Raw genomic sequence first — 115,343 nt, forward strand, 5'->3', positions numbered from 1 at the left:
TTAGATGGTAAGAGTTTAGCAGAAGGGCTGTCAGCACTGACAGACGAGCTCCAAGCGAAAATTTCAGCAAATATTACGGTTAAATTGGCTGACATTGAAGCGACGAGTAATGTTGAGGACAATTTATTTCGAATGGCTCAAGAGATTTTATCGAATACTTTGCGTCATTCGCAAGCCGAGCACATTGAAGTTTCTTTAAGAGAATCACTTGGAAACATTTTCTTGAAAATTGCTGATGATGGAGTTGGTTTTGATGTTTCTACTAGTGATAAGACAGCCAGTTACGGTTTAGCCAATATCAAAGAACGTGCTTTATTAATCGGCGGAGATGCCAAAGTAATCTCGGCACCAGGTGCGGGGACAACTGTTGAAATCATTATCCCTAAAGCGAAGCCGAGCCTTTAAAAATGATGCGTATTTAGAAAGAACAAAATGGAAAAAATTAAACTTTTAATTGTTGATGACCACCAGATGGTGCGACTAGGTTTATCAAGTTTCATGAATATTCAACCCGATATCGAAGTGGTTGGTGAAGCTGCCGATGGCGAGTCAGGATTTTTAAAAACTGAAATGCTTGACCCTGATGTTATTCTCATGGATTTAGTGATGGATCGACTTGATGGAATTGGAGCAACGCAAAAGATTTTAGCCAAAAATCCAGAACGAAAAATTTTAATTCTAACCAGTTTTATTGATGACGAAAAAGTTTTTCCAGCTTTAGCTGCTGGAGCTAAAGGTTATATTCTTAAAACATCACAAGCCGCTGATATTGCATCTGCAATCAGAAAAGTTGCCAATGGAGAAGATGTCCTTTCCGATGCTGTCAAGGAAAAGATTGCTCAACAAAAACATCGAAAACATGAATTATATGATGATTTATCAAAAAGAGAATTAGAAGTATTAAAAGTACTTGCGACGGGACTTTCTAATCAAGAAATTGCTGATGAACTTTTTATCAGTTTAAAAACGGTCAAAACTCATGTTTCTAATATTTTTAATAAGCTTGAAGTGTCAGACCGAACTCAAGCAACAATTTATGCCATTCAACATCACTTAGTTTAAACCTGAGGAAAAACAAGTTAGAAATATGATATAATTAAGTTTGTACAAATAAAATTAAAGTGAAAAAAAGATGGAAAAAAAATTAGAAAAAGCCCCAAAAATAAAAATCATTTTTTTTGATATTGATGATACTTTGAGGGTCAAAGATTCAGCTTTCATGCCTGAATCAATTACTGAAGTCTTTCATAAACTTCGTGAAAAAGGGATTATGACAGGAATTGCAACGGGAAGAAATCTTTTCGGAGTTGTTCCAGAAGTTCGGGCATTAAAACCAGATTTCTATGTAGCAATCAATGGTGCCTATGTTGAAAATGCACAAACAGGAGAAGTATTATATAAAAATACTTTTTCGAAGGAATTAATTGAAGAAATTATCACTTGGCTGAAAAATGAACAAAGTGGATATTCTTTTGTAGCTGCGGATAGTTTGAAAATTTCAAAATGGGATAAAATTGCTAGTGATGCAATTGGTCCAGTTTATTCTGAATTGGAAGAAAATCCCAATTATTATAAAACAAATGAAATTTATCAAATGTTGACAATTTCTGACCATGATGACCAATTAGAATTACCAGAAACTTTATCCGATAAAATTCGTTTGGTTCGTTGGCATCCAAACAGTTCAGATATTGTTCCAATGGAAGGTTCTAAAGCAATCGGCTGTCAAAAAGTTTTACAAGAACTTGGTCTGAAAGCTGAGAACATGATGAACTTTGGTGATGGACTTAATGACCGTGAACTCTTTGATTTTGCCGGTCTGTCAGTAGCTATGAAGGTTTCACATCCTGAAATTTTAGAAAAAGCAGATTACATTACTGATTCTGTTGAAAATGATGGAATTCTAAAAGCCTTACAAGCCTTAAAAATTATTGATTAAAGCTATCAGTAAAAACTGTCAGTAAAAATTACTGACAGAAATTTATTAACTTATAAAAAGAAAGGAAGGTATTTTTAGAAATAAAAATACTAACTAAAAAATATGACTTACCCACAACTTGAACTTGAAAACTACAAAGGTACTACAGCAATTATCAATACAAATCATGGAAAAATGACTGTAAAATTATTTGATAGTCTTGCTCCAAAAACCGTAAAAAACTTTATTGAACTTAGCAAAGAGGGGTATTATGATGGAGTAATTTTCCACCGTATCATCAAAGATTTCATGGTTCAAGGAGGAGACCCAACAGGAACTGGTATGGGAGGTTCTTCAATCTACGGAGAAAAATTTGAAGATGAGTTCTCAATGGACCTCTTTAATCTTCGGGGAGCTTTGTCAATGGCCAATGCTGGACCTAATACAAACGGAAGTCAATTTTTCATTGTTCAAAATAAAAACTTGCCTTATCCTAAAGATTCACTTATCCAAGGAGGGTGGCCTGAAGAAGTAGCTGAAACATATACTGGCGGCGGAACTCCTCATCTTGATGGCCGTCACACTGTCTTTGGTCAATTGGTTGATGAAGAAAGCTATAAAGTACTCGATGAAATTGCAGCTGTTCGTGTAGGTGCGCAAGATAAACCAGTCGATGATGTCGTTATTGAATCAGTTGAGATTATCGAGCCATAATATGGAAAAGAAAAGTCCTAAAATCGGTGATATTGTTGAGGTTGAAATTATTGGAATGCAAGATTATGGTGCATTTGTAAAATTTTACCTGGATAATTCATCGAATAAAGAAAAAATTGAACAAAAAGGATTGATTCATATTTCTGAAATTCAATCTGGTTATGTCAAAAGTATTCATGATATTGCTAAAATTGGCCAAAAAGTGATGGCACAAATCATTGATATTGACGAATATAATGGCAAAATTAGCCTGTCAATTCGCAGTCTGGAAAAAAATCCGCAAGTTCACCATATTTACCGAAAAAAACATTTTACTGATTCTCGGGATAAAATTGGCTTTAAAACCCTTGCTAATTATTTGCCAGGTTGGATTGAAGAAAATGAAGCCTACCTTAAAGCCAAAAAAAATGCCCAAAGTGAGGATTTTCTTTGAATGATAACGTATTAAGATATATCAAACGAGTTTTTAATTTAATTACTATTCTAGGCTTTGTTGCGACAATTGTTGGTGGCATTTATTTATGGCGCCTTGGCGCATTTCAGAATCAAGCGGTCTTACAACAATTGATTGTGGCACATCGTTTTTTAGGACCATTAATCTTCCTTTGTATGCAAATTTTGCAAGTCATTGTTCCAATCATACCAGGTGGGATTACAATGGCAGCAGGGGTCATGATTTTTGGACCAGTTTGGGGTTTTGTTTATAATTACTTTGGAATTGTTGCGGGCTCTTTTTTACTTTTTCACTTTGGTAAAAAATATGGTTCTTCATTAGCCAAAACTTTTGTCAAAGAAAAAACATATAATAAATACATGGCTTGGTTGGATAAGGGGCAAAAACGCTTTAATATTGTTTTCGCGCTCCTCATTTTATCTCCTATTGCCCCAGATGATGCCCTTGTTTTAATAGCAAGTCAAACAAAAATGAGTTGGAAATTCTTCACTTGGAGTATCTTATTATGTAAACCATTGCCAATTCTCCTCTATTCTTATCTTTTGATTTTTGGAGGAGACCTTCTAGGGCACATTTTATAAAATGCTGAAAGTGCTTTCAGTATTTTTTTATTGGAATTTTTGAGAAAGAATGCCCAAATCATCCAAAAAAATTGTATAATAGAATGGATTTATGATTTTAAACAGAAGTCACCTCAATAATAAAATTGTTTTTGTAAATTTGAAGCAAAAGTTAGAACTAAGTGATAGCAAATTGCCCAAATGAATTGCCAAAACAAGATTAAACTGACTGGAGCTAGTTTTGAAAAACAAGAAAGCAAATAGATTTACATTTGATTCACGAATTGATTATGGGCTAATTTTACCAGCCTTTATGTTAATATTGATTGGTCTTTACGCACTTTATGTTGCAGTAAGTCATGACCACCCCACACAAGCAACAACAATGGTTGTTCAACAAGGGACATGGGTTATTGTTGGCCTCTTTGTTGCTTTAATCGTTATGCATATGGACTCAAGGTTTTTATGGAACTTAACACCGTTTTTTTATGTGCTAGGTCTTATATTAATGATTCTACCAATCTTTTTCTATGATAAAGCAACCTATGCTTCAACAGGTGCAAAAAACTGGCTTGCTTTTGGTGGACGTAATCTTTTTCAACCATCAGAGTTTATGAAACTTTCTTATATTTTATTTTCGGCAAGAATTGTAGTTACCTTCCAAAATAATTTAAAGAAAAGAGTGCTCAAAGATGATTTCCGATTAATCGGACTTTTGATACTGGAAACAATGCCAGTAGCTATAATTTCGGTATTTCAAAAAGATTTTGGTACCTTTTTAGTATTTATAGCTATTTTAGCAGGAATTATTTTAGTTTCGGGTATTTCTTGGAAAATACTTGCGCCAGCTTTTCTTTTCGTAGCAGCAGTAGCTGGAGGAATTGTTGCTCTAGTTGCTTCACCAGAAGGACAAAAATTTCTTGAAAGTACCAGTTTTGCACAGTATCAGGTCAATCGTTTTATCGCATGGTTACATCCTTTTGAATATTCTCAGACTTTCAGTCTTCAACAAGCACGCTCATTGATTTCAGTTGGTGTTGGTGGTCTTTGGGGTAAAGGAATTGGTGTAGCTAATGTCAATGTTCCCGTTCGAGAATCAGATATGATTTTCACTGTCATTGCTGAAGATTTCGGATTTGTTGGATCAGCCTTTTTGATTTTCCTTTACTTTATGCTGATTTATCGAATGATTCGAGTAACTTTCAAATCAAATAATCAGTTTTATACCTATATTTCAACGGGTATTATTATGATGATTCTCTTCCATGTCTTTGAAAATATTGGAGCAGCTATTGGTGTTGTTCCTTTAACAGGTATTCCCTTACCCTTCATTTCTCAAGGGGGATCGGCCTTAATGGCAAATATCATCGGCTTAGGGCTCGTTTTATCAATGAAATATAATCAATTACCAGAATTTGTCAAGGAACAAAGACAAATCCCAGTTAAGGGTGATAGTCGAAAAAATCGTCGAAGAAATAGACGTTAACAATTAATAAGAATACAAAAAGTAAAAGTTACTGACAGAAAATTCAGTAGCTTTTTTATTACAATAAAACATTTAAAAGTCTATATATATCAAGGAAGAAAACGCTTTAAATTTTTGTAAATTATTAGAAATAATGATAGAATAAACTCGTGAGAGAAATCTCAAATACTAAATTTAATTGATTGCCTGAAACGACAACCATCCTATATAGAGGAGGCGTTTTTATGCGCGCAGCACGTTTTTACGACCGCGGGGATATCCGCGTTGATGAAATTAATGAACCAATAGTAAAAGCTGGCCAAGTTGGCATTGATGTGGCTTGGTGTGGAATTTGTGGAACAGATCTTCATGAATTTTTAGATGGCCCAATTTTTTGTCCGTCAGCAGAACATCCTAATCCAATTACTGGAGAAGTACCACCAGTCACTCTTGGACATGAAATGTCTGGGGTTGTAAATTTTATAGGTGAAGGAGTAAGCGGACTTAAAGTAGGTGACCATGTCGTTGTCGAACCTTATATCGTTCCCGAAGGGACTGATACAAGTGAAACTGGACATTATAACCTCTCAGAAGGTTCAAACTTTATTGGTTTGGGCGGAAATGGTGGAGGTTTGGCTGAAAAAATTTCTGTTGATGAACGTTGGGTTCACAAAATTCCTGATAACTTACCATTGGATGAAGCTGCTCTAATTGAGCCACTATCAGTCGGCTATCACGCTGTTGAACGAGCAAATTTAAGTGAAAAGAGTACGGTATTAGTTGTTGGTGCTGGACCAATTGGACTTTTAACTGCTGCCGTTGCAAAAGCGCAAGGACATACTGTTATCATCAGTGAACCTAGTGGACTTCGCCGCAAAAAAGCACAAGAAGCACAAGTTGCTGATTATTTCTTCAATCCAATTGAAGATGACATTCAAGCTAAAGTTCATGAAATTAATGAAAAAGGAGTGGACGCAGCCTTTGAATGTACCTCTGTCCAACCGGGCTTTGACGCTTGTCTAGATGCGATTCGTATGGGTGGAACAGTTGTCATTGTTGCAATTTGGGGCAAGCCTGCTAGTGTTGATATGGCAAAATTAGTAATCAAAGAAGCTAACCTTTTAGGAACGATTGCTTATAATAACACTCATCCAAAAACAATTGACCTAGTATCAACAGGTAAAATAAAATTGGACCAATTCATCACAGCTAAAATCGGTTTGGATGATTTGATTGATAAAGGATTTGATACGCTGATTCATCATAATGAAACAGCTGTTAAAATTTTAGTTTCACCCACTGGTAAAGGTCTATAAAATAAATAAATAAATAAAGGAGAAATAAGATGTCTAAAATTGCAGCAGTTACTGGAGCAGGTCAAGGAATCGGTTTTGCAATCGCAAAACGTCTCTATAATGATGGTTTTAAAGTAGCTATTATTGATTACAACGAAGAAACAGCTCAAAAAGCAGCAAAAGAGCTTGGAGAAAACTCATTTGCGGTTAAAGCTGATGTTTCCGACCGTGAACAAGTTATTTCAGCTTTGAATGCTGTTGTCGACAAATTTGGTGATTTAAATGTTGTAGTTAATAATGCTGGAATTGCCCCAACAACACCAATTGAAACAATTACACCTGAACAATTTCATCAGGTCTATAATATTAATGTTGGTGGAGTTTTGTGGGGGACACAAACAGCAACAGCACTTTTTAGAAAATTAGGTCATGGAGGTAAAATTATCAACGCAACCTCACAAGCTGGAGTTGTTGGAAATCCAAATCTAATGCTCTATTCTTCTTCAAAATTTGCTGTTCGTGGGATGACTCAAATTGCTGCTCGTGATTTAGCAGAAGAAGGAATCACAGTTAATGCTTATGCACCAGGGATTGTAAAAACACCAATGATGTTTGATATTGCGCATCAAGTTGGTAAAAATGCTGGTAAAGATGATGAATGGGGAATGCAAACTTTCGCAAAAGATATTGCCATGAAACGTTTATCTGAGCCTGAAGATGTGGCAAATGTTGTTTCATTCTTAGCTGGCCCTGATTCAAACTATATTACTGGTCAAACAATTATTGTTGATGGAGGAATGCAATTCCATTAATCTAAAAATGAACTGTCAAGTTTTTATCTTGACAGTTCATTTTATTTTGTGCTATAATTGTCTTAAATAAATGAACGAGGTAAGGTCTATTGAAAATCTAAGTTTTGAACTTTAAAAATATTCGTAAAAATCGAGTGTTTTTGTTGTCTTCATAACTTAGAGAGAATAGACTTTTATTATGTTTACAGATTGGGCAATTTGTCAGAATTTGTATCTTTTAAAGCTCTTTTCACCTAAGTTGTGAAAAGAGTTTTTTAATTTAAGGAGAAAATAATGAATCAAAAACAAAAAGAAATGCAAGCTAAACTAGAACAAATTAAGAAGAATAAACCGCAATTTGCTGGGAAAAATACTAATGGGATGACAGCAGTAAAAGCAACCAAGCAAAATCAACACGGAGCAAAAATTAATGCTCCAAGAAAAGCGGGAATTTGAGATTTATGAACATTCAGAGGAACTCACTCTGAGTTTTTCTACTCAAATTAGATTTCTTAATTCTCACAAATGAGAGGAGAATTAAATGTCAAATATTGAATTTAAAGACTTAACCTTTGGCTACGGGGATAACCTGATTTTCAATCATGCCCAAATAAATATTGATGACCGTTGGAAATTAGGATTAGTAGGGCGAAATGGCCGTGGAAAATCAACTCTTTTAAACTTACTACAAGGTAAAATAACTACTGACAGCTCGATAATTACTGGCAAAAACTTTGTTTACTTCCCCCAATTACTGACAGAAGAAGATTTTAATGATAAAGATAAATCTAAAAAACAAAATACTGCTGATAAATATTCTGTAGAAAGTCTGTCAGTAAAAATTACTGACAGAAATTCACAATTAACTTATTATGTGCTAAATGAATTAGCCGAATTTGAACAATGGAAATTAGAACGTGAATTATCTTTATTGAAAGTTGATTTAGAAATTCTTTGGCGTCCTTTTGGAAGTTTATCGGGTGGGGAACAAACCAAGTGTCTCTTGGCAATTTTATTTTTAGATGAGGACAATTTTCCACTAATTGATGAACCAACAAATCATTTGGATATGGAAAGCAGAAAAATAGTTGCTGACTATCTTCAAAAGAAATCAGGATTTATCGTTGTATCACATGACCGAAATTTTCTTGACGAAGTCTGTGACCACACCTTGGCAATTGAACGTCAGCAAATAGTTCTCTATCAGGGAAATTTCTCAACTTATGAACGAGAAAAACAGTTGCGTGATGACTTTGAACTTGCTAAAGACGAAAAATTACGTAAAGATATTTCAAGGCTGAAAAAGACTTCGTTAGAAAAAAGAGATTGGTCTAATCAACGAGAAAATGTTGCCGGAGCAACCTTTGTGGATAAAAAAGTTGCCAAAAAACAGAATCAACGAGCAAAATCAATTGAAAAACGAATGGGACAGGAAGTTGAGAATAAAGAGAAATTACTCAAAAATATCGAAAAAACTGAACCTCTTATCATGAATTTTCAACCTTCACATCATAAAAGACTGATTCAGTTTGAAAATTTTTCTCTTGGATTTACCGAAAAATTACTTTTCCAGCCGATTGATTTTTCTTTGAAAGTGGGAGAGATTGCAGCAATTGTCGGACCAAATGGTCAAGGGAAATCAAGTATTATTAAATATTTATCTGGTGATTTTTCTGGTGAGCACAGTGGATTTGTTCAATTTCCTCAGGGGATAAGGCTATCATTTGTTCGTCAGATTTATGATAATCGTGGTTATCTGAAAGACTTTGCTACCGAATATCAATTAGATTATGAATTATTTTTAGCTAATCTCAGAAAACTGGGGATGGAGCGCAAGCAATTTAGCCAAAAGATAGAAACGATGAGTCAAGGACAACAAAAAAAGGTTGAATTAGCTCGTAGTTTATCGCAAGAAGCAGAGCTTTATCTCTGGGATGAGCCGCTTAATTATCTTGACGTGTTTAATCGTGAACAAATAATTCAACTTCTAGAAACTTATCATCCAACAATGCTTCTGGTCGAACATGATCAAGCTTTTGTTGAAAAAATTTCTAATCAAATTATTAACCTAAAAGATACATAAATTTAAAAAATAAAAGTAGAGTGATTTTACTCTACTTTTTTAGAATACTTTCATATAATAGAAAATATGAATAAAGCAAAGCGCACAATTTTGTTTTTATTTAAAAAAATGTATACTTTAGATACACAGCCACCATTGACAAAAAATCTTAATCTTAAATTGTTTGAAACCCTGATAAATTAGGAATAGTAATAGGAGAAGAACAGTTCATCATTTAATAGTTATAAGCTAATTATTAGTATTATTTCTTTGATTAATATCATCTATTTTTATATCAAGCTTTTTAGATAAACATTGACATTATTTATGCGTTATAAATAAAATTTATCAACACCAAGGGATTTGACTATAACGATAAAAGAAGTTTATAGTAATAAAGTAATAACATTAATTATAATTTTTATGGAGGTTGTACGATGCGTGCACATGAAATTTTAAACAATCCTTTTTTAAATAAAGGAACAGCTTTTACTATGAAAGAACGTCAAGAATTGGGGTTGATTGGTCTTCTTCCACCAACTGTTCAAACAATTGAAGAACAAGCTGAACAAACTTACGAACAATATTTGACAAAACCATCTGATTTAGAAAAACGTCATTTCTTGATGGAAATTTTTAATACAAACCGTACTTTGTTTTACTACTTATTTAACAAACATATTGTAGAATTTAATCCAGTTGTTTATGATCCAACAATTGCTGATACAATTGAAAACTACAGTCATTTGTTCGTAGATCCACAATATGCTGCTTATCTTGATATTAACCACCCTGAAAACATTACTGAAACATTAAAAAATGCTGCAGGTGACAGAGAAATTCGTCTTATTGTTGTAACTGATGCTGAAGGAATCCTTGGTATCGGAGACTGGGGAACTCAAGGTGTTGATATCTCAGTTGGTAAATTAATGATTTATACAGCCGCAGCAGGTATTGATCCAGCGTCTGTACTTCCAGTTGTTATTGATGCAGGAACAAATAGAAAAGAACTTTTAGAAGATCATTTGTATCTTGGAAACCATCAAGAACGTATTTACGGTGACCAATACTACAGTTTCGTCGATCAATTTGTAGAAACTGCAGAATCAATTTTCCCTAAATTGTACCTTCACTGGGAAGATTTCGGACGTTCAAATGCTGCAACAATTTTAAATAACTACAAAACAAAAATCCCAACATTTAATGATGACATTCAAGGAACTGGTATTGTTGTTTTAGGTGGTATTTTCGGATCACTTGACATTACAGGTGAAAAATTAACTGATCAAGTATACCTTTGCTATGGTGGTGGTTCAGCCGGTGCAGGGATTGCTGGTCGTGTTCATGCTGAAATGGTTAGTGAAGGTCTTTCTGAAGAAGAAGCTTACAAGCATTTCTTCATGATTGATCAACAAGGTTTACTTTTTGATGATATGGAAGACCTTACACCAGCTCAAAAACCATTTGCTAAAAAACGTGCTGATTATAAAGATGCTGGAGATATGACTGACCTTCTTAACATTGTTAAGACAGTAAAACCAACTATTTTAGTAGGAACTTCAACTAATCCAGGTGCTTTTACAAAAGAAGTTGTTGAAGCAATGTGTGCTAATACAGAACGCCCAGTAATCTTCCCTATCTCAAATCCAACTAAAAAAATGGAAGCTACAGCTGAACAAGTTATTGAGTGGTCTGATGGAAAAGCTTTTGTCGCTACTGGTGTTCCTTCAGGAACAATCAGCTACAAAGGTGTTGATTATCAAATTGGTCAAGCAAACAACTCACTTATCTACCCAGGTTTGGGCTTGGGAATGTTGGCATCTGAAGCAAAACTTTTGACAGATGAAATGATCGGTGCAGCTGCACATTCATTGAGCGGTTTAGTAGATCCAGGTAAACCAGGTGCTCCTGTTCTTCCTCCATTTGAATTTGTTGCTGATGTATCAATTAAAGTTGCAGAAGCAGTTGCTAAGAAAGCTCAAGAACAAGGTCTTACTGAATCTAAAGAAATTGATATGGCTAAAGCAGTTCGTGATCTTAAATGGTATCCAGAGTACTAAGGGGAATATCTTAAATGAAAAAACTTAAAGAAACGAAAATATCGGGAATTAGTCTTCCCTTATATGCCTTTTTCGTAGCTGTCATCATAGTTGTAACACTATTAGGAAAACTTCCACTTGATATGGTAGGGTTAACTCTCCTACTTGTAACATTAGGTCACCTATTATACTTCATAGGAGAAAAACTCCCTATTATGAATTCATACTTAGGTGGGGGATCTGTTTTCACTTTAATTGGTGCTACTCTATTATCTTTCTTCCACATTGTTCCTTCAAATGTTATTGGAGCAGTTTCCAATTTTATGGGAGGAAAATTTGGATTTCTTGATTTTTATATAGCTGCACTTATCTGTGGATCTATTTTAGGAATGAACAGAAATCTTTTGGTTAAAGCTTCCAAGAAATTTATTCCGATTGCTTTAATCACTATGGTTATTGGTTTCTTCTCAGTAGGTCTTGTAGGAATGCTTATTGGTAATGGATTTGCTGATTCTGTAATGTATGTTTCTATGCCAATGATGTCAGGTGGTATGGGAGCCGGAATTACTCCACTCTCTCAAATCTATGCAGCCGGATTGGCTCATGGAAACCAAGCAGCTATCTTCTCTCAACTTGCCCCAGCAGTTACTTTTGGTAATATTCTTGCGATTATTGGTGCCTTATCTATCGCTAAAGTATTCAACAAATCTAAATATAATGGACATGGGACTCTTGTTGCAGCAACTAAAGAAGAGTTGGCTAAACCTAAAATAAAATTAGATGCTCAACAAATCGGAACAGGAATGCTCTTTGCCTTTGCTCTTTTGATGGCTGGTGACATCTTGAACAAATTCTTCCCTAATATTCATCAATATGCATTTATGATTATTATTGTATTTATCTTGAAAGCAACAAATACTGTTCCTAAAGATTTAGAAGAATCTGTAGTGATGTTTAACCAAGTGATTATGACAAACCTTACTCATGCTGTTTTGGCAGGTATTGGTCTTGCTTTGATTGACTTGAATACTCTTGCTTCAGCATTTACATGGCAATTTGTTGTACTTTGCTTGACAAGTGTTGTTGTAATGGGACTTGCTAGTTGGTTCTTGGCTCGCCTCTTTGGCCTTTATCCAGTCGAAACTGCCATTGGTGCAGGGATGATCAATAATTCTATGGGTGGAACAGGTAACATTGCTGTCTTGTCTGCATCAGATAGAATGGAAATGATTGCTTTTGCACAGATGGCTAATAGACTCTGTGGTGCAATTGTCCTTATCTTCGGTGGAATTCTTATCCGATTCTTTTATTAAAATAACCAAAAAAACATTTTATATAAAATGTTTTTTTTTACAAAATTAACTGATTAAGGAAATAAAATAGTTGGGACTATACCGCCTCTCGCATGAAGTAGTTCAAGTAAATATAAAATTTTGGAGCCATATTGATAGTAAAATAATGTAAAGATTTAACAAATTTTCTGCAAATCTTTAAGATACACACTCCTTGTTTGATAAAATATTAAGCTATTCTTTTAACTCCATTATGTCTTAAACTCACTAATAATCGAGAACGTAATATATAAAAATATAATGATGATTGAACCCTAATGAACCCTCTTGATGTATGGTATAATATAAAAATGAATGTAAAAAAACAAATTTTTAAAGGCACACTTTATGCAGTAGTTGCCGGCTGTATGTGGGGAATTTCTGGCATTTTTGGTCAGCTTTTTTTCCGTGATTATCATGGTAGCCCGCTTTGGATTACATCAACACGTTTAACGATTGCTGGTATTATTTTATTGGCCATGTCTTTTTCGCGAGACCATAAGCGTTTTTTTGATGTCTGGAAATCAAAAAAGAATATGCCAACCCTCTTTTTGTATGTTTTTGGTGGGGTATTTTCTGTTCAATATTTTTATTATGTGGCCATTCAACTTTCAAATAGTGCTACAGCGACAATTTTACAATATACAGCACCCGTTTTTATTATGCTTTATTTACTCATTTTTCAACGTCAAGTCCCAAAACCCAAATCGGTCTTATTCGTCATTTTAGCAATGATAGGTGTTTTTTTGTTGATTACGGACGGAAATATCAAACATTTATCAATCAGTCCCCTAGCTCTTGTAACAGGACTTCTCGCTGGTGTAGCTGTTGTTATTTACTCAATCATTCCTCGACCACTATTGGATAAATATGGCGCACTTAATATGACAGGGTGGGGAATGATGCTTGCGGGGATTGCCTGTAATATCTTCTATCCAGTTTGGCGTATTGATTTTCGAATTGAACCCTTGTCAATTTTTTATGTTTTAACAATCTCTATTGTTGGAACAGCACTGGCTTTTTTGTTGCTTTTAAGGGCCTTTCAATTGATTTCACCGCTTGTTGTTTCTGTTGCAACAGCGACTGAACCATTGACTTCTGTTTTTTTAAGTATTCCATTATTTGGCTTGAAATTAACCCCACTCGAATTACTAGGGATTGTTATGGTCATCGTGTCTGTTATTCTTTTATCAAAATCGGAACAAGCTTAAAAGAAACCCTGAGGTTTCTTTTTTTAAAACTATTTTATTAGAAAATTCTGATATAATGTTTTTATTAGGAGAAAATTTTTATGGAAGACTATTATTTACCATTGGAAATAAGAACTGACACTTGGACATTGGGAGGGTTATGGTCACTTTGTCTATTTTTACCTTCTATTGAGTATTTTTTGGTTTGGCAATCAATAGATTTCAATGTGCACCAATTTGTTTTATTGAGTCTGGTTATTGGAATACTATTTATTTATCTTTTCTTTTTTTTATTAAATCATTCACGTCGCAAATTAGCTGTCATTGATCAAGAAGGAATTTTATTACGATTATTATTTCGTAATGTTAAGATTGAATGGAGAAATATTCGGGGAATCTATGTTCGGTCAAATACCTTGTATATTTGCGAACAAAATTCTTTTGATTCTATTCATATTGAAAAAAAAGCTTGGTACAAACGTTTAAAATTTTATCAAAATTATTTTGAACCAGGTCACAATTTAAATATTAAATTGACGATTCACGGTTCTATAATTTCAATGGATATAAATGAGCTTTCTATTATTTGTGAAGAAGTGTGGTTTAAAAAAAGTGGCTTTGAACAAGATGACCTTTTTACAGAAAACCCTTTTGAAAAAATCGATAGATCTGTTCGAGCAAAAAAAGTGAATCCATGGAAAAAAGTTGTAATTTATATTGGGATTTTTGTATTCACCTTAGGAGGGTGGATATTCAAAGATAAAATTAAAGATACTTATAGCTTAGTAGATTCTCAAGTTTACTATGTTTTAGATTCAAAAACAAATAAAGTAGAATTTGCATTTGAAACATATGGGACCAAAAATAATCAAAAAGCAATTGTTGTGACTGATAGAGTAATGCATGAATCTAGCATTTACTCTAAAGATGATTTTAAGGATATTGAGAATAGATATTATGATAATCAATTATTAGCAGGAGAAGGTTATGCAATTGTAGATGGTAAACATCCGGCATGGTGGAAACAAACCTTTGATTTCAGTAGATATGTTAAGAAAAATCAACTTCAAAAAATTACATTAACGAGTATAAAAAAACCACTTTTAAAGAATTATTTAACAGCACAGATGGAACTAACTCAGAATCAATTTAAAGGTAAAAAATTTCCAGTTAAAATTTTGAAAGCAAACTAAAAATATCCATTTCTGACAAAATGTTAGCTACTAAAGTGTGTTATAATATTAACATGGACTACGAAAATTATATCTGGGATTTAGGCGGAACTTTATTGGACAATTATGAAAGTTCTAGTCATGCATTTGCTGCAACGCTTTGGTCAATGGCAGAGCGTGTTGTTTTGCGCACTGATGTATATGATGCGCTAAAAGTTTCAACGGCTTACGCTGTTGAAAAATATGCCAGTGATTTGCCAGGCTTTTTGGAAGAATACAAAAAGCTAGAAGCAGAAGAATTAGAAAAACCAATTCTCTTTTCCGGTGCTAAAAAGGTACTGACAGACCTATCAGTAAAAGGAAATAAGAATTTTATGATTTCACATCGCAATCATCAAGTTCTGACAATTTTGTCAGCAGCTGAAATTGATTCATATTTTACAGAAGTTGTCACGTCTGATAATGGCTTCAAACGAAAACCAGCACCAGAATCAATTAACTATTTGTTAAATAAATATAAACTCAATCCAAAGAAGACAGTGATGATTGGCGATCGTCCTTTAGATATTGAAGCAGGAAATGCTGCTGGGATATCAACAATTTATTTTGATAGCTCAACAGATTCAACTCTGTCAGGACAAGCGATTAACACTGTAAGTGATGGTTCGCTTAATAGCAAGCCAACTCACATTATTCATCAGCTGACAGAGATTATTTTGTAATCTTAAAAAAATGAATTAATGATAAGCAGATTTTTAGTCAAAATTGCTTATTTTTTTTACAAGTTTGAGTGACAAAATACCATGCACTAGAGCTAAAATCGCTGATTTATGGTATAATAGTAGTAAGTTTTTCATAGAAATGAGAGTTAACTTTGAACGAAGAAAATAAAAATTTAGAAATGCTTGCAGACGAATATGACGCCAGTCAAATTCAAGTACTTGAAGGTCTTGAAGCTGTACGTATGCGTCCAGGGATGTATATTGGTTCAACCTCAAAAGAAGGTTTGCACCATTTAGTCTGGGAAATTGTTGACAATTCAATTGATGAAGCACTTGCAGGATTTGCAAGCCATATTGAGGTTTTTATTGAGCCTGATAATTCAATTACTGTTGTTGATGATGGACGCGGAATTCCGGTTGATATTCAAGAAAAAACGGGTCGTCCAGCCGTGGAAACAGTCTTCACAGTGTTGCATGCTGGAGGTAAATTTGGCGGAGGCGGCTATAAAGTTTCTGGTGGATTACACGGTGTTGGTTCATCTGTTGTTAATGCTTTATCAACAGTACTAGATGTTACTGTTCATAAAGATGGCCAAAAATATTATCAAGAATATCATCGTGGTCTCGTTGGAGATGATTTAAAAATTATTGGTGAAACTGACCGTAGAGGGACAACTGTTCACTTTGTACCAGACCCAGAAATTTTTACAGAAACTGTTGAATTTGATTTTGATAAGCTTGCAACACGTGTTCGTGAGTTAGCCTTTTTGAATCGCGGTCTTCGTATTTCCTTAACAGATAAACGTGAAGGAAATGAAAAAAATGAAGTTCATTTCCATTACGAAGGTGGAATTCAGTCTTATGTTGAATATTTAAATGAAAATAAGACAGTCATTTTTGAACCAGCAATTTTTACTGAAGGTGAAATGGATGGAATTGCTGTTGAAGTAGCAATGCAATATACTGATACTTATCATTCAGTAGTGATGTCCTTTGCTAACAACATCAACACTCACGAAGGTGGAACACATGAGCAAGGTTTTAGAACAGCCCTTACTCGTGTTATTAATAACTACGCAAAACAAAATAAAATTCTTAAAGAAAACGAAGATAATTTAACTGGGGATGATGTGCGCGAAGGATTGACAGCAGTTATTTCGGTTAAGCATCCTAATCCACAATTTGAAGGGCAAACCAAAACAAAACTTGGGAACTCAGAAGTAACAGGAATTGTTAACAAACTCTTTGCGGAAGCTTTGACAACATTTATGTTAGAAAATCCACAAGTTGCTCGTAAAATCGTTGAAAAAGGGATTTTGGCAAGTAAAGCAAGGATTGCAGCAAAACGTGCGCGTGAAGTGACACGTAAAAAATCAGGGCTTGAAATTTCCAACCTTCCTGGTAAATTAGCTGACTGTTCATCAAATAATCCAGAACAAACAGAATTATTCATCGTCGAAGGAGATTCGGCTGGAGGTTCGGCTAAATCAGGACGTAATCGTGAATTCCAAGCAATTTTACCTATTCGTGGTAAGATTTTGAATGTGGAAAAAGCAACGATGGATAAAATTTTGGCCAATGAAGAAATTCGTTCTCTATTCACTGCAATGGGAACTGGTTTTGGAGCAGATTATGATTTGTCGAAAGCACGTTATCACAAACTTGTTATCATGACCGATGCCGATGTTGACGGCGCACACATCCGTACGCTTTTATTAACACTCTTCTACCGTTATATGCGTCCAGTTGTTGAAGCAGGATATGTTTATATTGCTCAGCCACCAATTTACGGTATCAAAGTTGGTTCAGAAACAAAAGAATACATTCAACCAGGTGAAAATCAAGAAAAAGATTTACAAGAAGCTTTAGCACGTTGGGCACAAGGAAGAACAAAGCCTACTGTACAACGTTATAAAGGTTTAGGGGAAATGGATGACCATCAACTTTGGGAGACAACAATGGATCCCGAACACCGTTTAATGGCACGTGTATCAGTTGAAGACGCAGCAGAAGCTGACAAAATCTTTGATATGCTCATGGGAGACAGAGTTGAACCTCGTCGTGAATTTATCGAAAATAATGCTCAGTACTCGACAATTGATGCATAATATAGTAAAAACAACTCATTTTTGTTTGAGTTGTTTTTTATTGAACGTAATGTTAGCGCTTTATCGAAAAGTGTAATATAATGAAGTCAAGAAGGAGGTGGATTATGCCTGAAATAAACCCCAAATTAAGCAATGAGCAAATGAAGGAACTTGAAGATGAAGCACTCCGAAATGCAACAGTTGGTACGCAAACAGGAATTCAAGATACCTTTGAAAAGACCACAAGTAAAGCTGAGGAGCTGTTTAGTGAGGCTTCAAAAGCGCTCAAAGAAGTTGAAGATAAAGAAAAGTAGGTTCTCCTACTTTTTATTATTAAGATGTATTTATTTATCTACTTAATGATTTTTTAAAGTGCTTATGATAGAATATGACTATGAAATACATAAAAAATATTTAATCCAATTATGAAAGAAAATAGAAGAACAAAGGAATTATTGCTCAAAAAATTGTGGTTTCCATGTAAATATTTATGAAATGATGAACTATATTTACATGGAGAATAAAAAATGAAACAAAATAAATATGATAATGAACGTTTTTTCAAAAATTATGCATCAATGTCAAGATCCCAAAAAGGATTGAAGGCCGCTGGTGAATGGTCTGAATTAGAAAAACTACTCCCAAATTTTCAGGATAAAAAAGTTTTGGATTTAGGGTGTGGATATGGATGGCACTGTAAATATGCAGTCAATCATGGAGCTAAAGAAGTAGTAGGAATAGACCTTTCACACAAGATGCTTGAAGTTGCTCTTGATATTAATAATGATAAAAAAATTACCTATCAACAATCCGCAATAGAGGATATTAACTTTCCTGCAGATACTTTTGATGTTGTGTTTAGTTCATTAGCTTTTCACTACATTTCAAATTTTGAAGACCTGGTCTGCAAAATTTCAAAGTGTCTTAAAAAGAATGGTGAATTTATTTTCTCTGTTGAACATCCTCTCTATACCTCATCAGGGAAACAGGATTGGTGCTATGATGCAGAGGGTAAAATTCTTCATTTTCCAGTTGATAATTATTATTATGAAGGAAAGCGTGAAGTCAATTTCTTAGGTGAGCCAATTATTAAGTATCATCGGACATTAACAGGATATATAAATTCTTTGTTAAGTTCTGGTTTTGAACTTACTAATTTAATTGAACCCAAACCTCCTATAGAAATGAGAGAGCTTGAAGAAATGAAAAATGAGATGAGACGTCCAATGATGTTGCTTATTTCTGCAAGAAATAAAAAATCATAGTCATAAAGTAACTATAATAAGAGTTCCTATTCGAATAAAGTATGGGACTCTTATTTTTTATTTAGTTCTTTTAATGATATTAGTAGTTTTTTAATTACTTTTGAAGTAAAATTGTAGTTAGGAGAAGAAAAGATGAAAAAAATATATCTTGTTGCAATTTTTTTAGTAGCAACACTTGGAATGTCAGCCTGTAGTTCAAAACAAAATTCTCAAACAACAAAAGAAAGTTCTAAAAGTAGCCAAAGCTCACGAAGCTCTTCAATAACTCAGAGCACTTCGAGTACTACCCAGTCATCAAGTATTACTAAAGAGTCCTCTTCATCAATAGAAAAATCAATTTCCCCCTCAACTTCTACACAAATAAGAAAATGGAACCCAGAGAAAAATCAACGTCTTGCAGAGTTTATGTCAGCGTGGGGGATAGAAATGGGACAATCTTACAGTCAGTATGATCCTAATCACAATCTTAATTTATATGGTCTCTCTATTCCTTGGTCAGTTATAGATAATAATTCGACATGGAAAGCAGCAATAAATAATCAGCCTATTGAATTAAAATGGTCAGAAACGGGAGAAGATTCCGGAGGATATCAATTAGTTGATGTTTATTCAGATATGAATGAGAAAAACTCTGGTGTTAATCATGTTTATCTCTTTGTTATTAAATCAGGAAATCCCATGGTGCTTTATACCGCACAAAATCAAGGAAATACAAATAATTATTTATATCTAAAAGAAACAGAGAATAATGAATTAAAACATGCCTTCGCACGAATTGTTGGATAATTTTAAAAATAAAAAAGCCTATTTTGGAATAGGTCTTTTTATTTTTAAAAAAAATTAAAAACTAAAATTTTTATTCTTGACAAAAGATAGTGAACGGATTATAATAGTTAACGTCGTTAGTAAATATTACCGTTAGGGAGGAGTGAAAATGGATTACAATAAGGCAGCGGAGGTTTTCCTCACAACTGTTATCAAAAGAGGAAAAGCAGAGATGATGCACCGCTTTAATACCTACTCCCAAGGGGAGCATTTGGTATTGGGCTATCTTTATAAGGAAGCTGGTAAGCAAATTGTTCCAAGTAAGATTGCAAAATTTACGCATACAAGTACTGCAAGAATTGCGACAATCTTGAATAATCTTGAGAGTAAAAATTTAGTTACCCGTGAGATTTCAAGAACAGACCGTCGAAAAATTTTAGTAGCCATTACTGATAAAGGACGTCATGTTGCGGAAGAAATTCGAGTAGAAGCTTGCTCAAATTTAGCACGCGTTTTTGAAGAAATGGGTGAAGAACGAACAGAAAGTTTCATTGAAAATTTCAAATTATTTTTAGAAATTGGAATGAAGCTAGCTAAAGAAGACAAAGAAAAAGAGGAGGAAAAAAATGCCTGATACATACGAAAAAGATTACCATTTAGATATACATGGTAAACATTATAGCCGAATCGGAATGCTTATTTTGATTCTGGTTGGTACATTTGGAGCCATGTTGATGCAAACATCACTCGGGACAGCAATTCCAACATTGATGAATGACTTCAACATCTCCATGTCAACAGCACAACAAGCAACAACATGGTTTTTATTAGCCAATGGGATTATGGTTCCTATTTCAGCATATTTAGCAACAAAATTCCCTACACGTTGGCTTTACGTAACAGCATACGCAATTTTATTTATCGGAATGTTTGTTGCTTACTCGGCTCCAACATCAAGCTGGTGGGTTTTCCTAGCAGGTCGGATTCTGCAAGCTATTGCAGTTGGGATTACAATGCCTTTGATGCAAGTTGCCCTTGTTAATATGTTTCCAGCTAAACAAATGGGAGCAATCATGGGGGTTGCCGGAGTTGTTCTTGTCCTTGCGCCAGCCTTAGGTCCAACATTTGCAGGTTGGTTAATTACTCATAAATTTAACCTTATCTTTTGGACATTTGCAGCAAGTTGGAGAACAATTTTCCTTATTCCAATGATTGTTGTCGGAGTTGTTTTCCTTATTTCAATCTTTGCAATGCGTGATGTTATTCCGAACCGTCCAATGAAATTAGACTTCTTGTCAGTTTTACTTTCAGTTGTTGGTTTTGGTGCTTTCCTTTGGGGATTCACTAATGTTGCAACTGACGGATGGGGTAAATTCAACACCGTTATCGCCCCAATTGTTGGAGGGTTGATTATTATCTTCCTCTTTGGTTTACGTCAACTTAAAATGGACGATCCATTCCTTGATATTCGCGTCTTTAAAATTAGACAGTTTACTTTGGTAACTCTTGCACTTGCTTTAAGTACAATGGCAATGATGGGTGTTGAAATGATGCTTCCTCTTTACCTTCAAGATGTTCATGGACTTTCTGCCTTTAATTCAGGTTTGGTTCTCTTACCTGGGTCATTAATGATGGCTGTTGTTGCCCCACTTGCTGGTGGAGTTTATGACCGAATTGGTTCAAAACGTCTTGCGGTGATTGGTTTCCTCGTTTTAGCACTGGGAACTATACCATTTATGTTTTTTACAGCTACGACTCCTGACCACTTTGTTACTCTTCTTTATGGATTACGTATGGTTGGTGTTGGTATGGTAATGATGCCATTAACAACTAGTGCCATGAATGCAGTTCCAGTTAATGAAGTCGCTCAAGCAACAGCTTCAAACAATACAGCGCGTCAAGTCGCGTCATCAGTTGTTGTTGCCCTCCTTTCTTCAGTCGCTCAAAATGTAATTACTAACAATATGCCTGCTTCATCATTAAAATCAACAAATCCATTGCAATTTGCAAATAAAGCAATCGAAGCAATGTTACAAGGTTACCACGCTTCATTCGCAATTGGACTCGTCTTTGCCATTATTGGTATCGGAGTTGCTCTCTTCTTGAAGAGTGGTCGAATGATTTCTGGTGTCCCTGTTGAAGAACAAGACTTGAAAGGAGAAAATAAATAATGCTAATTATATTATTATTGGTAGTGTTTATGATTGGAACTTTCTTTGGTTTCATGTTTATAAAAAACACAATCGCTCATTGGTTAGTTGGTGGAATTTCCTTTCTCTTATTAGCTGGTTCTGTGACCATGCTAACTATGCATATCAGAGATAACTGGGGAATGAAAGAAGTAACAACTTCAACTACGCACCAAATTTATACTGCTGGAGATAAATCAGCTCCTTATGGAATGATGATTAAAGCAGAAATTGGTAAAAACACTGATAATTATGTCTTTGTTTACCGAAATAATGAAAACTCGGAAAAAGCCGACACTAATTTTAAACCTGATGAAAAACACATTTCAGAAGCTGTTAAAAAATCAGCGACTTATAAATTAGTGGATGATACTAAAGCAACAGTTACAACTAAAACGATAAGACGCGTTTGGTCATCTGACTTTTATAAATTACTATTTAGTGTAGGTGGTGAACAAAATGAATTAGTTAAACAAAATTCAGTTGTTTCAGTACCTAAAGATACATGGTTAGTTTTGACTCAAGATCAAGTTAAAAAATTGAGTCAAGAAGCTCCAGCAATGCAAAAACAAATGGAAGCTCAACTTAAAGCTGACCCACAAAAAGCGGCTCAACTTGCTGCACTTCAAAAATCAAATCCAACAGAATATGCTAAGATGCAAGTAAAACAAATTAAGCAACTTCTTGGAATTACTGAATAAATAATAAAAAGACTTCAAAATTATTTGAGGTCTTTTTATTACATTAAAGTTAAGTAAATATAAATGGCGCAAAGAAAGTTACTTTGCTTTATTTTTCTTGACAATAAATGAAACTAATAATACAATTGATAAATAAACGCAACTTAAAATTCATGTGTAGTAAAAAAACCTTAAAAAAATAACGAATAATAAAATTATCGCTTGTAAGGTAATGCGTTTTTACATAATATTTTAAGTTTTTCTACATATCCTAATTTTAGGGTGATATACTATGAAAGGCTTAGTTCAGTTTTTGGAAAAATCTTATTTTGAGCAAGAAAGAGGTAGACATGATTAAGAAAAGTGTAGCAAAGAAAATAGTGATTATGTCGTTAATCTTTATTCTACTTATAGCACTTATTGGTTTCAGAAAATATTTTTATGATAAGGCAACTGATATTTCTTTTGTTAATACGAACACAACAGGACAGCTAGTTAAAAGAACGAGTGAACCTAATGGTTATTCATCTCAGCAATCAACAACAAAAAGCTCAAAAGAAATCTCTCAAGCAGTAGCTCCAGTGGAAAATACTGGAAATGCCAGTTGGCTTCAGATAGTTTCTCAAGGAACTGGTGAAAAATTTACGAATCTTTCAAGTGGAGACTTTAAAATTTATAAAGCGCATAGTCCACAAATTTTGAAAACTGCCACTTCAGCTGACAGTCCTGTAGTGAGCATGTCAGAAGTTATCAGTAAATATCCAAATAGTCTAATTATGAATGCCTCAGGGTTTAATATGACTACTGGAAAAATTACTGGTTTTCAAATTAATAATGGAAAATTATTTAAAGATTGGAATTCAGATAAAAGGGCTACAAATGCCTTTGTTTTTAATAAAAATGGTTCGTCAGATATTTATAATTCAACCACTCCAGCAAGTGAAATTTTAAAAAAGGGTGCCGAAATGAGTTTTAGCTTTGGATCAATTTTGATAAAGGACGGAAAAAGTTTACCGAGTGACGGGACAGTTAATTGGGAAATTCATTCTTTTATTGGAAACGATAAAGATAATAATATTTATCTCATTATTTCAGATACAAGTACAGGCTATCAGTCAATCATGGAAAAATTTCAAGAACTCCATTTAGAAAATGTCCAAGTAATGGATGGAGGAGGTTCAAGTCAGATGTCATTGAATGGACAAATTATCTATCCTAGTCAGGATAGTCGTTCAGTTAACGATTATATTGTCTTGAGATAGATAAGAAGGTTAGTTAAATCAGAAACTAGATAATGTAGATGGGAAATTCAGGGGAAATGATAAATAATGATTCTAAAAAACTTAAGGTTAAAGCGACTAATTTAACTAAAAAATTTGAGATGCTTGAGACAACAAGCAATAAAATGAAAACTTTATTTGGTTTAAATCGGGATAAAGGACAAGAGTTTTGGGCCTTAAGAAATGTAAGTTTTGAAGTTCATGATGGTGAAACAATCGGAATCATTGGTCTAAATGGATCTGGGAAATCTACTATTTCAACTCTAATTAGTGGAACAATGACTCCAACAACAGGTTCATTGAGTGTTAATGGAAATGTAAGTATTATTGCTTTAGGGACAGGACTTATTCCTAACCTTACAGGGAGAGAAAATATTCATGTGGTTGGTCTCATGATGGGAATGACTAAGAAAGAGATAGCAGAGAAACTTGATGATATTATCAACTTTTCAGAACTTGGACCATTTATTGACCAACCATTAAAAACTTATTCATCAGGGATGAAGGCTAAATTGAGTTTTTCAATTGCTGCTTATCAAAATCCAGATATTCTTATTATTGATGAAGTACTTTCTGTTGGAGATGGAACCTTTGGACAAAAGTCTGCAGATAAAATGTTTGAGTTTCGTAAACAAGGTAAAACAATATTACTTATTTCACACGATATGCTAGCAATCGAAAAATGGTGTGATAAAGTATTATGGTTACATTATGGAGAAGTTAAAGGATATGGACCTACAAATGAAATATTACCTCAGTATATTAATTTTGTTCAATGGTTTATTCACCTATCAGCTGAGCAGCAAGATGAATATAAAGACAGAGTCAGAGGAGAACAATTAACTTATTCCACAGAAATTTTAAAAGAGGAACTGGCTAACGAATATAATAAGAATCCAAAGAGTTATTCACGAAGAGGTCTTGAGGAACAGTTGGACTTTGTTAGAAACAATAAATTATCAATAGCTTCGAAATTATTTCTTGTTTTACTTGCTTTTATTTGTTTTATTGGTATAGCATTTTACACAAGTAGTGCTACTAGTATTAAGGCATTAGCTGACCCACGTGGTTTTTTAACTCAGAATCTTTTTAAAACCAGTCCCTCTTTTTCAGATAAACTTAATAATGAAATAATCAGTATGAGCATAAGTGCAAAGAAAAAAGAAGAGAAGAAAGCTGCTCAAAATATTCATAAATCAACGACAACTGAATCTTCTAAATTGTCAAGTGCTGAAAGTAAAGCAAAAAAAGGTTCACTTCCTTCAAATAGCAAGCAAAGCAGTACAGAGCAAATTTCTTCAAGTTCAGAAACTCAAACTTACACCGTTCAAGCAGGAGATACTTTGGGGGAAATTGCGGAAGCACACAATACAACTGTTGCGGAAATTCAAGCAATAAATCCTGGTATAGAGCTTAGCCTAATTAGTCCAGGACAAGTCATCAACCTCCCTAAAAATAAAAGCACAGAAAGTCAATAAGAGAACAGATGAAAGATTTATACCAGTATTTAAAAGAACAGATGAGTAATATGTCGTTAATCTATAATGTATCTAGGTATCAGACAAAAAGCACTCAGTTAGGAAAGTTTTTAGGAGCAACTTGGCAATATCTTGACCCTATTGTACAATTGTGCATCTATTATTTTGTGTTTATTATCATGTTTAAGAGAAAAATCTCTGGCGGTATTCCGCCAGCCCCATGGATGTTTGTTGGTCTAGGTAATTGGTTTTTTTATAGTATTTCTATCCAATCCGGTGCTGCTTCAGTCCAATCGCAACTTTCTTTATTTACACAAGTCAAATTTCCAATCAGTGTTTTACCAACCATAGAGATGTTTAAAAGATTTAATATCCTAATTTGGATGACTTTGCTAGGAATCCTCCTTGCAATAAAGCATGGGTATTATCCAAGCTTTGAGTATCTTCAATTATTTTATTATTTTTTAGCACTTTGCTTGCTTGTCATGGCTTTATCTTTATTATTTTCCACAATTGTAGTTGTATTTAGAGATTTTTTGCATATTATCAATTATATTTTTAGATTCTTACTTTATGTTTCGGGGGCAGCTCTTGATTTAACTCTAATGGATGCACTCCCGTTGCCTCTTAGACAGGGATTACGATTAGATCCTTTTATCTATGTAATGGAAGGTTTTCGAGATGCTATTTTCCATCGTGGCTGGTTCTGGCAAAAACCAGGGTATGCTTTAGTCTTTTGGTGCTTTACCTTGGGGGTATTAATCGTTGCAGCACATTTACATATGAAACTTCGTAATCAGTTTATGGATTATGTCTGAAAGAGCAGAATAATGGATAAAAATAAATTACAAAAAGAATTTGAAACCTATAATTATTTAGACAATCAAAAGTGGAAAGAAGAAATTCCCAGTTATAAAGTTTTTAAATCTGACACTATATTTGAAGAGATTAAAGTTTCAGTTGTCATCGCGAATTATAATAATGAACCTTATTTAGAAAAGATGATGAACGCGTTAGTAAATCAGACAATTGGAATTGAGACACTTCAGATTATTTTTGTAGATGATTGTTCGACGGATAATTCTAAGGAAGTTATAGAAGGCTATTTGGCTAAGTATCCTAATATTGAATTTTACCAATTTGACAGAAACACAGGCGGAGCTCATACCCCAAGAAATTTAGGTATTTTAAAAGCGCGTGGAAAATATTTGGCTATTTTAGATGCTGATGATTGGTATGAATTGGATGCCTTAAAATCGATGTCAGATTTATTGGATGAGTCTCAAGATAAGATGGTAGTTGGTGGAATTGTTCAGGTTAATGATCATCATGTTTCGGCAAAAAGTATTGCTTATTATGCAGAAGGTAAACAAATCAATCGAAACATTCAAGATTTACCATACGAATTTTATGAATTTCTAGGACCACAAGGAATTATGGTACTTACAAGTTTAGTATTAGAAAATCGACTTCATTTCGTCAATCAGCGGGTCGCTGATGATGTCTTGTTTTTCTACCAATGTTTGAGAATATCCAATAAAATTTCACAACTTCCCCAAAAAACAACTTATCTTAATCGGATTTCTGAAAATGACAGTCTTAGTAAAACAATCAATAAAGATTTTATGATTTCATGGTTAAGAGCTTTAGCATTTGTTAATCAAAATTTTCCTAATGATATTTCAAAAGAAAGATTTTTAGCTCGTCGCTTAGATTGGCTAGTTCTTGATTTTGCATTACGAAGAAATATAGGTTATAAATTTGGAATTGAAAGGTTGAAAGATTTCAAAAATTCTTTAGATAAATATTTGGGAGACCTAACATTTAATCCTCAAAAGTATTTTAAGGAGGAAGCAAGGAAAATTGCTTGGTCTGATTTGCGACAAAGACATTTTTTACATCTTTATTTATTTGTAAATTGGCATTCACATCGCGAAAGTTTAAAAATAAAGAAAAAAATAAATAATCTTTATTATTTTGTGTTTCCTGGGAATATATTACCTAAAATACCCATCAATGTAAGAGCTTCTGCTTATAAAATGCATATTGAAAATAATTTTAGTGTTTTTGAGATAGAAGTTTTGACTAATGAAGAAATCAATAACTTTGAATTTCATGCGGTGAATGACCCATTTAAATCTATAAAAGCACAAGAAGTCATAAAAAAGGATAATAAATTCATTGTAAAATTTGCTAGAAAAGAACTAGAAAACTTATCAGAAAACTACGGATTACACGTTATTTCAAATATTTATCATGACCATATTGTTGAGATATCTAAAGTAACTAATAAAAATACTAATGTCATTTAATTACTCAGAGAGGAGAAAAAGTGGAAGAAAAATTAAGGGAAGAGTTTAAAACTTATAACTTTTATTTAAATGATCATTCATGGAAAGAAAAATTACCTAGTGTCACTGTAGAAAAATCTGAAAGAATTGGGAATCGCCCTAAAATATCAGTTATTATAGCCAACTATAATAATTCTCCTTATCTTGAAAGAATGATGAACTCATTAGTTAATCAATCTATAGGAATTGAAAATTTACAAATTCTTTTTGTAGATGATCGTTCAACAGATGATTCAGTTGATAAAGTTCAAACATTCATGAAAAAATATCCAAATATTGAGCTGTATGTTCTTGATGAAAATACGGGAGGTGCTCACGGTCCACGTAATGTTGGGCTCCTTTATGCAAAAGGTGAGTATCTGGTTATTTTAGACGCGGATGATTGGTATGCTCAAAAGGGGCTTGAAATTTTTTATCATTCTTTAGAAAAATCTGGAGATGATCTGGTATTTGGAGGAGTTGTACGTAGTAAAAACGGACAGTTAGAATTAATGACAAGGGCTTATAATGCTCAAAAAAGTGAAAATTTGCCAATTTCTGAACTGCCTTATGATTTTTATAACTGGCTTGGACCTCAAGGAAACATGATTAGACATTCTTTGATTAAAGAGCATAACTTACATTTTATTGACCAACGTGTAGCAGATGATGTAAATTTTTTCTATCAAGCTCTCCTCTTTTCCAAAAAAATATCTCAAGTTCCAGAAATTACGACATATGTTAATCGAGATGACGATAATTTGTCGCTCAGTAGGAACATTAATGAAAATTTTTTAATTTCATGGCTTCGCGCCCTATCTTATTTGATAGAAACATATAACGATGTCGAGGATATTCAACGATTTATTACGAGACGTTTAGAATGGATATTAGTTGATTTTACACTTCGTTGGGATACCAATTTTGGACTTAATGTGAATTCTATTCAAAAATTACGAAGATTGATTGAGCTTTATTTATCAGATTTAGGTTTTGATCCCAATCTGTATTTTAGTTTAGATGTTTATCGATATATTTGGGAATATTTAAAAACAAAGAATGATGAGAAACTTTTAAGATTTGTGGGTTGGCACACGCTTCCTTCAATTGATAAATCTCTTAAAAAAGTTGGTAATTTATACTATTTTATTTCTGAGGAGAAGGACTTACCCTGGATAAATCAGCCCCTTGTAAAGGGTAGAGAAATAATTACTGATGAAACAGGAATATATTTGAGATTTGATTATTATGTTCCTGAATCTATAAATTATGTTGAATTACGAAATGACGACAATCTTAATCACGTTTTCCGTAAAAAAGTGATTCATCTATCGGGTGTAACTTATGAATTGCAAATTACACCCGAAGAATTTAATGGTTTGTCAGCTGGAATACATAGACTTTACATCATACTGAAAAGTCAAATTGAACATTTGGTAGCAATTGATAAATTACAAGTTTATTGTACTGACGGGGCTTTGCTGTCAGAGAAGTTTGGCGTTGTCAATTTATACAAGCCAGTTTCTGATCATCAGTTTGTACTAGCTTTTAAAGCTCTTCCAGAAAAATATCTTGGACAGTTTATTCAAATTCAATCAGTTTTGAATAATGAAGGAAGTTATGAATATAGCTTGCCAGATGGAGAAATTATTTCGCAAGAAAATTATCAAAATTCAATAATTCCATTTCCTGAAGATTTTAAAATATCAATGAAAGAATATGCTCTCAAAGCAGGAGTTTATAAACTTAAAAAAGAAATGCTTTTTTATAGCGATAAAAATGAACGTCAGCAATTTCTTAGCAAGGGTTATCTTGTTACAGTAACTCACATTTGGTTTACTGGTGAAAAAGAGATGATATTGAACACATCTGCAGGCCAGTTGGTTTTTGATAAAGAAGCATTGATTCTTGTTAAAGAACCTGTTGAGATTATTACACTAAAAAATATTTATTCATATATAGAACCTATATTTAATAAACAAAATAAGAAAAAGCATTATCTAAAAGGGACCAGAATAGTAGTAAAATCTCTTGTTTTTAATGAGCACTTTAGAGTGAGATTATTGACCAATGATGGAACTTATATTACAGAGAAGCCAGAATTTGTGGCTTTCTCAGAGAATATCGGTGATAAGGAAATTAAAAAAATGACGATTTTACAAGCGATTCGTCAAAGAAGGGGGAAGTCATGAAAAAAATATTTGATACTTTATATGTTAAAGATGTCAAAATATCTGAATCAAAACTCCAAATTGAATTAGAAAATATTGTGAAAATAGATGACTTGTTTTGGTCAAAAAATTCACTGACCCCGTCTTTTAAGGTTGCAGAAAATAGCTTTGAAATTTCAGGGAAAGTGATCACAATTTTTGTCAAAGATAATGAAATAGAACCATTTATTCGTTATTATCTAATTGCAAAAATAGATGGGGTTGTCTGGCGTTTTTATAAAAGAAACTATGAGCAATATCCACGGGCAGTTCGTTATTATGATTTAGGTATCGGTTCGCAGGGTGATCTACATAAAGTGATCTATATTAATGATTTTGGCAATATCGGTTTTAAAATAGTTCCACAAATTATTTTGGATACTTTTGATAGAAGGCTTCCAATTAATGTTGAACTTACTGACATCAGTACTGAGTTCTCCAGTATAGATATAAAAGTGAGTCTTGAGTGGCCAAATGAGTTATGGAAGGCAGAAGGAAAAGTCGTTCCTTTTATTACTGAACTCAATTCCTCAACAGATGATAAAATCTATGCCGTTGAATCTGTTTCTAAGATTAAGGAAAAAGAAGGTAAAATTAATGCTAAGTTTAGTGGATTATCAAGCCTCAGAAAAGATAAGGATTATGCTTTTGGTATTGAGATAGAGATAAAAAATTATCGATACAGTTTATTAACAACTCGGGTAAGTAAAAAGCTCTTTTATAATTTTTACCCTTTTTTTAGAGATATTAATCTTATACCAGAAGATACTATTGAGTTTAAATTTACAAGGAATACGGCAATTACTATATGTCGAAAAATATCATTTATTGAAACGGGCATGTCACCAACTTTTGCAAATGAATTCGAGAGTGTAAAGTTTTTGAGCAGAGTTGAAAAGGAATATCTTGATGAAGCTTATAAAACGTTAGAAAATGAATGGATTAAGCAGGCGGCATATCATAACTTTTTAGGAAGAGGAAATAAATGACTGAATACTTTGAAGTGGACGCTGAAAAAGATTTGAAGTCGATGGATACTTTTTTGGAGGATTGGAAATATTATGAGTTCCTAAAAAATTTAGCTTTAAATAACAAGTCAATTGTTGGTTACCGTGATCATAAATATACGGTTCAAAAAAATACTGAAATTGATTTGGGAATGGAGAAGTACAAAAATATTCATTATAATATTGAACTTCCTATAGAAAATGAACAATATCTTTCCAACAAACTGATTGTATTTTTTATGCCTGCTGATCGAATGATTTCAACACAAGCCAAACTTCGGATGTTTGGTAATTCACCTTGGGAATCATTAGCAAGTTCTATTGCTAAAAACACTTATATTTTAAGAATTGCGGATAGCAACTTAATTTCAGGCTCTTATTACCAAAATACGATTAATTTTCTAAATTATGAAACTAGCATTCAACAACTTATTCAAAATACTGCTTATAAATATAATATTTCATCTGGAAATATAGTAATGTATGGAAATTCAAGAGGCGGGACAGGAGCTCTTTATCATGGCTTGTTAGGCAACTATAAAGTTGTTGCAATCGATCCAGTTATCGATCGTAGAGCTTGGGTTGAGGTAAAGGATGTTCAACATATGTTTGACCTTGTTGATTATAATTTTGCACCAAAAATTAATAGGCTTTTAGAGAAAACAACTTTAAGTCCCGAAAAGATAAAAATTCTCTGTTCAGATACTGCGTTTATTACTTACCCTTTTGTGAAACAATTAAATCTTTCAAAAATAAATCTCTTAAATTTGAACTTAACTATTCCTCATGTGGTAGATCCATTTACAAGTCATGCAGCACTTATTGGGAAGACTGTACCTTTTCAACTTTCTTTAATTAATCAATTTCTTTATGAGGAAGATATAAGTATTGAAAAAAGTCTTATTTTATTTAATGTTGATGATTGGGATGTTCTGTTACCTTGGACTTCGCCCTATTTTACAATGCACTTTAAAGATTACGGAATAGAAGTCATTAGAAATTCAAAGCTTCTGGGTAAGGATAATATCTGGTTGAATTTTATGATTAAGTCAAGAATGATTTTCAATAAAAAATATACTATTGAAATAATAACTGATGAATCTACCTTATCGTTAGAAAATAGCTTATTTATTCATTCAGAAAATAAATATAAAAATATTGATTTAAAAAGAACAAATGAGAATGGTGAAGTTGTATGGAAGAGCAAATTTACTGCAGACTATTCTTTTGAATTTTTAGGCTTAAACGCGGAAGCAGTTGCTAGAAATAATTCAATAATTATACGGTCAATTAAAATATTTTGTGAAGATAGATAATTTTAAAGTTATAAATGATAGAAGGAAAACAATGAATAAAAAAATAGTCAATTGCATTATTCCAGTTTACAATGTTGGACGATATTTAGTGGATGCTGTTGATAGTATTACTCACCAAACGATTGGTTTTGATAATATCAATTTAGTGATTATAAATGATGGAAGCACTGATAACTCGCAAGAAGTGATAGAGAGTTTACGTTTTTTGTATCCAAGCATTGTTGTCATTACTCAAGAAAATCAGGGAGTATCTGCTGCACGAAATGCGGGTCTAGATTTTTGTTTTGAAAATTTTTCAGCACCCTATACTTGTTTTATTGATGGGGATGATAAATATGATCCGAATCATTTGGAAACTTTGATTGATTTTTTTAAACAGTATGAAAAAAAGGATGAAGAATCCGAAATACTGGACGAACAAGTTATTCCTGATGCGGTATTTATTCCAATTCGTACATTTGAAAAACAAGAAGGACTTCATTATTCTTACAGTGCTGTGGATAGAGGGAAAAGTGGAATTCTTGATATGAGCAAGTCTTTTGCTTTCTTTTCACACGTTAATTCTGGATTATTTGTCTCTCAAGCTTTGGAAGTGGTGCGATTTAATGAGGAGATGACCATCTCTGAAGATGCTGATTTTATTTTGAAAATCATTAATAAAAAACATATTGTAGGCTGGTATAATGATAATCTTTATTACTATCTTCGTAAAAGATTAGATGAATCAAGTACCATTGATAATGCAGAGAATAATTCTGATTTTTATGATCGAATCTCTTATTATAAGCAAGAATTTGAAGAATTTGTGCAGAAATTAGGGCAAGTTCCTCGAGAAAATCAAGTTAGTCGCTTATATGATTTACACTGGTTTAAATCAAATGTGCCAAGCAATAATGAAAATAATTTTGATTTAGATGTAGCCTTAGAAAATATTAGATATATTTTGCAACAAGTCGATGATGATTTGCTTGAACAAAAATATATTCCTTATTGGTATCAAATTTATTTTAAGTCTTTAAAATATGGACGGATATATTTGAGAAATGTGGTTAATGAGATAGAACCACGTTTTCAGATTGCTGATGAAGTGATTGAAAATCTTGATGGGAATACACAAATTAATTGGATAAATCAAAGAGAAAAGCAACTACAAATTAGAGGTTTTTATGTTCGACCAATGATTAATGAAGTGAAATTAGTTGCTAAATATAGAGGAGAGTTCATTGAAGGAGTTCTCAATAAATCTAAACATGATGACTTGAAATATTATTTAGGACGAGAAATATTTCCAGCTGTTGATTTTGAATTTAATATTAATTTGGCTGGGATGCTTAATCAGGAACTTCAAAGTATTGAGTTTTATTTTAAGTATCAAGATAAGTATGCGGCTGCTCATATAGTACATGGTTGGAACTCAAGATTTTATTGGAAGAATGATTTCTTTATTGGAGAAGAAGCTATCATTAAAAAATCATGGTCCAGTCACGCGCTTGTAGTTGAAAAATTGACCAAACATAGTTTAAACACTACCGTCCTTAGTCGAAAGAAAAACTATAAAGATGATTTTTTATTTGAACGTTATGTTGACTATTTTGAAAGTTATCGAAACAAAAGAATTTGGCTTTTTATAGACCGTCCAACAACAATTGGTGATAACGCAGAGGCTTTATTTAGATATTGTGCGAATAGAGAAGACGGTATTGAAAAATTTATGATTATTCCTGATGAAACTTATTATCATAATTTTGAAGGAGTAAGTGCTAATATCATCATTTATGGTTCTTTTGAATATAAATTTTTATTGATGTTTGCTGAAAAAGTTATTTCATCAACAACTTTTTGGGAATGGGTAAATATTGACACTAATATTCCTAAATATGAATTTAAATTGATTGTTCAGGCACTTTCAAATGCTCAAGAAGTCTTCTTGCAACATGGAATCATCAGAAAGACTTCATTTTCAGATTGGTATTTAAATAGTTCGAGTAAAAACTTTGATTTTATGGTCACTTCTACAGAAAAAGAGTATGAGCTAATGCGTTCAGAAAATACTGGATTTAAAGAAAAGCAAGTTCGATTGACAGGTTTACCAAGATTTGACTTGTTAAAAAATAATTCAGAAAGTATGATAACTTTTTTACCTACTTGGCGAATTCAATATTCCAAGGATGACGGGTCTTATGACAAACATTTTAGGGAGTCTGATTTCTTTAAATCAATCAATGAATTTTTAAATGATGAAAAGTTACTTGAATTACTTAGAAAAAATAATTATCGCTTTATTTTCAAGGCCCATCCAAAGTTCTTTGTACAAATAGAGGATTTTGATATTCCAGAAGAAATAGAGATTGTAAGTACAGAGCTTTCTTATAATGAAATTTACGAAAAATCAGCAATTCTAATTACGGATTACTCCTCTGCTGTCGTGGATTTTGCCTATTTGAAAAAACCTATTATTTATTATCATTCTATAAAAGAGGAAGCTGAGGAAAACCCAGAATATTTTTCATATGAAAGCGATGGTTTTGGTGAGATTTGTCTTTCTATAGAATCGGTTATTAATAAAGTTCAAAATTATATTGATAATGATTGCTTAATGGAAGAAGAATATGTGAAAAGGGTTGATAGTTTCTTTAAATATACAGATAAAAATAATTCCGAACGAGTCTATGAGGAAATTTTGAGACTTCCCATACCGAATAAGAATAAAATTATTTAAAACTTCGAGATAAGGAGATAAGATGAGTTATGAATTAACAAGCTGTAAGGTTTTTGCTGATAATTATGAAAGTTGGGCGGGAAGAAGTACTCACGATTGGTTTATCCAAGGTGAAACTAAAGTTCAAGTTTTAGAAAATGGTGTCATTTTACCGATAAAATCAGAGGCTAATTTTTCTGCTTGGTCTGGTGGTGTCACGGATAATTTAGGAAATTTTATTGCAGATCACATCAGGACTAGAAGGGAATCTGATGAAACTGGTCAAGTGGATAAGGGGTACAATTTATCAGATAAACCAAAAATTATAGAAGAAAAAGTCGTTTACTGTGGCGTGGCTCATCCACATTTTGGACATTTTCTTACAGAGTCGCTCGGAAGGTTGTGGTGGTTTTTAGAAAATCCTGATCCAAATATCAAATATGCTTTTATCGCTCCGAATGATGAAATTAAATATCTTGATTTCTTAATGATGTTAGGTTTGAAAAAAGAACAAATCACTTTAATTAAGGAACCAACGTGTTTTAGTGAAGTTATCATTCCAGAACAGTCAACGATTGCTTATGATGGCTTCAAAGATAAAGCGATGAAAATTTATGATGCAATCCGTGATAGTGTTGAACCAAAGACGTTTGACAAGGTCTATCTGACAAGGACAGCGCTACCTAAGAATTTTTCTGATGGAATCACGGTAAATGAGGATTATTTTGAAGCCTTTTATCGTTCTCAAGGCTATGAAATCATCTCGCCAGAAAAGTACTCAATTAGAGAGCAAGTGGCAATTATGGCAGGAGCAAAAGAAGTTGCTTGTGTTTACGGTACTGCTGGGCATCTTATTTTATTTAGCCATGATCATGTGAAAATCACAGTACTGAATCGTTTTTCAGAAGGTTTTGCTATTCAATTTTGGATGAATCAGGCTAGGCGAGCAAAATCTGTTTGGGTGGATATATCTATGAATTTCCTTCCGCATACTCACTTTCTTTCTTGCTATTTGTTGCTGCCAACGGTGCAATGGGAGGAATATTTGAAAGATGATGGTATTAAACTTCCTTGGGATAGTTCACTTAATTTGAAAGAATCGGTCTTTGAATATATTGAGGAATGGACAAGGTTAGTTGCCTTATTTGCCAAAAAACATCCTAAATTTTTAGAAACAAGGTATCGTTCATTTACTTTTTCAAATTTTGTAGAGGTATTTTCTAAACTCATTAGAGAGCCGATAAATAGTGAAACTAAAAACTCATTAGAAAATATATTTAAGAAAAATAAATGAATTGAGTTGAGTTAGAAAGGGATAGAGCATGAAAAATCGAGTGGCGATTATTGGTTCAGACTTATCAAGAGAACTTTTTGATAAAAGTAAATCTAATTTTGAAGTTGTACTTTATCGAAAAAATCTTTCACTTATTTCACTTATGGCAAAAGCAGTTGATTACAATTTTAATCAAATAGATAAGGAAATAAGCTTTGAAAAAGCTGAACAAATATTGGATGAATTAGACAAAGAAACTTTAAGCAGTTTAATTGTTGCGCAGCCAGACCTATTATTATTGGATTTTTATAGTGATGTCTTTCATGGGGTGGTGGAGACACAAGACCAAAGTTTCTTGACAAGTTCCTCTGAAAATATGGCAGAAGTTTATTCTTTTTCTCATATTAAAATAAAAAGGATTTTGAATTCCAATCATTCGGTTCAAGAATTTATCAACTATTCTTCGCTTTGGTGTAAGGCTTTTAATCTTTTTATTGAATTTGTTCAAAAATATTTACCAAATACAGTTATTTTGATTAATAGCATTGAATTTTTCAAAGAGATAGGGTTTAACAGCAATATGAGTCAAGTTTGGCAGAGGTTTAATGAATATGCACACAAAAAGGGACTTCCAGTAATCCATGATTCAACAGAAATTTCTCAATATCTAAGAAAAGAGGAAACTGAAATTTCAGAAGCTTCTCTCAAGTACAATCTAATCAGAAATGCAAGTTTTAGTGAGGGGAAGAAGTATTGGCGAGATGATTCTAATGAATATTTTGTAGAAAATGGCATATTAGAAATCGAAAGAACAAGTATGGATGGATTTTCTATTTTACATAGTTCTCCTATTCAGATTTCAAATAGTGATCAAAAAGCTCAAAAATTAGAAATTTCGGTGGAGGTTTGGGTTGAAAACTTATTTAGCCTTCATTTAAATGATGCCTTTTTCTATGTTTGGACTTATGATGATAAGGTGAGTAGAGAACTTCAAGAAGTTAAGATTTATTCTTCAAAGTTAGAAAATCTTAGTTCAGGGAAGTGGAAGCATATAAAAATTGAATTATATTGTAAAGGTAGATATTTGGAATTAGGCCCACATATGGTGGGAGCGGGACATTTTCGATATCGAAATTTATCATTAACACTGAAAAAGTAAATATAAAAAAAGAGAACTTTAAATGGATAAAGAAAAAGTAATTTTAGTTGCTGGAACATTTGATATCTTGCATGAGAGTCATGTTAATATGCTAAGAAATGCTAAAAATCTTGGAAGTAAGTTAATTGTAATGCTATCAACAGATGAATTTAATGCTGCCAAAGGAAAGAAATCTTTTCAAGAATATGATACGAGAAAATATGTTTTAGAATCTATTCGTTATGTGGATTTGGTTGTACCAGAGCAGTCTTGGAATGATAAAAGTCTTTATATTGATATGTTCGATGTTGATATTTTTGCCATGGGGGATGATTGGAAAGGAAAATTTGATTTTCTTAAAGAAGAATTCCCTAATTTAAAAATTATGTATTTTCCTCGAGGAAAAGTTTCTTCTTCAAATATTAAGCAAGAGATTGGGAGACTTTATTCAAGCGATGATGTAGGCCTCTCAAAAGAAAAGGAAAGTGAACACTAGTATAAATTTAATGAATGATATAACTCTCATTTTTTCTAAGCTTGGTTTTTTATTGAGTCCACTAAACTTACTTAAAATATTCCGGCAATTTGAAAAAATAATGAAAAAACCGAAAGTTGATTATCCTAAATCAAAAAAGGGTGAAGATTTATTTTTGAAAATGGATGAAGATGTTTTTAAATTTGATAAAAATAAGTTTACTAAATTTACAGCTTTACCTAGAGAAGCAAACCTAGTCATAATTTCAACAACTGCTTATCTTAATTGTCTTAAACTTTTTGGAACTTCAATAGATACAGAAATTAACCAATTTTTAAAAATAGTCGGTAAAGAGAAAGACTTGAATAAATTATCAAGAATGATTGAAGAGATATCAGGTTCTTTCTCAACAAATCTATCGATGAAAGAATTAAGAGTAATTATTCGAAAGAAAATCATGTGAAAAGAAAGGAGAAAAAATGATTAGTTTAGTATTGAAAATCAGATTAATATTATTTAGAAAGTTCCTTTCTATTTTACTTTTTCTTTTAGCTAAAATTGTGAAAGTGGATGATAAGCTAATTATTTTTTCATCTTTTAATGGGAAAGCTTATTCGGATAATCCACGCTATCTTTTTGAATATTTGATAGAGAATGGAGCATTTGCTGATTTTCAATTTGTTTGGGCTTTTAAAAGTAAACAAAAGATTGTAGGCGCCAGAGTCGTTAAGTTTAATTCTTTGGCCTATTATTATTTGCTTTCAAAATCAAAATATTGGGTCTTTAATTCCAAAATGGCTCCTTATTATTATAAAAGGAGGAAACAAATTTATTTACAAACTTGGCATGGAACCCCACTAAAGCGTTTGGGACATGATATTTTTGACAATGGTAAGGCTTATTATCGGAGTCGTTTATCTTATCAACAAATGCTGAAAAGTTATGATGATGATGCTCGACATTGGGATTATTTAATTTCTCCAAGTGAATTTTCTAGTCAAGCATTTGCGACTGCTTTTAAGATAAAGGAAGAACAAATATTAGAAATGGGTTACCCTCGAGTTGATTATTTGGTAAATTTTAATCCTGAGGAAATTTTAAAATTGAAAAAAGCTTATGGTTTACCTTTGGATAAGAAAATTATTTTATATGCTCCTACTTGGCGAGATAATAGATTTGGAATAAGGGGTTATCAATTCGAGATGGTGGTTGATTTTCATAAATGGAAGAAAATTTTAGGTCAGAATACAATAATATTATTTAAACCTCATTACTTAATTTCAAATATTTATCAGGTTCCGAAGGATTTGACTGATTTTGTTTATTTGATGGAGGCAAATGCGGATATTAATGATGCTTATTTGATGAGTGATTCTTTAATTACGGATTATTCTTCTGTGTTTTTTGATTATGCTAATTTATATCGACCAATCTATTTTTATATGTATGATTTTGAAGAATATGAGCAAGAATTAAGAGGATTTTATTTAAATATTCCAAATGACTTACCTAATGATGTCATTACAAGGGAAGATGATTTATTAGTGAAAATTAATAATGAGGATTTTGATTATGAACGCTTGAGAAAGTTTAATCAAAAATTTAACTTATGGAATGATGGAAAAGCTTGTTCTAAAGTTGTTAAGAGGATTTTTAATGAAAACTAAATCAATTATTTTAACAATTATTCTTGGTATTTTTTATCCTTTTTCCTTGATTCCTGAGGTTAGGAGAAATCGAATTACTTTTATTTCATTAGAACATGATAATTTATCAAAGGATTTTAAGTTGATTTATGAGCGGCTATCTGAGGGAAAAAAATATGAATTAAGAACTGTTCTCTTTAAATTTGATTCTTCTTTTTGGGGAAATATAAAATATGGTTATGCTTGTATTCGTCAATTATTTTTAATTCAAAGTTCACATTTAGTGATTATTGATTACAATAATTTCGTAGTTTCCAAATTTCCGCATCGCAAGAGGGTTAAGGTTTTGCAACTTTGGCATGCAACTGGTGCTTTGAAAAAATTTGGGAATGATGTGGAGCGAGATTATAAGGTGAAAAATTATGATTATACAATAGTCAATTCAGATTTTTTAAAACCGATTTTTGCGCGTGCTTTTAATCTTTTGGAGTCACAAGTGATGGTGACTGGTATTCCTAATAATGATAAAATTTTTGATTCAATTTTTGTAGAAGAAACAAAACAAAGACTCTCAGCGAAATATCCGATTCTGAAAAATAAAAAGATTATAACTTACGCCCCAACTTTTAGAGGAAGAATTAGTACGCATTTTCGAGAAGCTATGATTGATTTGGAAAAAGTTCATCAAAAACTCGGGGAAGATTACTTAATTATTTATAAAAGTCATCCATTGATTTCAGATTCAAAATATGAAAATAATGAACGAGTTTTATTTATTCAGGATGAGTTGATTTCGTCACTCTTTTGCATTACGGATATTTTGGTGACGGATTATTCGGCGATTGCGATTGATTGGATGGTTTTTGACAAGCCAATTATTGCTTACAGTCCTGATTTGATTAATTATTCACGTAAACCTGGTTTTACTTTTGATTACCAAGCGGAGTTTCCTGGTCCTGTCAGTAAAAATGAGGAGGAGTTAGTTGAGGCAATCAAAGCTGTCAGTAAAAACGTTGCTGATAATAGTCTGAAACGAAAAAAATTTACTGACAAAATGTATAAATTTAATGACGGAAAATCAACTGAACGGGTCTTAGATTTGATTGAATCAATTATGGGCAGTTTTTAGTGATTGGAAAGGAGAAAAGGATGACAAAATCAGAAACGTCTTATGATGAACCATTTAAAAGAGGTCATAAAAAGAAAAAAAGAAAATTTTTACGAATTTTCCTCATTGTGCTTTTTGTATTGATAATACTTTTAGGGGCAGTTGGTGGTAAAGTTTATTTTGATTTGAAGTCAGCGATAAATAAAGCTTATGTTAGTCCTCCGACCGAAATGACGAGCGTTTCACTAAAAAACAAAGAAGCTTTTACGACAGCTGTCCTTGGAATAAGCGAAATTAAGGGAAAAGAAGTTTTAGTTTCGGCGGATATGGCAACAACGAATCCTCGCTTGCAACAAACAACAGTTATCAATATTTCAACAAGTGCTTTACTTCCAAATCATCAATCTTTAGGAACTCTTTATAATTCTGGAGGAGCAGCAGCGGTCATTAAAGAAATGGAAGAGCTATTGCAAGTCAAAACGAATAAGTTTGTAAAAATTGATTTTGACGAGATTGGCAAATTGGTTGAGGGAATCGGGGGACTTTCACTTCAAAATGCAAGGGCCTTTAATGCTCAAGGTTACAATTTTCCTCAAGGGACAATTAGTTTAAAAAATTCAACAGAGGTAAAGGCTTATCTTACTTTATTAAATGAGTCAGATAGTAAAAAACTCTTTGCAAGACAACAAGAACTTGTGATGGCGACAATGACGAAGCTTAAAAATCCACAGGTTATTATCGGACATTTTTCTCAAATTTTGGCTGCTTTTCCTCAAGTTTTTAGAATGAGTTTTAGTTTTGGAAATTTCAAAGCTTTGGTAGTGAATTATCATGGGGCTACAAGGATTAGTAAAATCAATATCCATAGCGATAAAGTGGAGGGACAGTCAGGAGTGGCAACAATTTCACAAGCTAATCTTGATTTGGCGAAAATACAATTTCAAGAAAGTTTAAAATAAAAGAATAAAAAATCATTAGATAAAATTTCTAATGATTTTTTTAGTACAATTATTTCTCATAAAAAGTAGATTTTAGAAAGAAAATTGTATTTTTTTAACAGCTTTGACTGCCCTTTTTGGAAGAGTTTATGTATAATAGAATTAGTTAGTTTTGCTATTGATATAGCAGCAGAAATGGAGAGATATAATGCCTAAAAAATTTGGTCGTATTCATCTTGTTGTAATGGACTCTGTCGGAATTGGTGCTGCACCAGATGCTGACAAATTCTTTAATCATGACGTTGAAACGCATGAAGCAATTAATGATGTGAACTCAGACACGATTGGTCATATTTCAGAAATTCGTGGGCTTGATGTGCCTAACCTTCAAAAATTGGGTTGGGGAAATATCCCGCGTGAAAGTCCGCTCAAAACGGTTCCAAAAGCGGATAAACCAGCAGCATATGTCACTAAACTAGAAGAAATTTCAAAAGGTAAGGATACAATGACTGGGCACTGGGAAATTATGGGCTTGAATATTCAAACGCCTTTCCCAACTTATCCAGAAGGTTATCCAGAGGATTTACTTGAAAAAATTGAAGAATTTTCTGGCCGTAAAATCATTCGTGAAGCAAATAAACCTTATTCTGGAACAGCAGTCATTGAAGATTTTGGTCCTCGTCAATTGGAAACTGGTGAGTTGATTATTTATACTTCAGCAGACCCTGTTTTGCAAATTGCGGCACATGAAGATGTCATTTCTCGTGAAGAACTTTATAAAATTTGTGAATATGTTCGTTCAATTACCCTTGAAGGGTCTGGAATCATGATTGGCCGTATCATCGCTCGTCCTTATGTTGGAGAAGCTGGAAACTTTGAACGGACTGATGGACGTCGTGACTATGCTTTGTCACCATTTGCTGAAACAGTTTTGGAAAAACTTTATAAGGCTGGAATTGATACTTATTCAGTTGGGAAAATTTCAGATATTTTCAACACAGTAGGTGTGAAATATGATATGGGGCATAATCATAACGATATGGACGGGGTTGACCGTCTGCTTAAAGCAATGACAAAAGCTGAGTTTACTGAAGGATTTTCTTTCACAAACTTAGTTGACTTCGATGCTAAATATGGACATCGTCGCGATGTTGAAGGTTACGGAAAAGCAATTGAAGACTTTGACGGTCGTTTGCCAGAAATCATTGATGCAATGAAAGAAGATGATTTGTTGATGATTACTGCTGACCACGGAAATGACCCTTCATACGTAGGAACTGACCATACTCGTGAATATATTCCACTCGTGATTTTCTCTAAATCATTGAAAGACCCTAAAGTTTTACCAGTGGGACATTTTGCTGATATTTCAGCAACTGTTGCCGAAAACTTCTCTGTTAAGAAGGCTCAAACTGGTGAATCATTCTTGGATGCTTTGGTTTAATAGGAAAAAATTTCTGTCAGTAAATTTTACTGACAGAGTTTAGAAAGAAATATTTATTAATGGCTAAGAAAGCATTTTGTCAATCTTGTGGAATGCCAATTGCTGATGATTCTTATAAGGGAACGCAAGCAAATGGAGAAGTTTCAACAGACTATTGTATCTATTGCTATATGCAAGGACGATTTGTCCAACCAGAACTTACTTTTGATGAAATGGTCGAAATTGGGCGAAAAGGTTTAGATAATAATTCAATGCCCAAAATGCAAAAATGGCTTTTCAAAAGGCTTTATCCAATGCAACTCAAAGGTTTGAAACGCTGGAAAAATTAAGTTCTTAACTTACTGATGGAAACTCTGTCAGTAAATTTGATAATTATATTAAAAGAAAAGGAAATTAAAAATGCCAACACCACATATCGAAGCTCAAAAAGGCGAAATCGCAGATAAAATTCTCTTACCAGGAGATCCACTTCGCGCAAAATTCATCGCAGAAAACTTCCTTGAAGATGCTGTGCAATTTAACCAAGTTCGCGGAATGCTTGGCTTTACTGGAACTTACAAGGGCCATCGTGTTTCTGTTATGGGAACAGGAATGGGAATTCCTTCAATCTCAATCTATGCTAATGAATTAATTACAGAATACGGTGTAAAAAGATTAATTCGTGTTGGGACTGCTGGTTCTGTAAATGAAGATGTTCATATTCGTGACCTTGTCATTGGACAAGCAGCTGCGACAACTTCAGCGATTATCCGTAATGATTTCCCTGATTTTGATTTCCCACAAATTGCTGATTTTGATTTGCTTGATAAAGCTTATCATATTGCAAAAGACCTTGGAATTACAACTCACGTTGGAAATATTCTCAGCTCTGATTTGTTCTACGGTGGACCAGATGCAGTTAAAGTTGGAAAACTTGGTGTGAAGGCTGTTGAAATGGAAGCTGCTGGCCTTTATTACCTTGGGGCAAAATATAAAGTTCAAACTTTGGGAATTATGACAATCTCTGACCATATTTTGACTGGAGAATCAACAACTTCTGAAGAGCGTCAATTGACTTTCACAGATATGATGAAAGTTGGTTTGGAAACTTTGATTTCTGAATAATTAGTTAAAGTTCTGTCTTAATGACAGGACTTTTTTATTTATGATCAATAAAAATGCATTTAATCATCTGTGCTTAAAAAATTTTGATATGATGGAATAAACTAGGAAATTAAATTTTCCTTCAAACAAAGGAGAAAAGATGACTTACGAAGATTTTATCAAAGAAGCAGGATTGGCAAGAGAAAATTTTAGGTGGGCTTGGGCGTTTTGTAATGAGGTTGATGGTCCAATAACTGAGCCAGAATTGGCTGATAAACTTTTAGATTTAGTATTAGAAGGAAAGAAAAGTGCGACGGCTAGCGCTGTAGCTGAGTATGGTGAAGATGAACCATTCCCTTCAGTTGATGGAAAATTTGATATTTTACTAGATGGAAAAGGTCAACCAAGAGCTGCTATTACAACTTCTAAAGTTTATGTGCGAAATTTTTTTGATGTCAGCGCTGAGCATGCTTTTAAAGAAGGAGAAGGGGATCAAAGTTTAGACTACTGGCGGAAAGTGCATCAAGACTTTTGGAGTGACTTAAAAGTATATAGTCCTAATATGGAAGTTCTTTGCGAAGAATTTGAAGTTCTTTACCAAAACTAAAAGTAGTAAATAAAAATTGTTGACTATTTTTTTAGTCATGCTATAATTATTTTAAAATTATGCTTTATGAAAAGAGGAATAAAATGGAAGAAATACTTATTGTGACTACAAATGAAGTGGCTGGTTATCGAATTACTGAAGTATATGGTGAAGTTTTCGGATTAACAACGCGTTCAAGAAATTTATTTTCAAGTGCCGGTCAACAGATGAAAACTGTTGTAGGTGGCGAAATAAATGGTTATACAAAACTTCAACATGAAACCCGTGAAACTTCGATTGATCGTATGAGAGAGGAAGCTAAAGCCAAAGGAGCAAATGCAATTGTTGCGATGCGTTTTGACTCATCAACTTTCCAAAATATTGATTCTGTCGCTGCTTATGGAACAGCTGTTAAAATTGAAAAAATCTAAAGGCTAGCGAAAGCTAGTTTTTTTTATTTCCGAACAATTTTTAGCTAAGCCTGCCAAAAGAAATACTATTAAGGGAAAATTCCTTCATTTTTTGTTAGAATAATATTAAAATTAGTATAATTAAACTCAAATATGAGAAGCCTTTAGAGGAGAATTATGAAAACGGATATTGAAATTGCTCAAGCTGCTGACATTCAACCTATTACCAAAATTGCTGAAAAGATTGGACTATCATTTGATGATATCGAACTTTATGGTAAATACAAAGCTAAAATTCCTTTAGAGGTTTTAGATAAATTTGACCAACAGTCTGAAGGAAAACTTGTTTTGGTGACATCAATTAATCCCACACCTGCTGGAGAAGGAAAATCGACAGTTACTGTCGGTTTGGCTGATGCATTTGCAAGACAAGGTGAAAATGTAATGGTGGCCTTGCGTGAACCTTCTTTAGGGCCTGTTATGGGAATTAAGGGTGGAGCTGCTGGTGGTGGTTTTGCACAGGTATTGCCAATGGAAGATATTAATCTTCATTTTACAGGGGATATTCATGCGATTACAACTGCCAATAATGCTATTTCGGCATTTCTTGATAATTCGCTTCATCAAGGAAATCCGTTAAATATCGACCCAAGAAGAATCATTTGGAAACGTGTTGTTGATTTGAATGACCGTGCCCTTCGTCATGTCACTGTTGGACTTGGTGGCCCTTTAAATGGTGTGCCCCGTGAAGATGGTTTTGATATTACAGTAGCCAGTGAAATTATGGCGGTTTTATGTTTGGCAACTTCAATCAGCGATTTGAAAGAACGTTTAGGAAAAATTGTTCTGGCTCAGTCTTATGACCGTAAACCCGTAACCCTTGGTGATTTAGGGGTTCAAGGGGCTATTGCGATGCTCCTGAAAGATGCACTGAAACCAAACCTTGTTCAGACAATTGAGGGAACGCCAGCTTTGATTCACGGTGGGCCTTTTGCCAATATTGCGCATGGTTGTAATTCTGTTTTGGCAACAAAAACGGCCTTAAAACTATCGGATATTGTCATTACAGAAGCTGGGTTTGGAGCTGACCTTGGTGGTGAGAAATTTTTAGATATCAAAACTCGTCAGCTCGGAAAACAACCTGATGCGGTAGTAATTGTGGCTACACTTCGTGCACTTAAAATGCATGGTGGCCTTGATAAAAAAGAATTGACTAAGGAAAACGTAGAGGCCGTTAAAAAGGGCTTTGCTAATTTAGAACGTCATATTAAAAATATGCAGAGTTACGGTTTGCCAGTAATTGTGGCAATTAATGAGTTTGCATCAGATACTAAATCTGAAATTTCAGCATTAAAAGAGCTGACAGAAGCATTGGGAGTTCCAGTTTCATTGACCCAAGTCTTTGCTAAGGGGGGGGAAGGTGGTTTAGATTTGGCCGAAAAACTGTCAGGAATGTTACAAGAAAAATCTGATTTTAGCTATCTTTATGACCTAAAAGAGCCATTAACAGCTAAAATTGACAAAATTGTGACAGAAATTTATGGCGGTTCCAAAGTCAATTATTCACCAAAGGCTAAGCGTCAGATGAGAGAAATTGAAGAAAATGGTTGGAATGATTTGCCAGTATGCATGGCTAAAACTCAATATTCATTTTCAGACCAACCAAATCTTTTAGCGGCGCCAGAAGGCTTTGAAGTTACAGTTCGTGAGCTACTTCCAAAAATTGGAGCTGGATTTATCGTTGCTCTTTTGGGGGATGTGATGACAATGCCCGGGCTTCCTAAAAATCCAGCAGCTTTAAAAATGGATGTCACTGATAATGGAAAAATCTCAGGATTATTTTAGAAATGAGTTTAAGTGGTTTTGTTACGTAAAGATTAAATGTAAATTTTTTCGGTAACAAATTTACAAAAAATTAAAAGCTTGTAAAACCGCTTGTCAGGCGGTTTTTTTGTGTTATACTTGCTAACAATGTTGAAAAAAATAATTATTTCTGCAGCACTTCTTACAAGTTTTAGTGCTGTCCTGATTGCGAATCCTGCAAAAGCAGATTCAGTATTTGATGATAATAAGGCACAAAGTTCACTGACAGATTTGTCAGCAGCAACAAATTCACTTGATGTTTTAACAAAAACAATGAATGATACTGTCAGTGCCGTTTCAAAAGTAGAAAAAACACAAAGTGCGGCTAAAGAAGTTCAGTCACGAGCTGACAAACTTGTCAGTACAGCCAAAAAATATTTAGGTGTTCCCTATGTTTGGGGTGGAACTACACCAGCTGGCTTTGACTGTTCAGGATTCACAAGTTACGTCTATAGAGAAGTTTTAGGTAAAGAAATTGGTCGTACAACTTGGGACCAAATTGCAAGCGGAAAAAAAGTCGGACTTGACCAAGCCAAAGTTGGAGATTTGATTATCTTTTATGGTGGAGACCATGTGGGAATTTATCTTGGAAATGGCCAAGTGATTCATGCACCACAACCTGGTGAGTCAGTTAAAATCAGTTCAGTTACTGATATGTCGGCTGATTTTGCATTAGAGTATTAAATATAATAGAAGGAAATAGCATTTATTGCTATTTTTTTGTTATTCTTATAGCTAAATCTGGCTATAAGTTTTTTTTATGGCAAAGGTCTTAAGTTCGTGTTAAGATAGGTCTATCAAATTTTTAAAGGGGAACTTTTATGAGAACATCACTAAAGGTCACATTTGCCGCTCTTTCACTTATCGCTGCTGGAACTTTGGTTGCATGCTCATCAGGTTCAAAAGATTCATCAGATAAAGCAACATCTGTTGTGATTGCGACAGATGGGGCAACAAAGCCATTTACTTATTCAGATAGTCAAGGAAATTTAACGGGTTACGATATTGAGGTTGCTCGTGCGGTTTTCAAGAAATTGCCACAGTATAAAGTGAAATTTCAAGTGACAGATTTTTCTGGGATTTCACCAGGGATTGATTCTGGCCGTTACCAAATGGGTGCTAATGATTTTGGTTGGGAAAAAAGTAGAGCTGAAAAATATTATTTCTCATCACCACTTTCAAAATCAAACAATGCAGTTCTTGTGAAATCTGGGACTTACAAAACTTTGGCAGATTTGGCTGGGAAATCGACAATTGGTAATCCAGCATCAAATTATACAAAGTCAATTCAAGATTGGAACAAAGCCAATCCAGATAAAGAAATCAAAATTAGTTACTCAGCAGATTCTACTTCAATTAACACAAGATTCACGCAAGTTGAATCAGGAAAAATTGATTTCATGCTTTATGATAAGATTTCTTTAGAGTCTGCAGTTAAAGAACAAGGTTTTGACAATCTAAAAATTGAAGATATCAGTATGGATACTGGTGATGCTGAACATGACGGTTATGAATATTTCCTCTTTGGCAAAGATTCGCAAGGTAAAAAACTTCAAAAAGATGTGAATGGAGTTTTGGCAAAAATGCAGGCTGATGGTAGTTTGGCGAAAATTTCCAAGAAATATCTTGGTGGGGATTTCGTGCCAAAAGCAGAAATGTTTAAGTAAATTTTACTGACAAGAAATTTAACCTAAAATCGAAGAGCTGTCAGTAAAATATTTGTCTCTTGACCAATCAAAATTTACTGACAGTTCAGTTCGTAAAAAATAGGAGAAAAAAAGACCAAAATTTTGTATAATAGTAGAAGTGATGGTCAGGTAAAAAATCGAACTTATAAGTAAATGTAAAAATATTAAATAATAAGTTCAATAAATCCGAATAAACTCTGTCACTTTTTTACTGACAGAGTTTTCCCTATTAGAAAAATAAAAAATATGAAAAAAAATAAAAAAATAATTCTTGGGATTGTCTTGCTTTTGGCTTTAATTATCTTGCCAGCTCTTCCCTTTCTCTTAATCAAAGGTCAGTATAATTTTCATGACTTTTGGACCATGTTTTTCACAAAGATTTTTAGTTGGTCAGCATTTGTAGATGCCTTTTTACCAATTATAAAAATGATTCCGTCGTCTCTTGAAATGACAATAATTGCCATGGTCTTTGGGTTACTTTTAGGACTCATTCTTGCTTTGGTTCGTATTAATAAAATTCCAATTTTGAATCAATTGCGTGCTTTGTTTGTTAGTTTCATTCGTGGAACCCCTATTTTGGTACAATTATACCTTTCATATACGGGGATTCCGTTGATTTTAAAAGCAATCAATATGAATTATGGAACGAATTTTAATGTCAATACAATTCCAGCTATGCTTTTTGTCATTGTTGCTTTCGCACTCAATGAAGGAGCTTATAACTCGGAAACAATTCGTGCTGCAATTCAATCCGTTGATAAAGGACAAATCGAAGCAGCCAAATCACTCGGAATGACAAACTTCCAAGTTTTTATGCGTGTGACTTTACCTGAAGCAGCAACCGTTGCAACGGCTCCTTTAGGAAACGCTCTGATTGGACTTTTGAAATCAACTTCACTTGCCTTCGTTGCAGGTGTGGTAGAAATGACAGCTCGTGCTCAAATTATTGGGGGCTCAACCTTCCGTTTATTTGAAACTTATTTAGCCTTAGCTTTAGTTTACTGGCCAATTTGTATTATTTTTGAACTCTTAATTCGTGGATTAGAGCGTAAATTAGACGTAAGAATGCCAAATGACAAACGTAAAAATCGTGCACAAATTTCATTGAGCAAGAACCCATTTAACCAAGCCTAAGGAGGACGATAATGATTAAAATTACAAATATAAGTAAAACATTTTCGGGTAATCAAGTTCTCAATGACATTAGCTTGGAAATTGAAGAAGGAGATGTTGTTGCCCTTATTGGCGCTTCTGGTGCTGGTAAATCAACCTTTCTCCGGGCTTTAAATGATCTTGAAAGACCAGATAGTGGTCAAATTGAAATTGATGACTTAAAGATTGATTATTCGACAATCACAAAGCAAGAAGTACTTGAACTTCGCAGAAAGACTGGAATGGTTTTTCAACAATTTAATCTTTTTGAACGTCGGACTGCCCTTGAAAATGTAATGGAAGGGTTGATTCAGGTTAAAAAATTATCTAAGGCGCAAGCAAAAGAGATTGCCGAAGCTGAATTAGATAAGGTTGGTCTAACTGACCGGAAAGATTACTATCCAAAATTTTTATCAGGTGGTCAAAAACAAAGGGTTGGAATCGCTCGTGCTTTAGCGATGCAACCAAAACTTTTACTTTTAGATGAACCGACATCTGCCCTTGACCCTGAATTAGTTGGTGAAGTTCAAGAAGTAATTTTAAATGCAGCTCAAAATAAACAAACAATGGTTCTTGTCAGTCATGAAATGGACTTTGTTTATAATGTAGCAACAAAAGTGCTTTTTCTTGAACAAGGGAAAATCATTGAAGCGGGGACTCCTCAAGAAGTTTTCTACTCACCCAAAAATCCTCGTACACGAGAGTTTTTATCACGTCATGTCAAGAATTTAGAGGTTAATAACTAAAATGATGATTTTACAGTTTTATTTAAAAGGTCTATTAATTTCAGCTATCTTTGTTTTATTGGTAGGTGGATTATATGCTTTCACTTACCTTGTGCGAAATACGAAAAAACCGTGGACTGAAAGAAGAAACCGAATTTTTGATTTAATTTTAGTTGGTATTTTAACGACGCCTATCCTGAGTTTTGCTGTTTTAGGAGTACTTGTAATACTAAGAATTCGTGGACTTTGATTTTTATTTATGCTTTAAATAAATCTAATTAATGGAAAAATATCATTTGACAATGTAAAATGGTGCTATAAGATTTTAGATATTAGAAAAAAGAGTTTTTAGAACTAATAAAAAAGGGCTCAAGTTTGCTGAAATGCTAGCTTGAGTTTATGAATTTAAGGGGAGTTCTTTAGCTCTTAGAAAAGGGATTAAAAATGACAGAAAAGAAATATGATGTTGTCATCATTGGTTCAGGCCCTGCGGGAATGACTGCAGCGATGTATACTGCACGTTCTGAAATGAAAACTTTGCTTTTAGAACGTGGTGTTCCTGGTGGTCAAATGAATAACACAGCTGAGATTGAAAATTATCCTGGCTATGAAACAATCATGGGTCCTGAACTTTCAATGAAAATGGCTGAACCATTGGAAGGTTTAGGTGTAGAAAATGCTTATGGTTTTGTGACGGCTATTGAAGACCATGGGGATTACAAAAAAATTATCACAGAAGATGATGAGTTTGTCACTAAATCAATCATTATTGCGACAGGGGCTAATCACCGTAAGCTTGAAATTCCCGGTGAGGAAGAATATGGAGCTCGCGGAGTTTCCTACTGTGCCGTTTGTGATGGTGCTTTCTTTAGAAACCAAGAAATTTTAGTTATTGGTGGTGGTGACTCTGCTGTTGAAGAAGCTCTCTACTTGACTCGTTTTGGTCAATCCGTAACAATTATGCATCGCCGTGATAAATTGCGTGCACAAGAAATTATCCAACAAAGAGCTTTCAAAGAAGAAAAAATCAACTTTATTTGGGATTCTGTTCCTATGGAAATTAAAGGGGATGACAAAAAAGTTCAATCCGTTGTTTATAAAAACGTTAAAACGGGTGAAGTAACTGAAAAAGCTTTTGGTGGAATCTTCATTTATGTGGGACTTGACCCAGTTGCTGAATTTGCTGGTAATCTTGGAATTACTGATGAAGCCGGTTGGATTATTACCGATGACCATATGAGAACAAGTCTACCTGGTATTTTTGCCGTAGGTGATGTTCGTCAAAAAGATTTCCGTCAAATCACTACAGCTATTGGTGATGGAGCGCAAGCAGCTCAAGAAGCTTATAAATTTGTAGCTGAACTTGATTAAAATAAAAAATTACTGACAAAATCGTCAGTAATTTTTTATTAAAGGATTCGGAATGACTTTTAATCGAAAATATGGTAAAATGTAAGTAACGCAATTTTGAAAAAGGAGATTAGGTTTATCGCCTAAGTAATTTATAAGACTATGGAAAAAGTAATTTATGACATTTTGCTTGTTGCAATGCTTGTAGTTTCAGCATTTATTATTGTAGCGATTTTCATGCAACCTTCAAAACAAGATGGAGCAGCAGATGCTTTTTCGGGTGGAACAGGTGAATTGTTTGAACGTCGTAAAGCGCGCGGTTTTGAGGCAGTGATGCAGCGTTTTACAGCAATCATGATTGGCTTATGGCTAGTTATTGGATTTGCTCTTGTTGTTTTATCAACACGTTAAAATTGCGGGCTGAAAACAGTCCGTATTTTATTTTCTTATAAATGTTTTTCTAATTGCGTCAAATGTTTAATTGTCCAAATTGTCAGTGGTAGAATTGATTCTATCAGTCAAAAATGTCTGATAAAATGATTAATACCACTGATAATCTCTTAAAATATTAGCTAAAAAATCAAGTTAATATTTGAAATAAAAAAAAGAAAGGGGCTTTTTGTCCAATTTTTGTGGTCAAAAAGTTCATTGAGAGAATATAATGAGTATTAGAGAAGTAATCATGGACTATCTTGAGAATAGTTCAAAAAAAGCACTGTCAGTAGAAGAATTGTCAGTTGCGTTACATATGAATAAGGCTAAAGATTACAAAGTATTTGTCAAAACTTTAGCTTCACTAGAAGCCGAGCATTTGCTTAATTTTACTGCAAAAGGTAAAGTTGAACTAGCCGAAAAAGAAGAGGCAAAAGTTGTCATCAGCGGAATTTTCCGGGCCAATGCAGCTGGCTTTGGTTTTGTCAGCATTGATGCTGAAGAACCAGACGTTTTTGTCGCAAGAGGCCAAACGGCTTTCGCCCTTGATGGTGACGAAGTTTTTATTGAAATTGATAAAAATGCCAATGCGCTCAAAGGAACTTCTGCTGAAGGGCATGTTGTCGAAATCATTCGCCATGACGTCCATCAGGTTGTTGGAACTTTTGTAGCTTTGAATGATGATGAAAAAGAGCAAACAGGACTGATTGGTTTTGTTAAATCTCGGAATAAAAAAATCCCTTATCGTGTTTATTTAGGAAATGAAGGTTTAATTCCTGAAAATAAAGCGATTGTTCGTGTTGAAATCACTCATTATCCAGATAAGGAATTTCCACAGACAATGCAAGGATTAGTCACTGAAATTATTGGTCAAGCAGATGACCAAGGAATTGACGTTTTGGAAGTTTTGGCTTCAATGGATATTGTTTCTGAATTTCCAAAAGAAGTTTTAGACCAAGCTGAAGCTGTTCCAGAAGAAGTTCCAGAAAATGAAATTGTGGGACGAGTCGATTATCGTAATGAAATCACTTTTACAATTGATGGAGCAGACGCAAAAGACCTTGATGATGCTGTGCATGCTAAACGTTTGGAAAATGGAAACTATGAATTAGGAGTACATATTGCGGACGTTTCACACTACGTCACTGAAAATTCTCCATTAGATAAAGAGGCTTACGAACGTGGAACATCTGTTTATGTGACGGATCGTGTAGTTCCAATGCTGCCCGAACGTCTCTCTAATGGAATTTGTTCATTGAATCCTCGAATCAATCGTCTAACACAGTCTTGTGTCATGGAAATTAGTCCTGAAGGTCGAGTGATCAACTATCAAATTTCTCAATCAATTATTAAAACGACAGAAAGAATGACTTATGATGCCGTTAATCAAATGATTGCAGGAGATGAGGCAGCACTTGAAAAATATGCTAAAATTGCAGATTCTGTAAAAATAATGGTTGAACTTCACCATATTTTAGAAGCCATGCGTAAAAGACGCGGGGCCATTGATTTTGATACAGTAGAAGCTAAAATCATTGTCAATGAAAAAGGATTGCCAATTGAAATTAGAAAACGAACACGTGGCATTGCTGAGCGAATGATTGAATCATTCATGCTTGAAGCGAATGAAACAGTTGCGACACATTTTGAAGCGTATGGTCTGCCTTTTATCTATCGGATTCATGAACAACCAAAAGCTGATAGATTGCAACGTTTTATTGATTTTGCGGCAACTTTTGGAATGCAGATTGAAGGAACTTCAAAAGGCATTGATCAGAAGGTTTTACAAGCTTTCATGAAGAAAATTAAAGGTCAGCCTGGCGAAATGGTCTTGTCAACTATGTTGTTACGGAGTATGCAACAAGCGCGTTATTCAGAAAACAATGAGGGTCACTTTGGTTTAGCTGCGGAAAATTATACGCACTTTACTTCACCAATTCGTCGATATCCCGATTTGTTGGTTCATCGATTGATTCGTGAAATTGGTGAGGGGAAAACACCAGCTAATATTTTACAAAAATGGGAAGATAAAATTCCTGAAATTGCAGAACATTCTAGTCATCGTGAACGCCGAGCGGTTGATGCTGAACGTGAAGTTGAAAAAATGAAAAAAGCCGAATTCATGGAAGAACATGTGGGTGAAGAGTTTGAAGGGATTATTGCTTCAGTTACTCGTTTTGGAATGTTTATTGAACTTGAAAATACGATTGAAGGTTTAGTTCATATTTCAACGCTTAAAGGTGATTATTTTAATTATCAAGAACGAATGTTGGCGCTTATTGGCGAACGAAGTGGACTTACCTTTAAAATTGGTCAGCCTATTAAAATAAAAGTTGTCAAAGCTGATAGAATGACTGGGGAGATTGATTTTGAATATCTACCTTCAGAATTAGATTTGATTGATAAAGCAGCGAAAGCGAAGAAAAAACCTGATCATAAAGGTCGCAAAAAATCAAATCAATCTCTTAAGGTTAAATCAGTAGCGCCAAAATCTACTGACAAATCTGCTAATAAATCAAAAAATGGCAGAAGAGCTGACGAGAAATCTGAATTTGATAAAAAGAAAAAGAAATCAGCCAAGAAACCATTTTACAGTAAAGCTGCTAAGGGCAAATTTACTGACAAAAAAGGTAATGGCAAAAAATTTACTGACGGAAGAAAAAAGCCACATAAAAGAGGCTAAAATTTGAGAGAAAAAAATATGACAACTTTGAATTTAGAAAAAACAGCCTTGGTTATTATTGACCTACAAAAAGGAATTGCAGGGCGTGAGGGATTTGCTCCTTATTCTGCCCAAGAGGTTTTAGCTAAAAATAAAGAACTTGTAACAAGTTTAAAAAATACAGGCGCTTTAATTGTTTTTGTTCACGTCAAAAACTACGGTGGCGAAACTTTAAAACCAAAAACTGACAATCCAGCTGTTGCACAAGGACGAATTCCGGCAGATTTTGCTGATTTTGTCATGCCTGAAGCTTATGATAAAGAATATAATAATGTCATTCATGTCGCTAAACATAACTGGGGCGCATTTTACGGCACGGATTTAGATGTCCAATTACGTCGTCGTGGAATTGATGAAATTCTCTTGACTGGAATTGCTACAACGATCGGTTGTGATACTACGGCCCGTGAAGCTTTCCAGCATGGTTATCAAGTTATTGCTATTGAAGATGCAATGACAGATTTTAATGGGCAACTCCATCAAGGAATTGTTGAGGGAATTTTCCCACGCCTTGGACGAGTTCGCTCAACACAAGAAGTTTTAAAAATGATTGAAGAAAGTAAATAAGTTTGGGATAAATATTTTACTGACAGACTGTTTAGGAGTGGCTGTCAGTAAATTTTCCTAGAATTATTTAGTGAATAATATGAAAAATCGCTTAAAGTTAATTGGAAAAATCCTTGTCAGCATTATTTTAGTATTTGCTCTGATTATTGGGTCTTATGTCATCTATGTTTATGCACAATATCATCGCCTTCCTAATGATATGAAGCAGACAATTAAAAATCCTCAAACTCAGCAAGTTGAGCTGGGGCAAACCTATAAAATGATGACTTTTAATATCGGTTATGGTTCTTACCCTCCTTCTTTCAATTTTTTCATGGATGGTGGGGATGATGTGCGAGCTTATAGTAAATCTGCTGTCAAATCTGCAATTCAAGAAGATATCAGACTTATTAATAAAGAGAAGCCAGACTTTGGAAATATTCAAGAAATTGATTGGCAAGGCGATCGCAGCCAACAAGTAAATGAACCTCAAATGGTTCGTGCTGGCCTTCCCGATTATACCAGTGTTCTGACACAGAATTACGATTCAGCCTATCTTTTTTATCCGGTGACCAAGCCAATTGGAAAAGCTAAATCTGGAATTATGACTTATTCTAAATATGAAATTGAAAGTTCAACAAGATATAAGTTGCCTATCGAAACTAATTTTAATAAATTTTTTGATTTAGACCGAGCTTTTTCTGTCAGTATTTTGCCAATTAAGAATTCAGATAAAAAATTCGTCATCTTTAATACACATCTGTCAGCATTTATCACTGACCAAAAAATTCAAAAACAACAATTATTGACTTTATTTGATGAGATGAAAAAGTATGTTTCTAAAGGAGATTATGTCATTTGTGGGGCTGATTATAACCATGCCCTAGCTGGTAAAGCTCATCCAGAATTAACATGGATGAAGGAATTTCCCACGGAAAATTTGACAAAAGGAATGCGAGTGGTCGCACCAACCAATGCCCCAACTGTTCGTTCACTTGATTATGCCTATGATAAGAAAAATCCAAAAAATACATTTGGAATTATTGACGGATTTCTTGTTTCAAATAATATAAAAGACTTAAAAATACAAACCATTGATAATCAGTTCAAATCATCGGACCACCAGCCGGTCGTCATGGATTTCTCTTTGGAAAAGTAAAAAAAGCGCTAAGCGCTTTTTTATTTTACTTAAAAATAATTCCCAGTAACAACGTAAGGGCAAGAGAAGCATTAAATAACATCAGATTGTCAATTTGAAGGTGGAAAGTCTCTGATTTACTTTGTTTGGCTCTAAACTTTTTAATATTAGGAATAACTTTCAGGGCAATGATGCTCATTAATAATGACCAAATTGGTAAAATTCCCAAAGCAACGGCAATTAAAATACAAAGTCCAGCAAATAAATATAGTCCAGTAAATACTTTTAAACTGAGTGGAATCTTTAGATAATAAGGTAAAGTATAACGCTCATTGCGAATGTCCTGTTCTAAATCGCAAATATTATCAGAAAACATAATATTAAAATTTTGAACAAAACACATTAGACCGACTAGAAGGATTGGTAAAAGAATTTTAAAGTCCCAAGTCCATGTCATGAACCAATTCCTGTCAAAATTAATGAAAAAATAGCCTTTATCATAAGAATTAATATAGACAGCAAGGAAAAAACCAAAGAACCCTTCGCAAAGACCCGCTAAAATTTCGCCCAAAGGAAAACGAGAAAAAGCAAAAGGACCATAAGTATAGAAAATAGCAATTAAGAAACAAAGTCCACCAATTGGTAAAATCGCAAGATTAGTTAAGAAAAGAACAATTAGTCCAACGACTACATCAATCGCTAAAAGTGCCAAACAAATGTTTAAAGCAAGTTTAGGATTAATCGATTTAGCAACGATAATATTCCATTTCTTATACTCAGGATCAAGTGCTTTTTGATAATCCATCAGATTATTCCAAGCCGAAACAAAAAGATTAATGCTTGCTAAACCAATAAAAAATAGAAGCGTAGGCCAAAAATGAAAACTTCCAAAGTACCAAAAGGCAAAAAGACAGCCAGCAATCGGTGATAATAATGCAGCGGGCAAGGTTTGAATACGTGTAAAATTAAAAAAAGTTTTTAAAGTCATGATAAGCTGATTATAGCAAAAACTAGCCAATAAATCATGGATGATTTTGACTGACAGAGCTGTCAGCAAAAGTTTATTTTACTGACAAGAAAATTGACTGAAAATTTAAATAAAAATGTTATAATAGGATAAAAATTTGAATGGAGAAACAAAATGCGCGCAGTTGTAACAGTAGTAGGAGCAGATAAAATTGGGATTGTTGCTGGAGTCACAGCAACATTGGCAGAACTTGAAGCAAATATCATTGAAATTTCACAAACCTTGATGAGTGGAGCTTTTACTATGATGATGGTAGTTGAAACACAAAATAGTGATTTTTCAGCCTTTCAAGCAGAACTTTCAAGAAAAGGTGAAGCCTTGGGTGTCAATATTCATGTTCAAAATGAAGCAATTTTTAACGCCATGCACAAATTATAATTTACTGACAGAAAAAAATTAGCCAATAAATGACTTTTATTTAAAAGTATTTTTACTGACAGCACGAAAAAAATTTCTGTCAGTAAAATTTTAATCAAAACTAAGGAAATTAAATAATGGATATTCAAAATATCAAAGAAACAATTGCGATGATTGAAGAACAAAATTTCGACATTCGCACAATAACAATGGGAATCAGTCTTCTTGATTGTATCGATGCTGATATTGATAAAGCAGCTGAAAAAATCTATCAAAAAATTGTCAAAAAAGCAGGAAAACTTGTTGAAGTAGGTAACGAGATTGGACATGAACTCGGTATTAAAATTGTTAATAAACGTGTTTCTGTAACACCCATTGCAATTATTGGAGCAGCAACAGCTGCTGATGATTACACACCACTTGCTCTTGCGATGGATCGTGCAGCAAAAGAGATTGGCATTGACTTTATTGGTGGCTATTCTGCTCTTGTGCAAAAAGGCTATCAAAAAGGTGATGAAATTTTGATTAAATCAATGCCTAAAGCACTAGCAGCAACTGAGCGCGTATGTGCTTCGGTAAATGTTGGTTCAACTAAAACAGGTATTAATATGACAGCAGTTCGAGATATGGGTGAAACCATCAAAATCATGTCTAAAGGTGATAAATGGCTCAATGCCAAACTTGTTGTCTTTGCTAATGCCGTTGAAGACAATCCATTTATGGCAGGAGCTTTTCATGGAGTTGGGGAAGCAGATACGATTATCAACGTCGGAGTTTCAGGACCTGGTGTAGTTAAACGTGCTCTTGAAAAAGTCCGCGGAGAATCTTTTGATATTTTAGCCGAAACCATTAAAAAGACAGCTTTTAAAATTACAAGAATTGGTCAACTTGTTGGTCAAATGGCTTCAGAAAGACTTAATGTTGAATTTGGAATAGTTGATTTATCACTTGCACCTACACCAGCAATTGGCGATTCGGTTGCACGCGTTTTGGAAGAAATGGGACTTGAAACTGTTGGGACTCATGGAACAACAGCCGCCCTAGCCATGCTTAATGACGCTGTGAAAAAAGGCGGAGTTATGGCAGCTGAACGTGTTGGTGGACTTTCAGGCGCCTTTATCCCAGTTTCAGAAGATGAAGGAATGATTGCCGCTGTCAATTCTGGGGCATTGAATATTGAAAAATTAGAAGCCATGACTTGTGTTTGTTCAGTTGGCTTGGATATGATTGCAATTCCTGAAGAAACACCGGCATCTACCATTGCAGCAATGATTGCTGACGAAGCCGCCATCGGGGTCATTAATCAAAAAACGACAGCAGTACGGATTATTCCAATGGGCAAAGAAGGCGAACAAATTGAATTTGGTGGACTTTTCGGTGTAGCACCAGTTATGAGAGTAAACAAAGCATCATCAGCAGATTTTATTGCTCGTGGCGGTCAAATTCCAGCACCAATTCATTCATTTAAAAACTAAAAATACTTTTAAAATTCAGCTCCTAAATATTTCTAAAAAATGATGAGCGCTTCCAAAAATGATATAATAGAAGAAGTGAAAAAATACGGAGGTTATTTTATGGCTTACAAAGTGAATTTTAAAGATGTAGAAACAGTTGGCTTGGAAACTTCGCCGGTAGCTGATGCTTTAGCAGGTTTACGAGCTAATGAAGCACGTTATTTTTGGAATAAGTATAAATTTGAGTATTTCACATATCCAGCTCATGAAAAAGCCGACGAAGTCGCTTTGTTTGAGAAAATTTTACTTGAAGAACGTAATTTAAAATTTTCAGCAAAAATACTCGAAGTTGCTATCTATGAAAATGATGAACTCTATTGGCCTGAATTCTATTACGAAGATGGTATGGTTTTAAATCTACTCTATGAAAAAGTTGGACAAGCGGGCAAGAAACCAAAACGGGCAGTTGGAATAAAGTTGTCAGTGGGTATGGAAATCCCCAAAGAACTTGAGGGAAAATTCAAATTTGCACGCCAACGTTCAAAACTCGCAGGTGAGATAAGAGGTTCCTACTTTACAATTAAACAGGAATGGCTGTAATTTTCTATATAGATAGAAATATCCTATCGTAATTTTTTTGTTAGAATCATTAAAAAGGGGAGTAGAAATGGTAAATATTTATTTAGTTCGACATGGAAAGACAATGTTTAATACAATTGGTAGAGCGCAAGGTTGGTCTGATACACCTTTAACTGCGGCAGGAGAACAAGGAATTATTGAACTTGGTCTAGGCTTCAAAGAAAAAGGTATTAAATTTGACCGAGCTTATTCATCTGATTCTGGACGTACAATCCAGACAATGGGTTTTATCTTGGCTAATTCTGATAATGAAGGAATTCCATACACTTATGATAAAAGAATCCGTGAGTGGTGTTTTGGTTCATTTGATGGTGGCTATGACGGAGAACTTTTTGATGGCGTTCTACCAAGAATATTTACTGAAACTGGAAATCATCATACCGACGAATTTCCTCCAGATGAAGTAATTGCTAATGCGATTTTTGAAGTTGATACGGCTGGCTGGGCTGAACCATGGGAAAAACTTTCAGGACGTATCATGGACGGTTTTACAGATATTGCCAAGGAATCTGAAGCAAAAGGGGCTAAAAATATTGTTATTGTCAGCCATGGAATGACCATTGGAACTTTTGTAAAACTCGCTCACCCAGAACTCCCTCGTCCACATGGTCTTGATAATGGTTCTGTCACTCATTTAAGTTTTGAGGATGGAAAATTTACCATTGGAAAAGTCGGAGACATGTCTTATCGAGAAATAGGGAGTGAAAAGTTAGCTAAAAAATGAAAAAAAGAATAACATTTAGTTTAACCGTGCTTGTTCTTTTGATCATTGGCGCTTTGGGATTTATTTTATTTACCAATGATAAGTCAAATTCAACAAACGAATCATCTAAAAAAACAAGTATTTCGTCTTCTAAAGAGGCGGCAAAGAAAAAAGATTTACCTGACGCTAAACAATCAGATTGGGATTTAGTATTGGTGAGTCGAAAATCACCTAAAGATGAAATGAACCCAACACTGGCAACCGTAAATGGGATTCAAGTTGATCAAAGGATAGCATCAGCGGTTCAACAATTTTTAGCAGCAGCCCAACAAATATCACCAGCTGAACATTTAATCTCAGGTTATCGGTCAGTCTCATATCAAGAAGGGCTTTATCAATCTTATGTCCAAGCAGAAATGAATGGTCAAGGAACAGTAAATTCTAGTGGAAATCCAATTTCAGAAGAAGAAGCGATAAAAAATGTACAAACTTATTCTCAGCCGCCAAGAAGTTCAGAACATCAAACAGGATTAGCGATTGATATGAGTAATATTGATAGCCTAAATGAGAGTCAATATGCAAAACAAGTTGCAGCAATTGCTCCCAAATATGGATTTGTTCTTCGTTTTCCAGAAGGGAAAAAGGCAGAGACAGGAATTGGTTATGAAGACTGGCATTTTAGATATGTTGGTTTAGAAAATGCTAAATATATGACCGAACACAATCTTACTTTAGAAGAATATCTAAAACTATTACCAGCATAAAGGAAATGAAATCATGCTAAACCGAACCAGACTTCTACTCTATGTTAATGTTGCTCTATTTATTTACAGTGTCTCGGAAATGATTAAAGTTCTCCTTGTTCATAATAATTTCTTTAGTCAATTTTTTAATAACTTATCGACAAATATAAAAACATTAACGACTAAAATTTCGTCAACAATTACGAGTTGGCAAAGTTTAATCTATTTATTGATTTTTGCTTTATTAATCTTTCTATTATTGAAATTTTGGCGTTTTACTTTTATACTTTTAGAAATTATTTCGGCACTTTTGATTATAGATTATGCCATACTTTTCATTCAACATGAAGTAAAGTATGAAAGCCTCTTTGTCATTGCTGTAATGGTAATTACAGTCATGAATATTTGGCAAACATCCAAAGATTCCAATCTTTTATAAATGAAATTAGCACTCTAATAAAAAGAGTGCTAATTTTTATGTCTTTTTGCTTGACAAGGTATAAACAAAGGGTTATAATAAATTTGTTAGCACTTAGAGATGAAGAGTGCTAAAACAGAAAAAAGCTTGTAGATACTAAACAGAAGTCAAAGGCTCAAGAAATTTTTGAGCTTGCGAAAGAAGTTTTGCCGAACTTCTTATCTGTGGAGAAAGGAGTAGTCATGATTACAGAACGTCAAAGACAAATTTTAAATTTGATTGTTTCTCTTTATGCCAAAGAGCATACGCCAATCGGTTCAAAGTCGCTCCTTGATAGTATTCAAGCTTCTAGCGCTACAATCCGAAACGACATGAAAGTTTTGGAAAAACTAGGCTTGATTCAAAAAGAACACACCTCAAGTGGACGTGTTCCAAGTGTTTCAGGTTATAAGTATTTTGTAGAAAATGTCATCCAGTTAGATGAATTTAGTCAAAATGACTTATTTAAAGTGATGAAAGCTTTTGATGGTGATTTTTATCGCCTATCTGACCTGTTTAAAACAGCAGCTAAAAGTTTATCAGGACTCACTGGTTTGACAAGCTTTGTTCTTAATGCTCCCCAACGTGACCAACAATTAGTTTCATTTGAAATGGTCATGCTGGATAGTCATTCAGTACTTTCAGTTATAACATTAGGGACTGGTGAAGTAAGAACAAATCAATTTATTCTTCCAAAATCGATGACCGAAGCTGATTTAGCAGTCTTTAGTAATCTAGTTAAAGAACGTCTGGTTGGTAAAAAAGTGATTGATATTCACTATACTTTACGAACAGAGATTCCACAGATTGTTCAGCGTTATTTCAAAGTTACGAGTGAAGTTCTCCAACTCTTTGAATCAATTTTTGATGATTTGTTCAAAGAACGGCTGACCGTCGCTGGGCGTAAAAATATCTTTGATTATGCAACTGACAATCTTGCAGAATTATATAAACTCTTTAGCGATGATGAACGGATGCTTCATGAAATTCGCGAAATCACTAATAACGATGAAATGCGTGCCGTTAAATTTGACAATGACGAAAAATACATGAAAAATTTAACGATTATTTCGCAAAAATTTGTTATCCCATATCGCGGTTTTGGTACTCTAACAGTCGTTGGACCTGTAGAAATGGATTATCAAAGGACGTTATCAGTTCTTGACTTAGTTGCTAAAGTTTTAACTATGAAGCTGAGTGACTATTATCGTTATCTTGATGGTAACCATTATGAAATTAGTAAATGATAAAAAAGTTATTTAAAAAAGGAGGGCCTATGTCCGAAGAAACTAAAGAAGAAATCAAAAATGAAAAAGTTGATGAAGAAGTGACTGAGGAGTTAACAGAGGAAGCACTTGAGGATATTGTTGAAGAAGAAATCAATGAACTTGATGAAGCACAAAAGTTAGCGACTGAGTGGGAAAATAAATTCCTTCGCGTTTCTGCAGAAATGCAAAACGTACAACGTCGTGGAAATGAAGAACGTTTGCAACTTATCAAATATCGTTCACAAGATTTAGCAAAAAAAATCTTATCTTCACTAGATAATCTTGAACGTGCACTTGCTGTTGAAGGATTAACGGATGATGTTAAAAAAGGCCTTGAAATGGTCCAAGAAAGCTTGATTTCAGCACTTAAAGAAGAAGGCGTTGAAGAAGTTTCTTATGACAGTTTCGACCATAATCTTCACATGGCTGTTCAAACTGTCCCAGCTGATGATGAACATCCAGCTGACAGCATCGTGCAAGTTTTCCAAAAAGGTTACCAACTTCACGAACGTTTACTTCGTCCAGCAATGGTTGTCGTAGCACAGTAAATTAAAAAATAAATTGACCGCAAAGTCTTTAAACTATTCATAAGTAATAAGAAATAAAGGAGATTTAATAATATGTCTAAAATTATCGGTATTGACCTTGGTACAACAAACTCAGCAGTAGCAGTTCTTGAAGGAACTGAATCAAAAATTATTCCAAATCCAGAAGGAAATCGTACAACACCTTCAGTTGTAGCTTTCAAAAATGGTGAAATCATTGTCGGTGACGCTGCAAAACGTCAAGCGGTAACTAACCCAGAAACAATTATTTCTATTAAATCAAAAATGGGAACATCTGAAAAAGTTTCTGCAAATGGTAAAGAATATACACCACAAGAAATTTCAGCAATGATTCTTCAAAACTTGAAAGCTACAGCAGAAGCTTATCTTGGAGAAAAAGTAGAAAAAGCAGTTATCACTGTACCTGCATACTTCAATGACGCTCAACGTCAAGCAACTAAAGATGCTGGTAAAATTGCTGGTCTTGAAGTAGAACGTATCGTTAACGAACCAACAGCAGCAGCTCTTGCATATGGTCTTGATAAAACAGATAAAGATGAAAAGATTCTTGTATTTGACCTTGGTGGTGGTACATTCGACGTTTCAATTCTTGAACTTGGTGATGGTGTCTTTGATGTTCTTGCAACTGCTGGTAACAACAAGCTCGGTGGTGATGATTTTGACCAAAAAATCATTGACTGGATGGTTGCCGAATTCAAGAAAGAAAACGGAATTGACCTTGCCCAAGATAAAATGGCTTTGCAACGTTTGAAAGATGCTGCTGAAAAAGCGAAAAAAGACCTTTCAGGTGTAACAACTACTCAAATCAGCTTGCCGTTCATCACAGCCGGTGCTGCTGGCCCTCTTCACTTGGAAATGGCTTTGACTCGTGCTAAATTTGATGAATTGACACATGATCTTGTTGAAGCGACACGTCAACCAGTTCGCCAAGCCCTTTCTGATGCTGGCTTGTCAACTTCTGATATTGACGAAGTTCTCTTGGTTGGTGGTTCAACTCGTATCCCTGCTGTTGTTGAACTTGTTCGTCACGAAACAAACAAAGAACCAAATAAATCAGTAAACCCTGATGAAGTTGTTGCTATGGGTGCAGCAATTCAAGGTGGTGTGATTACTGGTGACGTTAAAGATGTTGTTCTCCTTGACGTTACTCCACTTTCACTTGGTATTGAAACAATGGGTGGTGTCTTCACAAAATTGATTGACCGTAACACAACTATCCCAACTTCTAAATCACAAGTCTTCTCAACTGCTGCTGATAATCAACCCGCTGTAGATATTCATGTCCTTCAAGGTGAACGTCCAATGGCAGCTGATAACAAAACTTTGGGTCGTTTCCAATTAACAGATATCCCTGCAGCACCACGTGGTATTCCACAAATCGAAGTAACATTTGATATTGATAAAAATGGTATTGTTTCTGTTAAAGCTAAAGACCTTGGTACACAAAAAGAACAAACAATCGTTATCAAATCAAACTCAGGTCTTTCTGATGAAGAAATTGATAAAATGATGAAAGATGCTGAAGCAAATGCTGACGCTGATGCAAAACGTAAAGAAGAAGTTGATACACGTAATGAAGCTGATGCTTTAGTTTTCCAAACTGAAAAAACTTTGAAAGACCTTGAAGGAAAAGTAGAAGAAGCTGAAGTTAAAAAAGCTGAAGACGCTAAAGAAGAACTCAAAAAAGCGCTTGAAGGTGAAGATATTGATGATATCAAAGCTAAATCAGAAGCACTTTCTGAAATCGCTCAAAACCTCGCTGTAAAACTTTATGAACAAGCAAATGCAGCTCAAGGTGAAGCTGGACAAGCAACTGATGCTCAAGAAGCTCCAAAAGATGATAATACATTTGATGGTGACTTTGAAGAAAGCAAATAATAATTTATAAAAGCACTGATTCTTTTTTCAGTGCTTTTTTTTATAAAAATTGGACAAAATAGACATGTTGTCTAAAAACTATTTCAGATTCTTGCAATCATTTTCTTCTTGTACTATGATGAAATTAGTAAGAGATTGGAGGAGAATTAGAAGTAAAGAGACTAAAAAATTTAGTCAAACTGATGTTGTTTAGATTAGAGGAGGTTAATTATTATGCGTTATACAAATGGAAATTATGAAGCTTTCGTTCACCCAAGAAAACCAGAAAATGTTGATCAAAAATCAGCTTATATTATTGGGGCAGGCCTTGCAGGGCTTGCAACAGCAGTATTTTTAATTCGTGACGGTCAAATGTCAGGGGACCGTATTCATATTTTAGAAGAGTTACCATTGTCAGGAGGTTCTCTTGACGGTTCCTTTATTCCACATGATGGTTTCGTTGTTCGTGGTGGACGTGAAATGGAAAACCATTTTGAATGTCTTTGGGATTTATTCCGAACAATTCCGTCATTAGAAGTGGACAATGCATCTGTTTTAGATGAATTTTATCGAATTGACCGGGATGACCCAAATTCATCTAACTGTCGTATTATCCATAATCGTGGTGAACGGGTTGATGATGATGGAAAATTTACCCTAAGTCCAAAAGCTCAAGAAGAAATAATCAAATTATTCATGACTAAAGAAGAACTACTTGTAGGTAAAACAATAGAAGATTGCTTTACTGATGAGTTCTTCGAATCAAATTTTTGGCTTTATTGGTGTTCAATGTTTGCTTTTGAAAAATGGCATTCAGCTATTGAAATGCGTCGTTACATTATGCGTTTCATCCACCATATTGAGGGGTTACCTGATTTTTCTGCCCTAAAATTTACAAAATATAATCAATATGAATCGCTAGTAAAACCATTAATTTCATACTTAAAAGATTATGGAGTTGATTTTAAATATGGAGCACAGGTTGAAAATGTTGAAGTTGACTTTTCAAATGGCAAAAAGGTAGCAAAAGCTATTGTATTTGCTGACAAAAAAATAAAAGAACTGACAGAAAATGACTTAGTTTTTGTCACAAATGGTTCAATTACAGAAAGTTCAACTCAAGGTTCACCAACACAAGCTGCTCCGAAAACTAGTGAACTTGGTGGCTCTTGGAAACTTTGGCAAAATTTAGCTAAACAATCAGAAGAATTTGGACATCCAGATGTTTTTTGTAAGGACATTCCAAAAGAAGCTTGGGTTGTATCAGCAACTGTCACTTGGAAAAATTTAAAGATTCAACCTTATTTTGAAAAATTAACACATCGTCAATTGCGTTCAGGAAAAGTTGTCACAGGCGGAATTATTACTGTTAAAGATTCAAATTGGCTCCTTTCATTTACAACTCACCGCCAACCTCATTTTAAAGAACAAAATGACCAAGAAACAGTAACTTGGGTTTATGGTCTTCTTTCAAATACACCTGGGAACTATATCAAAAAACCAATTGAAGATTGTACAGGTGAAGAAATTACTCAAGAATTACTTTATCATTTAGGAATGCCAGAAGAAAAAATTGAAGCATTTGTTAAAGAAAATACTAATACAATTCCAGTATATATGCCTTTCATTACTTCTTATTTCATGCTTCGTGAACCAGGGGATCGCCCTCTTGTAGTACCTGAACAATCAGTAAATTTAGCGTTTTTAGGAAATTTTGCGGAAACTGAGCGTGATACAGTCTTTACAACAGAGTATTCAGTCAGAACTGCGATGGAAGCTGTTTATCAATTATTAAATGTTGATCGCGGTGTTCCGGAAGTCTATGCTTCGGCTTATGATTTGCGAACTTTAGCAAGTTCAGCCTACTATCTATCAGATAAGCAAAAATTAGAAGATTTAGAGCTCTCATTTATTAAAAAACAAGCGCTCAAAGTTGGACTTAAGAAAATCAAAGGAACATATATTGAAGAACTTCTAGAAGATGCGGGTCTGATTTAAAAATTAAATGAAGTCACAAGAAATAGCGAAGGAGCAACCTTCGCTATTTTTGATACAATTATTCTTATGATTGAAGAAAATTTATACCAAGAGCTTGTTAAAATTAGACATTATCTTCATGCCCATCCCGAAATATCAGAAAAAGAAGTTGAAACGACAAAATTTATTCGTCAAAAATTAGCAGATTGGCAAATTGAAATAATGGATAGTCAGCTTAAAACAGGACTTGTTGCAAAAATTGGCTCAGGAAAACCGATTATTGCGCTAAGAGCAGATATTGACGCCTTACCTATTCTAGAAGAAACAGGATTAGAATTTTCCTCTGTAAACAAAGGAGCAATGCATGCTTGTGGTCATGACTTACATATGACAAGTCTTTTAGGAGCTGCTAAAATTCTAAAAGAGAAGGAAAGTCAGTTTAGTGGGACAATCAAACTTATATTTCAACCTGCCGAAGAAATTGGCGAGGGAGCCAAAGAAGTTCTAAAAACAGGATTAGTTTCAGATGTTCAAGCTTTTATTGGCTACCATAATATGCCTACTTTGTCAGCTGGAGTAATTGGCTTACGTGAGGGTGGAGTAATGGCAGCCGTTGAACGTTTTGAAATTTTAATAAGAGGTCAAGGAAGTCATGCGGCATATCCGCAAGAAGGTCAAGATTTGATTTTAGCTAGTGCTGCGATTGTTCAAAATCTACAACAAATTGTTTCTAGAAATATTTCACCACTGAGAGCTGCTGTTGTATCTGTCACACACATTGAAGCCGGAAATACTTGGAATGTTTTACCAAACAATGCTCGTTTAGAAGGGACAATAAGAACTTTTGACAATGAAGTACGTTCCTTAACAAAGAGAAGATTCAGTCAAATTATCGAGGCCACTGCAAAAGCTTATGATGTTGAACTAGAGATTAAATGGTTAATGGAAGCGGACCTTACGTTCAACGATTTCGAGTTGACAGATGTTATCAGGAAAAGAACCGAGCAATGGCATGATAAGGTAGTATATCCAGAGCCATCAAGTGCGGGGGAAGACTTCGCTAATTATCAAAAGCAAGCTCCAAGTGTCTTTGCTTTTATTGGTTCAAATGAACAAGGGGCCTCTGGACTTCATTTTGCTGATATGGTCGTTCAAGATGAAACTCTAAAAGTTGCTGTTGACTACTATTTGGAAAGCGCTCATCAATTACTCGAACACTTTAAATAAAAACTATTATTAGATAGTTTTTTATTTTTGAGTTTTTTTGGAAGAAAATGATAGTTAATGATTGATTTTGAAAGGTAAAGGTGTTATAATGATTTTTGTAAACGAATTCAGGAGATGGAAATGTTAGCAAATGAAAGAAAAAGACGGATTGTTGACTATCTAAAATTAAAAAGAAGAGCAACGATTGAAGAACTTCTTACGTTAATGGATTGCTCTATATCGACGCTTAGGCGAGATTTGAATGAATTGGAAAAAGAAAAATCTTTAAGACGAGTTCATGGTGGTGCAGAACTTACACAAGACTTATCGGAAGAATTAAGTATTTCCGAAAAAACTTCCAAAAACATTCAAGAAAAAGAAGAAATCGCTCAAAAAGCATTATCGAAAATTAAAGATGGGGATATTATTTTTTTAGATGCTGGGACTACAACTGGTATCTTAGCTGAACTTATCAATCAATCTCATCTTTATTTAACGATTGTAACCAACTCTGTCAGTCATTTGGCGAAATTAACAGATGACCGATTAATCGTTTATCTGCTCGGTGGACGAGTGAAAAAGGTAACAGATGCAATAATTGGGAGTCAGGCTTTAGAACAACTTTCTGCTTATCAATTCAATAGTGCTTTTGTTGGAGCTAACGGCTTTGACAATGAACACGGAGCAATGACGCCAGACCATGAAGAAGCAGCAATAAAAGGACTAGCAGTCAAACAAAGCCAGAATGCTTTCATATTAGCCGACTCTTCTAAATTAGGACAAATGAGTTTTGTCAAATTTGCTAATTCTGAAGAAGTTGAATTAATTACCGAGAACAATTAGCGTTTGTTTTTAAATGAATCGTGTGAAAAAAATTTCACTAAAAGTTAGTATTTGCAAACCTACGTCTTACATAAAGGAGAATTATGATTTATACAGTAACACTCAACCCAGCACTTGACTACTTCATGAATTATGAAGAGTTAGCACTTGGTGAGGTGAACCGAACAGGGAAAACACAGATTTCAGCAGGTGGTAAAGGAATTATGGAAAGTCGCATGCTAAGTCTTGTAGGTGCCAAAAGCAAGGCACTAGGCTTTCTAGGTGGATTTTCTGGTCAATATATTAAAGATTTCTTAAATGAGAATCAGATTGATTCGGATTTCACAGAAATAGAAGATTTGACAAGAATTAATGTCAAGCTGAAAAGTCAGGAAAACGAAACAAGTCTTGATGCGGCTGGACCAAAACTTCAAGAAAGTGAAATTAATCATTTTCTTGAAAAATTTGATCATTTGAAAGAAGATGATATCGTTGTCTTTGCAGGTACAATCCCTAAAAGTCTTGGTGAAGATTTCTATGAGCGTTTGATTGATAAAGTCCAAAAGCAAAAAGCAACTTTTGTCATGGATGTTGATGGTCAAAAATTACTTGATTCGCTTCCTGCTCATCCCCTACTCATTAAACCAAACCGAGAAGAACTAGAAGCAATCTTTGAAACAAGCTTCAAAAATAATGAGCAAATCATTCCTTATGGTCAAAAACTTTTAGAAATGGGTGCTCAAAATGTTATCGTATCAATGGCTGGTGATGGAGCACTCCTCTTTACAAATGAGAAAGTTTATTTTGCTCAAGGGATTAAAGGAGAGTTAAAAAATTCTATTGGTGCTGGTGATTCGACCGTTGCAGGATTTTTAGCTGAATATAGCCAGTCTAAAGACCCGCTATTAGCATTTAGACAAGCAATCGCTTGTGGAACTTCAAAGGCATTCTCAGATGATATGCCAAGCCGAGCATTTTTGGAAGAAATTTATAAAAAAGTTAATATTTCAGAGGTGAAATGATGGAAATAAAAGATTTACTTAAAACAGAGGTTATGATTCTTGACCTCCAAGCAACTAGCAAAGAAGCCGTTATTGATGAAATGGTCAATAAATTAGTTTCTGAAGGTTATGTCAATGATTTCGCAACTTTTAAAGCAGGAATTATGGCCCGTGAGGCACAGACTTCAACCGGACTTGGCGACGGAATTGCAATGCCTCACAGTAAAAATACAGCGGTCAATGAGCCAGTCGTTCTCTTTGCAAAATCAAAAGTTGGTGTTGACTACGCCGCATTAGATGGACAACCTGTCAATCTTTTCTTCATGATAGCAGCACCAGACGGTGCTAATGATACTCACTTGGAAGCTTTAGCACAACTTTCAACTTATCTTCTTAAAGACGGTTTCCAAGATCGTTTGAGAAAAGTTGAGTATCCAAGAGAGGTCATTCAGCTTTTTTCTGAAAAACAAGAAGAAATTAAGACTGTTGAAAATGCTGAACATTATATTGTAGCTGTAACGGCTTGTACAACGGGTATTGCTCATACTTATATGGCTGAAGAAGCGCTTAAAAAACAAGCCTTGGAAATGGGCGTTGGAATTAAAGTTGAAACCAATGGTGCGCGTGGAATTGATAATAAATTAAGTGCAGCTGATATCCAAAAAGCAGATGCTGTTATTGTGGCTGCGGATAAGAAAGTTGAAATGAATCGTTTTGCTGGTAAAGAAATGGTTCAAGTTCCAGTTGCGCATGCCATCCGAGATACGGAAGAATTAATTAATCGTGCACTGTCAGGTAAAGCGCCAATTTATGAAGCAGACGGATCTGATGAAGTAAAAGAAGAAGCATCTGGTGGATTAGGAAAAGCATTCTATAAACACTTAATGGGTGGGGTTTCTGCAATGCTTCCATTCGTTGTTGGTGGTGGGATACTTATTGCTCTTGCTTTCTTGATTGACCAAGCAATGGGAGTTCCTCAAAGTCAATTGGCTAATCTAGGAGTTTATCATCCTTTAGCAGCTTACTTTAAAAATGTTGGTGGTGCAGCTTTTGCCTTTATGTTACCCGTTCTAGCTGGTTTCATTGCCAACTCTATTGCTGATAAACCTGGTTTAGTTGCTGGTTTTGTCGCTGGTTCTATGGCATCTTCTGGTCTTGCATTTGGTCATTTAGATCCTGCTAAAATGATTCCGTCTGGTTTCTTAGGAGCCCTAGTTGGTGGTTTCCTTGCCGGTGGTGTCATTATCCTTTTACGTAAAGCTTTTGCAAAACTTCCTCGTTCACTTGATGGAATTAAAGCTATCTTGATTTATCCATTAGTTGGAACATTTATTACAGGTTTCCTAATGCTCTTTGTCAATATCCCAATGGCAGCAATTAATACCGGTCTCTCTAACTTCTTAGCGAGTCTATCAGGAGCATCTGCCCTTGTACTTGGTTTAGTTGTTGGTGGAATGATGGCTATTGACCTTGGGGGTCCAATTAACAAAGCTGCTTATATCTTTGCAACTGGTACTTTAGCAGCAACAGTTTCAACTGGTGGTTCAGTAACAATGGCTGCCGTTATGGCTGGTGGGATGGTTCCACCACTCGCAACTACAGTCGCTGTTATCTTGTTTAAAAATAAATTTACTAAAGAAGAACGCAATGCTGGTTTGACAAATATCGTTATGGGGCTTTCATTCATCACTGAAGGGTCAATTCCGTTTGGTGCATCTGACCCCGCACGCGCAATTCCATCATTTATGATTGGAGCAGCAGTAGCCGGTGGTTTGACTGGTATGGCAAACATTAAATTGATGGCACCACATGGTGGAGTCTTCGTTCTCGCTTTGACAAACAATCCTTTACTTTATCTCTTGTTCATCTTGATTGGCGCAATTGTTTCAGGCCTATTATTTGGTGCATTGAAAAAAGCAAAATAAAAATGAATGAGAATAATAAGAGCGGTTTAATACCGCTTTTTTTGATATAATAGAGGAAGTAAACTGGGGGATTGGGAGAGATTATTTTGAGTTTTATTGCACTTTTTGAGCTGGCGCTTTTTTTCCTTAATGTTATATTATCCTTTGTCATTATTTTTAGGGAAAGAAAATCAACAGCGGCAACTTGGTCATGGCTCTTTGTAGTTAATTTACTGCCTATCATAGGCTTTATTTTATATTTACTCATTGGACGTGGCATTTCGCATTATCGTATTTTTAAAGACCGAAAAAGGTTTCAGTTGGGTTTTGAAAAACAATTAGAACATGCTGAAAAATCTTACACAGATCGATTATTTATTAAAAAAATGAGACAAAATCATGTAATTGGTCAGTTGATTCATATGCTTTATGTTGAAGAAAAATCAATTATTTCAACAAATACTGGTGTGAAAATCTTCAATGATGGACGTCAGAAATTTAATGCTCTGATTGATGATATTAATAAAGCAAAACATCACGTTCATATGGAATATTATATTTTTCGGATGGATCGAATGGGTCATGAAATCTATGATGCTTTACTTGCAGCTGCAAAACGAGGAGTCGAAGTTAAACTTTTAATTGACGCTTGGGGTTCAAATAAAACAAAAATGTCTAATTTTAAAGAACTTCAGGAGGCTGGTGGGCATGTAGCGCAATTTTTTCCATTAATTATGCCTTTAGTTAATCCACGAACAAACTATCGTTTACACCGTAAAATTGTAGTTATTGATGGAATTATTGGATACACGGGTGGATTTAATGTTGGTGATGAATATGCTTCAATTACAAAGAAATTTGGCTATTGGCGTGACAATCATTTACGTTTGACTGGTGATATTGTTTATAGTCTACAACATCGTTTTATTTTAGACTGGAATTCTCAACATCATTTTGAAGTGACCGAGGGAGAGCCTTATTTCCCAGATTCGATTGTTGAAGGTCATGTAGCGACTCAACTTGTGACTTCGGGACCAGATGAGGACAAGGAGCAAATCAAATTAACTTACATGAAGATGATTTCGGGTGCAGAGCGAGAAATTATCATTCAAACCCCTTATTATATTCCGTCTGATGCTTTACATGAATCTATAAAATTAGCATTGTTATCGGGTGTACAGGTTAAATTATTGATTCCAAATAAGCCGGACCATCCACTGGTTTATTGGGCGACTTATTTCCATGCTGCTGATTTAGTTAAATATGGCGCGAAAGTTTATACTTACGAAAATGGATTTGTTCACTCTAAAACATTAATTATTGATGGAGAGTATGCCTCAGTTGGGTCAGCTAATTTAGATTATCGAAGTTTGCAATTATGTTTTGAAGCTAATGTTGTTATCTATGATTATGACATTTCTCAAAAATTACGAAATGATTTTATGAAGGATTTGAAATTGAGCCGTCCATTAACTTTAGAGCGTTATGAAGAACGTTCTAAGTTAGTTCGTTTTAAAGAAGGTTTAGCTCGTTTAATTGCACCAATGCTTTGATACCTATTATTAAAAATTGAAGTAGTAAGATTTATTGAAGAAAAAATTTAAAAGAGTAAGATGAAAATGGAGGAGAGAAATGGAGAATAAACTCAATATTGTTATTATTACAGGGATGTCTGGGGCAGGTAAAACGGTTGCCATTCAATCCTTTGAGGACATGGGTTATTTCACGGTAGATAATATGCCACCAAATTTAATTGAAAAATTTGTGGGCCTTTTGAATACACCAGATAATAAGATTGATAAAGTTGCCTTGGTTGTCGATATGCGTTCACGCGCTTTCTTTGAAGATATTCAAAGTATTGTGACTGAATTGACTGATAACGGGTCTGTTAATTTCAAACTTTTATTTTTAGATGCAAATGATACTGAATTGGTTTCAAGATATAAGGAAACTAGAAGAAGTCATCCTCTTGCTATTGATGGTAGAACGCTTGATGGAATTACTAAAGAACGTGAAATTTTAGCTGATTTAAAAAATCTTTCAGAAGTGGTTATTGATACAAGCGAATTGACTCCAAGAAATCTCCGAGCAAGAATTTTACAAAAATTTGCTTCTAGTACGGAATCTACATTTAGAATTGAAGTTATGTCATTTGGATTTAAGTATGGCTTGCCTTTAGATGCCGATTTAGTCTTTGACGTCCGTTTCTTGCCAAATCCGCATTATATTGCTGAATTACGTGATAAAAACGGAACAGATAAAGAAGTTTATGACTATGTTATGGAACATCCACAGTCGGAAGAATTTTATGAAAATTTGATGAAAATGTTAGTTCCAATTCTTCCAGCTTATAAAAAAGAAGGTAAATCAGTTTTAACAATCGCTTTTGGTTGTACGGGTGGTCAACACCGGTCGGTTGCCTTTGCTGAAAGAGTCTCTGCGGCTTTGAAGGATAAATGGCATCTCAATGTCAGTCATAGAGATAAAGACCGTAGAAAGGAAACGGTAAATCGTTCATGAGCAATCCAAAAGTTGTAGTTATTGGTGGAGGAACTGGAATTCCAGTTGTCTTAAAAGCACTTCGTAAAGAAAAAATTGATTTAACGGCTATTGTAACTGTGGCAGACGATGGTGGGTCTTCTGGGCGAATTCGTTCAGCGGTGAATATTGCACCGCCAGGTGATTTGCGTAATGTATTGATTGCCATGTCAGATATGCCCAAGTTTTATGCTGATATTTTACAATATCGTTTTGATAAATCTGATGGTGAATTAGCTGGTCATCCTCTGGGTAATCTAATTATTGCAGCAGTTTCTGAAATGCAGGGTTCAACTTATCGTGCAATTCAAACATTAGCTCAATTTTTTCATGTGGAAGGGAAAATTTATCCTTCGTCTGATGCCGCGTTGACCTTACATGCTGTTTTTAAGGATGGTCATGAGGTCTTAGGTGAAAGTCATATTGCTAGCTATAAGGGATTGATTGACCATGTTTATTTAACTCAAACAGCTAGTGGTGATAGTCCAGTTGCGTCCAAAAATGTAGTGAAATCAATTATGGAAGCAGATACCATTGTCTTGGGACCTGGCTCACTTTTTACTTCGATTTTACCTAATATCGTTATTCCAGAAATCTGCGAGGCTCTTTGGAAAACCTCGGCTAAAATTGTCTATGTTTGTAATATCATGACTCAGCGTGGGGAAACAGAACGTTTTTCAGATGCTGACCATGTTCGAGTATTAAATGAACATATTGGGACAAAAGTGATTGATACTGTCTTGGTGAATATTCAAGAAGTTCCTGAAGAATACATGAATACGAATAAATTTGATGAATATCTGGTTCAAGTTGACCATGATTTTGAGGCATTAAAAGCAGAAGAGGTCAACGTTATCTCTAATAACTTCCTTGAACTTCGTGACGGCGGAGCCTTTCATAATGGTGAAGCTGTTGCTAAAGAAATTGTCGCAATTTCACAAAGGCAAGAGTTTAGACATTAAAAAATTTACTGACAGAGTGTTTGTCAGTAAATTTTTATAAGAAAAAAGTCTGACAGAAAGAATAGAGCAGGGAAAAAATATCCTGTCCTGTATAGAAAGAATTATGAGTTTCACAAGTGATGTAAAAAAAGAATTAACAAGTAATTTAGCAACAACTGGAGCACTTTTGGCACTTGTCAGAATGAATGGCTCTGTGGGTATTTTTAATGGATTAACTTTATCAATTACGACTGAAAATGCTGGAACTGCTAAATATATTTATCAAATGTTAAGAGAACTCTACGATGTTCATGCTGAAATTCGTGTTCATCAAAAGACTACGCTCTCTAAAAATCGGGTTTATACGGTTTTTATAACTGAGGGTGCGAGTGAATTATTAGATGAATTAAGTTTAGCAGATTCGTTGATGTTGGATAATGGTGTGCCAGAATTTGTTAAAAATGATGAATTTATCAAAAAGGACTATTTACGAGGTGCTTTTTTATCGGCAGGCTCTCTCCATAATCCTGAAAAAGGTGAGTATCAGTTATCAATTGCTAGTGTATATCAGGAACATGCGGAAGATTTACAAGAAATTTTTCGAGATTTTGGTTTAAATGCGCGCGTTATTGAAAGGAAAAATCGCTGGATACTCTATTTATCAAAAGCTGAAGAAATAATGGATTTCTTGACTTTAATTGGAGCGATGAAAGCAAGATTGAAATTTGAAGAGGCGAAGATTATGCGTGAAATGCGTGGTTTAGCTAATCGGCAGTCCAATTTTGAAAATGCTAATATTGCTAAATCAGTTATGGCGGCTCAAGAAGCAATTAATGCTATTAAATTTCTTAATGAGAGAAAAGAATTAGAACAACTTCCAGAGAATTTAAAGGAAATTGCTCGTGTACGTCTAGAAAATCCTGAAGCAACAATTAAAGAGTTGGGAGAGTTGCTTGAACCCCCTTTAGGGAAGTCTGGAGTAAATCACCGACTTAGAAAACTTGTTGAACAAGCTAATGAGTTAAGAAAAATTGAGAATTAAAAAAACTAGCTAGATATTCTTGCTAGTTTTTTTATACTTTGTCTTATTTCCACCCATTGAGGAAAAAACGAGAAACGATTTCAGCTTTTTCTATAAGTAAATTCATTGATAAACCTTTCATTCCTGAATTGAAAATACTTAAAATCAGAAGAAAATCTTCTTGGCTATAATCACTAGAAATTTTTCCTTCCGCCTGGCCTTTTTGAAAAAGAAATAGATAAATCTGCTTCTGTAAAGAAAGGGCATCATCATCTAGTAATTCAGGACTATTTGTATATTGAGTCATCATGTTTTCTGAAAAAATCGGCTGATAATGTTCAAGTTGCTGAATTTTTAATTGAAGAATTGCTTGATAAGTCTGATTAAAATCTAAATTACTTTCAATAAGAGTTTTAATTTCCATAGACAATTGATTGAGATTTTGCCTAATAACCTGGTTAATCAATTGATTTTTGCTATGAAAATATTTAAAGAGTGTCACTTTTGAAACGTCTGCTTTGTGGGCAATTTCGTCAACGGTAATTTCTCTAATTGTTTTTTGGTTTAATAAGTGAAAAGTGGTTTCTAGAATCGCTTTTTTCTTTTTTTCTGTTTGATTCATAAAAGTTCCTTTCAACTTGATTGGATTGGGTATTTACTATCAAAAATTATAGCTTTTTTCTTGAACTATTTCAAATGTAAGCGTACAATATGAACTATAAGTAATGATTCAGTACATTTTATGATAATAGAGGATAAAATTCAGGAGGAAGAAAGATGGATAAGCTAGTTGAGGTAAAAGGACTTCAAAAAAACTTTGGTCAATTTCAAGCCTTAAAAGATGTTTCTTTTGAGGTAAATGCTGGAGAAGTTCTTGGCTATATTGGCCCTAATGGTGCTGGGAAATCAACAACAATTAGAATTTTGCTTGGAATCATTCGAGCGACCCAAGGAAAAGTTCAAATTTTTGGTAAGGATGTCTGGCAAGATTCAATTGAGATTCATAAAAAAATTGCTTATGTTCCAGGGGATGTTTACCTTTGGCCAAATTTATCTGGCGGAGAAACGATTGATTTATTTTTAAAACTTCATGGAGCAATCAATCAAGAAAAACGAGACCGATTAATTAAAAAGTTTGATTTAAATCCTAAGAAAAAAGTTCGCTCTTATTCTAAAGGAAATCGACAAAAGATTGCGCTCATTGCTGCTTTAGCAACTGAGGCTGAGCTCTATATTTTTGATGAGCCAACGAGTGGTTTGGATCCACTTATGGAAGCAGTTTTTCAAGAAGAAGTAAAAGCACTAAAAGCTGCTGGCAAAGCAATTATTTTATCAAGTCATATTTTATCAGAAGTTGAAAAATTAGCTGATAGGGTAGCGGTGATCCGAAAAGGAGAGATTGTTGAAACAGGCACACTTGATGACTTGCGACATTTGACCAGATATCAGTATAAAGTTGAAACGGAACAAGAAGCTGTTGGCTTAAAAGAATTATCTTCTGTTCATGATTTACAAATTAAAGAGAATGAAGCGACATTTCAAGCCGATTCAGATGCAATAGATGAAATTTTAAAAACACTCTTACTTTATGGGGTAAAGAAGCTGGAAGCCACACCACCAACACTTGAAGATCTGTTTATGCGACATTATCAATAGGGGGATTACTATGAAACAACCACTTTATAATACAGGAGTTTTATTTAAGACTTTAATAAAAAGGGATTGGTTTAAGTTAGCTTTCTGGATTTTAGGAATGCTTGCTTTTGCTGCTTCAGGGGCAGGGAAAATGGAAGTTGCCTCGAATCCGGAGACGGCTAGTACTCTTTATACAATGTTTGTCAAAAATCCAGCAATGGTCGGATTATTTGGACCAACTCCAATAAATAATCCAACTAATTATAGTCTGGGGCCGATTTTTGGTCAAACCATGACTTTAATTACGGGGCTGACTTTCGCTATTATTTCGATTATTTATGTTGTTAATCGAAGCAGAAAAGAAGAAGATGATGGGATTACAGAACTTTTTCGGTCTTACTCTATTGGAAAATTGGCAAATACGACTGCTTTAGTCATGGAACTTTTGCTCTTACATTTAATAATGGCTATCTTATTAGCTCTTTCAATAGAGGCCCAAAACGTGGCTGGCTTGGATCATTTAGAAAGTAATTTTCTATTTGCTTTCACAACAAGTGCTCAGGGTTTCCTTTGGGGAATGTTTGCTTTACTTTTCGGTCAAATTTTCTCTGAAGCAAGTACAACTAAAGGGATGACATTCGGTTTACTGGGTTTGTTATATATTGTTCGAATGCTAACAGATGTAATAAATCTTTCCATAGGTTGGTTCAATCCTCTGTCTTGGTCTTATCTAGCTTTTCCTTATGTTAAAGGTCATGAAAATTGGTTAGCTGTCTTTTTGACTTTTCTCTTAGCTTTTCTACTTTTAGGAATATCCTATATCCTAGAGCTTAAAAGAGATGTGGGAGTGGGGTATTTTCCCGAAAGAAAGGCGCGACTTCATGGGAAAAAGGGACATTTCGGATTTCCTGGTCTCGTTTTGAATCTTGAAAAAAAGATGATTATCGGTTGGCTTTTGGCAAGTTTTGTTCTGGGCTTAGTTTATGGTTCAATGTTTGGACAAATGGACCAATTTATTTCAAGTAATAAAACCGTTAAGGAGCTTTTTGTTGGGAATGAAACGGCAGCGAGTGCGATTAGAGGAAACTTCATGGTCACTCTGTTTTCGATATTGTCAATCTTAATCGCAGCGTTTGGTGTAATTTTACTGACAAAAATGGTGAGCGAGGAAAGAAAAAATCGTCTGGAAGCTCTTTATGCTTTACCACTTTCACGACTAAAAGTGTATTCCACTTATTTACTGACAGCTATTCTGTCAGTAATTTTAGCTCAGTTTTTAGCGCTTTTTGGAATATTTATTGAACAGTTGGGTAATAAAAATGCTTTGAGCTTCTTAGAAATTATGAAATCTGGCATGATTTGGCTTGTTGCTGTCATATTTGTTTTAGCAATACTTAGTCTGTTACTTGGGCTTGTGCCTCGTTTGGCAGAATTAATTTGGGTATATCTTGCTTTCTTACTTTTTATGACTTATCTTGGAAAATTATTATCTTTGCCAAAATGGCTTGAAAATTTAAGTATTTATAACTATATTCCTAAATTGCCAGTTGAGAAAATGAATCTTTCTAACGTTTTATTCATATTGATTTTATCTGTTTTATTAATTTTACTTGGCTTTGGAGCTTATAGAAGACGCGATTTAATCACTGGGTAAAATAAATAAAAAAGCTATCATAATTGATAGTTTTTTTTATGAAAATTGATATTTTATAGATTACTTTCAAAAGTGTAAGAATAGTACTTACTAAGTATAGTAAAATAAATATATATAAATTAAGATTTAGGGGAGAATTATGAAAAAAATTATTATTTTTGCTGGTCTTGCAAGTGTATTGACATTTGGCGCTTTTAATTATCTAAAAAAACCGGGGAGTGAGCTGGGAGTCTTGGCCACTAAAGCAGTCACACCTAAAATATTGAATCCTAAAAACAATGAAGTAAATGAGAAAAGTTTAGATAATTTTGCGAAGAATACCCATATAATTATATCGTCACCTGATAAAGAGAAGGCGATTGATGAGGTGGTAGAAGAAGAGTTAAATAAGAAAGATAATAAACTGAATAAGGGTGAATTATACGCTCTATATAATAATTCAACTGAAGCATTGGAAAATACTAGCCGTTCAGTTGCAGATTTTATGAATGATATATTAGGAAGTAAATAGCGAATAGCTTGACTTTTAAATTGTAAAATGAACAACAAAATGTCGTATAAGCCTGATTTTACAGTATTTCTTAGCATTAATAAGAAATTTATGATAGAATGAATGAGTTATTTTATAAATACGCTTTCAGGAGAAAAATTATCATGATGAATCCGGCAGAAATTTTATCTGCGACCATTCACCACGGTCAGGAAAAAATTAAACGTCCATTTTTAGAAAAAGCTGTGCTTGGTTTTATTGGCGGAGCAATGATTTCCTTTGGTTATTTACTTTATATTAGAGTAGTAGCTTCCGTTGCTGAGGAATTAGGAAGTCTTGCGAGCTTAATCGGAGCAAGTGTCTTTCCAATTGGCTTAATTGTTATCTTATTGGGAGGTGGTGAGTTAATCACTTCAAATATGACAGCTGTATCAACTTCATTATTTGCTAAAAAGGTAAGTTTGAGTGATTTGCTTAAAAATTGGTTGATTATTACTTTGTTTAATGTGATTGGAGCAATTTTTGTCGCTTTCGTCTTTGGACATCTCGTAGGATTGACTGGTACAGGAGATTATAAGACGGAACTTTTGAGTTTGGCTCAAGCAAAGATTAATGCGAGTTGGTCACAAGAATTTCTATCAGGGATTGGTTGTAATTGGTTCGTTGGTTTAGCTATGTGGATGTGTTACGGAGCAAAGGATGCGGCAGGGAAAATATTGGCCGTTTGGTTTCCAGTGATGGCTTTTGTTGCGATTGGTTTTCAACATAGTATTGCAAATGCTTTTGTTATTCCTGCAGCAATTTTTGAAAATGGAGCGAGCTGGCTAGATTTTGCTCATAATTTCTTGTTTGTTTATCTTGGAAATCTCTTAGGTGGATCAATTTTTGTAGCTGGTTTTTACAGTTTAGGGTATCGTAGACAGGCTAGATAACAAGAAGAACTTAAAAATCAAGAATAAATAAAAAAAGTTACTGACAGAAAGTCAGTAACTATTTTTTTAACTGATGATAACGATTGTACCAAATCTCGACGTACTCTTTAGAAAAAGGTCCTTTTTCATTGTTAATCCAGTCAACAAGAATTTTGACATTTTCTTTTAGAATATGATCAATTTCTTTTGGATAGTGCATTTTGCGGCGGTGGCGTTCATATTCTTCAACATCGAGTAATTTTTTTTCTCCATCTTTGAAGACCTTCACGTCAAGGTCGTAATCAATATATTTCAGCGCTTCGTTATCGAGGACGAAGGGGCTCGCTAGATTGCAGTAGTAGCTAACGCCTTCCTCACGAATCATAGCAATGATGTTAAACCAAAACTTTTTGTGGAAGTAAACAATGGCAGGTTCGCGTGTCACCCAACGACGGTCGTCAGATTCTGTCACTAATGTGTGATCGTTTACTCCAATAATTGAATTTTCATTTGTTTTTAGAACCATCGTATCGCGCCAAGTGCGATGAAGATTCCCATCATGTTTATAGCTTTGAATCGTGATGAAGTCGCCTTCTTTCGGAATTTTCAAGGCTATTCTCTCTTTCTCAATTCAAAGTTCTCATCTATTAATATACCATTTTTTAAATGAAATTTACAGTAAAAATGTTTAGTTTAAGCAATAAATTACTAATAATTGTTCGGATTTTTTTATTTTTATGTAGTAGAACTGTGTTTTTATACTATCAAGAAATATTAGTCATCCAAGTCAAAAATTGTCAAGGCAGACTGAAATTCTTCCCGCAAATGGGCTTTACGAAATTTTAACCAATCGGAACTTTTGCGAATCGCATTGTATCTTTTGCGCAAATGCCAGTTTTCGGCAATTTGATACTGTGGATATTCTTCTAAAAAGTGATTAATCATCTGCCATTCATAAGGATAGCCTAGTGGATGAGCGTGATAGAGGACTTTATCAAAAGTTAATGGCAAGCGTCTTTGATGAAGATGACCAAAAATAACATCACTGATTTTGGGAAATTTCTTAAAGGTTTCATGAAAATGTTGCGAACCTAAGTAGGCATTAAATCGGGCAAATTTTTCATAACGAGTATTAATGATAAATTGCTGATGAGGAACGAAATGGGTACTGACAATAATTTTATCAATCTTAGGATTTGCTGATAGTTCTGTCAGTAACTTTTCTAATTTCTGTAATTCAAGATTTGTTATCTTGATATCATCAAATTGACGATGAATTTTTCTATCAAAATAAAATGAATTTTTAAAAGCTATGATTTTTTTTATATCAATTTTTCCAGTCATGAAAGAATAATCATACCAACCGTGGAAACTGACAAAAGCAGTAGAAGCAAAAGTTTTTACTTGAAAATTACTGACAGAAATTTCTTCTTCAGAAAGACCAACCATATCGTGATTTCCAAGATTGTAAGTGACTGACAGCTCTGTCAGTAATTCTATTTGCTTGAAAAATGGTTCGGAAATTCCGTGAAAATCATTTGAAATATCACCAGCAAAATGTAAATCTGTAATCTTTAAATCCTTTAAAAGAGACAGAAAAATATCAATTTCTTCTTGAGAAAAATGATTAGAATCCATATGAAAATCAGAAATCACAGCCAAGCGTCTTTTTTTAGTCATAATGAAATTATAGCATGTGATAGAAGTTCTATCTAATAAATAAATTTTTGATGAATCCTTATCTATTGAATAGCTTACTTTAGGCTTATAAGTGGTGAATATGGTATAATGCTACTATGGAATTATCAGAAATTAGAAATTTACTTGAAGGATATGCTGAGAAGATTAATGGCTTTCGGGAATCATTAGATCTTGAGCGTTTGGAAGAAGAAATAGCTCTTTTAGAAAACGATATGGCACAACCTGAATTTTGGAATGATCAAGCAGCGGCTCAAAAAGTGATTGATGAATCAAATGCTTTGAAAGCCAAGTATGACAATTATCAAGCGATGAATAATATGCTTGAGGAAGCGCAAACGATGCTTGAGATGCTTCAAGAAGAAGCTGACGAAGAGATGCAAGCTGAGTTAGAGGAAATGACAATTGCGCTCGGTCAAAAAATTGAATCTTATGAGCTTGAAATTATGCTCAATCAACCTTATGACCATATGAATGCTGTTCTTGAAATTCACCCAGGTTCTGGGGGAACAGAGTCGCAGGACTGGGGCTCAATGTTGATGCGGATGTACACTCGTTGGGGCGAAGCACATGGATTTAAGGTTGAAATTCTCGACTATCAAGACGGAGATGTTGCCGGATTGAAATCAGTTGCCCTTCGATTTGTTGGACGAAATGCTTATGGTTTTTTGCGAGGAGAAAAAGGAGTACATCGTTTAGTACGTATTTCACCTTTTGATTCAGCCAATCGTCGTCATACTTCATTTACCTCAGTTGATGTGATGCCTGAGTTGGACGATTCTATTGAAGTAGATGTTCGTGATGCCGATGTTAAAATGGATACTTTCCGTTCGGGTGGAGCTGGTGGACAAAATGTCAATAAAGTCTCTACTGGTGTGCGTTTGACTCACATCCCAACGGGAATTGTTGTGCAATCTACAATGGATAGAACGCAATATGGTAACCGGGATAAAGCGATGGCTATGCTGAAATCGAAACTCTATCAATTAGAAATGGATAAAAAGCAAGCTGAAGTTGATGAACTTCGTGGCGACCAATCAGAAATTTCTTGGGGAAGTCAAATTCGTTCATACGTATTCATGCCTTATCAATTAGTTAAAGATACGCGTACTGGTTATGAAACTGGACAAATTTCAAATGTGATGGACGGAGAATTGGACGGGTTTATAAATGCCTATCTCCGTTGGAACTTGTAGATTATAAATTAAAGTTTCGTATGTTTGAAATGTTTACGAAACATTAAAGTTATTAATGAAAAGGTTATAAAATAAAAGTGCCACCTAAAGCACTTTTATTTTGATATAATTATAAGAGTTCAATTGATGGATTCATTCTATGAAGCTGTCAGTAGGGCTAAAAGTTCTGTTATTTTAGAAAAAAAAGAAAAGGTACGTGTGTGCCCGTTTTCTTGTTTTTTGAGAGCAGAATTTAAAAACATCCATAGTGATTAAAAAAATGGATTTTACGGATGAGTCCTAACGTTTGTTAGGACTTGGAAGAAAAATCTAGCATAGGAAAGGTACTATGAGTATTATAAAATTAAGCAACGTTTCCAAGAAATATTCTAATGGAACAACGGCTTTGCGTAATATCTCGCTTGAAATTGAGCCGGGAGAATTTACCTATATCGTTGGTCCATCAGGAGCCGGGAAATCGACCTTTATCAAACTACTTTATCGTGAATTAAAGATTGACCGTGGTTCTGGAACAGTTGCGCAATATGATTTATCTAAATTAAAACGTCGTGATGTGCCAATGCTTCGTCGCTCTGTTGGAGTTGTTTTCCAAGACTATAAACTTTTGCCAAAGAAAACTGTTTTTGAAAATATCTCCTACGCCATGGAAGTTATTGGGAAAAGTCCTCGTGAAATTAAAAAACGAGTGAATGAAGTGCTTGACCTTGTTGGTCTGAAACACAAAATTCGTTCATTTCCAAATGAACTCTCAGGTGGGGAACAGCAGCGTGTAGCAATTGCTCGTTCAATTGCCAATGCACCAAAAGTATTGATTGCTGATGAACCTACAGGGAACTTAGACCCTGAAAACTCTTGGGAAATCATGAATCTGCTTGAAAAAATTAATCTTCAAGGGACAACCATTTTGATGGCAACCCACAATAGCCAAATCGTTAACACTTTAAAACACCGTGTTATCGCAATTGAAAACGGACGAATTGTCCGCGACCAAGAGGAAGGAGTTTACGGCTACGATGATTAGAAATTTCTTCAAACACCTTTTGGAGTCGCTCAAAAACTTAAAACGTAATGGTTGGATGACAGTTGCGGCTGTTTCATCAGTAACAATTACTTTAGTTTTAGTTGGACTTTTCCTTTCAGTTATCTTGAATACTTCAAAAATATCTAATGGGATTGAAAACAATGTTCGGATTGTTGCCTACATGAAATTAGATGTTCATGATCAAGAGACAAAAATTCAAGATCCAAAAGATAATAAAAAAACAATCAATAATCCTGACCACCTGAAGATTTACGATTCAATCAAAAAAGTTCCTAATGTAAAAACTGTTACTTTTTCAAGTAAAGAAGCTCAGTTGAAAGAACTAACAAAGGCCTTAGGAAATAACTGGAATCTCTTTAAAGGTGATGCCAATCCACTTTACGATGCTTATATTGTTGAAGCTGATAAACCAGCAAATGTAAAATCAGTCACTTCAAAAATATCAAAACTTTCAGGAATTGAAAAAGCTACTTATGGTGGTGCAAATACTGCAAAACTTTTCCAAATTGCTCAGGGAATTCGAACTTGGGGAACTGCAGCGGCTATTCTGTTAATTTTCGTTGCTGTCTTCTTGATTTCTAACACCATTCGAATTACTATTCTATCAAGACAACGTGAAATTCAAATTATGCGTCTGGTTGGGGCTAAAAATGGTTATATCCGTTGGCCTTTCTTCTTGGAAGGCGCTTGGGTTGGACTTTTAGGTTCAATTATTCCAGGACTTATTGTTGCTTGGGCTTACCGCCTTGCTTTTGTTAGCTTGACACCAAGTCTTCAATCACAAAAGCTTGAAATGTATGCGACAAATCAATTCATTCCTGCAATAGTTGGATTGATGGCCGTGATTGGTATTTTGATTGGTTCATTTGGAGCCCTCTTATCAATGCGTCGTTTCCTTAAAATTTAATAAAATTAAAAGAGAAGTTAAATCTTCTCTTTTTTTTGCTAAAAAAAGCTGTCAGTAAATAAGTTTTTACTTATTTACTGACAGACTCTTAAATTTGTTTAATTAGATATCATAATCTTCATCAGACATGGCTTCCACTTCACCAAGAAGGTATGAATTACCAACTTGTGAGAAGAAGTCGTGGTTTGATGACGAAGTTGAAATTCCATTCATAACCACTGGGTTAACGTCTGCTGCGGTATCAGGGAAAAGTGGATCTTGTCCAAGATTCATCAAAGCTTTATTGGCATTATAACGCAAGAAAGTTAAAACTTCATCAGTCCAACCAACTTTGTCATAAAGTAAATGAGAATATTTTTCTTCATTTTCATAAAGTTGATAAAGCAATTCATACATCCAATCACGGAATTCACCTTGCTCATCTTCAGATAACTCATTAAAACCAAGTTGGAATTTGTAACCAATATAAGTACCGTGAACTGACTCATCACGAATAATTAATTTAATAATTTCCGCTGAGTTAATCATTTTGTTATTTCCAAGATAGCGCAAAGGGGTATAGAAACCAGAGTAGAAGAGGCAAGTTTCAAGGAAAACAGAAGCCACTTTCTTTTGCAAAGGAGTACCAGATTCATAAATTTTATTGATGATTTCGGCTTTTGTTTGCATATAAACATTGGTATCTACCCAATTAAAAAGTTCTTCAATTTCTTTTTTTGTGTTTAGAGTTGAAAAAATTGTTGAATAAGACTTTGCATGAACAGATTCCATAAATTGGATATTGTTGAAACAGGCAATTTCTTGAGGTGTTCTTGCATCATGTTTGAGCACTTCAGCACCATCAACAGATTGCAAAGTATCAAGCAATGTCAAACCAGCAAAGGCCTTAGCAAAGGTATCACGTTCCAATTGAGGAAGTTTACGCCAATCATCTAAATCGTTAGATACAGGAACACGAGTATCTAACCAAAATTGACTTGTTAATTTTTCCCAAGTATATTTGTCAATAGAATCCTCAATAGAATTCCAATCAATGGCACTGTAATAAGTGGGTACAGTAAGATTTTCAGTTTCAGACATATTTTAAGATATGAGCCTGCTTTAAAAAGGGCAAACTCAATTCCTTTCTCTCATTTATTTACTGACAGAAAATACTGTCAGTATTTTTAGCTTAGTCATGAATTCTGTCAGTAAATTTTCACTTACCAACGAAGCTGTCAGTAAAAATAGGGACTCATTAGACCAAAAACTTTCGATAATTTATCAAAAGTTAATGTCAATAATCGTTTTAGAACATTTCGCAAATGCTTACCCCATTTTCATTCATTGATGATACTTTAATGAATGAAAACAAGTAAGAAAATAGAAAGTCCGTCTTAGCGGCTTCCGTAGAAGCAATAGATGCTTTAGCACCAATGCTTCTGTTGTATTAAATAACGCAACTTTCACATTGGTTAGCACCGACTTCTTCTTGGTCGTCAGTAAATGTACGAATGTAGTAAATTGTTTTGATTCCTTTTTTGTAAGCATAGTTACGCAAAATAGACAAGTCACGAGTTGTCATTTTATTATTTGCCACTTTCCATTCATAGAGACCTTCAGGTAAAGTTGAACGCATAAATAAAGTGAGTGACAAACCTTGGTCAACATGTTCTGTAGCAGCTGCATAAACGTCAATTACTGCACGCATATCTGTATCATAAGCTGATTTGTAATAAGGAATTGTTTCAGTGGCAAGTCCAGCAGCTGGATAATAAATTTTCCCAACTTTCTTTTCTTGACGTTCTTCGATGCGATTGACAATTGGGTGAATAGAAGAAGAACAGTCATTGATATAAGAAATAGAACCATTTGGAGCCACAGCCATACGATATGAATTATAGAGTCCAGAAGTTCTTACTGTCTCACGTAAAGCAGTCCAATCCTCAATTGTTGGAACAGCAATCCCTTTGAAAAGTTCTTGAACTTTAGGAGAAACAGCTGCAAAATAATCATGTGTTAAATATTTATCAAAATAAGAACCATCAGCATAGGCAGATTTTTCAAAATTCTTGAAGCTAGATCCTTTTTCAACAGCTAATTTATTTGAAGCCACTAAAGTATAATAGTTCAACAACATGAAATAAACACTAGTAAATTCAACGGCTTCTTTGCTGTCATAATGAATTTGATTTTGTGCTAAGAAAGAATGTAAGCCCATTGCTCCAAGCCCAATCGCATGCATTTCATCATTACCTTTACGAACAGTTGGAACAGTATCGAGGTTTGAAGTTTCGGAGATGAAAGTTAAAGCGCGAACCATTGCTTCAATAGAAGTTCCAAATTCATTGCTAGAAGTCATCATATTCAAAACATTAGTTGAACCCAAGTTACAAGCGACGTCAGTTCCAACAACCTTATAAGTTTGGTCATCGTTCAAAACAGAAGGCGTTTGGACTTGCAAAATTTCAGAACAAAGGTTAGACATTGAAATTACACCATCAACAGGGTTAGCTTGATTGACTGTGTCAACATTTACGATGTAAGGATAACCAGATTCTTGTTGAAGTTTTGAAAGTTCTTGTTCAAGTTCACGGGCATTAATCGGTGTTTTACGAATTTCTGGATTGGCTACCATTTTGTCATATTCAGCTGTGATATCCACTTCGGCAAAAGGTTTGCCATAATATTTTTCAACAAAATATGGTTCAAAGAGATACATTGTTTCTCCCTTTTTGACCAATTCATAGAATTTATCAGGAACAGTAACCCCAAGAGAGAGTGTTTTAACACGAATTTTTTCATCCGCATTTTCTTTTTTAGTGGACAAGAATTCCATAATATCTGGATGGAATAGTGATAAATAAACAACACCAGCACCTTGACGTTGCCCCAATTGATTGGCATAAGAAAAGGCGTCTTCAAAAAGTTTCATGACAGGAACGACACCAGCTGCCACTCCATCGTAACCTTTGATAGGTGCACCAGCAGCACGTAAATTAGTCAAGTTTAGACCAACACCACCACCATTTTTAGAAAGTTGCAAGGCAGAGTTAATTGTTCGTCCAATTGAATTCATATCATCAGTTAATTGTAGAAGAAAACAAGAAACAAATTCACCACGACGCTTACGTCCAGCATTTAGAAAAGTCGGAGTCGCAGGTTGATAACGACGATTAATCATTGCAAAAGCAAGATTATTAGCTAATTTTTCATCGCCGTCAGCCATGTATAAAGCATTCATTAACACACGGTCTTCAAAATCTTCAAGATAGAGAGAACCGTCATTGTTTTTCATGGCATATTGATTATAAAATTTGTAAGCAGCCATAAATGAATCAAAATGAAATTCAAATTTACTCAATTCTTTACGAAGATTGGTAATGAATTCGGGTTTATATTTTTCAAGAAACTCAGCTTCTAGATATTCTTCTTTAACGAGCCAATTGAGTTTATCGATATATGTATCGGCTTCATAACGATTAGGTTCGACATTTTCTTTAAAAAAAGCAGTAATTGCTTCTTTATCTTTAGCAAGAGGAATGCTACCATTAACGGGAATATTAATCTCGTTATTAAGCTTGAAATAAGTTACATCTTTAAGTTGTTTTAGAGACATAAGTGACCTTTCTTAAAGCGTTCAACCATAAAGAACAGAGGGATGAACTCTAATATTATAATAAGTTCAAACTAATTAATAGAAATAAAAAGTTAAAAATAAAGAGGCTTCACTCAATAGGGTGAAGCCATAAAATCACAGCGGATTTTTGAAGGTGACTTTCGCTCCTTTGTCAAGCTGTGTAGCGAGTTTTTCGACAGCAGCAACATCGGCTGGTGTACCATTAAACTCAAAATCATATAAAAGCGGAATTTGGTATTTTGCAGAAAGTTCTTTAGCAGTAAAAATATAAATACCTGCGAAATTACGATTTCCTGTACCAATAATTCCTAGACAATGTTTATAATTATCATTATAAGCCATAAAGTCAAAAACAGGGTCCATAACATCTATTGATTTAGAAACAGTTGGAGATTCTTCGGCATAACTTGGCGTTATCAAAAGAAAAGGTTCATTCATTTCTATATCATCGTCAGGACTGATTTCGACATTTGGTAAGTTTGTTTTGGAAACAAAGCGACGTGTTTGCCCAGTCACACTGAAATAAGCAAGTTTCATATTAAGCCAACTTTGCTAATTCGCTAGGACGGAAACCAGAGAAGGCAAAGTCATCTTTAGTAATGACAGGTGCAGCACGAAATCCCATTTCAATCACTTTTTCAACAAATTCAGGTTGTTCATCGATATTGATTTCATCGAAGGCAATTTCATGTTCTGAGAGCCATTTTTTGACCATTTTGCATTGCATACAATTGTTTTTAGAATAGACTGTAACCATTTTAAATCTCCTTTGAGGACAAACGTATTTTATTAGTGAGAGTAAAAAGTCTTTGACTTTTTCTCGACTTTTTATAGTCTTATTTTATCGTAAAAAAAATATCTAGTCAAATTAAAGATACTAGATATTGTGTTGAATTATGTAAAATTATAAAAATAACACAACATATTGTGCTATTTTTCTTTTTGTTTTGATAAGTTTAAACCAAATGGGACAAGGGATTCGCAATGATTTTTGATTCTTTTGAGATTTGTTCTATGTCGTAAAATAATAATAATTGCTAAAACAAAAATAATAATTGAGAATAAAAGGTCGTAGGAAGTAAGAATAAATCCGATGCTAGGGAAAATAAGAATTCCCAATAAAGCAAATACAGCACCTATCACACTAGAGAGACTAATCATGCTAAAAAGCCATAGGACAATGATAAAGACAACAAGAAGGTAAATTAAGAAGAGCGGACTAAATCCAAGAATCACACCAGCAGAAGTTGCAACAGCTTTACCACCTTTAAAGCGGTCGAATATTGAAAAAGTATGTCCAATGACAGCAAGAAGACCGAAAATTAGAGGTGAAACACCATTGATATGGAAGAAAAGGGGTAAAAGAGTAGCAAGTGTCCCCTTTAGTAAGTCAAAAGCAAAAACTGAAATTCCTGCCTTTACACCTAGAATTCTAAAAGTATTGGTTGTTCCAGTATTTCCTGAGCCATAGTCATGGAGATTTTTTTTGAAAAAAATCTTGCCAATCCATAAGCCGAATGGAATTGCCCCTAAAAGATAGCTGGCAATGAGAAGAAGAATAATAGTAAGCATAAGTTCTCCGAAGTTTATTTCGTTTAAAATCGATAATCTCTTTTAACTGTACAATTATATCATATTTTTAATAAAGATTACTGACAATATTGAAACATCTTCACTTACTTTTGGAAAAATTCTTACTATTAGATGAAAAAATTGTCAGCAGTCCTTTGACAAAGCTTTCTGAACAAGGTACAATAATCAAGATGAATATTTTTTATTAGCTCATTGTGGATAAAAAAATAATGATTTAGATAGAAGATATAGGCTTTCGATGAGAGGGAAATAAATGGTAATAGATATTAATAACTATGATGACAGTGCGATTCAGGTTCTTGAAGGATTGGATGCTGTCAGAAAACGTCCAGGAATGTATATTGGATCAACTGACGGAACTGGTTTGCACCATTTGGTTTGGGAAATTGTAGATAATGCGGTTGATGAAGCTTTATCTGGCTTTGGTAACAGAATTTCGGTGACCATTAATGCTGATGGTTCTTTATCAGTAGAAGATGAAGGACGGGGAATGCCAGTTGGGAAACACGCCATGGGTATTCCAACTGTTGAAGTAATTTTTACTATTTTGCACGCAGGTGGTAAATTTGGTCAAGGGGGTTATAAAACTTCTGGTGGACTCCATGGTGTTGGATCTTCAGTCGTAAATGCCCTCTCGACTTGGTTAGAAGTTGAAATTACTCGTGACGGGACTGTTTATCGTCAACGTTTTGAAAATGGTGGACATCCAGCGACAACTTTAGAAAAAATTGGGAAAGCACCAAAGTCTAAAACAGGAACTAAAGTTACCTTCATGCCGGATTCTAGCATTTTTTCGACAACAGAATTTAAATATAATATCATTTCAGAACGACTAAATGAGTCTGCTTTTCTTTTAAAAGAAGTGACGATTAGTCTTGAAGATAAACGAACAGATGAAAAAGAAGAATTTCATTATGAAAATGGGGTTCAAGATTTCGTTTCTTATCTTAATGAAGATAAAGACAGTTTGACTCCAGTTCTTTATTTTGAAGGAAAACAAGATGGTTTTGAAGTTGAAGTTGCCCTTCAATATAATGATGGCTATTCAGAAAACATTCTTTCATTCGTCAATAATGTCCGAACAAAAGATGGCGGAACGCACGAAGCAGGTTTGAAGACGGCAATTACGAAAGCAATGAATGAATATGCTCGTAAAGTAAATTTACTCAAAGAGAAAGATAAAAATCTCGAAGGTTCGGATTATCGTGAAGGTTTGACAGCCGTCTTGTCAGTTTTAATTCCTGAGGAACATCTCCAATTTGAAGGACAAACCAAAGATAAATTGGGTTCTCCTTTAGCTCGTCCAGTTGTTGATTCTTTGGTTTCTGAGAAACTAAGTTTCTATTTGATGGAAAATGGCGAATTAGCGCAAAATTTGATTCGTAAAGCAATCAAAGCCCGTGAAGCTCGTGAAGCGGCTCGTAAAGCGCGTGAAGATTCACGAAATGGAAAGAAATCTAAAAAAGACAAAGGACTTTTGTCTGGTAAATTAACCCCTGCTCAAACAAAAAATCCAAATAAAAATGAACTTTATTTGGTCGAAGGAGATTCTGCCGGAGGGTCCGCTAAACAAGGACGAGATCGTAAATTCCAAGCCATTTTGCCTTTGCGTGGTAAAGTCATTAACACCGAAAAAGCTAAGATGCAAGATATTCTCAAAAATGAGGAAATCAATACAATGATTTATACCATTGGTGCAGGCGTTGGGGCAGATTTTACCTTGGCCGACCGTAATTATGACAAAATCATTATTATGACCGATGCCGATACTGATGGAGCACACATTCAAACGCTCTTATTGACTTTCTTCTATCGCTATATGAAACCATTGGTTGAAGCGGGTCATGTCTATATTGCCCTTCCACCACTTTATAAAATGAGTGAAGGAAAAGGCAAAAAAGAAAAAATTGAGTATGCTTGGACAGATGGTGAGTTAGCAGAACTTCGCAAGCAATTTGGTAAAAATGCTAATTTGCAACGTTATAAAGGACTTGGAGAAATGAATGCTGATCAACTTTGGGAAACAACAATGGACCCAGAAACTCGGACATTGATACAAGTGACCATTGATGATGCAGCTCAAGCAGAGAAACGTGTTTCAGTACTGATGGGGGATAAAGTTGAACCTCGTCGTAAATGGATTGAAAATAATGTGAAATTTACAATGGAAGAAGAAACAGTATTCTAAGTTACTTTCTTTAATAATTAACCTCGATTTTTCGAGGTTTTTTACTTTAATTTATGATGTAAGTATCACTATTGCTCACTTTAGATGTAACAACAAGCCTATTCGTAAGCCAGCAAAGCTAGCAAGAGAAACTTTGTTTCATTTTGTTAGCTATGATATAATGGAAGAAATTCTAAAAGAAGATAAAAAACGAAAAGAGAAAAAATGCAAAAATCAGCTTTAATTATTATTGATTTGCAAGCATTCATTAAAAAATTAGCGAAAGATGCTGTTCCTTATGGCTGGGATAAAATTATTGAAAATAATCAAGCTTTAATTTCTGCATTTGACCAAAAAAATCAGCCAGTTTATATTGTGACTGTTGAACCAAAAATACTTTGGCAATCAGCTAAAAAAGCTTTTTCTCGGATGATTTTGCAAGATGAATTGGATAAAAATCCAAGATTACATCAATTAGTAAAATATGGGCCATCAGCATTTAAACAATCTGATTATGGCTTAGCTGACGAGTTGAAAAATAATTCTGTCAGTAAAATTTATGTTTCTGGTGTGTCTATGAGTAATGGAGTATTAAAAACAGCCAGAGATGGGGCGGATTTGGGATTTGAAGCGATGATAATTGAAGACGCCTGTGCTGACAGAAAGTTAAAAAACTTCCAGAAAACAAAAACTGACGAAATACCAAAATTTGGGAAATTAATTAAAACAAGAGAAATTATCGAGGAACTGAATAAAAATGTCTGAGAAATATGTCGTATTTGACTTTGAAACTACAGGATTTTCTGCACAAAAAAATGAAATTATTCAAATTGGAGCGGTAAAATATGATGAGAATAATCAAGAGCAAGCTAGATTTAATCAGTTAGTAAAAAATCAACGCTCTTATGTCTCAACTGAAATCACACAATTGACTGGCATAAAACCAGCTGATTTGTTAAATCAACCAACGATTGAAGAAATTTTACCTGAATTTTTAGACTTCATCAAAGGCCATTTATTAGTGGCTCATAATGCTCCTTTTGATATTTCTTTTCTTTATCAGGCCATTATTGATTGTGCCATTACTGATGTTGAGGCTTTTCGTGTCTATGATACTTTGGCAGAAAGTAAAAAGTTATTAACTATGTCTTCTTATGCTCTAGAAAATTTTAAAGACCTACTAGAAATGAATGATTTACGTTCGCATGACGCGCTCAACGACTGCTTAATCACGGCAAAACTTTATCAATATTTACAGAAAATTGAAGAAGTTGAGCTGTCAGTAGAATCAGAAGTTACTGACGAACTCGGTCAGTTAGATTTATTTGGTGACAGCTCTGATGAAATTACTGACAGCCTTCGCAGAAAGTTAAATTTACCAATCACCAAAGCTTTAGTCTATTATCAGCAAAATCTTGAGCGAAAATGGGAACGTTTTGAAGTTCTTGGAATTTCGATTGAACGAGAGTACTCCGTAGGTTCGAGTTTAAATATTCGTTTACATAATTCAGAGAAAGTGAAAATTCATTCTGATTTTCTAAAAGAAATGCAAAAAACCAATTTCGTGACGATTATGGAGGAAGAAAAATGACAGCAATTTGGAAAGAAAAAAGTTTTAATCAACTTACATTAGATGAAATGTATCAAATTTTAAGCCTGCGTACTGCTGTCTTTGTTGTGGAGCAAAACTGCCCTTATCAAGAGCTTGATGGCAAAGACCAAGTAGCCAAACACCTCTGGTTAGAAAATGAAAATGGTCAACTGATGGCCCTTTGTCGCCTACTTCCCAAAGGGATTTCATTTGCAGAGGCTTCAATTGGGCGTGTCCTTGTCAATCCTGAATTTCGTGGACAAAATTTGGGAAGAGGACTCATTGAAAAAGCCTTAGAAGTCCTTAAAGAAGATGGGGAAGAAGCAGTAACAATTGAAGCGCAATATTATTTGCGTGATTTTTATGCTTCATTTGGTTTTGTTGAAAATTCTGAACCCTTTTACGAAGATGATATTAAACATGTCAATATGATTTTGAAATTCTAAGATGAAATAATTTACTGACAGCTTTGTCAGTAATTTTTTCACTTCAAATTAAGCTGTCAGTAGATTTTAAAGAGATAAACAATCTTATCAATTTTGACCAATAAATAATTTGTAAGTTTTTTTCGTTTTGATTTTGTGGTAGAATAGAAAAAGTGATTTTATATTGTAGAATGCCAAAAGCAGAGAACTGTCAGTAAAAATCAAAGATTTATTTATAAATTAGCAAATAATTAATTAAAAAAGTAAACAAATTTTCTAAAAAGAAAGTTAAAATATGTCAAACATTCAAACCTTACCATTAGAAGATATAATGGGTGACCGATTTGGTCGATATTCAAAATATATCATTCAGGAGCGGGCCCTTCCCGATATCCGTGATGGTTTAAAACCGGTACAACGCCGTATTCTTTATTCAATGAATAAAGACGGAAACACATTTGATAAGTCTTATCGTAAATCAGCGAAATCAGTCGGAAATGTCATGGGTAATTTCCACCCACATGGAGATAGCTCAATTTATGAAGCAATGATTCGGATGAGTCAAGACTGGAAGATGGGCGAACCTTTAATCGAAATGCATGGTAATAATGGTTCAATGGATGGTGACCCACCAGCCGCTATGCGTTATACTGAAGCCCGTCTTTCAGAAATTTCAGGCTATCTTTTAGCAGATATTGAGAAAGATACAGTAAGTCAAGCTTGGAACTTTGATGATACTGAGAAAGAACCAACAGTTTTACCAGCAGCTTTCCCAAATCTTTTAGTCAATGGCTCAACCGGGATTTCAGCTGGTTATGCGACAGATATTCCACCTCACAATTTGGGGGAAGTCATTGATGCAACCATTCATATGATTGACCATCCTAAAGCTGATGTAGAAAAAATCATGGAATTCTTACCAGGACCAGATTTTCCTACTGGTGGGATTATTCAAGGAAAAGGCGAAATCAGAAAAGCTTACGAAAAAGGAAAAGGCCGCATCGTTGTTCGTTCAAAAGTCGATATTGAACCAATGAAAGGCGGTCGTGAGCAACTTATTGTTACTGAAATTCCTTTTGAGCTCAATAAAGCAAACTTAGTCAAGAAAATTGATGATGTTCGTGTCAATGCTAAAGTGCCCGGAATTGCAGAAGTCAGAGATGAGTCAGACCGTGAAGGGCTTCGGATTGCAATTGAATTAAAGAAAGAAGCTGATAGCCAGCTTGTTTTGAATTACTTGTTTAAAAATACTGATTTACAAGTGAATTATAACTTCAACATGGTTGCAATTGATAATATGACTCCTGTTCAAACCGGTGTCTTACAAATGCTCCGTTCTTATGTCAAACACCGTGAAGATGTTATCGTTAAACGTTCACAATTTGATTTAAATAAAGCAGAAAAAAGACTTCATATTGTTGAAGGTCTGATTCGCATGGTTTCTATTTTAGACGAAGTGGTCGCAACGATTCGTGCATCAGAAAATAAAGCAGATGCCAAAGAAAATATCAAAGTTTCATTTGGATTTACCGAAGAGCAAGCCGAAGCCATTGTCACTTTACAACTTTATCGTTTGACCAACACCGATATTGTCACTCTACAAAATGAACAAGCTGAATTAGAGCAAAAAATTCTCGAACTTAAAGCGATTATTAACGATGAACGTACCTTGTTTAATTTAATGAAACGCGAACTTCGTGAAGTTAAGAAAAAATTTGCCAAACCACGCCGTAGCGAATTACAAGATGAAGTTCAAACCATTGAAATTGAAGCGAGCGAATTGATTGTGGCAGAGGATACTGTAGTTTCAGTAACGCGTTCAGGTTACATCAAACGTACTTCACCACGTTCATTTGCTTCCTCAGCACTTGAAGAAATTGGTAAACGTGATGATGACGAGCTTCTTTATTATGCCAATGCTAAAACAACTCAACATCTCTTACTTTTCACAAATCTTGGCAATGTCATTTATCGCCCAATCCATGAACTTTCTGATATTCGTTGGAAAGATATTGGTGAGCATCTATCTCAAAGTCTCTCTAATTTCTCAGCTGATGAGAAAGTAATTTTTGTTCAGATTGTGGATGAATTTGCTGGTGAAAATCTAGTTGTTGTCACAAGAAATGGACAAATAAAACAAATTGAACGTGAAAGTTTCTCCCCTTGGCGGACCTATCGTTCAAAATCTACTCCATGTGCTAAACTTAAAGGAGAAGATGATGAAATTGTTCTAATCACTCCAGTTCAATTTGCAGACCTCATGCTTATTTCTGAAAATGGTTATGCCCTTCGCTTTAATCTTGATGACGTTCCGGTTTTGGGTGCTAGAGCTGCAGGAGTCAAGGCCATGAATCTTAAAAATGGCGATAAAATTAAGTCCGCCTTCTTTGTTAACTCAAATAGTTGGTACCTTTTGACTCAACGGGCATTTATCAAACGTGTTAAGACGGATGATATTCCGGCCACCTCACGTGCTAACCGTGGCCTTCAAGTACTACGAACCTTGAAGACAAATAATCATACTGTCTTTGCAGCCGGTTTAATCAATTCGACTGCTGATTTATCAGCATTGACCGAAGAATTAGATTTGTTCAGTCAAGCTAAAGCACCAGCGACAAAAGAAACTGATGAACAAGTATTAGAAGTTATCAGTGAGACTGGCAAGAAATACGATATCAATTTGTGCGATTTATCATTATCAGATCGAACAAGCAATGGACATCCAATTGCTGATGATCTTGAAAAAATTGCAAGCGTAAAAATAAAATAAAAAAAATCAGCTTTGGCTGATTTTTTTATTGTCTTCGACCAATAATATAACGAAAAAGTGCCGCATAAAGTAGCCAAAGAATAATACAAGCTCCAATAATCCAAACCCAAGCATCTTTTTGGTTAGTAAGTGGAAGTGGTACATTCATTCCAAAAAAACCGGTGATGACTGCTAATCCTGCCAAAAGTACAGAAACAATTGTCAAAGTCGTCATATTATCATTCAAATTATTATTAAGGACATTATTATAAGTCCCTGCTAATTGTTCAAGAATTTGAGCATTAAGGTGTGTCATACTGGCAAGCTGCTGTGCTTCGATAATTGCATCTTCAAGCTGCTCTTTTTCAGTTTCATTGAACTGTCTGTAAATACTTTTAGTTTTAAGTTGTTCAAGTAGTAGAGTATTTTGGTTGGCACTAGATACAATATACAGCATTCCCGTTTCAATATCAGAAAGGGCCAACAAATTTTTCTTTGTTGTTTTTTCACGCAACTTTTGATTAATTTCTTCTTTTGATTTATCAATTTGTTCTAAGTAAGGAAAGAAAGCCTCTGAAATCAAAAATAAACTGATGAAAAGAAGATGATAAACTGTTTCTGGTTCATTTTGAAAACAATATTTTTTAATTTGATTAATTAAATATTCATTTTCTGGATGATAAAGAGTAATTAATCGATTTTTTTGTGCTACAAAAGTAATGGGAACCGTCTTATAATGAACTTCTGAATTGAGTAAATCCAGACTATTGAAAATCAGTACAAAGTCTTGACTATCAGGGATGAACTCCGTGTGAGGACGTTCATTTTTATCTTCGGCATATTGAAGCGTTTCTAAGTCAATACCATAAGTAGCAAGTTCAGAAGTATTTCTAAGGTCTTCGACATTAAAAGAAAGCCAAGTGAGTTGAGGGTTTATTTTTATTTCTTGCATGATAAGATATCCTATGTTCTAATAGAGCCATTTTAGCAAAATTGTAATTTTTGAGCAAATAAATAGGCGAAAACTATTAATAACTAACTTGAGAAATTGCTATTTTAAAGAATACGTTTTTATTTCTTGACAATCTTTAAATTTAAATGCTATACTTTAGCTACAATTGAATAAATCTTCAGGGCAGGGTGTAATTCCCTACCGGCGGTATAGCCCGCGAGCTGCTTGCAGCATGATTCGGTGAAACTCCGAGGCCGACAGTATAGTCTGGATGAAAGAAGATAATAAAACCATAATACTCTAGTCAGTATTATGTCTATTTAGCCTAAAACTCTGGAGTGAATTTATATAATTCACTCCATTTTTGGTTTTTTGAGCTGCATTTTTGCTCGAAAAAAATAGAAAATTTATCAAAAGACCCTGAAATTTTATTTTAGGGTCTTATTTTTTATTAGAAAGGATGAATAGATGAAAAAAGACGAATACTACATGGATTTAGCAATTGTACTTGCAAAAAAAGGAGGTGGTAATGTCAACCCTAACCCTCAAGTAGGAGCCCTTATTGTCAAAGAAGGGAGAATTATTGGTCAAGGTTATCATGAAAAATATGGGGAAGCTCATGCGGAAATCAATGCTTTTAAGGATTGTAACGAATCTCCCGAAGGATCCACGCTTTATGTGACCTTAGAGCCTTGTGCGCATCAGGGAAAACAACCCCCTTGTTTTGAAGCGATTATAAAAAATAGAATTAAGCGTGTTGTTATCGGGCATTTAGACCCCAATCCCTTGGTTTCAGGAAAAGGAATTAAAGCAATGAAAGAAGCTGGAATTGAAGTTTCTATCAATGTCTTAGAAAAAGAATGTGAAGAATTAAATAAAATTTTCTTTTATTATGTTAGTCAAGGGCTTCCTTATGTCATGATGAAGTATGCAATGACTTTAGACGGAAAAATTGCGACATCAGCAGGTCAATCAAAATGGATTACAGGTGAAATTGCAAGACAGAAAGTACATCAAGACCGTTCACGTTTTATGGCAATTATGATTGGTGTTGAAACGCTTATTTTAGATGATCCACAACTCTCTGTCAGGTTGGAAAATGGAAAAAATCCGATAAGAATCATTTGTGATACTCATTTAAGAAGTCCTTTAGCTTCCAAGATTGTTTCCACAGCTACTGAAATTCCAACGATTATTGCTACAGCTGAGTCTGACCCCAAAAAACAAGCTTCTTTTCTTAAAGGGGGTTGTGAAATTATTTTAGTTTCTTGCCTAGAAGGAAGATTGAATTTGAAAGAATTGACCAAAAAGTTAGGAGAAAAAGGGATTGACAGTATCATCTTGGAAGGTGGAGGGACATTAAATGCTTCGGCATTAAAAGCAGGGATAGTCCAAAAAGTTCAAACTTACATTGCCCCTAAAATATTTGGTGGAAAAGAAGCACCAAGTCCAGTTGAAGGACATGGAATTGAGCACCCCAATCAAGCCTATCTCCTAGAAAGGGCTCAAATAACCTATCTAGGAGAAGATATTTTATTAGAAAGTGAGCTTCTTTAATGTTTACAGGAATAATTGAAGAAATAGGGAAAGTGAGTCGCCTGCAAAAAAGAGAAAAATCCTTCAAAATTAGTATCCGTGCTTCCTTGATTTTAGAGGATATGAAACTTGGAGATTCTATTTCAACAAATGGTTTATGCCTGACCGTTTCTGAATTTAATCAAAAAGAATTTACGGCTGATATTATGCCTGAAAGTCTAAATCGTTCAAATCTTGGGACCTTAAATGTGGGTGCCAAAGTTAACTTAGAACGAGCGATGTCATTAAATGGCCGATTTGGTGGGCATATTGTGTCAGGGCATATTGATGGAGTTGGCCAGATTTTAGAAGTAAAAAAAGAAGAAAATGCCATCTGGTTTGAAATCAAAACGAGCTTAAATTTAATGAGATATATCGTCGAAAAAGGCTCAATTACGATTGATGGGATTAGTCTTACAGTTGCTCAGGTTAAGTCGAAATCTTTTAGTGTTTCCATTATTCCACATACGCTCAAAGAGACGATAATGGCAGATAAAAAAGTGGGTGATACTGTTAATTTAGAAAATGATATTTTGGGGAAATATATAGAAAAATTATGGGGCGATAGTAGTTCTTCGATGAAAGAATCTTCAGTAACTAAAGAAAAACTATTTAACAACGGATTTTTATAGGAGATAAAATGTTCCAATATAATAAAGTAGAAGAAGCACTTGCTGCACTTAAAGCAGGGGAAATGATTATTGTTAGTGACGATGAAAATAGAGAAAATGAGGGCGACCTTATCTGTGCGGCCGAATTTATCAGCCCAGAAATAATTAATTTTATGGCAAGTGAGGCCAAAGGTTTGATCTGCGCACCACTCAGTGAAACTTATGCTAAGAATTTACAATTAGAAGCAATGGTAGATAAAAATACAGATAATCATGGAACAGCTTTTACAGTTTCGGTTGATCATATTGAAACTAGCACAGGAATTTCGGCTTTTGAACGGGCCTTAACCATAAAAAAACTTGTTGATGCCGAGAGTTTACCAAGTGATTTTCGTAGACCAGGTCATGTATTTCCACTTATTGCCAAGAAAAATGGCCTTTTAGAGCGAAATGGTCATACTGAGGCTACGGTTGACTTGTTGCGTCTGGCTGGTTTAAAAGAAGTAGGTGTCTGCGTTGAAATAATGGACGAAGATGGAACAATGATGCATAAGGTGAAACTGAAGGAAAAAGCGCAAGAGTGGGGCTTGAAATATATCACAATTAAAGCTATTCAAGAGTATCTTAAGCAAAATGAACTGCAAGTAGAACAGGTGACTAGAGCTAAACTACCGACGAAATATGGTATGTTTGATATTTTAGGATTTGTCAATAAAATAAATGGTGAGCACCATGTTGCTTTAGTTAAAGGAGATATTGGTGACGGTCAAGCTATTCTTTGCCGCGTTCACTCAGAATGCTTAACTGGTGATGCTTTTGGTTCTTTGAAATGTGACTGCGGTGGACAATTAGAAGAGGCATTAAAAAAAATAAATGATGAGGGGCGTGGCGTGCTTTTATATCTTCGACAAGAAGGACGTGGAATTGGTTTGATTAATAAACTTCGTGCCTACTCACTTCAAGATGAAGGACTTGATACGGTTGAAGCTAATTTAGCTTTGGGGTTTGAAGAAGATGAGCGAGAATATTCTAATGGAGCACAAATTTTAAAAATAATTGGGGTGAAATCATTGAAATTAATGACTAATAATCCGCAAAAGATTAATGATTTTCAAAAATATGGTCTAGTAGTTGAAGAAAGAGTAGCTCTCCAAATCAAAGATAACCCCTTTGACCGTGATTATTTAAAAGTAAAACAAAATAAAATGGGACATTTGTTTGACTAAAGTAAAATAGAAAGTAAGGATAGAAATATGACAATTATTGAAGGAAATTTAAGAACAGAGAATGCAAAATATGGGATTGTAGTTGCTCGATTTAATGAATTTATCAATGCAAAACTTTTGTCAGGAGCATTAGATGCACTCAAAAGACATGGAGTCCAGGAAGAAGAAATTGATATAGCATGGGTTCCAGGTGCATTTGAAATTCCCATTATTGCCCAAAAAATGGCGACTTCCAATAAATATGAAGCAATTATATGTTTAGGGACTGTCATCAGAGGCTCAACTTCTCATTATGATTTTGTTTGTAATGAAGTTTCTAAGGGGATTGCTCATGTTTCCTTAAACTCTAATATTCCGGTCATGTTTGGTGTACTAACAACTGAAAATATAGAACAAGCCATTGAGCGTGCGGGCACAAAAGCTGGAAATAAAGGTTTTGAAGTAGCGGTTGGAGCAATTGAAATGGTTGATTTAATGAGAAAGATTGGCTAATTTATCTATAAGTGCATTTATTTAAATGCGCTTTTTATTTTGAAATAGGATAAAAACTGTTCTAGCGAGCTATCAGATTGCGAAATATGCTATAATTAAAGCATGAAAAAACTACTGTCACTTGTTATTATCGTTGTCGGAATTGTTGCTGACCAAAATTTTAAAAATTGGATTGTTGCTAATATTCAGCTTGGAGATACAGAAAAAATTTGGCCTAACGTTCTTAGTTTAACTTATATCAAAAATGATGGAGCAGCTTGGTCTTCATTTTCAGGTCAACAATGGTTTTTCCTTATCTTAACACCGATTGTCTTAGTTGTTGCCCTTTGGTTTTTATGGAAAAAAATGGCACAAAACTGGTATTTTATTGGATTAACTTTAATTATTGCGGGTGCTTTGGGAAATTTTATTGACCGAATTCGTCAAGGATTTGTTGTTGATATGTTCCAAACTGAATTTATTAATTTTCCAATTTTTAATATTGCGGATATCTTATTATCTGTTGGTTTTGTTCTTCTTTTCATTGCAATTTTGATAGACAAAGAAACAAAATAAATTGATTAAAAAATCACTGACAGAAAGTTTTATTTAACATTTATAAAAAGGAAAACACACTTGCCTATCATAAAAATTAACGAAGAAAACAAAGGCTTACGTCTTGACAAGGCGCTTGCCAATCAAACAGAATATTCACGAAGTTTACTGACAGAACTTATCAAAAATGATAAAGTGTTTGTTAACAGTGAAGCCAAAAAAGCAAAGTATAAAGTAAAAGTAGGGGACAGGATTGAATTTGAAGTTCCGGAAGCGGAAGTTCTTGATATTGTTGCTGAAGATTTGCCACTAGAAATCATTTATGAAGATTCAGATGTTGCAGTAGTAAATAAACCTCAAGGAATGGTAGTTCATCCTGCAGCCGGTCATGCTTCAGGGACATTGGTTAATGCAATCATGTATCATATCAAAGATCTTTCAAGCATTAATGGTGTAATTCGTCCAGGAATTGTGCATCGTATTGATAAGGATACGAGTGGTCTTTTGATGATTGCCAAAAATGATAAAGCACACGAAAGTTTGGCAGCACAATTAAAAGATAAGACTAGCAAACGTCGTTATTTAGCGATTGTCCACGGTGAAATTGCTAATGATAAAGGAACCATTGAAGCGCCAATTGGTCGTAATCTTAAAGATCGCAAAAAACAAGCCGTAGTTTCTGGCGGAAAACCAGCCGTGACTCATTTTGAGGTTTTAGAACGATTTTATGGCTATACTTTGATTGCATTGCGCTTGGAAACTGGGCGTACACATCAGATTCGTGTACATATGAATTACATTGGTCATCCTGTGGCTGGTGATCCACTCTATGGGCCAAATAAAACATTGACACCTAATAAAGGGCAATTTTTGCATGCTGAAACATTAGGTTTTGACCATCCAACAACTGGTGAGTTTATGGAATTCCAAGTTGATGCTCCTGAGATATTCAATGAACAATTAGAAAAGCTTAGAGAACAAGTTTAAACTTGTTTTTTTTTGTATTTAAAAAAGAACTATATTTACTGACAGACTTTCTGTATTTGTCAGCAAATCAGACATCAATAAAAGATAGATGATGTATAATAGAGTTACTGATAGTTAGTAGGTTTTTATTAGTAAAAGGAGACTATTATGAACTTTTTTAATCAGATTTTTCATAATCAAATTTTAATGACAGCCATTGTGAGTTGGGCTCTGGCTCAGTTAATTAAAATAATTATCGAACTTATTCGGACACATCGTATTAATTGGCAATTAATTTTTGCAACAGGTGGAATGCCCAGCTCTCATAGTTCATTGGTTGTTGCTTTGGCAACGGCTACTGGATTGAGACAAGGATTTGATTCATCGCTTTTTGCTATTGCTACTGTTTTAGCCTTCGTTGTTTTATATGATGCCCAAGGTATTAGAAGACAGGCAGGAAATCAAGCCAGAATTATTAATCGAATGTTACAAAATGTCGAAAATGCCGGAATCAAAGTAGATAAAAATTTAAAAGAATTATTGGGGCATACACCAATTCAAGTGATGGGTGGAACAATTTTAGGAATAATTGTTGCTTTAGTAATGAATTAAGAAAAAATTCTGTTGCAATCAGAGTCGTAAGCGTTAACTATAGTGTAGTTTATAAATGCGAAGTAAAAAATGAGAAATTATCATCTAAAAATTAAGGTTATTGTAAGAAACAAAAGCCAAGCTATGGTAAAATGGTAATATGAATAATATAGTATTTATTAAGTATAAAAAAGGATTCTGTCTTGCCTTAATGATAGGACTCTTTCTTTTAATTAACGGGATTGCTATTTCTTTGACGCAAGTGTGGAACGCAGATCACATCATTGCGCTTTTGTTAGGAAATATTCTTTTAATAGCAGCCTATTTTTATTTTGTTGGAATTTATAAATTATCGAAAAAACTTTTTGACTTGAAGGATAAAAATAAAACTACTGACAAGTCTGTCAGTAAAATTGAGTTACTTACAGACTTGTCAGTAACAAAATATTATCGAATAAGCTTTTGGTTAGTAGCTTTGTTAACTTTTATCTTGCCGTTTCTTTTTATGATTCATGTGCCTGATAGTAAGCATGCTTGGGACTATTTCGTTATATTTAATTCTACGACAGAACTCCATGGTCAATCTTTTGGACTGTTACCTGAAACTGCTTCGCGTTTAGGATATTTTCTTCGTTATCCAAATAATCAATTTTTAGGGATTTTATTTAATCAAGTTTTCTCTCCATTTGCAGGAAGTGTTGAACTAAAAATGTGGGTTGTGACAGCAGTGTCTGCACTGTTGACAAGTCTCGGAGTTTTAGCTGGAACCTTAAGTGTTAAGGCTTTGAGCGGGAAAAGACATGCGCTCTTATACAATGTTTGTGCTCTCGGGTTCTTACCTTTTTACGTTTATGGTGCACAACTCTATAGTGATACGATTACACTTCCTTTTGTATCCTTTAGTTTGTTGTTCTTTATTTGTGCCATTAAATCACAAAAAATAACTCAACAAGTTCTATGGTATTTTTTGGCAACAGTATTGGCAGTTATAGGTTATGAATTTAAGCCAACGGTGTTAATTGTGCTTATTGCTGTTTTGATTTTCCTTGGACTTAATAAAAAGTGGAAACAACTTTTGCTTTTACTTCCAATGTTTGCTATTTTATTTGTTGGGGGACATTTCATGGTTAAAGCAACTATTGCGACCGAGCCAGCTTTTTCTCAAGAGGCTAATGAACGTCGTAATCTTCCGATGATGCACTGGATTGCTATGTCTTGGTCGCCAACTAATAAAACGGGTGGATTCAATAAGAAAGTGAGGCTCTATTCTGAATCTTTCCCAACTTATGAAGCGAAAAAAGAGGCTGATAAACAACTCTTCATAGACAATCTTAAGAAGATGGGACCTGTCGGAGTTGTGCGACAAATTGGACGTAAATTGGCCTATACTTGGTTATATGGTGATTTGAACAGTTCGTTTTATACTTATCATCATGAAAATAAATTTATTAATCGTTACTTTGATTATTTATCAGGAACCTCATTTTCTTTGGATGGCCCTGGTAATATAACAGGTTGGTTTATGCTAAAGGCTGTTCAAACCCTTTATTGGATTGGCCTAGTTGTTTTACTGTGGCGTCAAATCTGGCGAATTTTAATCAGCAAGAGAAATTGGTCAAATCCCTGGTTTATTCCAGCTTTGGCCTTTGTTGGATTGAGTTTTTTCCTTATTCTATGGGAAACAAATTCACGTTACCTTTATCAATTTGCCCCTGTTATGATTGCTTTAGCAAGTTTAGGTTTAATAGATAAGCAGTTTAAAAAGAAAAAAATTAAGGAGTGAATATGACTAAGATTCTTTATATGGTCGTGCCATGTTACAATGAAGAACTGGTACTTGATGAAACTTCCGAACGTCTCAAGGCTAAATATGAACAATTGATTTCAAATAATATTATTAGTCCAAAAAGTAGAGTTGTCTATGTTAATGATGGCTCAAAAGATAAGACTTGGGAAAAAATTCAAGAAAAACATAATGAAAATCCGATGTTTAGTGGGATTAATCTCTCGAGAAATCGAGGACATCAAAATGCTTTGCTTGCTGGTTTAATGACCGTGAGAAATTTAGCAGATTGCGTTATTTCAATGGATGCAGATTTGCAAGATGATATTAATGCAATTGATGAAATGCTTGAAAAATTTGAAAATGAGAACTGTGATATCGTTTATGGTGTACGGGATAATCGGGACACTGATACAGTTTTCAAAAGAAGAACTGCTGGAGCTTTTTATAAATTAATGCAAGGTTTGGGGAGCCAAAGTGTTCCTAATCATGCTGATTTTCGTTTAATGAGTCGCCGTGCCCTTGACGGTTTAGCTCAATTTCCTGAACAAAATCTCTTTTTAAGAGGAATGGTTCCTTTGGTTGGCTATAAATCTGATATCGTTTATTATAAACGTGGAGAACGTTTTGCCGGTGAAAGTAAGTATCCTTTGAAAAAAATGATTAGTTTTGCGCTGGATGGAATTACTTCAACATCAGCTGCACCGATGCGTTTGATTTTTTGGATTGGTTTAATTTGGTTTTTGCTAGCTATTGTAGGAGCAATTTATATTATTGCTCGCCATTTTATTAATGGTTCTGACGTTGCAGGTTGGGCTTCGACAATGCTGGCTATTGTTGGATTTGGTGGGGCTAATCTATTAGCTCTAGGTGTAATTGGTGAATATATCGGAAAAATCTTCTTGGAAGTTAAACAACGTCCTCGTTATTTGATTGAAGACTTCATTAACGAAGATTAAAAATGATAAATTATCATTAATTATTCAGAAAAACCGTATGGTTTTTTTGTTTTATGCTTGTTATAATGAGCAAGTAAATAAAAATTTTTGATTACATTTGCAATTAAAGAAAGGCGAGGTGCCAAATGAGCTACCATGTTTTGATTGTTGAAGACGAACCGAGTCTCTCTGATTATGTCAAAAAAGAGTTGATTTTTGAAGATTATCAAGTTTCAACCGCTTTTGATGGCCTTTCTGCTTTGGAAATATTTGAAACTGCTAAGCCTGCTATTGATGTTGTTTTGCTTGATTGGATGATTCCAAAATTAGATGGCTTGACAGTGTTACGTCGAATGAAAAAAATTCAGCCTGATACACCAATTATCTTCTTGACGGCGCGTGATTATATTGGAGATAAAGTCGCCGGTCTTGATGCGGGAGCAGATGATTATATTACTAAACCTTTTGAAATTGAGGAGCTATTGGCTCGGCTGAGGTTGATTTTTAGGAAATGGTCAAATTCTTCTTCCAAGGTCTATGAACTTGATTACTTAAAAGTTGATTTAAGTGCTCATACAACAGAAGTGGCTGGTAAAACAGTCAATTTGACCCAAAGAGAATTTTCTTTGTTAAGCTATTTTTTAGAACATCGTGGTATAGTTGTAAGTCGAGCAGATATTTTGGATGATGTATGGGGCATGGATTTTGACGGTCAGGAAAATACCGTGGATGCTTATGTTCGCTACCTTCGTGCTAAAATTGATTTGCCAAATCATAAATCTCTCATTGAAACCGTTCGTGGTATAGGTTATCGTTTAAATAACGAAAACTGAGAGAGGAAAAGAGGTAGCCATGAATAAAGTGAAAAATAAAGAAGAATTATTAGATGTTAGTTTTAACACAATGCTTCTGGGTAAAAGTATTTTTGCTTTTGTTGAATTTATATCAGGTTTACTTTTAATCTTTGTTCCACTTGATTTAATTAAAGCAACTATTCACCATCTTGCACTGGCTATTTCTCTAAGCCCGTTCTCTACGATGATTACAAATGCAGGAGAAAGGCTGACCAATGATGCTACTTTATTTGCTATTGTATATTTACTTTTACATGGTGCACTAAAGTTGGTGACGTTGGCTCTGCTCTGGAAAAAGATTCTATGGTCATACCCCTTATCAATATTACTTTTAGTTGGTTTTATTCTTTATCAAATCTTTGAATTTTTTAATCATGGGTCAATTTCAATGCTCGTTTTATGTGCGGTTGACGTATTGATGATTATTTTAACCTTATTAGAATACCGTAAGTTAAAAGCACATATTTCAAAAGAGGGCTCATACTCTCCCTTAAAAAATAGTAAAGTAAATTAGCGAATGAAAGAAATAGAATCAAAAACAAGTGCCAAAATTATTACCGATACTTTTGTCCGTATTTTCTTAATTTTTAGTCTGTTGATTACAATCATTGTTTCCGGAATTGTTGCATTTACAAGTTTACAAATCCGTAAGAGTGAGGGAGCGGCACTTTTAAATTCCGTTCAAACGGCAGCAACTAATGGGCAAGTGAATTGGGATGAATTTAAACTTGATAGTGAAAAAGACGAAAAAGCTACATTTGTTCGACTGACAAGTCCTTCAGGTCAAAGAGAAGAGAGTCAAGGAACAACAAATTTTTTAAAATCACGAAAATCTTGGGGAAATTTTAGTCTATTAAGAGATGATATCTTTTTATATAGTTCAAAAACTTCTAAAAATGGAACCAAAGCCGAATTATGGTTGAATATAAATGTTGTAGTTAAATCAATGATTAGAGCTATATTAGTTATTATTGCTGTCATGATTTTCCTCTTTTTCCTTGCTTTGATTTTAATTCAAAAAGCGGCCAGAACGATTAGTCAGCCTTTGACAGATATTGTGGTGGCAACTGATGGAAAGGATGTTAAACAAGTTCCTGTCAGTAAAAATCCTCTTGAAGTTCATCAGTTAAGTCAAAGTTTCAATCGTTTGCTCAATCGACTGAATCAAAAAATTGAAAATGAGCAACAATTTGTCTCGGATGCTTCACATGAGCTAAGAACGCCAGTTGCTGCAATTCGCGGACATGTGAATTTACTCAAAAGACGTTGGCATGAACATCCAGAAATTGTTGATGAGTCACTTTCCTATATTGATGAAGAATCAATGAGAATGAAAGTTTTAATCGAAAATTTACTGACCATTTCTAGAGGAAATCATTTAGAAATGAAAAAAGAAAGAATTAACTTAAGTAAATTTACTGACAAAGTGGTCAGTGAAATTCAACTCGCGCTAAGACAAAAAATAAACTTTGATATCCAAACAGATTTATTTGTCAGCATGGATAAAATGGCGCTATACAAAATTATTATTATCTTTCTTGAAAATGCTGGAAAATATTCACCTTCCAACTCAGAAATTACAATAAATATTACTTTGGAAAATCATCAAGTTGATTTTCAGGTTGCTGACGAAGGTATTGGCGTTCCAGAAGAAGAAAAAGATAATATTTTTGAACGATTTTATCGAATTGATAAATCCCGTTCAAGTGAAATTCCTGGAACAGGACTTGGTTTGGCAATTGCGAAGGAATATGCACAATTGAATGATGCCAAAGTCTTTGTTTCAAATACTTCTCCGAAAGGGTCAACTTTTCATCTCCTAATGGAGTCTATAGAAAACTAATTAATTATGAATAAAAAAATCTATTATATTTCGGGTGCTATTACCACCCTTGCCTTTTTAATTTTAGCGCTCTTTGTTAAAATTGATTTTACTCATGGTCCATTTCCTTTTGATCGGCCGATTCAAACTTGGGCTTTTCATTTGCAAAGCTCCTCAGGGCTCACTTACTTTTTCTCTCATATGACAAATATTTTTGGAGATAAAGGTGGAATAATTGTCGCAGTTCTACTTGCTTTGGTTTTATTTCTTCTCTTTAAACAGAAAGAAGCGACAATCTGGTTTGCGGCAACAGTTGTTTTAAGCCTTGCTTTAAATACTGCTATTAAAGTAATTATTGGTCGAGAGCGTCCTGATATTCATCGGTTAGCGGCTTTTGCCAATGAAGCTGGGAAAAGTTTTCCAAGCGGACATTCCATTTTTGCAACAATTATTTTTGGAAGTATTTTCTTTATCTGTCTAGGAAAACTTAAAAATCGTTCTTCTAAAATTTTATTAGGCATTTTATGTATTATATTAATTGCATTAGTAATGTTTTCAAGAATTTTTGTAGGGGTACATTATCCAAGTGATACAATCGGCGGATTTCTCGAAGGAATTAGTATTCTATTACTTACTTACTCCACATATATTAAGTATCAAGAAAAATCTAAAAAAACCAATTGATATCAATTGGTTTTTATTAATGTCGAAAATAAATTATACCAATTATCGTCTTTTTGAGTTTTATTAGAAGTTTTATACTTGACAATGACAAATAAGTGTAATATAATGCTATTTATAAATAAATATTAGAAAAATAATTAACTATACCAATTTTAAAGGTGAGTTAAATGGAGCTTTATTATGTGTGGGATTGTTGGTGTTGTAGGTAGTAAAAATGCAACTGATATTTTGATGCAAGGACTAGAAAAACTTGAATATCGTGGTTATGATTCAGCAGGTATTTTTGTAAATGGTCAAGAAACAGCAGCAAAATTAGTTAAATCTGTCGGACGTATTGCAGACTTAAGAGGAAAGTTAGGGATTGATGTTTCAGGAACAGCCGGCATTGGTCACACACGTTGGGCTACTCATGGTAAACCAACGGAAGACAATGCTCATCCACATACTTCAACATCAGGTCGCTTTATTTTAGTACATAATGGTGTGATTGAAAATTTTGTTGAACTTAAAAACGAATTTTTGATGAATGATACTTTTAAAGGACAAACCGATACTGAAATTGCGATTCATTTAATTGCTAAATTTGCTGAAGAAGAAGGACTATCAACACTTGAAGCATTCAAAAAAGCTCTAAGCTTAATTCAAGGTTCTTATGCCTTTGCTCTTATGGATAGCGAAGATGCAGAAGTGATTTATGTTGCCAAAAATAAATCACCATTATTAATCGGCCTTGGCGAAGGCTACAACATGGTCTGCTCAGATGCTATGGCGATGATTCGTGAAACGTCTGAATTTATGGAAATTCACGATAAAGAGCTTGTTGTGTTAACAAAAGATAATGTTACAGTTATGGATTACGAAGGTAATGTACTTTCACGTGAGTCATACACAGCTGAACTTGATTTATCTGACATTGGAAAAGGAACTTATCCTTTCTACATGCTCAAAGAAATTGATGAGCAACCCGCAGTTATGCGTAAACTCATTGCGACTTATGCAAATGAAGATGGAACAATGAAAGTTGATCAAGACATTATCAAAGGAATTCAAGAGGCTGATCGTATTTATATTATTGCCGCCGGAACGTCTTATCATGCAGGTTTTGGGGCAAAAATGATGCTTGAATCTTTGACAAATACACCGGTTGAACTTGGTCTTGCTTCAGAATGGGGCTATGATATGCCTTTACTGAGCCAAAAACCATTCTTTATTTTCCTTTCACAGTCTGGGGAAACGGCTGACAGCCGTCAGGTTTTAGTAAAAGTAAATGAATTAGGACTTCCAAGCTTAACAGTTACAAATGTTCCCGGTTCTACTTTGTCACGCGAAGCAACTTATACAATGTTAATCGGTGCTGGACCAGAAATTGCAGTTGCTTCAACCAAAGCATATACAGGACAAATTGCAACCTTGGCTTTTCTTGCAAAGGCAGTTGGTGAGGCTGAAGGGGAAGTTAAAGCAAAAGAATTTGATTTAGTTAAAGAATTGTCTTTAGTTGCTCAATCAATTGAAGCCACTTTATCTGAAAAGGATGAAATTGCAGCAATTGTAGCTGACTTATTGCCAACTACTCGCAATGCCTTCTATATTGGTCGAAAACAAGATTATTATGTAGCAATGGAAGCTTCTCTCAAATTAAAAGAAATTTCTTATATTCAATGTGAAGGATTTGCTGCTGGAGAATTAAAACATGGAACGATTTCATTGATTGAAAAAGGAACTCCAGTACTTGCTTTAATTTCTAATAATGAAGAAGTAGCAGCTCATACTCGTGGAAATGTAATGGAAACAGTGGCTCGTGGAGCCTCAGCTATCACAATTGTTGAAGAAGGAGTGGCCCGTGAAGATGATACAATTGTTGTCAACCAAGTTCATCCTTATTTGTCAGCAATTTCAATGGTTATTCCAACACAATTAATTGCTTATTATGCGTCAATGCAACGTGGACTTGATGTTGATAAACCACGTAACTTAGCTAAAGCAGTAACAGTTGAATAAAAGTTACTGACAGAAATCTCTGTCAGTAAAATGATAACTAAAAATAAAAAGTTCTGAGATTCATCAGAACTTTTTTGGTTAATTAATCTTTTGTCAGTGACAAAGGCCAGATTTTTCCGTATATAATAGTATGTATGAACTAAGAGAAAATCCGTATCCGATGCAACCTAGGGAACGCTTAGAATTTTTAGGAGAAGAGTGCTTGTCTGATGTTGAGCTGTTAGCGATATTATTGCGAACAGGGACAAAAAAATACTCATCATTAAATTTGGCCTTGGAAATTCTTCAACATTTTGAAACTTTGGATAATTTGCGCAAAGCTTCGATTAATGAACTCAGAGAAATTTCAGGCATTGGACTGGCAAAATCCATTGAAATTCGAGCAATGATTGAATTTGGAAAAAGGATACAAACCACTAATAGAAAACGTTACGGTCAAGTTTTGAGTTCCAGAGAGTATGGCCTGAGTCTTGCTTTTGAAATGCAAAATTTTGAGCAAGAGCATCTTGTGGCGACTTATTTAGATGGTCAAAATCGAATTATTGAAAAAAAGACAATTTTTATAGGGGCGGTTAATCAGGCAACTGCAAGCCCTAGAGAGATTCTTTATCATGCAATAAAAAATCTCTCAGTAGGACTGTTAGTTGCACATAATCATCCCTCAGGAAATTTACGACCCAGTCAGGCTGATAAAATATTTACTGACAAAATAAAAAAATCTTGTGAGGATGTGGGGATCAATTTTATTGACCATATTATTGTAGGGGCTGGTAATTATTTTAGTTTTCGGGAAGAAGAGATCAGAAAATGAAGGATTATATAACAAACAATCACTTCTCAACTATAAAGAAAAGAAAAAGAACAGTCAATAAAAACTGTTCTTTTATTTTGTACTAATTTAGTTTTCTTGAGCTCCCATGAAAAATAGTAGTGTTTGCAGCTCCTTAGTTAAGTCAATTGATTGAACAACCACATCTGAAGGGACTTTCAAACGAATTGGGGCAAAGTTTAGGAAACCTTTGATACCAGCTTTGACTAGAGTGTCAACAACTTCTTGGGCATTTTCTTTGCGAACAGAGAGAATTGCTGTTTTGATATCCGATTTTTTAACATTTTTTTCTAAATCAGAAATATTATAAATTGGAATTCCATCATCCGTTTGTGTTCCAACTAAGGGATTGCCAGAAATATCATAGGCTTGCGTGATTCTCATTTTGTTTCTATCTTGGAATTGATAATGAAGTAATGCACGACCGAGATTTCCGACACCAATTAGAGCGATATGCGTTTCTTGGTCTTGGCCAAGAAGTTCTCCAAAGAAATCACGGAGCACTTTCGTTTCATAGCCGTATCCACGTCGGCCTAATTCGCCAAATAAAGAGAAATCTCGGCGAATTGTGGCAGCATCTACTCCAATTTTTTCT

The 115,343-nt window shown here is 34.3% G+C and carries 110 protein-coding genes and 1 riboswitch (2 of these 111 cut by a window edge); of the genes, 99 read left to right on the top strand and 11 right to left on the bottom strand.

Annotated elements, in window-relative coordinates:
- The 54 genes from IAE52_RS00270 to IAE52_RS00535 all read left to right on the top strand — a co-directional run.
- Positions 1–405, top strand: partial view of a sensor histidine kinase gene (locus IAE52_RS00270; protein WP_109990769.1) — the final stretch only. Its footprint begins 594 nt before the window's first position; 405 of the gene's 999 nt are visible here — the last part of the coding sequence; the start codon falls outside the window, past its left edge; the stop codon is at positions 403–405.
- A 27-nt stretch (positions 406–432) separates the two neighbouring features.
- Complete coding sequence (locus IAE52_RS00275) at positions 433–1,062, top strand: response regulator transcription factor (RefSeq protein ID WP_003131402.1); 630 nt, start codon at positions 433–435, stop codon at positions 1,060–1,062.
- Positions 1,063–1,132: 70 nt separating this feature from the next.
- Positions 1,133–1,939, top strand: a complete 807-nt coding sequence (locus IAE52_RS00280) for a Cof-type HAD-IIB family hydrolase (protein WP_109990770.1) — start codon at positions 1,133–1,135, stop codon at positions 1,937–1,939.
- Positions 1,940–2,041: 102 nt separating this feature from the next.
- On the top strand, positions 2,042–2,632 hold the full coding sequence (locus IAE52_RS00285) for a peptidylprolyl isomerase (RefSeq protein ID WP_012897543.1): 591 nt from the start codon (positions 2,042–2,044) through the stop codon (positions 2,630–2,632).
- 1 nt (position 2,633) lies between these two features.
- Positions 2,634–3,065 (top strand): CvfD/Ygs/GSP13 family RNA-binding post-transcriptional regulator, encoded by a 432-nt coding sequence (locus tag IAE52_RS00290; protein ID WP_003131405.1) that lies wholly within the window; start codon positions 2,634–2,636, stop codon positions 3,063–3,065.
- Positions 3,062–3,667 (top strand): TVP38/TMEM64 family protein, encoded by a 606-nt coding sequence (locus tag IAE52_RS00295; RefSeq protein WP_003131406.1) that lies wholly within the window; start codon positions 3,062–3,064, stop codon positions 3,665–3,667. The genes IAE52_RS00290 and IAE52_RS00295 overlap by 4 nt, the downstream gene beginning before the upstream one ends.
- A 220-nt stretch (positions 3,668–3,887) precedes the next feature.
- Complete coding sequence (locus IAE52_RS00300; RefSeq protein ID WP_033900106.1) at positions 3,888–5,132, top strand: FtsW/RodA/SpoVE family cell cycle protein; 1,245 nt, start codon at positions 3,888–3,890, stop codon at positions 5,130–5,132.
- A gap of 224 nt (positions 5,133–5,356) precedes the next feature.
- Positions 5,357–6,427 (top strand): 2,3-butanediol dehydrogenase, encoded by a 1,071-nt coding sequence (locus tag IAE52_RS00305; RefSeq protein ID WP_017864389.1) that lies wholly within the window; start codon positions 5,357–5,359, stop codon positions 6,425–6,427.
- Positions 6,428–6,456: 29 nt separating this feature from the next.
- Entirely contained in the window at positions 6,457–7,218 is a 762-nt protein-coding gene (locus tag IAE52_RS00310) for a (S)-acetoin forming diacetyl reductase (RefSeq protein WP_012897548.1), read from the top strand.
- Between the two features lie 273 nt (positions 7,219–7,491).
- The gene (locus IAE52_RS00315) at positions 7,492–7,653 is read left to right on the top strand and encodes a hypothetical protein (protein ID WP_003131412.1); all 162 of its coding nucleotides are present in this window, start codon (positions 7,492–7,494) and stop codon (positions 7,651–7,653) included.
- An 85-nt stretch (positions 7,654–7,738) separates the two neighbouring features.
- A complete protein-coding gene (abc-f, locus tag IAE52_RS00320) occupies positions 7,739–9,280 on the top strand; it encodes a ribosomal protection-like ABC-F family protein (protein WP_109990771.1) in 1,542 nt (513 codons plus the stop codon).
- Positions 9,281–9,696: 416 nt separating this feature from the next.
- A complete protein-coding gene (locus tag IAE52_RS00325) occupies positions 9,697–11,319 on the top strand; it encodes a malolactic enzyme (protein ID WP_109990772.1) in 1,623 nt (540 codons plus the stop codon).
- A gap of 14 nt (positions 11,320–11,333) precedes the next feature.
- Positions 11,334–12,611, top strand: coding sequence for a citrate:cation symporter (locus tag IAE52_RS00330; RefSeq protein ID WP_003131417.1), 1,278 nt, complete (start codon positions 11,334–11,336; stop codon positions 12,609–12,611).
- Between the two features lie 329 nt (positions 12,612–12,940).
- The gene (locus IAE52_RS00335) at positions 12,941–13,840 is read left to right on the top strand and encodes a DMT family transporter (RefSeq protein WP_003131418.1); all 900 of its coding nucleotides are present in this window, start codon (positions 12,941–12,943) and stop codon (positions 13,838–13,840) included.
- Between the two features lie 80 nt (positions 13,841–13,920).
- On the top strand, positions 13,921–15,012 hold the full coding sequence (locus tag IAE52_RS00340; protein WP_033900101.1) for a hypothetical protein: 1,092 nt from the start codon (positions 13,921–13,923) through the stop codon (positions 15,010–15,012).
- A gap of 53 nt (positions 15,013–15,065) precedes the next feature.
- Positions 15,066–15,713 (top strand): HAD family hydrolase, encoded by a 648-nt coding sequence (locus tag IAE52_RS00345; RefSeq protein WP_003131420.1) that lies wholly within the window; start codon positions 15,066–15,068, stop codon positions 15,711–15,713.
- A gap of 152 nt (positions 15,714–15,865) precedes the next feature.
- A complete protein-coding gene (gyrB, locus tag IAE52_RS00350) occupies positions 15,866–17,821 on the top strand; it encodes a DNA topoisomerase (ATP-hydrolyzing) subunit B (protein WP_012897555.1) in 1,956 nt (651 codons plus the stop codon).
- A 104-nt stretch (positions 17,822–17,925) separates the two neighbouring features.
- Positions 17,926–18,114 (top strand): hypothetical protein, encoded by a 189-nt coding sequence (locus tag IAE52_RS00355; RefSeq protein WP_021465420.1) that lies wholly within the window; start codon positions 17,926–17,928, stop codon positions 18,112–18,114.
- 213 nt (positions 18,115–18,327) lie between these two features.
- Positions 18,328–19,065 carry a bifunctional 2-polyprenyl-6-hydroxyphenol methylase/3-demethylubiquinol 3-O-methyltransferase UbiG gene (locus IAE52_RS00360; protein WP_109990773.1) on the top strand — a complete coding sequence of 246 codons (738 nt, stop codon included), beginning with the start codon at positions 18,328–18,330 and terminating at the stop codon, positions 19,063–19,065.
- A 132-nt stretch (positions 19,066–19,197) separates the two neighbouring features.
- Positions 19,198–19,851: a DUF4767 domain-containing protein gene (locus tag IAE52_RS00365; protein ID WP_162551431.1), complete on the top strand. Its 654-nt coding sequence runs from the start codon at positions 19,198–19,200 to the stop codon at positions 19,849–19,851.
- A 148-nt stretch (positions 19,852–19,999) separates the two neighbouring features.
- Complete coding sequence (locus IAE52_RS00370) at positions 20,000–20,464, top strand: MarR family winged helix-turn-helix transcriptional regulator (RefSeq protein WP_012897558.1); 465 nt, start codon at positions 20,000–20,002, stop codon at positions 20,462–20,464.
- Positions 20,457–22,001 carry an MDR family MFS transporter gene (locus IAE52_RS00375; RefSeq protein ID WP_012897559.1) on the top strand — a complete coding sequence of 515 codons (1,545 nt, stop codon included), beginning with the start codon at positions 20,457–20,459 and terminating at the stop codon, positions 21,999–22,001. Before IAE52_RS00370 ends, IAE52_RS00375 begins: the two co-directional genes overlap by 8 nt.
- Positions 22,001–22,720: a DUF4811 domain-containing protein gene (locus tag IAE52_RS00380; protein ID WP_109990774.1), complete on the top strand. Its 720-nt coding sequence runs from the start codon at positions 22,001–22,003 to the stop codon at positions 22,718–22,720. The genes IAE52_RS00375 and IAE52_RS00380 overlap by 1 nt, the downstream gene beginning before the upstream one ends.
- Positions 22,721–23,049: 329 nt before the next feature.
- Complete coding sequence (locus IAE52_RS00385) at positions 23,050–23,961, top strand: phosphodiester glycosidase family protein (protein ID WP_058212004.1); 912 nt, start codon at positions 23,050–23,052, stop codon at positions 23,959–23,961.
- 56 nt (positions 23,962–24,017) lie between these two features.
- A complete protein-coding gene (locus IAE52_RS00390; protein WP_109991410.1) occupies positions 24,018–25,457 on the top strand; it encodes an ATP-binding cassette domain-containing protein in 1,440 nt (479 codons plus the stop codon).
- Between the two features lie 8 nt (positions 25,458–25,465).
- On the top strand, positions 25,466–26,275 hold the full coding sequence (locus IAE52_RS00395; protein ID WP_058220060.1) for an ABC transporter permease: 810 nt from the start codon (positions 25,466–25,468) through the stop codon (positions 26,273–26,275).
- Positions 26,276–26,287: 12 nt separating this feature from the next.
- Positions 26,288–27,769 (top strand): glycosyltransferase family 2 protein, encoded by a 1,482-nt coding sequence (locus IAE52_RS00400; protein ID WP_109990775.1) that lies wholly within the window; start codon positions 26,288–26,290, stop codon positions 27,767–27,769.
- Between the two features lie 20 nt (positions 27,770–27,789).
- A complete protein-coding gene (locus IAE52_RS00405; RefSeq protein ID WP_162551432.1) occupies positions 27,790–29,979 on the top strand; it encodes a glycosyltransferase family 2 protein in 2,190 nt (729 codons plus the stop codon).
- The gene (locus tag IAE52_RS00410; protein WP_109990777.1) at positions 29,976–30,986 is read left to right on the top strand and encodes a hypothetical protein; all 1,011 of its coding nucleotides are present in this window, start codon (positions 29,976–29,978) and stop codon (positions 30,984–30,986) included. Before IAE52_RS00405 ends, IAE52_RS00410 begins: the two co-directional genes overlap by 4 nt.
- The gene (locus IAE52_RS00415; protein WP_058212001.1) at positions 30,983–32,320 is read left to right on the top strand and encodes an XcbB/CpsF family capsular polysaccharide biosynthesis protein; all 1,338 of its coding nucleotides are present in this window, start codon (positions 30,983–30,985) and stop codon (positions 32,318–32,320) included. The genes IAE52_RS00410 and IAE52_RS00415 overlap by 4 nt, the downstream gene beginning before the upstream one ends.
- A 31-nt stretch (positions 32,321–32,351) precedes the next feature.
- Positions 32,352–35,039: a CDP-glycerol glycerophosphotransferase family protein gene (locus tag IAE52_RS00420; protein ID WP_109990779.1), complete on the top strand. Its 2,688-nt coding sequence runs from the start codon at positions 32,352–32,354 to the stop codon at positions 35,037–35,039.
- 22 nt (positions 35,040–35,061) lie between these two features.
- The gene (locus tag IAE52_RS00425; protein WP_200136624.1) at positions 35,062–36,312 is read left to right on the top strand and encodes a DUF563 domain-containing protein; all 1,251 of its coding nucleotides are present in this window, start codon (positions 35,062–35,064) and stop codon (positions 36,310–36,312) included.
- A 28-nt stretch (positions 36,313–36,340) separates the two neighbouring features.
- Positions 36,341–37,450, top strand: coding sequence for a DUF6270 domain-containing protein (locus IAE52_RS00430; protein ID WP_109990781.1), 1,110 nt, complete (start codon positions 36,341–36,343; stop codon positions 37,448–37,450).
- Between the two features lie 22 nt (positions 37,451–37,472).
- On the top strand, positions 37,473–37,925 hold the full coding sequence (gene tagD, locus IAE52_RS00435; protein ID WP_033900073.1) for a glycerol-3-phosphate cytidylyltransferase: 453 nt from the start codon (positions 37,473–37,475) through the stop codon (positions 37,923–37,925).
- Between the two features lie 100 nt (positions 37,926–38,025).
- Positions 38,026–38,367, top strand: coding sequence for a hypothetical protein (locus IAE52_RS00440; protein WP_230584895.1), 342 nt, complete (start codon positions 38,026–38,028; stop codon positions 38,365–38,367).
- A 16-nt stretch (positions 38,368–38,383) separates the two neighbouring features.
- Positions 38,384–39,571, top strand: coding sequence for a CDP-glycerol glycerophosphotransferase family protein (locus IAE52_RS00445; RefSeq protein ID WP_109990782.1), 1,188 nt, complete (start codon positions 38,384–38,386; stop codon positions 39,569–39,571).
- Complete coding sequence (locus IAE52_RS00450; protein WP_033900068.1) at positions 39,561–40,679, top strand: CDP-glycerol glycerophosphotransferase family protein; 1,119 nt, start codon at positions 39,561–39,563, stop codon at positions 40,677–40,679. Before IAE52_RS00445 ends, IAE52_RS00450 begins: the two co-directional genes overlap by 11 nt.
- 20 nt (positions 40,680–40,699) lie before the next feature.
- Positions 40,700–41,617: an LCP family protein gene (locus tag IAE52_RS00455; RefSeq protein WP_109990783.1), complete on the top strand. Its 918-nt coding sequence runs from the start codon at positions 40,700–40,702 to the stop codon at positions 41,615–41,617.
- A 187-nt stretch (positions 41,618–41,804) separates the two neighbouring features.
- Entirely contained in the window at positions 41,805–43,040 is a 1,236-nt protein-coding gene (locus IAE52_RS00460; RefSeq protein ID WP_004255006.1) for a phosphopentomutase, read from the top strand.
- Positions 43,041–43,099: 59 nt separating this feature from the next.
- A complete protein-coding gene (locus tag IAE52_RS00465) occupies positions 43,100–43,369 on the top strand; it encodes a zinc ribbon domain-containing protein (RefSeq protein WP_033900063.1) in 270 nt (89 codons plus the stop codon).
- 70 nt (positions 43,370–43,439) lie between these two features.
- A complete protein-coding gene (deoD, locus tag IAE52_RS00470) occupies positions 43,440–44,144 on the top strand; it encodes a purine-nucleoside phosphorylase (RefSeq protein WP_004255010.1) in 705 nt (234 codons plus the stop codon).
- Between the two features lie 139 nt (positions 44,145–44,283).
- Complete coding sequence (locus IAE52_RS00475) at positions 44,284–44,730, top strand: ASCH domain-containing protein (RefSeq protein ID WP_004255012.1); 447 nt, start codon at positions 44,284–44,286, stop codon at positions 44,728–44,730.
- An 83-nt stretch (positions 44,731–44,813) separates the two neighbouring features.
- On the top strand, positions 44,814–45,140 hold the full coding sequence (locus IAE52_RS00480) for a heavy metal-binding domain-containing protein (protein WP_010905638.1): 327 nt from the start codon (positions 44,814–44,816) through the stop codon (positions 45,138–45,140).
- Positions 45,141–45,296: 156 nt separating this feature from the next.
- Positions 45,297–46,964, top strand: coding sequence for a formate--tetrahydrofolate ligase (locus IAE52_RS00485; RefSeq protein ID WP_058203668.1), 1,668 nt, complete (start codon positions 45,297–45,299; stop codon positions 46,962–46,964).
- Between the two features lie 126 nt (positions 46,965–47,090).
- A complete protein-coding gene (locus tag IAE52_RS00490) occupies positions 47,091–47,666 on the top strand; it encodes a C40 family peptidase (protein ID WP_052062141.1) in 576 nt (191 codons plus the stop codon).
- A gap of 137 nt (positions 47,667–47,803) precedes the next feature.
- A complete protein-coding gene (locus IAE52_RS00495; RefSeq protein ID WP_023164024.1) occupies positions 47,804–48,649 on the top strand; it encodes an amino acid ABC transporter substrate-binding protein in 846 nt (281 codons plus the stop codon).
- Positions 48,650–48,916: 267 nt separating this feature from the next.
- Positions 48,917–49,804, top strand: coding sequence for an amino acid ABC transporter permease (locus IAE52_RS00500; protein ID WP_004255026.1), 888 nt, complete (start codon positions 48,917–48,919; stop codon positions 49,802–49,804).
- A gap of 11 nt (positions 49,805–49,815) precedes the next feature.
- Positions 49,816–50,568 carry an amino acid ABC transporter ATP-binding protein gene (locus IAE52_RS00505; RefSeq protein ID WP_004255031.1) on the top strand — a complete coding sequence of 251 codons (753 nt, stop codon included), beginning with the start codon at positions 49,816–49,818 and terminating at the stop codon, positions 50,566–50,568.
- A gap of 1 nt (position 50,569) precedes the next feature.
- A complete protein-coding gene (locus tag IAE52_RS00510) occupies positions 50,570–50,797 on the top strand; it encodes a DUF4059 family protein (protein WP_004255037.1) in 228 nt (75 codons plus the stop codon).
- A gap of 194 nt (positions 50,798–50,991) precedes the next feature.
- Positions 50,992–51,918, top strand: a complete 927-nt coding sequence (gene trxB / locus IAE52_RS00515) for a thioredoxin-disulfide reductase (RefSeq protein ID WP_010905642.1) — start codon at positions 50,992–50,994, stop codon at positions 51,916–51,918.
- 141 nt (positions 51,919–52,059) lie between these two features.
- A complete protein-coding gene (secG, locus tag IAE52_RS00520) occupies positions 52,060–52,308 on the top strand; it encodes a preprotein translocase subunit SecG (protein WP_003130913.1) in 249 nt (82 codons plus the stop codon).
- A gap of 250 nt (positions 52,309–52,558) precedes the next feature.
- Entirely contained in the window at positions 52,559–55,012 is a 2,454-nt protein-coding gene (gene rnr, locus IAE52_RS00525) for a ribonuclease R (RefSeq protein WP_109990827.1), read from the top strand.
- 18 nt (positions 55,013–55,030) lie between these two features.
- Positions 55,031–55,618, top strand: coding sequence for an isochorismatase family protein (locus tag IAE52_RS00530; protein ID WP_058206796.1), 588 nt, complete (start codon positions 55,031–55,033; stop codon positions 55,616–55,618).
- 79 nt (positions 55,619–55,697) lie between these two features.
- Complete coding sequence (locus IAE52_RS00535; protein WP_010905645.1) at positions 55,698–56,756, top strand: endonuclease; 1,059 nt, start codon at positions 55,698–55,700, stop codon at positions 56,754–56,756.
- Between the two features lie 25 nt (positions 56,757–56,781).
- On the opposite strand, the gene IAE52_RS00540 is transcribed toward IAE52_RS00535, so the two are convergent.
- Positions 56,782–57,723: a UbiA family prenyltransferase gene (locus IAE52_RS00540; RefSeq protein WP_109991414.1), complete on the bottom strand. Its 942-nt coding sequence runs from the start codon at positions 57,721–57,723 to the stop codon at positions 56,782–56,784.
- A gap of 153 nt (positions 57,724–57,876) precedes the next feature.
- Between IAE52_RS00540 and IAE52_RS00545 the strand changes: the two genes are divergently transcribed.
- The 18 genes from IAE52_RS00545 (at position 57,877) to whiA (ending at position 77,237) form a co-directional block, all read left to right on the top strand.
- Complete coding sequence (locus IAE52_RS00545; RefSeq protein ID WP_003130922.1) at positions 57,877–58,140, top strand: ACT domain-containing protein; 264 nt, start codon at positions 57,877–57,879, stop codon at positions 58,138–58,140.
- Between the two features lie 116 nt (positions 58,141–58,256).
- The gene (locus IAE52_RS00550; RefSeq protein ID WP_003130925.1) at positions 58,257–59,594 is read left to right on the top strand and encodes a PFL family protein; all 1,338 of its coding nucleotides are present in this window, start codon (positions 58,257–58,259) and stop codon (positions 59,592–59,594) included.
- 99 nt (positions 59,595–59,693) lie between these two features.
- On the top strand, positions 59,694–60,173 hold the full coding sequence (locus IAE52_RS00555) for a hypothetical protein (protein ID WP_033900051.1): 480 nt from the start codon (positions 59,694–59,696) through the stop codon (positions 60,171–60,173).
- Between the two features lie 67 nt (positions 60,174–60,240).
- On the top strand, positions 60,241–60,936 hold the full coding sequence (locus tag IAE52_RS00560; RefSeq protein ID WP_003130927.1) for a histidine phosphatase family protein: 696 nt from the start codon (positions 60,241–60,243) through the stop codon (positions 60,934–60,936).
- Complete coding sequence (locus tag IAE52_RS00565; protein ID WP_109990828.1) at positions 60,933–61,679, top strand: M15 family metallopeptidase; 747 nt, start codon at positions 60,933–60,935, stop codon at positions 61,677–61,679. Before IAE52_RS00560 ends, IAE52_RS00565 begins: the two co-directional genes overlap by 4 nt.
- 13 nt (positions 61,680–61,692) lie before the next feature.
- Positions 61,693–62,097: a hypothetical protein gene (locus IAE52_RS00570; RefSeq protein WP_017864407.1), complete on the top strand. Its 405-nt coding sequence runs from the start codon at positions 61,693–61,695 to the stop codon at positions 62,095–62,097.
- A 221-nt stretch (positions 62,098–62,318) separates the two neighbouring features.
- Positions 62,319–63,362, top strand: a complete 1,044-nt coding sequence (gene hrcA / locus IAE52_RS00575) for a heat-inducible transcriptional repressor HrcA (RefSeq protein WP_010905650.1) — start codon at positions 62,319–62,321, stop codon at positions 63,360–63,362.
- Between the two features lie 29 nt (positions 63,363–63,391).
- Complete coding sequence (grpE, locus tag IAE52_RS00580; protein ID WP_033900047.1) at positions 63,392–63,931, top strand: nucleotide exchange factor GrpE; 540 nt, start codon at positions 63,392–63,394, stop codon at positions 63,929–63,931.
- A gap of 72 nt (positions 63,932–64,003) precedes the next feature.
- On the top strand, positions 64,004–65,827 hold the full coding sequence (gene dnaK / locus IAE52_RS00585; protein ID WP_015426235.1) for a molecular chaperone DnaK: 1,824 nt from the start codon (positions 64,004–64,006) through the stop codon (positions 65,825–65,827).
- 213 nt (positions 65,828–66,040) lie between these two features.
- Positions 66,041–67,804: an oleate hydratase gene (locus IAE52_RS00590; RefSeq protein WP_109990829.1), complete on the top strand. Its 1,764-nt coding sequence runs from the start codon at positions 66,041–66,043 to the stop codon at positions 67,802–67,804.
- A gap of 66 nt (positions 67,805–67,870) precedes the next feature.
- On the top strand, positions 67,871–69,010 hold the full coding sequence (locus IAE52_RS00595; RefSeq protein WP_109990830.1) for a M20 peptidase aminoacylase family protein: 1,140 nt from the start codon (positions 67,871–67,873) through the stop codon (positions 69,008–69,010).
- Positions 69,011–69,130: 120 nt separating this feature from the next.
- Positions 69,131–69,832 carry a DeoR/GlpR family DNA-binding transcription regulator gene (locus IAE52_RS00600; protein WP_010905655.1) on the top strand — a complete coding sequence of 234 codons (702 nt, stop codon included), beginning with the start codon at positions 69,131–69,133 and terminating at the stop codon, positions 69,830–69,832.
- Positions 69,833–69,915: 83 nt separating this feature from the next.
- Positions 69,916–70,833, top strand: a complete 918-nt coding sequence (gene pfkB, locus IAE52_RS00605; RefSeq protein ID WP_058211991.1) for a 1-phosphofructokinase — start codon at positions 69,916–69,918, stop codon at positions 70,831–70,833.
- Positions 70,833–72,737, top strand: a complete 1,905-nt coding sequence (locus tag IAE52_RS00610; protein ID WP_003130940.1) for a fructose-specific PTS transporter subunit EIIC — start codon at positions 70,833–70,835, stop codon at positions 72,735–72,737. Before pfkB ends, IAE52_RS00610 begins: the two co-directional genes overlap by 1 nt.
- A gap of 86 nt (positions 72,738–72,823) precedes the next feature.
- Positions 72,824–74,269 (top strand): cardiolipin synthase, encoded by a 1,446-nt coding sequence (gene cls, locus IAE52_RS00615; protein WP_010905657.1) that lies wholly within the window; start codon positions 72,824–72,826, stop codon positions 74,267–74,269.
- Positions 74,270–74,348: 79 nt separating this feature from the next.
- Positions 74,349–75,236, top strand: a complete 888-nt coding sequence (rapZ, locus tag IAE52_RS00620; RefSeq protein ID WP_012897599.1) for an RNase adapter RapZ — start codon at positions 74,349–74,351, stop codon at positions 75,234–75,236.
- Positions 75,233–76,216 (top strand): YvcK family protein, encoded by a 984-nt coding sequence (gene yvcK, locus IAE52_RS00625; protein WP_033900040.1) that lies wholly within the window; start codon positions 75,233–75,235, stop codon positions 76,214–76,216. Before rapZ ends, yvcK begins: the two co-directional genes overlap by 4 nt.
- Positions 76,217–76,319: 103 nt before the next feature.
- Positions 76,320–77,237: a DNA-binding protein WhiA gene (gene whiA / locus IAE52_RS00630; protein WP_015426241.1), complete on the top strand. Its 918-nt coding sequence runs from the start codon at positions 76,320–76,322 to the stop codon at positions 77,235–77,237.
- Between the two features lie 43 nt (positions 77,238–77,280).
- Here the strand turns inward: whiA and IAE52_RS00635 are convergent, their stop codons facing one another.
- On the bottom strand, positions 77,281–77,838 hold the full coding sequence (locus IAE52_RS00635; protein WP_033900039.1) for a TetR/AcrR family transcriptional regulator: 558 nt from the start codon (positions 77,836–77,838) through the stop codon (positions 77,281–77,283).
- A gap of 155 nt (positions 77,839–77,993) precedes the next feature.
- Here IAE52_RS00635 and IAE52_RS00640 point away from each other — a divergent pair, with 155 nt between their 5' ends.
- The 4 genes from IAE52_RS00640 to IAE52_RS00655 all read left to right on the top strand — a co-directional run bounded on the left by IAE52_RS00640 (position 77,994) and on the right by IAE52_RS00655 (position 81,927).
- On the top strand, positions 77,994–78,872 hold the full coding sequence (locus tag IAE52_RS00640) for an ABC transporter ATP-binding protein (protein ID WP_109990831.1): 879 nt from the start codon (positions 77,994–77,996) through the stop codon (positions 78,870–78,872).
- Between the two features lie 10 nt (positions 78,873–78,882).
- On the top strand, positions 78,883–80,505 hold the full coding sequence (locus IAE52_RS00645) for an ABC transporter permease (RefSeq protein WP_109990832.1): 1,623 nt from the start codon (positions 78,883–78,885) through the stop codon (positions 80,503–80,505).
- Positions 80,506–80,644: 139 nt separating this feature from the next.
- On the top strand, positions 80,645–81,016 hold the full coding sequence (locus tag IAE52_RS00650; RefSeq protein ID WP_109990833.1) for a hypothetical protein: 372 nt from the start codon (positions 80,645–80,647) through the stop codon (positions 81,014–81,016).
- Between the two features lie 143 nt (positions 81,017–81,159).
- Positions 81,160–81,927 (top strand): formate/nitrite transporter family protein, encoded by a 768-nt coding sequence (locus IAE52_RS00655; RefSeq protein ID WP_109990834.1) that lies wholly within the window; start codon positions 81,160–81,162, stop codon positions 81,925–81,927.
- Between the two features lie 58 nt (positions 81,928–81,985).
- On the opposite strand, the gene IAE52_RS00660 is transcribed toward IAE52_RS00655, so the two are convergent.
- Positions 81,986–82,516: a DUF402 domain-containing protein gene (locus IAE52_RS00660; RefSeq protein ID WP_003130958.1), complete on the bottom strand. Its 531-nt coding sequence runs from the start codon at positions 82,514–82,516 to the stop codon at positions 81,986–81,988.
- Positions 82,517–82,680: 164 nt separating this feature from the next.
- The gene (locus tag IAE52_RS00665; protein ID WP_058211987.1) at positions 82,681–83,586 is read right to left on the bottom strand and encodes a metallophosphoesterase; all 906 of its coding nucleotides are present in this window, start codon (positions 83,584–83,586) and stop codon (positions 82,681–82,683) included.
- A 116-nt stretch (positions 83,587–83,702) separates the two neighbouring features.
- On the opposite strand from IAE52_RS00665, the gene prfB reads away from it, so the two are divergent.
- From prfB to ftsX, 3 genes are all read left to right on the top strand, one after another.
- The gene (gene prfB, locus IAE52_RS00670) at positions 83,703–84,800 is read left to right on the top strand and encodes a peptide chain release factor 2 (protein WP_003130963.1); all 1,098 of its coding nucleotides are present in this window, start codon (positions 83,703–83,705) and stop codon (positions 84,798–84,800) included.
- Between the two features lie 328 nt (positions 84,801–85,128).
- On the top strand, positions 85,129–85,821 hold the full coding sequence (gene ftsE / locus IAE52_RS00675) for a cell division ATP-binding protein FtsE (RefSeq protein WP_003130964.1): 693 nt from the start codon (positions 85,129–85,131) through the stop codon (positions 85,819–85,821).
- On the top strand, positions 85,814–86,749 hold the full coding sequence (gene ftsX / locus IAE52_RS00680) for a permease-like cell division protein FtsX (RefSeq protein ID WP_033900035.1): 936 nt from the start codon (positions 85,814–85,816) through the stop codon (positions 86,747–86,749). Before ftsE ends, ftsX begins: the two co-directional genes overlap by 8 nt.
- A gap of 102 nt (positions 86,750–86,851) precedes the next feature.
- Here ftsX and nrdF read toward each other — a convergent pair whose 3' ends face one another.
- The 5 genes from nrdF to plsY all read right to left on the bottom strand — a co-directional run bounded on the left by nrdF (position 86,852) and on the right by plsY (position 91,940).
- Positions 86,852–87,829, bottom strand: coding sequence for a class 1b ribonucleoside-diphosphate reductase subunit beta (gene nrdF / locus IAE52_RS00685; RefSeq protein ID WP_012897610.1), 978 nt, complete (start codon positions 87,827–87,829; stop codon positions 86,852–86,854).
- A gap of 349 nt (positions 87,830–88,178) precedes the next feature.
- Positions 88,179–90,347: a class 1b ribonucleoside-diphosphate reductase subunit alpha gene (gene nrdE, locus IAE52_RS00690; RefSeq protein ID WP_033900033.1), complete on the bottom strand. Its 2,169-nt coding sequence runs from the start codon at positions 90,345–90,347 to the stop codon at positions 88,179–88,181.
- A gap of 135 nt (positions 90,348–90,482) precedes the next feature.
- Entirely contained in the window at positions 90,483–90,905 is a 423-nt protein-coding gene (nrdI, locus tag IAE52_RS00695) for a class Ib ribonucleoside-diphosphate reductase assembly flavoprotein NrdI (protein WP_003130968.1), read from the bottom strand.
- 1 nt (position 90,906) lies between these two features.
- On the bottom strand, positions 90,907–91,125 hold the full coding sequence (locus tag IAE52_RS00700; protein WP_012897612.1) for a redoxin NrdH: 219 nt from the start codon (positions 91,123–91,125) through the stop codon (positions 90,907–90,909).
- 173 nt (positions 91,126–91,298) lie between these two features.
- The gene (gene plsY / locus IAE52_RS00705) at positions 91,299–91,940 is read right to left on the bottom strand and encodes a glycerol-3-phosphate 1-O-acyltransferase PlsY (RefSeq protein ID WP_010905665.1); all 642 of its coding nucleotides are present in this window, start codon (positions 91,938–91,940) and stop codon (positions 91,299–91,301) included.
- A 274-nt stretch (positions 91,941–92,214) separates the two neighbouring features.
- On the opposite strand from plsY, the gene parE reads away from it, so the two are divergent.
- The 5 genes from parE (at position 92,215) to parC (ending at position 98,914) form a co-directional block, all read left to right on the top strand.
- Complete coding sequence (gene parE, locus IAE52_RS00710; RefSeq protein ID WP_012897614.1) at positions 92,215–94,149, top strand: DNA topoisomerase IV subunit B; 1,935 nt, start codon at positions 92,215–92,217, stop codon at positions 94,147–94,149.
- Between the two features lie 204 nt (positions 94,150–94,353).
- Positions 94,354–94,893, top strand: coding sequence for an isochorismatase family cysteine hydrolase (locus IAE52_RS00715; RefSeq protein ID WP_033900030.1), 540 nt, complete (start codon positions 94,354–94,356; stop codon positions 94,891–94,893).
- A complete protein-coding gene (locus IAE52_RS00720) occupies positions 94,886–95,719 on the top strand; it encodes a PolC-type DNA polymerase III (RefSeq protein WP_058211984.1) in 834 nt (277 codons plus the stop codon). The genes IAE52_RS00715 and IAE52_RS00720 overlap by 8 nt, the downstream gene beginning before the upstream one ends.
- Complete coding sequence (locus tag IAE52_RS00725) at positions 95,716–96,165, top strand: GNAT family N-acetyltransferase (RefSeq protein ID WP_033900027.1); 450 nt, start codon at positions 95,716–95,718, stop codon at positions 96,163–96,165. Before IAE52_RS00720 ends, IAE52_RS00725 begins: the two co-directional genes overlap by 4 nt.
- A gap of 274 nt (positions 96,166–96,439) precedes the next feature.
- Positions 96,440–98,914 (top strand): DNA topoisomerase IV subunit A, encoded by a 2,475-nt coding sequence (gene parC, locus IAE52_RS00730; protein WP_032946778.1) that lies wholly within the window; start codon positions 96,440–96,442, stop codon positions 98,912–98,914.
- Positions 98,915–98,939: 25 nt separating this feature from the next.
- On the opposite strand, the gene IAE52_RS00735 is transcribed toward parC, so the two are convergent.
- Positions 98,940–99,845 carry a magnesium transporter CorA family protein gene (locus tag IAE52_RS00735; RefSeq protein ID WP_003130981.1) on the bottom strand — a complete coding sequence of 302 codons (906 nt, stop codon included), beginning with the start codon at positions 99,843–99,845 and terminating at the stop codon, positions 98,940–98,942.
- 170 nt (positions 99,846–100,015) lie between these two features.
- Positions 100,016–100,132, top strand: a riboswitch (FMN riboswitch).
- 181 nt (positions 100,133–100,313) lie between these two features.
- Between IAE52_RS00735 and ribD the strand changes: the two genes are divergently transcribed.
- The 15 genes from ribD to radC all read left to right on the top strand — a co-directional run bounded on the left by ribD (position 100,314) and on the right by radC (position 114,730).
- Positions 100,314–101,402, top strand: a complete 1,089-nt coding sequence (ribD, locus tag IAE52_RS00740; protein WP_109990835.1) for a bifunctional diaminohydroxyphosphoribosylaminopyrimidine deaminase/5-amino-6-(5-phosphoribosylamino)uracil reductase RibD — start codon at positions 100,314–100,316, stop codon at positions 101,400–101,402.
- The gene (gene ribE, locus IAE52_RS00745) at positions 101,402–102,052 is read left to right on the top strand and encodes a riboflavin synthase (RefSeq protein ID WP_103054691.1); all 651 of its coding nucleotides are present in this window, start codon (positions 101,402–101,404) and stop codon (positions 102,050–102,052) included. Before ribD ends, ribE (IAE52_RS00745) begins: the two co-directional genes overlap by 1 nt.
- An 8-nt stretch (positions 102,053–102,060) precedes the next feature.
- Positions 102,061–103,257, top strand: a complete 1,197-nt coding sequence (gene ribA / locus IAE52_RS00750; protein ID WP_109990836.1) for a GTP cyclohydrolase II — start codon at positions 102,061–102,063, stop codon at positions 103,255–103,257.
- A 27-nt stretch (positions 103,258–103,284) separates the two neighbouring features.
- Positions 103,285–103,749, top strand: coding sequence for a 6,7-dimethyl-8-ribityllumazine synthase (gene ribE, locus IAE52_RS00755; protein WP_003130993.1), 465 nt, complete (start codon positions 103,285–103,287; stop codon positions 103,747–103,749).
- 102 nt (positions 103,750–103,851) lie between these two features.
- On the top strand, positions 103,852–104,304 hold the full coding sequence (gene lspA, locus IAE52_RS00760) for a signal peptidase II (RefSeq protein WP_109990837.1): 453 nt from the start codon (positions 103,852–103,854) through the stop codon (positions 104,302–104,304).
- Between the two features lie 60 nt (positions 104,305–104,364).
- Positions 104,365–105,270, top strand: a complete 906-nt coding sequence (locus IAE52_RS00765; protein WP_003130995.1) for an RluA family pseudouridine synthase — start codon at positions 104,365–104,367, stop codon at positions 105,268–105,270.
- Positions 105,271–105,417: 147 nt separating this feature from the next.
- Positions 105,418–105,861, top strand: a complete 444-nt coding sequence (locus tag IAE52_RS00770; RefSeq protein ID WP_003130996.1) for a divergent PAP2 family protein — start codon at positions 105,418–105,420, stop codon at positions 105,859–105,861.
- Positions 105,862–106,000: 139 nt separating this feature from the next.
- Positions 106,001–107,623 (top strand): glycosyltransferase family 39 protein, encoded by a 1,623-nt coding sequence (locus IAE52_RS00775; protein WP_109990839.1) that lies wholly within the window; start codon positions 106,001–106,003, stop codon positions 107,621–107,623.
- A 2-nt stretch (positions 107,624–107,625) separates the two neighbouring features.
- Positions 107,626–108,582, top strand: a complete 957-nt coding sequence (locus IAE52_RS00780; protein WP_015426264.1) for a glycosyltransferase family 2 protein — start codon at positions 107,626–107,628, stop codon at positions 108,580–108,582.
- Positions 108,583–108,707: 125 nt separating this feature from the next.
- Positions 108,708–109,394: a response regulator transcription factor gene (locus IAE52_RS00785; protein ID WP_023164051.1), complete on the top strand. Its 687-nt coding sequence runs from the start codon at positions 108,708–108,710 to the stop codon at positions 109,392–109,394.
- Between the two features lie 19 nt (positions 109,395–109,413).
- The gene (locus IAE52_RS00790; protein WP_058203693.1) at positions 109,414–109,929 is read left to right on the top strand and encodes a DUF2127 domain-containing protein; all 516 of its coding nucleotides are present in this window, start codon (positions 109,414–109,416) and stop codon (positions 109,927–109,929) included.
- A gap of 3 nt (positions 109,930–109,932) precedes the next feature.
- The gene (locus tag IAE52_RS00795) at positions 109,933–111,258 is read left to right on the top strand and encodes a cell wall metabolism sensor histidine kinase WalK (protein ID WP_033900236.1); all 1,326 of its coding nucleotides are present in this window, start codon (positions 109,933–109,935) and stop codon (positions 111,256–111,258) included.
- Positions 111,259–111,264: 6 nt separating this feature from the next.
- Positions 111,265–111,921 carry a phosphatase PAP2 family protein gene (locus IAE52_RS00800; protein WP_200136625.1) on the top strand — a complete coding sequence of 219 codons (657 nt, stop codon included), beginning with the start codon at positions 111,265–111,267 and terminating at the stop codon, positions 111,919–111,921.
- Between the two features lie 180 nt (positions 111,922–112,101).
- Entirely contained in the window at positions 112,102–113,919 is a 1,818-nt protein-coding gene (gene glmS, locus IAE52_RS00805) for a glutamine--fructose-6-phosphate transaminase (isomerizing) (RefSeq protein ID WP_058203696.1), read from the top strand.
- Positions 113,920–114,049: 130 nt separating this feature from the next.
- A complete protein-coding gene (gene radC / locus IAE52_RS00810; RefSeq protein WP_021722532.1) occupies positions 114,050–114,730 on the top strand; it encodes a DNA repair protein RadC in 681 nt (226 codons plus the stop codon).
- A gap of 87 nt (positions 114,731–114,817) precedes the next feature.
- Here the strand turns inward: radC and IAE52_RS00815 are convergent, their stop codons facing one another.
- Positions 114,818–115,343, bottom strand: the 3' portion of a protein-coding gene (locus IAE52_RS00815; protein WP_021464703.1) for a redox-sensing transcriptional repressor Rex. It continues 125 nt past the right edge of the window; only the last 526 of its 651 coding nucleotides appear in the window; the start codon falls outside the window, past its right edge; its stop codon occupies positions 114,818–114,820.

Origin of the sequence: Lactococcus sp. S47, from assembly GCF_016517475.1 — a bacterium.
Lineage (GTDB): Bacteria > Bacillota > Bacilli > Lactobacillales > Streptococcaceae > Lactococcus > Lactococcus lactis.

Coding starts and splice junctions, on each gene's coding strand:
- dnaK (WP_015426235.1), top strand. CDS start 64,004: ATGTCTAAAATTATCGGTATTGACCTTGGTACAACAAACTCAGCAGTA.
- ribD (WP_109990835.1), top strand. CDS start 100,314: ATGAAAAAAGACGAATACTACATGGATTTAGCAATTGTACTTGCAAAA.
- IAE52_RS00735 (WP_003130981.1), bottom strand. CDS start 99,845: ATGCAAGAAATAAAAATAAACCCTCAACTCACTTGGCTTTCTTTTAAT.
- IAE52_RS00495 (WP_023164024.1), top strand. CDS start 47,804: ATGAGAACATCACTAAAGGTCACATTTGCCGCTCTTTCACTTATCGCT.
- IAE52_RS00565 (WP_109990828.1), top strand. CDS start 60,933: ATGAAAAAAAGAATAACATTTAGTTTAACCGTGCTTGTTCTTTTGATC.
- IAE52_RS00640 (WP_109990831.1), top strand. CDS start 77,994: ATGGATAAGCTAGTTGAGGTAAAAGGACTTCAAAAAAACTTTGGTCAA.
- IAE52_RS00600 (WP_010905655.1), top strand. CDS start 69,131: ATGTTAGCAAATGAAAGAAAAAGACGGATTGTTGACTATCTAAAATTA.
- IAE52_RS00430 (WP_109990781.1), top strand. CDS start 36,341: ATGAAAAATCGAGTGGCGATTATTGGTTCAGACTTATCAAGAGAACTT.
- IAE52_RS00400 (WP_109990775.1), top strand. CDS start 26,288: ATGGATAAAAATAAATTACAAAAAGAATTTGAAACCTATAATTATTTA.
- IAE52_RS00795 (WP_033900236.1), top strand. CDS start 109,933: ATGAAAGAAATAGAATCAAAAACAAGTGCCAAAATTATTACCGATACT.
- IAE52_RS00290 (WP_003131405.1), top strand. CDS start 2,634: ATGGAAAAGAAAAGTCCTAAAATCGGTGATATTGTTGAGGTTGAAATT.
- tagD (WP_033900073.1), top strand. CDS start 37,473: ATGGATAAAGAAAAAGTAATTTTAGTTGCTGGAACATTTGATATCTTG.
- IAE52_RS00480 (WP_010905638.1), top strand. CDS start 44,814: ATGGAAGAAATACTTATTGTGACTACAAATGAAGTGGCTGGTTATCGA.
- IAE52_RS00330 (WP_003131417.1), top strand. CDS start 11,334: ATGAAAAAACTTAAAGAAACGAAAATATCGGGAATTAGTCTTCCCTTA.
- abc-f (WP_109990771.1), top strand. CDS start 7,739: ATGTCAAATATTGAATTTAAAGACTTAACCTTTGGCTACGGGGATAAC.
- IAE52_RS00460 (WP_004255006.1), top strand. CDS start 41,805: ATGCCTAAAAAATTTGGTCGTATTCATCTTGTTGTAATGGACTCTGTC.
- IAE52_RS00325 (WP_109990772.1), top strand. CDS start 9,697: ATGCGTGCACATGAAATTTTAAACAATCCTTTTTTAAATAAAGGAACA.
- IAE52_RS00720 (WP_058211984.1), top strand. CDS start 94,886: ATGTCTGAGAAATATGTCGTATTTGACTTTGAAACTACAGGATTTTCT.
- IAE52_RS00555 (WP_033900051.1), top strand. CDS start 59,694: ATGGCTTACAAAGTGAATTTTAAAGATGTAGAAACAGTTGGCTTGGAA.
- IAE52_RS00770 (WP_003130996.1), top strand. CDS start 105,418: ATGAACTTTTTTAATCAGATTTTTCATAATCAAATTTTAATGACAGCC.
- IAE52_RS00425 (WP_200136624.1), top strand. CDS start 35,062: ATGAGTTATGAATTAACAAGCTGTAAGGTTTTTGCTGATAATTATGAA.
- IAE52_RS00355 (WP_021465420.1), top strand. CDS start 17,926: ATGCCTGAAATAAACCCCAAATTAAGCAATGAGCAAATGAAGGAACTT.
- ribA (WP_109990836.1), top strand. CDS start 102,061: ATGTTCCAATATAATAAAGTAGAAGAAGCACTTGCTGCACTTAAAGCA.
- IAE52_RS00550 (WP_003130925.1), top strand. CDS start 58,257: ATGGATATTCAAAATATCAAAGAAACAATTGCGATGATTGAAGAACAA.
- IAE52_RS00715 (WP_033900030.1), top strand. CDS start 94,354: ATGCAAAAATCAGCTTTAATTATTATTGATTTGCAAGCATTCATTAAA.
- IAE52_RS00610 (WP_003130940.1), top strand. CDS start 70,833: ATGGAAATAAAAGATTTACTTAAAACAGAGGTTATGATTCTTGACCTC.
- IAE52_RS00305 (WP_017864389.1), top strand. CDS start 5,357: ATGCGCGCAGCACGTTTTTACGACCGCGGGGATATCCGCGTTGATGAA.
- IAE52_RS00645 (WP_109990832.1), top strand. CDS start 78,883: ATGAAACAACCACTTTATAATACAGGAGTTTTATTTAAGACTTTAATA.
- IAE52_RS00280 (WP_109990770.1), top strand. CDS start 1,133: ATGGAAAAAAAATTAGAAAAAGCCCCAAAAATAAAAATCATTTTTTTT.
- IAE52_RS00635 (WP_033900039.1), bottom strand. CDS start 77,838: ATGAATCAAACAGAAAAAAAGAAAAAAGCGATTCTAGAAACCACTTTT.
- IAE52_RS00275 (WP_003131402.1), top strand. CDS start 433: ATGGAAAAAATTAAACTTTTAATTGTTGATGACCACCAGATGGTGCGA.
- IAE52_RS00800 (WP_200136625.1), top strand. CDS start 111,265: ATGAATAAAAAAATCTATTATATTTCGGGTGCTATTACCACCCTTGCC.
- hrcA (WP_010905650.1), top strand. CDS start 62,319: ATGATTACAGAACGTCAAAGACAAATTTTAAATTTGATTGTTTCTCTT.
- IAE52_RS00590 (WP_109990829.1), top strand. CDS start 66,041: ATGCGTTATACAAATGGAAATTATGAAGCTTTCGTTCACCCAAGAAAA.
- IAE52_RS00445 (WP_109990782.1), top strand. CDS start 38,384: ATGATTAGTTTAGTATTGAAAATCAGATTAATATTATTTAGAAAGTTC.
- IAE52_RS00385 (WP_058212004.1), top strand. CDS start 23,050: ATGATTAAGAAAAGTGTAGCAAAGAAAATAGTGATTATGTCGTTAATC.
- IAE52_RS00785 (WP_023164051.1), top strand. CDS start 108,708: ATGAGCTACCATGTTTTGATTGTTGAAGACGAACCGAGTCTCTCTGAT.
- IAE52_RS00455 (WP_109990783.1), top strand. CDS start 40,700: ATGACAAAATCAGAAACGTCTTATGATGAACCATTTAAAAGAGGTCAT.
- IAE52_RS00360 (WP_109990773.1), top strand. CDS start 18,328: ATGAAACAAAATAAATATGATAATGAACGTTTTTTCAAAAATTATGCA.
- IAE52_RS00725 (WP_033900027.1), top strand. CDS start 95,716: ATGACAGCAATTTGGAAAGAAAAAAGTTTTAATCAACTTACATTAGAT.
- whiA (WP_015426241.1), top strand. CDS start 76,320: ATGAGTTTCACAAGTGATGTAAAAAAAGAATTAACAAGTAATTTAGCA.
- secG (WP_003130913.1), top strand. CDS start 52,060: ATGGAAAAAGTAATTTATGACATTTTGCTTGTTGCAATGCTTGTAGTT.
- grpE (WP_033900047.1), top strand. CDS start 63,392: ATGTCCGAAGAAACTAAAGAAGAAATCAAAAATGAAAAAGTTGATGAA.
- parC (WP_032946778.1), top strand. CDS start 96,440: ATGTCAAACATTCAAACCTTACCATTAGAAGATATAATGGGTGACCGA.
- ribE (WP_003130993.1), top strand. CDS start 103,285: ATGACAATTATTGAAGGAAATTTAAGAACAGAGAATGCAAAATATGGG.
- trxB (WP_010905642.1), top strand. CDS start 50,992: ATGACAGAAAAGAAATATGATGTTGTCATCATTGGTTCAGGCCCTGCG.
- IAE52_RS00655 (WP_109990834.1), top strand. CDS start 81,160: ATGATGAATCCGGCAGAAATTTTATCTGCGACCATTCACCACGGTCAG.
- IAE52_RS00390 (WP_109991410.1), top strand. CDS start 24,018: ATGATAAATAATGATTCTAAAAAACTTAAGGTTAAAGCGACTAATTTA.
- ftsX (WP_033900035.1), top strand. CDS start 85,814: ATGATTAGAAATTTCTTCAAACACCTTTTGGAGTCGCTCAAAAACTTA.
- deoD (WP_004255010.1), top strand. CDS start 43,440: ATGCCAACACCACATATCGAAGCTCAAAAAGGCGAAATCGCAGATAAA.
- IAE52_RS00595 (WP_109990830.1), top strand. CDS start 67,871: ATGATTGAAGAAAATTTATACCAAGAGCTTGTTAAAATTAGACATTAT.
- IAE52_RS00420 (WP_109990779.1), top strand. CDS start 32,352: ATGAATAAAAAAATAGTCAATTGCATTATTCCAGTTTACAATGTTGGA.
- IAE52_RS00365 (WP_162551431.1), top strand. CDS start 19,198: ATGAAAAAAATATATCTTGTTGCAATTTTTTTAGTAGCAACACTTGGA.
- ftsE (WP_003130964.1), top strand. CDS start 85,129: ATGAGTATTATAAAATTAAGCAACGTTTCCAAGAAATATTCTAATGGA.
- lspA (WP_109990837.1), top strand. CDS start 103,852: ATGAAAAAACTACTGTCACTTGTTATTATCGTTGTCGGAATTGTTGCT.
- IAE52_RS00535 (WP_010905645.1), top strand. CDS start 55,698: ATGAAAAATCGCTTAAAGTTAATTGGAAAAATCCTTGTCAGCATTATT.
- radC (WP_021722532.1), top strand. CDS start 114,050: ATGTATGAACTAAGAGAAAATCCGTATCCGATGCAACCTAGGGAACGC.
- prfB (WP_003130963.1), top strand. CDS start 83,703: ATGGAATTATCAGAAATTAGAAATTTACTTGAAGGATATGCTGAGAAG.
- IAE52_RS00335 (WP_003131418.1), top strand. CDS start 12,941: ATGAATGTAAAAAAACAAATTTTTAAAGGCACACTTTATGCAGTAGTT.
- IAE52_RS00415 (WP_058212001.1), top strand. CDS start 30,983: ATGACTGAATACTTTGAAGTGGACGCTGAAAAAGATTTGAAGTCGATG.
- IAE52_RS00780 (WP_015426264.1), top strand. CDS start 107,626: ATGACTAAGATTCTTTATATGGTCGTGCCATGTTACAATGAAGAACTG.
- IAE52_RS00340 (WP_033900101.1), top strand. CDS start 13,921: ATGGAAGACTATTATTTACCATTGGAAATAAGAACTGACACTTGGACA.
- parE (WP_012897614.1), top strand. CDS start 92,215: ATGGTAATAGATATTAATAACTATGATGACAGTGCGATTCAGGTTCTT.
- IAE52_RS00395 (WP_058220060.1), top strand. CDS start 25,466: ATGAAAGATTTATACCAGTATTTAAAAGAACAGATGAGTAATATGTCG.
- rnr (WP_109990827.1), top strand. CDS start 52,559: ATGAGTATTAGAGAAGTAATCATGGACTATCTTGAGAATAGTTCAAAA.
- nrdE (WP_033900033.1), bottom strand. CDS start 90,347: ATGTCTCTAAAACAACTTAAAGATGTAACTTATTTCAAGCTTAATAAC.
- IAE52_RS00570 (WP_017864407.1), top strand. CDS start 61,693: ATGCTAAACCGAACCAGACTTCTACTCTATGTTAATGTTGCTCTATTT.
- nrdF (WP_012897610.1), bottom strand. CDS start 87,829: ATGTCTGAAACTGAAAATCTTACTGTACCCACTTATTACAGTGCCATT.
- IAE52_RS00650 (WP_109990833.1), top strand. CDS start 80,645: ATGAAAAAAATTATTATTTTTGCTGGTCTTGCAAGTGTATTGACATTT.
- IAE52_RS00450 (WP_033900068.1), top strand. CDS start 39,561: ATGAAAACTAAATCAATTATTTTAACAATTATTCTTGGTATTTTTTAT.
- IAE52_RS00530 (WP_058206796.1), top strand. CDS start 55,031: ATGACAACTTTGAATTTAGAAAAAACAGCCTTGGTTATTATTGACCTA.
- IAE52_RS00775 (WP_109990839.1), top strand. CDS start 106,001: ATGAATAATATAGTATTTATTAAGTATAAAAAAGGATTCTGTCTTGCC.
- IAE52_RS00505 (WP_004255031.1), top strand. CDS start 49,816: ATGATTAAAATTACAAATATAAGTAAAACATTTTCGGGTAATCAAGTT.
- nrdI (WP_003130968.1), bottom strand. CDS start 90,905: ATGAAACTTGCTTATTTCAGTGTGACTGGGCAAACACGTCGCTTTGTT.
- IAE52_RS00315 (WP_003131412.1), top strand. CDS start 7,492: ATGAATCAAAAACAAAAAGAAATGCAAGCTAAACTAGAACAAATTAAG.
- rapZ (WP_012897599.1), top strand. CDS start 74,349: ATGGAGAATAAACTCAATATTGTTATTATTACAGGGATGTCTGGGGCA.
- IAE52_RS00665 (WP_058211987.1), bottom strand. CDS start 83,586: ATGACTAAAAAAAGACGCTTGGCTGTGATTTCTGATTTTCATATGGAT.
- IAE52_RS00490 (WP_052062141.1), top strand. CDS start 47,091: ATGTTGAAAAAAATAATTATTTCTGCAGCACTTCTTACAAGTTTTAGT.
- IAE52_RS00380 (WP_109990774.1), top strand. CDS start 22,001: ATGCTAATTATATTATTATTGGTAGTGTTTATGATTGGAACTTTCTTT.
- IAE52_RS00485 (WP_058203668.1), top strand. CDS start 45,297: ATGAAAACGGATATTGAAATTGCTCAAGCTGCTGACATTCAACCTATT.
- IAE52_RS00345 (WP_003131420.1), top strand. CDS start 15,066: ATGGACTACGAAAATTATATCTGGGATTTAGGCGGAACTTTATTGGAC.
- IAE52_RS00310 (WP_012897548.1), top strand. CDS start 6,457: ATGTCTAAAATTGCAGCAGTTACTGGAGCAGGTCAAGGAATCGGTTTT.
- IAE52_RS00790 (WP_058203693.1), top strand. CDS start 109,414: ATGAATAAAGTGAAAAATAAAGAAGAATTATTAGATGTTAGTTTTAAC.
- pfkB (WP_058211991.1), top strand. CDS start 69,916: ATGATTTATACAGTAACACTCAACCCAGCACTTGACTACTTCATGAAT.
- IAE52_RS00560 (WP_003130927.1), top strand. CDS start 60,241: ATGGTAAATATTTATTTAGTTCGACATGGAAAGACAATGTTTAATACA.
- ribE (WP_103054691.1), top strand. CDS start 101,402: ATGTTTACAGGAATAATTGAAGAAATAGGGAAAGTGAGTCGCCTGCAA.
- IAE52_RS00545 (WP_003130922.1), top strand. CDS start 57,877: ATGCGCGCAGTTGTAACAGTAGTAGGAGCAGATAAAATTGGGATTGTT.
- IAE52_RS00510 (WP_004255037.1), top strand. CDS start 50,570: ATGATGATTTTACAGTTTTATTTAAAAGGTCTATTAATTTCAGCTATC.
- IAE52_RS00540 (WP_109991414.1), bottom strand. CDS start 57,723: ATGACTTTAAAAACTTTTTTTAATTTTACACGTATTCAAACCTTGCCC.
- IAE52_RS00475 (WP_004255012.1), top strand. CDS start 44,284: ATGACTTACGAAGATTTTATCAAAGAAGCAGGATTGGCAAGAGAAAAT.
- yvcK (WP_033900040.1), top strand. CDS start 75,233: ATGAGCAATCCAAAAGTTGTAGTTATTGGTGGAGGAACTGGAATTCCA.
- IAE52_RS00465 (WP_033900063.1), top strand. CDS start 43,100: ATGGCTAAGAAAGCATTTTGTCAATCTTGTGGAATGCCAATTGCTGAT.
- plsY (WP_010905665.1), bottom strand. CDS start 91,940: ATGCTTACTATTATTCTTCTTCTCATTGCCAGCTATCTTTTAGGGGCA.
- glmS (WP_058203696.1), top strand. CDS start 112,102: ATGTGTGGGATTGTTGGTGTTGTAGGTAGTAAAAATGCAACTGATATT.
- IAE52_RS00370 (WP_012897558.1), top strand. CDS start 20,000: ATGGATTACAATAAGGCAGCGGAGGTTTTCCTCACAACTGTTATCAAA.
- IAE52_RS00500 (WP_004255026.1), top strand. CDS start 48,917: ATGAAAAAAAATAAAAAAATAATTCTTGGGATTGTCTTGCTTTTGGCT.
- IAE52_RS00700 (WP_012897612.1), bottom strand. CDS start 91,125: ATGGTTACAGTCTATTCTAAAAACAATTGTATGCAATGCAAAATGGTC.
- IAE52_RS00440 (WP_230584895.1), top strand. CDS start 38,026: ATGAAAAAACCGAAAGTTGATTATCCTAAATCAAAAAAGGGTGAAGAT.
- IAE52_RS00285 (WP_012897543.1), top strand. CDS start 2,042: ATGACTTACCCACAACTTGAACTTGAAAACTACAAAGGTACTACAGCA.
- IAE52_RS00375 (WP_012897559.1), top strand. CDS start 20,457: ATGCCTGATACATACGAAAAAGATTACCATTTAGATATACATGGTAAA.
- IAE52_RS00410 (WP_109990777.1), top strand. CDS start 29,976: ATGAAAAAAATATTTGATACTTTATATGTTAAAGATGTCAAAATATCT.